Origin of the sequence: Streptomyces rugosispiralis, from assembly GCF_024505145.1 — a bacterium.
Taxonomy (GTDB): Bacteria; Actinomycetota; Actinomycetes; order Streptomycetales; family Streptomycetaceae; genus Streptomyces; species Streptomyces rugosispiralis.
Genome location: NZ_JANIAA010000008.1, coordinates 113,555 through 228,897, shown reverse-complemented (window position 1 = coordinate 228,897; position 115,343 = coordinate 113,555). Strand labels below are relative to the sequence as shown.

Sequence of the window (115,343 nt, the reverse complement as noted above, 5' to 3'; positions counted from 1 at the left end):
CTGCGCATCACTCCGCCGACCTGGCCGGTCGCTCCGACGATTCCAATCCTCATATCAGCCCTTTTCCTTGGTTGTGCGGGTTCGAGGCGCCTACCCTCCTGGCAAGTGTCTCAGGCGGGCCCGTTACCGTCCTGTGATTTTCCCGCGGTGGGAGCGGTTCCGGGATGTGGCGGGGGCGGTTCCCAGATCTGATGAACGCCGAGTGAGCGGAAGAATTCCTGTTCACAAGGGTGCGATGACCGTTTGCTACCGCCAAGATCCACGTGTGGAGATCGGCGGCCCGCGTTGCCGCCTCGTTCACTCCCAGGCCATCCCCGATGCCAACGATCCAGGTGAGCACAGCCTCGCTGTCCGCCCGTCACCGCGTGTCCACTCGGGGAGATCGCGCATGTCCCGCATACGGTCCGTACGGTCCGCCGCAGCTGCCGTCGCCACCCTCGACCGGCGCACCTTCCTCGCCGCCGCCACCGCCACCGGTGCCACGGCCGGCCTGGGAATCGCCTTCGGTCCCGGCAGCGGCTCGGCCGGTGCCTCGCAGCCCGCCACCGCGCACGCCGCGGGCCGCCGGGTGGTGCAGGCCCCGGCGGCGCCCTCGACGGCCGGTACGACGCTGGAGACGTTCTCGGCCGCACACGGCGCCACCGGCTATCGGCGGCTCGCCGACGGCCCCGCCTGGGCCCGCGAGGTCCGCACCGAGATCACCGGCGCCAAGGGCGGCCGCGCGGACCGGCGCACCGCGCTCGCCTCGTTCGTCCAGCTCACGGATCTGCACCTGACCGACGTCCAGCACCCGATGCGCTACGAGTTCCTGCGTGCCGGGCGCGCCGGGGCCTGGCGGCCGCACGAGGCGCTGACCATCGCCGGGGTCGCCTCGCTCATCGAGCGGATCAACGGGCTGCGCGGCGGACCGGCCACCGGGGCGCCACTGTCGTTCGTCATGACCACCGGCGACAACACCGACAACAACGCCAAGATCGAGCTGGACTGGTTCCTGACCGCCATGAACGGCGGCCGGATCACCCCCAACACCGGCGATCCGCGCCGCTACGAGGGCGTCCAGAACAGCGGGCTCAAGGAGTTCTGGCACCCCGAGGCGGCGCTGCGCGACGCCGACAAGAAGGTCGGCTTCCCGCGCATCGACGGCTTCCTCGAGGCCGCGCTGCGCACCGTGAACAGCCCCGGGCTGCGGCTGCCGTGGTACTCCACCATCGGCAACCACGACGATCTGGCGGGCGGGGTCTACTCCCTCGGCCACGACTACTACGCCGACTTCGCCACCGGAAAGCGCAAGCTGGAGATCATCCCGGCGGCCGACGCGGAGCGGCTGTTCAAGGGGACGCGCGTCGGGGGCGACCCCAAGGGCGTCCAGATGAAGGCGCTGCTGGACGCGCACGCCAAGGACATGCGCACGGTCACCCCCGACGAGCGCCGCGCGCCCTTCAGCCAGTCCGAGTACCTGGCCGCGCACCTCGACCCGGCCGCCACCGGCTCCGGTCCGGTCGGCCACGGCTACACCAAGGCCAACCTCGAACAGGGCACGCTCTACTACTCGTTCCGGATCTCCGAGAACATGATCGGCATCAGCCTGGACACCACCGACCCGGGCGGCCACTACACCGGTTCGCTCGGCACCGCCCAACTGCGCTGGCTGGAGCGGACCCTGAAGGCCCACAAGGACGACTACGTGATCGTCTTCAGCCACCACTACAGCCGCAGCCTGGACAACATGAACCACGACCCGGGCCGCCCGGACGAGGCCCGCCACGGCGGGGACGAGGTCGTCGCCCTCTTCCAGCGCCACCCCAAGGTGCTGGCCTGGATCAACGGCCACAGCCACAAGAACGAGATCACCCCGCGCTCCACCTTCTGGGAGATCACCACCGCCTCGCACGTGGACTTCCCCCAGCTGGCCCGGGTGTTCGAGGTCGTGGACAACCACGACGGCACGATCTCCCTGTTCACCACGCTCATCGAGTCGGCCGCGCCGCACCGGACGGACTTCTCGGACCTGTCCCAGACCGGGCTCGCGGCCCTCTACCGCGAGCTGTCCTTCAACGCGCCCGGCGCCAGCCAGAAGCTGGCCGGCGACTCGACGGACCGCAACACCGAGCTGCTGCTGCGCAAGCCCTGACGCCTCCCCGCCGCGAGGGCCCGGGGACCTCAGCGGGGCAGGACCACCACATAGGAGGCCGGGTCGCGGTCGGCCGCCGCGATCAGCGCGGTACGGACCACCGCGGCCTGCTCCTCCGGCGACTCCCGGAGCTTCTTCGGGGTCACGCGCACGACCGTGATCCCGAGCCGCTCCAGGTGCTCGCGCTTGCGGCCGAAACCGCCGCGCCAGATCTCCTCGTCCTGGCGCGGCGCCCGGGCGTCGATCTCCACCGCCACCGCCTGCTCATGCCAGTAGGCGTCCACCCCGCCGAGCGCGGGCCCGCCGGGCAGCCGCAGCTCCACGTTCCACAGCGGCTCGGGCAGATGGTGGCCGCGCACCATGTCGTACAGCCGCCCCTCGGCGATCGCCCGCCCCTCGGCGAGCAGCGCGTCCACGGCGTCCACGACATGTGGCCGGGACAGCAGCCGGGCCGAGTTCAGCTCCGCGACGACGGCCGCGGCCTCGCAGTGGCCGTGCCGCACGGACTCGGTGAGCAGCCTGCGGACCAGTACGGCGTCGGTGAGCCGGGCGACGGCGTCGGCGAGGGCGCGGGCCACCGGAGCGGTGGGCACCCCCGCGACGTACTGGGGGGTGGGCAGGGTGCCGGCCCGGACGAAGCGGACGAAGCCGGTGGCGCGCAGCCGCCGGGTGCGCGGCACCAGGACGTCGATGTGGTCGAGGGAGGCCAGCGGGGGAGCGGAGGAGAAGTGGCGCAGGGCGAGCGCCGCCGCCCCGGTGATCATCGCCTCGCCGTACGGCTCGCCGCCGCCCGGGGCCGAACCGTCGGCCCCCTGGCCGCGGCTCGCGGTGTACAGCAGCGCGGCCAGCAGCCGCTCCTCGCTGGTCGCCGGGCCCGGGTGGAGCAGATGGACGCCCGGCAGGATCTGCTGCCAGGGCCCGCCGGCCCGGCTGCGCTCGGTGGCGACGGACGCGGTCACACCGTGCTCGCGGAGCTGACGTGTCGTCAGCACCCGGCGGTGGACGTCCGAGAGGTGGTGGAGGGGGCGGGGGGACAGCGGCGTGTTGTGGCTCATGCCCCCGCCATTCCCGCGCCCGCTCTACCGGCTAACCGCTGTTACACAGTCGTCGACAAAAGCGGACAACACCGTACTAAAGTACGGCAGTTCGAATGCCGAAAGAGCTCCCCGCCTCGGCCGAAAGAGCTTCCGACTCGGTCGGAGGAACGCCCGCCTCGGCCGGAGGAGCCCCCCGCCTCGGTCGGAGGAGTTCCCGCTTCCGTCCGCGTTCGCGTCAGGAGGCCGCCCGCGCGTCGCACTCCTGGCCGCGCAGTGCGCGGGCGAGGTCGTCGCGGGCCTCCAGGACCAGCCGCCGCAGCGCGGGGGCCGCGTCCGGGTGGCCGTCCAGCCAGGCGTCGGCCGCGTCCAGGGTGCGGGCGTCGTCCTGGGCCGCCGGGAACAGCCCGCGCACGATCCCCATCCCGATCTCGATCGACCGCTCCTGCCAGACGCGCTCGATCACCTCGAAGTAGCGCGGTGCGTACGGCGCCAGCAGATCCCGCTGGCCCGGCTGGTCGAAACCGGAGATGGTGGCCTCCACCAGGGCGTTGGAGAGCCGGTCGGACTCCACCACCGCGTCCCACGCCTCGGCCTTGACCGCGGCGGAGGGCCGGGCGGCCAGGCACCGCACCTGGTGGCGCTTGCCGGAGGCGGTGTCGTCGCGGGCCAGCTCGGCGGCGATCAGCGCCTCGTCGGCCTGGCCGCTCGAGGCCAGCGCGGCCAGGAACGTCCAGCGCAGCTCCTGGTCCACATCCAGCCCGTCGATCCGGGCCGTGCCGTCCAGCAGCCCGCGCAGCAGCCGCAGCTCGGTGTCGGCGACGGCGACCTGCGCGAAGAACCGCGCCCAGGCCAGCTGGTGCCCGCTGCCCGGCTCGGCCAGCCGCAGCTCGCTCAGCGCGCCCTCGGCCAGCCGGGCGGCGGCCGCCTCGCGCGCGTCCGGCGCCGAGTAGTGGTGCAGGGCGGACAGCGCCCACGCCTGGAGCATCTGCAGCACCCCGATGTCGCTCTCGGCCCTGGCGAACCGCCGCACCAGCTCCAGGTAGTCGCGGGCGGGCAGCAGCGCGTCACGGGTGAGGTTCCACAGCGCGGACCAGCTCAGGGCGCGGGCGAGGGGGTCGGTCAGCTCGCCGAGGTGCTCGCGCAGCGTGTCCAGCGAGCCCTCGTCGAAGCGGATCTTGCAGTAGGTGAGGTCGTCGTCGTTGACCAGGATCAGATCGGGCCGGGCGGCGCCGGTCAGCTCGGGGATCACCGTACGGGGGCCGTCGACGTCCACCTCGGCGCGGGCGTAGCGCACCAGCGCCCCGGGGCGCTCCCCGGCCGGGGCCTCCTTGCGGTACAGCCCGACGGCCACCCGGTGCGGCCGCAGCGTCCCACGCGGCGGAGCCGCATCATCGGAACCAGCGGACTCGGCGGCCTCCTGGACCACGGCCAGCTCGGTGATGTGCCCCTCGGCGTCATAGGTGGCGTGCGGTGTGAGCGCGTTCACCCCCGCGGTCTCCAGCCAGGCGCGCGACCAGGTGGTCATGTCCCGACCCGAGGTCTCGCCGAGCACCGACAGCAGGTCCGACAGCCGGGTGTTGCCGTACGCGTGCCGCTTGAAGTAGCGCCGCGCGCCCTCCAGGAAGGCGTCCTGCCCGACATAGGCCACCAGCTGCTTGAGCACCGACGCGCCCTTGGCGTAGGTGATCCCGTCGAAGTTGAGCTTGGCGTCCTCCAGGTCACGGATGTCGGCCGTGATCGGATGGGTGGACGGCAGCTGGTCGGCGCGGTACGCCCACGCCTTGCGGCGGTTGGCGAAGGTGATCCAGCCGTCGGTGAAGCGGGTGGCCCCGACCAGCGAGAAGGCCCCCATGAAGTCGGCGAACGACTCCTTGAGCCACAGGTCGTCCCACCACTCCATGGTCACCAGGTCGCCGAACCACATATGCGCCATCTCGTGCAGGATGACGTTCGCCCGGCCCTCGTACGACGCCTGGGTGACCTTGCCGCGGAAGATGAACTCCTCCCGGAAGGTCACACAGCCCGGGTTCTCCATCGCGCCCAGGTTGTACTCCGGCACGAAGGCCTGGTCGTACTTGCCGAACGGGTACGGATAGTCGAAGTGGTCGTGGAAGAAGTCCAGGCCCTGCTTGGTGACGGTGAAGATGTCGTCCGCGTCGAAGTGCTTGGCCAGCCCCTTGCGGCAGAGCGCGCCCAGCGGGATCTCCAGCGCCGAGCCGTCCGGCAGCGTGCGGCGGTAGCGGTCGCTCACGTAGTGGTACGGACCGGCGACCACGGCCGTGATGTACGTCGAGATGGGCTGGGTCGTCACGAAGTGGCTGGTCGCCGCGGTGTCGTCGGCGCCGGACGGCACCACCCGGTCCACCGCCCCGTTGCTCAGCACCGTCCAGCCCTCCGGGGCGGTCACCGAGAAGGTGAACGGGGCCTTGAGGTCCGGCTGTTCGAAGTTGGCGAAGACCCGGCGGGCGTCGGCCGGCTCGTACTGGGTGTAGAGGTAGACCTCGCCGTCCTCCGGGTCCACGAAGCGGTGCAGCCCCTCGCCGGTCCGGCTGTACGCGCACCGCGCGTCCACCACCAGCTCGTTCTCCGCGGCGAGGCCCTCCAGCGCGATCCGGGAACCGTCGAAGACCGCCGCCGGGTCCAGCTCCCGCCCGTTGAGCCGCACCGAGGTCACCGAGGGCGCCAGCAGATCGGCGAAGGTGGCCGCGCCCGGCTCGGCGCAGCGGAAGCGGATCGTCGTGGTGGAGCGGAAGGCGCGCGGCCCGGACCCGGTGTGCTCACCCACCGCGGACCGCAGGTCGAGCGCCACCTCGTAACCCTCGACGGCCAGCAGCTTCGCCCGCTCACGGGCCTCGTCACGGGTCAGGTTCTCACCGGGCACGACGCGGCTCCCTCGCCAATGTCTCGCATCTCGGATATCGGACAGCGGGAATCATGTCACGGGGCACCGACACGCGGCATCGGGGAATGAGTCCCCTTCCGTATGCGTTGGCCGAAGCAGCCAGCCCTCTATTCGTTTGCGATACCAATGTGCCCGTTCGAGGAGAAACCGTGACCGAGACTGCCAAGACGCCCGCCGATTTCTGGTTCGATCCGCTGTGTCCCTGGGCCTGGATGACCTCGCGCTGGATGCTCGAGGTGGAGAAGGTGCGCCCGGTCGAGGTGCGTTGGCACGTCATGAGCCTCGCGGTGCTCAACGAGCCCAAGCTCGATGAGCTGCCCGAGGAGTACCGCGAGCTGCTGAAGACCGCCTGGGGCCCGGTCCGGGTCTGCATCGCCGCCGAGCAGAAGCACGGCAGCGAGGTCCTCGGCCCCCTCTACACCGCGCTCGGCACCCGCTTCCACAACCAGGGCCTGGAGAAGAACCGCGAGACGATCGTGGCCGCCCTGGAGGAGGCCGGTCTCCCCGCCGATCTCGCCGACTTCGCCGACTCCGACGCGTACGACACCGAGCTGCGCGCCTCCCACAAGGAGGGCATCGACCTGGTCGGCCAGGACGTGGGCACCCCCGTCATCGCCGTCCCGGGCGCGGACGGCGAGCAGGTCGCCTTCTTCGGCCCCGTGGTCACCCCGGCCCCCAAGGGCGAGGACGCCGCCAAGCTCTGGGACGGCACCCTGATGGTCGCCTCGATCCCGGGCTTCTACGAGATCAAGCGGACCCGCACGGTCGGCCCGATCTTCGACTGACCCTTCCTCCGAGACCGACCCTTGCTCCGCCGCCGCCACGGCAGGGCCCCCGCACGAGTCGACCGCGCGGGGGCCCTTTTCCGTTTTCCGGCCGGCTTTCCGCCGGCTTCCGTGGACTTCCGCCGGCTCAGCCGCGGCGGCCCACCAGCTTCCAGGCGGCCGGGAGCGCGCCCATGGCCAGGGCGGCCTTCAGCGCGTCGCCGATCAGGAACGGGGTGAGCCCGGCCGCGATCGCCTCACCGAGGGAGATGTGGGTGGCCAGGGCGAGGTACGGGACGCCCACGGCGTAGGTGACCGCCGAGCCGACCGCCATGGTGCCCGCGGTGCGCAGCACCCCGCGGTCGCCGCCGCGCCGGGCGAGCGCGCCCACCACGGTCGCCGCCAGCAGCATGCCCAGCACATAGCCGAACGACGGCATGGCGGCACCGGAACTGCCCTCGGCGAACCACGGCATGCCCGCCATGCCGACCAGGGTGTACAGCGCCAGCGACAGGAAGCCGCGCCGGGCGCCCAGCGAGGTGCCCACCAGGAGCGCCGCGAACGTCTGGCCGGTCACCGGCACCGGCGAGCCGGGGACGGGCACCGAGATCTGGGCGGCGAGGCCGGTGAGCACGGCGCCGCCGATGACCAGTGCGGTGTCCCGGGCCAGGACGCGCCGGGCGGGGAAGACCGCGTCCGCGAGGACCGTACCGGGTGAGGCGGCGGCAGAAACAGTGCTCATCAGCGAAGCTCCCAGGTCAGAGGGTGATACCGCGACGCTAACCCGGCGCGGGGGCCCCGGACACCGTCGGATGGCCACAAAGGCGGACGCGTCGGCTTGGCGGCTTCTGGCAGACATTCCCGATACGGAGCGTGACATCGGCGTCCGATATCCAGAAAAGATCGTCCGCGATGTTGTCCCGCCAGGGCGCGCCCTTCACACTGGGGACGTTTTTGCATCCGCCACCCCCGGCCCGCGTAAGGGACAGAGAAGAAGAATGAACCGGACATCCGCGTCCTCCGCGCCATCCGGCGCCGTCGAGGAGACCGGCGCGGGCGCGACCGCCGCGTCGTCGCTCTCCCACGGCCTCAAGCAGCGCCATCTGTCGATGATCGCCCTCGGAGGTGTGATCGGCGCGGGGCTGTTCGTCGGCTCCGGCGCCGGAATCGCCGCCGCCGGTCCGTCGATCGTGGTCGCCTATGTGCTGTCCGGGCTGCTGGTGCTGCTCGTGATGCGGATGCTCGGCGAGATGTCGGCGGCCAACCCGGCCTCCGGCTCGTTCTCCGTCCACGCCGAGCGGGCGATCGGGCCCTGGGCCGGGTTCACGGCGGGCTGGATGTTCTGGATCACGCTGTGCGTGGCCCTCGCCGCCGAGGCGATCGGCGCGGCCGGGATCATGGTCCAGTGGTTCCCGGGCACCGAATCCTGGATGTGGGTCGCCCTCTTCATGGCGATCTTCTGCGGCACGAACCTCGCGGCGGTCAGCAACTTCGGCGAGTTCGAGTTCTGGTTCGCCGCGCTGAAGATCGCCGCGATCACCATCTTCCTCGTCCTGGGCGTGCTCGCGATCGTCGGCGTCCTGCCGGGCACCGACGCCCCCGGTGGCTCCCATCTCAGTGGTGACGGCGGCTTCCTGCCCAATGGCGTGAACGGCCTGGTCGTCGGCCTGCTGGCGTCCGTCTTCGCCTACGGCGGCCTGGAGACGGTCACGATCGCGGCGGCCGAGTCCGAGAACCCGGTCAAGAGCGTCGCGGTCGCGGTGCGCACCGTGATGTGGCGCATCGCCCTCTTCTACGTCGGCTCGATGCTCATCGTGGTCATGCTCATCCCGTGGAACGACAAGGCCGTGGTCGAGCAGGGCCCGTATGTGGCCGTGCTCAACTACCTCGACATCCCCGCGGCCGGCGACATCATGAACGTGATCGTGCTGATCGCGCTGCTCTCCGCGATGAACGCCAACATCTACGGCGCCTCCCGCATGTCCTACTCCCTGGTCACCCGCGGCGAAGGCCCCGCCTTCCTGGGCCGGGTCACCGGCGGTGTGCCCCGCCTCACCGTGCTCGCCTCCTCCTTCTTCGGCTTCGTCGCGGTGCTGCTCAGCTACTGGTGGCCGGACACCATCTTCAAGTGGCTGCTCAACATGGTCGGCGCCGCGGTGCTGGTGGTCTGGAGCTTCATCGCCGTCGCCCAGCTGCGGATGCGCAACCGCTTGCAGCGCGAGGCTCCGGAGAAGCTCGTGGTGAAGATGTGGCTCTTCCCGTACCTGACCTGGGTCGCGCTGGCCGGCACGGTCGGGGTCCTGCTGCTGATGCTGCGCGAGGCCGACACCCGCAGCCAGCTGTACGCCACGGCCGCGCTGGCGATCGCGCTCGCGGTCATCGGCTTCGCGCGGCAGCGGGTGGCGGCGGCCCGGCAGGGCGGCTGATCAGGGCTGGGCTTCGGCCTGCCAGGCGGCCAGCCGCTTGCGGTTCCCCACGACGAGCGGGTGCTCGGTTCCGAGCACCCGCTCGCGGCGTTCGATGAGTTCCCGCATGGTCGCTGTGGCGGCCGACGAGATGGCGGGACTGGCCGCTGCCGGTGCCCGCCGCGGCCAGATCGCAGAGGACCTGCGCGGCGTCGGCCTCGGGGAGGACGCCGACGGGGTACCGGGCCGATCCGGCGCCCCGCCACAGCGGCGAGGTCGCGTGCCGGGTGGTCACCAGGACCGTGCCGAGCGGGCTGGTGCGCAGCCAGCCGCCCTCCTCCAGGACCGTCGGGTCGTCCGCGTTGTCCAGGACCAGCAGCCAGCGCTGGGCGGAGTGGTCCAGGTAGTGCGAGACCAGGTCGGCCGCGGCGCGCTGGCCGCCGGCCGCGGCGGCCAGCTCCCCGGTGGTCGCCCCCCGGTCGCCCGCCACGGCGAGCATGCCCGCGCGCAGGGAGATCCGCTCCGAGGCGTTCACCCAGAGCCCGACGCGTCCGTGGTCCCTTACGGCTTCCGTGAAGAGGGCGTGCGCCACCGCCGTCTTGCCGCAGCCACCCAGGCCGTGCAGGACGTGAACGTCGCCACCGGGGCCGGTGACGGCCGCTCGCAGCCGCTCCATGAGGTCGGCGCGGTCCCGCAGGATGCCCGGTGCCCGGCCGACGAGCGGCACCCGCACGGAGTCGGGGGCCGTCGCGCCCTGGGACGGCCGGGGGCCGACCGGCTGTGGTGCGAGCAGGGATCCCGTTCCGGGCCCCGTTCCGGCCCCGTTCCGGCCCCGTAGTGGTGGTGCTCCTCGATGTACTGGTCGCCGCCGGTCTGGAAGACCCGGCCCTGCCCGGACGCGCGGCCGTCGATCGGCATGGGGTCGCTCACCGTTCGCTGATGTGCTGGTCGCGGCCGGCCTGGTAGACCCGGCCGCTACCGGACGCCTCGGCCGTCATACGGATCTCACCGACGGCGGGGCGCTGATCGGGGAGGCGGGGGCTCAACTCGTCCAGGATGCGGCGCAGTTCGTCCGCCACCTCCGGCTGGGCCATCAGCAGCCGACGCACCCGGCCCTGCCACTCGGCGGCCAGCTCCGCCTCGGACTCCGCGTCGCCCGTCTCGCGCGCGAGCAGCAGATCGTCGCGGCTCGCCGCGAACTCCTCGCCGATGCCGTCGGCTCTGTTGGGCTGGAACCTCTGCCAGAGCGAGACCAGGCCGTCCCTGGCCGACTCCCAGGCAGTGGTGGCCATCAGCGTGACCATGGTGGTGCCCGCCGTCCTGGCGAGATCGGCGATCTGCGGATCCATGCCCTCCCCCTTCGAGCGACCTTTGATCATAGGGCCGCCGTTCTCCCCGCGCAGGGATCGGATCAGGCCACTCCCAGTGCGCCGCGCCCGCCCTGTGTGCGGTGGCGGAAATCGCTCTTGCTGCTAGCGTGTACTTGCAAGTCAATTGCAATAAGCGGTCCGAAGGGCTTCGCATGGCCATCTACACACTTCCTGAACTTCCGTATGACTACTCGGAGCTGGCCCCGGTCATCAGCCCCGAGATCATCGAGCTGCACCACGACAAGCACCACGCCGCGTACGTCAAGGGCGCGAACGACACGATGGAGCAGCTCGCGGAGGCGCGGGACAAGGATCAGTGGGGCTCGATCAACGGGCTCGAGAAGAACTTGGCCTTCCATCTGTCCGGCCACATCCTGCACAGCATCTACTGGCACAACATGACCGGCGACGGGGGCGGCGAGCCGCTGGAGAGGGACGGTGTCGGGGAGCTGGCCGACGCCGTCGCCGAGCACTTCGGCTCCTTCGCGGGCTTCAAGGCCCAGCTGTCCAAGGCCGCCGCCACCACCCAGGGCTCGGGCTGGGGCGTGCTGGCGTACGAGCCGGTCAGCGGGCGGCTGGTGGTCGAGCAGGTCTACGACCACCAGGGGAACGTGGGGCAGGGCTCGGTGCCGATCCTGGTCTTCGACGCCTGGGAGCACGCCTTCTATCTGCAGTACAAGAATCAGAAGGTGGACTTCATCGAGGCCATGTGGAAGGTCGTCAACTGGCAGGATGTGGCGCGCCGTTACGCGGCCGCCAAGGAGCGCGCCAACAACCTGCTGCTCGCCCCGTAACCCGACCTCCTGCTCACGTGATCGTCTTCTCAACCTTCACGGGCAGGCGGAAAACGGGCCCCCGCGCGGTCGACTCGCGCGGGGGCCCTGCCGATCCGTGGCACGAGAGGGTCAGGTGAGGGCCCAGCGCTGGTTGGCACCGCTGTGGCAGCTCCACAGCACCAGCCGGGTGCCGTCCCCCGTCCCGTTGTCGTAGGCGTCCAGGCAGCGGCCGGACCCCTGGTGGACGCTGGCTGGCCAGGCTGTTCCAGGAGGCCCAGCCCATGGGCGCGGCGGGTACGTCGATCTGCGGGGCGGCGGCCAAGGGGGTTCCGGCGGCGGGGGAGGCATCGGCGGCGGCATCGGCGGCTGGGGCGGCGCCGGCCGAGGGTGCCGCGTACGCGACGGTGCCCAGCCCGGTGAGGCCCACCCCGGTGGCGGTCAGCAGCCCGGCCAGCAGCGCCCCGGCCAGGCGCCTGGGCCGCGGTCGTGGCCGTTCGGGGCGGGATGAGCGCGGCGGGCGGCGGAGGCGGCGGAGGACGAGACGCATCAGGAACCACTCCCATTCGATATGTCGAACCATGTTCGCGATATGGGTCGTAGCTGGTCTCCGAAGGATTCTGTGGACCAGGTCGGCCGGTGACAAGAGGTGTGCGTGGGGAAACCGTCCCCTGACGTCACCCCGTTCCCGAGGGAGTCCGCACCGTGTCCGCTTCACCCCACCGCGCCGACCAGGCGCCCCTCGACGAGGAATGGCGGCTGCGCCGTGAACTCGCCGCCGTCTACCGCCTGGTGGACCACTTCCGGATGACCGACCTGATCTTCACCCATATCTCCGCCCGCGTCCCCGGGCCCGAGCACCACTTCCTGATCAACCCGTACGGCCTGCTCTTCGCGGAGATCACCGCGTCGAACCTGGTCAAGGTCGACCTCTCCGGCCGGCCCGTCGAGGACACCCCGCACCCCGTCAACCCCGCCGGTTTCGTCATCCACAGCGCCATCCACGCCGCCCGCCCCGACGCCCTCTGCGTCCTGCACACCCACACCAAGGCGGGCTGTGCCGTCGCCGCGCAGGCGGACGGTCTGCTTCCGCTCAACCAGATCTCCATGGAGTTCTACGGCAGGGTCGGCTACCACGACTACGAGGGCGTCGCCCTCAACCTCGCCGAACAGCGCCGCCTCGTCGCCGACCTCGCCGGCCACCCCGCGCTGATCCTGCGCAACCACGGTCTGCTGACCGTCGGCGAGACCCCGGGCGAGGCGTTCCTGCGGATGTACTACCTGGACAAGGCGTGCGAGATCCAGACCACGGCCATGGCGGGCGGCGCGAAGCTCACCACGCCCCACCCGGACATCTGCGAGCTCACCGCCCGCCAGCTTTCGGGCGAGGACCACGGCTCCGACTTCCAGGACGACCAGGCGTACGCCCTCGCCTGGTCCGCCCTCCTCCGCCTGGTGGAGCGCGTCGCGCCCGACTACCGGGACTGAGACCGGCGGATCAGGCCTAAAGGGGTCCTTGCACTATGCCCGCCCGGGTCGCGAGGCCTGGCACCGCACCTCGCCGCGTTGCCGAAACGCCCATGTGGCTCCGCCACGAGGGCGCTCCGGCGCCTTGCGATGTACGGCACCAGACCACGCGACCTTATCGGGCGCTCATAGTGCAAGGACCCCTAAAGCGGCCGCCACGGCAAAGGCCCCCGCGCGGATGGCTCGCGCGGGGGCCCGGCGGGGGCTTGCGGGGTTCAGCTCGCCGGTTCCGGCTCGCGCCCCCGGGACCGGCCGCCACCCGGGGGCACAGGGGAATCAGAATCAGCGGAGCGCGTCCCTACGGGGTCGCCCGCTCCTTCGGCGCGGGCTCCGAGGCGGCGGCGGGGGCGGCGGAGCGGCCGGCGGTGAGGCGGTCCTTGACCAGGGCCAGGGCCACCACGAGCACGGCCACCAGCGCGGACAGGATCACCTGCTCGCGCCCGTCCTTGTCGGTGAGCATGTAGACCAGGACGAACGAGATCATCGCGATCGTCGCCCAGGTCAGATACGGGAAGAGCCACATCCGGACGATCAGCTTCTCGGGGTTCTCGCGCAGGATCATCCCGCGCATCCGCAGCTGGCTGAAACAGATCACCAGCCATACGAAGAGCGCGACCGCGCCCGAGGAGTTCAGCAGGAAGGTGAAGACGGTGTCCGGCCACTGGTAGTTGAACCACACCGCGACGAAGCCGAAGACGACCGAGCCGAGGATCGCGGCCTGCGGGACGCCACGGGAGTTGGTGCGGGCGAAGGAGGCCGGGGCGTCACCGCGCCGGCCGAGCGAGAAGGCCATGCGGGAGGCGGTGTAGAGGCCGGAGTTCAGACACGAGAGCACGGCGGTCAGCACGATCACGTTCATGATGTCGCCGGCATGCGGTATGCCGACCGAGTCGAGCGCCGCGACATAGCTGCCCTTGTCGGCGATCGCCTTGGCGTCCCAGGGCAGCAGGGTGACCACGACGAAGATCGAGCCCAGGTAGAAGACCGCGATACGCCAGATCACGCTGTTGGTGGCCTTGGTGACCGCCCGCTGCGGGTCCTCGGACTCACCGGCCGCGAGGGTGACGATCTCGCTGCCCATGAAGGAGAAGACCACCAGCAGCACACCGGTGAGGATGGCGCCCGGCCCGTTCGGCAGGAAGCCGCCGTGGTCGGTGAGGTGGGCCAGGCCCGCGCCCTCGTTGTCCGAATGCGGCAGCAGCCCGAACACCGCGAGCCCGCCGACCACGATGAACGCGCCGATCGCCACGACCTTGATCCCGGCGAACCAGAACTCGAACTCACCGTAGGAGCCGACCGAGACCAGGTTGGTCGCGGTGAGCACCACCATCACGATCAGTGCCCAGCCCCACTGCGGGACGGCCGGCCACCAGCCCTCCAGGATCTTGGCGCCGGCGGTGGCCTCGACCGCCAGCACCACGACCCAGAAGAACCAGTACAGCCAGCCGATGGAGAAACCGGCCCAGCGGCCGAGCGCCCGGTCGGCGTAGGCGGAGAAGGAGCCGGAGGTGGGATTGGCGGCGGACATCTCGCCGAGCATCCGCATGACGAAGACGACCATGAGGCCGACCAGCGCATACGAGATGAGAATGCCGGGACCGGCCTTGGCGATACCCGCACTGGAGCCGACGAAGAGGCCGGCGCCGATCACGCCGCCGATCGCGATCATCGAAAGATGGCGGTTCTTGAGTCCCGCCTTGAGGCCGTCGGGCGAGCCCGGGTCGCCGGGGGGCCGCTGCTGCTCCGGCGTGGTCGCAGGTTGTGCGCTCATGTGCTCGATTCCTTTGCTCTCGCGTTACGAGCGACGCCAGTGAATCTCAGGAGGTCGGCCAGTTGAACCTTTGAATCCGGATTGTTACTTGAGGTTTTCATGAGGTTCTTTGGCATTACAGAGATTTATGCGATGCCTACCCTGAGCGGCGAGGGCCACACGGCCATGACACACTCGGTGCATGCGCGTGTACCTCGGCTCCGACCATGCCGGTTTCGAACTCAAGAACCACCTCGTGGAGTGGCTCAAAGCGGCCGGCCACGACCCCGTCGACTGCGGCCCGCACATCTACGACGCCCAGGACGACTACCCGCCGTTCTGCCTGCGCGCCGCGGAGCGGACCGCCGCCGACCCGCAGGGCCTCGGCATCGTCATCGGCGGATCCGGCAATGGTGAGCAGATCGCGGCGAACAAGGTCAAGGGGGTGCGCGCGGCACTGGCCTGGAGCGAGGAGACCGCGTCCCTGGGCCGTGAGCACAACAACGCCAACGTCATCAGCGTCGGCGCCCGGATGCACACCCAGGACGAGGCCACCAAGTTCGTCGAGATTTTCCTGAACACCCCGTATTCGGGCGAGGCGCGGCACACCCGCCGTATCGAGATGCTCACGGGTTACGAGACCACCGGCGAACTGCCGCCCATCCCGGCCCACCACCCGCAAGGCGACTGATGCCCGAAGGGCACACCATCCACCGGCTGGCCGCCGATCACCTCGAGACCTTCGGCGGCCGGCCCGTCCGGGCCGCCAGCCCACAGGGGAAGTTCGCCGACGGCGCCGGGCTGATCGACGGCCAGCCGCTGCACCACGCCGAGGCGCACGGCAAGCACCTCTTCCTGGACTTCGCGGCCACCGGCTGGGTCCATGTCCACCTGGGGCTCTTCGGTACGTACGCCTTCGGCCCGGCCCCCGCCCCGCCGCCCACCGACACCGTCCGGCTGCGGCTGGCGAACCCCGAGGGGTACGCGGATCTGCGCGGCCCGACCGCCTGCGCCCTGATCACCGACGGGGAGAAGCAGGTGATCCACGACCGGCTGGGCCCCGATCCACTGCGCCCGGCCGACGACGGCGAGCGGGCCTGGGCCCGGATCTCCCGCAGCCGGGTCAGCGTGGCCGCGCTGCTCCTGGACCAGAAGGTGATCTCCGGGGTCGGGAACGTCTACCGCGCCGAGGTGCTCTTCCGGCACGGGATCGACCCCTACCGGCCCGGCCGTGCCCTGACCCGCGCCGAATGGGACGGGATATGGGCCGATCTGGTGGCGCTGATGCGCGAGGGGGTGCGGAACAACCGGATCGACACCGTCCGCCCCGAGCACACCCCCGAGGCGATGGGCCGCCCGCCGCGCGTGGACGACCACGGCGGCGAGGTCTATGTCTACCGGCGCGCCGGACAGCCCTGCCATATCTGCGGTGGCGAAATCCGCACCGCCGATCTCGCCGCCCGCAATCTCTTCTGGTGCCCCGACTGCCAGCGGGCCTGAGCCCTCAGAAACTGCCGGCGGGCCTGAGCTCTCAGAAGCCGTGGGGCAGCCACGGGGCGACCGGGGACGCGAACGCGGTCGTGGCCTCCGTAAGGGCGCCGTGACGGGCCTCCTGGACGCGCCCCGCACCCGCCAGCGCCGCCAGCGAGACGCCGCCGAGGTACGCCGCTCCCAGGTCCCGCACGCCGAGCCGCAGATCGGGAGCGTCGTCGGTGCGCTCGCAGGAGGCGCCCTTGGTGTCGCCGCTCAGCCGCCAGCGCCCCTCGTTCCAGGGGCAGAAGGGGTCCGTGACCTCCAGGACGGTCTCCACGGGCGTGGTGTACGTCCGGGCCTCGAGTGCGGCCCCCACGTCCACCAGGCGGACGAACAGTGAATCGCGCAGCCTTACGGCGCACCGCCGGATGTCCGAGGCCAGGAACTGCCAGGGGTCGTCCACCGGGCGGGAGCCGGTCCGGATCACCGAGGTCAGGTCGAGGTCGAAGAGGAAGCGCCACAGCGCCGCGTAGGACGCCGGGTCCAGGGCCTCCAGGTCGCGCAGGACGACCGTGCCCTTCGGCCCGGCCAGATCCCAGTCGGGCTTGACCGCGAACCGTGCGTAGCCGCTGACCTCGCCGCCCGACTCGGCCAGCACACAGCGCAGCGGGGACGCCCCCTCGCGGTCCGCCGGCGGGTCCAGCAGCGGCACCCGCTCCCAGCCGGGGATCCGCTCCAGCATGCCCGGCCGGGTGCGCACCCGCCGGGCGTAGACGGCCTCGCACGCCTCGACGGCGGACTCCAGGGGCACGGCGCGCAGCCGTACGGCGTCGGCGCCTTCGGGGACGGTCAGCCGCACCCGGGTGGTGTCGATCTCGGCGTAGGCGGCCTGTGTGGCCGCGCCATAGCCGAACCGTCCGTAGATGTCCGGTTCCGACGCGGTCAGAACGGCCAGCGGCTCCTCGCCCGCCGCGCGGATGTCGTCCAACTGCCGCCGCATCATGGCCCGCAGCACCCCGCGCCGCCGGTGCGTGGCCTGCACGCTCACCATCGTGACCCCGGCCGCCGGAACGATCCCGCCGCCCGGGACCGACAGCCGGAAGCTGAACAGCCCGGCCGTGCCGACGATGTCGGCACCGTCCCAGGCGCCGATCGAGCGCTCGCATTCGGTCAACTCCCGCCAGAGCGCGGATTCCTCCGGCGCTTCGGGAACTCCGCCGAACGCGAGTACCAGTTTTCCGTACCAATCATCCCAAATCGATGGGTCGAGCACGCGCAGCTCAGTCCTCATATTCCCATCCCTAGCAGCCGTTTCCCGTACACGCGAACGAATTTCGCTTACGATTGCCCCCCTGGCTGGGTGGTTCAACGCGCCACGAATCGACGCGCGTCCGAACGGGTGGGTAGGGTCCCGATGCAATGACTGGCGGCGTGGACACTCCGTGGGCCCGGATGCGCAGAGTTCTGCACCGGGCTCGCACTGGCGTGCGCAAAGCCGGAGTGGACTACTTCCGAGGTGAGGGCTCCGACCGGCTCGCCCTGACCGCGCTGCTCCTCGGCGTCCCCGCCATCGCCGGAGGCACCATCGCCCAGCCCGACTGGTGCTCCCCGTCCGCCCTCGTCCTGCCCATCGTCGCGGGCGGGCTGCTGCTGCGCCCCGCCAGCCTCCTCGCCCTGTACGCGGCGGCCGCCACGGCCCTGATCGTGGAGTCCGCCGTGCTCGGCCCGTACACGGAGGAGGACGCCTCCTCCCGGGTCACCCCCGGCACCATCCTGGTCGTCGCCGCAGTCGGCTTCTTCGGTCTGCTGATCGCCCAGTTCCGCAGCCGCGTCGGGGTGCCCTGGCGGCGCGGCGGCACCATGCTCTTCGACCTGCGCGAGCGCATCCGCGTCCAGAGCAAGCTGCCCAACCTGCCGCGCGGCTGGCACCGCGAGATGGCGCTGCGCCCGGCCGGCGGGCAGTCCTTCTCCGGCGACTTCGTCGTGGCCGCCCGCACCGGCGGCGGCCGCACCCTCGAGGTCGTCCTCACCGACGTCTCCGGCAAGGGCATGGACGCCGCCTCGCGCGCCCTGCTGCTCTCCGGTGCCTTCGGCGGCCTCCTCGGCTCCCTGCCCCCGCACGGCTTCCTCCCGGCCGCCAACGGCTATCTGCTGCGCCAGGACTGGGACGAGGGCTTCGCGACCTCCATCCATCTCGTCCTCGACCTCGACAGCGGCGACTTCGAGCTCTTCTCCGCCGGACATCTGCCCGCGCTCCAGCTGAGCGCGGGCACCGGCAAGTGGGAGGAGAAGTCCGCCGACGGCCCGCTGCTGGGCGTCTACGACGGCGCCCAATTCGACCCCACCAAGGGCACGCTGCGGCCCGGCGACGTCCTGATGCTCTTCACCGACGGCCTCGTGGAGACCGCCGACCGGGACATCAGCGAGGGCATCGACCGCCTCACCGGCGAGGCGGACCGCTATGTCGGCTCCGGCTTCCACGGCGCGGCCTGGCATCTGATCGAGACGGTCGCGAAGGACGTCAACGACGACCGCGCCCTGCTGCTGATCTGCCGCCAGTAAGGGCGTCTCGCGGCCGTCGGCAGGGGCGTCTTCCCGCAGCCGATACGGTCGCCTCGCGGCCGCGCCGGGCTGTCCCGTGGCGCCTTACGGCTTGCTCGGACCGCCCGGCGGGGGTTAGCCCCACCCCGGATACGCCGGTGGCCGTCATGGCTGCCGAGGGGCCGTGATCCGTACGTTCGAGGGGAATCGGGCGAACTCCTCGGAAGGGTCACCACCATGGGGCTGCGCAAGCGGCGACAGACAGCGGCGGCACCGGCCCCGCACCACGCCCATGCCATCGAACTCCACGGCGTCCAGCGCCGCTACGGCCGGGGCCGCACCGCCGTCCACGCCCTGCGCGGCATCGACCTGGCCCTTCCCCATGGCAGCTTCACCGCCGTCATGGGCCCCTCCGGCTGCGGCAAGTCGACATTCCTGCAGTGCGCCGCCGGGCTCGACCGGCCGACCGCCGGGACCGTCAAGCTCGGCGGCACCGAAATCACCGGAATGAGTGAGAACAAGCTCACCGCATTGCGCCGCGCCCGCCTCGGGTTCGTCTTCCAGTCCTTCAACCTCCTCCCCTCCCTGACCGTCGAGCAGAACGTGCTGCTCCCGATGCGCCTCGCGGGCGCCCGCCCCGACCGCCACCGGGCCCATGAGGTGCTCGCCCAGGTCGGCCTGGGGGACCGGGCCAGGCGGCGGCCCGGCGAGCTCTCCGGCGGCCAGCAGCAGCGGGTGGCCATCGCCCGCGCCCTGGTCACCCGCCCCGACGTGGTCTTCGCCGACGAGCCGACCGGCGCCCTGGACACCAACACCGCCGCCGAGGTGCTCACCCTCCTGCGGCAGGCCGTGGACGGGCTGGGCGCGACCGTCGTGATGGTCACCCACGACCCGGTCGCCGCGAGCTACGCCGACCGCGTGCTGTTCCTCGCCGACGGCGCGATCGCCGACCGGCTCCTCCGCTCCCCGGCACACGAGATCGCCGAGCGGATGGGCCGCCTCACCGCCCGCACCCCGGCCCTGGCGGGCGCCTGGGCCGCCGAGGGGGCCCGGTGAGGCCGCTCACCAACGGACTGGCCCGCGCCGCCGTCCGCTTCAAACCGTCCGCCTTCGCGGGCACCTTCGTCGCCCTGGCCATGGCCGCGGCGATCGTGTCCGCCTGCGGCATCCTGCTGGAGACCGGGCTACGGGCCTCCGTACCCCCGCAGCGCTACGCGAGCGCCCCGGTCGTGATCGCCGCCGACCAGCGGGTGCGCTACGTCATCGGCCACGGCGACGGCCGCTCGGACGAGTCCGAGCAGGTCCCCGACCGCGCCCGGCTCGACGCCTCCCTGGTGGCCACCGCCGCCCGCACCCCCGGTGCCGCGGCCGCCGCACCGGACGTGACCTTCCCGCTGCGCACCGCCCATGGGGCGCTCACCGGCCACGGCTGGGGCGCGGCGCCCTTCACGGGGGCGGCACTCGGCTCGGGCGCCGCGCCCCGGGAGGACGAGGCGGTGCTCAGCCCCGCGGCCGCCCGTGCGGCGGGGACCGGCATCGGTGGCCGGATCACGGTGACCGCGCCGGACGGCCGCCACACCTTCCGGGTCTCCGGTGTGACCCGTAAGGCGGGCGGCGCCGACGGTGACGGCCTTACGGCGTGGTTCACCGACCGCCGGGCCCGTGCGCTGAGCGGCCACCCCGGCACCGTGGACGCCATCCTCGTGCGACCCCGCACCGGCACCGGTCCCGACCGGCTGGCCGCCCACCTGGAGCGGACCGTGAAGGGCGCGGCGCACTCCCCTCGGGTGCACACCGGCGACGGGCGCGGTGCCATCGAGGAGCCCTCGCTCGCCAACGCCAAGGAGATGCTCATCGCGCTCGGCGGCTCCTTCGGCGGCATCGCGACCGCTGTCGCCGTCTTCACCACCGCGGGCACCGTCGCCCTCTCCGTGGGCCAGCGTGGCCGCGAGATGGCCCTGCTGCGGGCGATCGGCGCCACCCCGCGCCAGATCCGCCGCTCGATCGCGGCCGAGGCGCTGCTGGTCGCCCCGCTCGCGGGCGCGGTCGGCCTGCTGCCCGGATGCGCGCTCGCCCGCTGGTGGTTCGGGCAGCTCGAGGAGAAGGGCGCCGTCCCCGCGCCCGTGGAGCTCGCCATCTCCTGGATCCCGCTGCTCGTCGCCGTTGGGGCGGGCCTCCTCACCTCGCTCCTGGCGGGGCTGATGGCCGCCCGCCGCCCCGCGCGGATCCCGCCGGGGCGGGCGCTCGGCGAGGCGGCCGTGGAGCGGCTGCGGCCCGGTGTGATCCGTACGGTCCTCGGCCTCGCGGCCCTGGTCGGCGGCATCATCATGACCGGGGTCGCCGCCTCCGCCTCCGGCGACGACGCGGCCAACGCCGCCCTCGGGGTCGTGATGCTCTTCATGCTCGCCGTGGCCCTGCTCGGCCCGGTGATCGCCCGCCTGTGCGCCTGGCTGATCGGCCTGCCGCTGCGCGCCGGACCGGCGCCGGCCCATCTGGCCTCGGCCAACAGCCGGGCCAACGCCCGCCGCCTGGCCTCGGCGATCACCCCGATCGTGCTGGCCATGGCCTTCGCCTCGACCCTCGTCTTCATGCACACCAGCGAGGACCACGCGGGCGCCGGCCAGCGGCGGGCGGGCATCGTGGCCGACCAGGTGATCTCCGCCCCGGACGGGCTGCCGTCCGGTACGGCGGCCCGCGCCGCCACCGTACGGGGCGTGGCCGCGTCCGTGGGGCTGCTGCGCACCGGAGCGCTGGTCCCGGTGGGCTCGGGCGACGGCCGCTGGCTGCGCACCGCGTCGGCGCAGGGCGTCTCCGGGAGCGGCCGCGACCTGGCGGCCGTACAGGACCTCGACGTCCGTAAGGGGCGCCTGGACGCCCTGGGGCCGGGCCGGGTGGCCGTGGACGGGCTGCTGGCGAAGGCGGCCCATGCCCGGATCGGCCACCGGCTCACCCTCCACCTCCCGGACGGCACGAGGATCTCGCCCACCGTGGTCGCGATCTACGGGCGCGGGCTGGGGATCGCCGAGCTCACCCTGCCCCGTACGGCGCTGTCCGGCCATGTGACGTCGGCGTACGACAGCGATGTGCTGGTGCGGGACGCCGAAGGCGCCGACCGTAAGGCCGTCGCCGCGGCGCTCGGCCGACGGCTCGGCGAGGACGTCACCGACCGGGACGGCTATGCGGCGGCCCAGGACGAGGACCGGAGGCTGAGCGCCTGGGCCAACACCGTCATGGCGGCCGTCCTCGGCGGCTTCGCGGCCGTCGCCGCCGTAAACACCCTGGTGATGACCGTGCTGGACCGCCGCCGCGAGCTGGGCATGCTGCGGCTGATCGGCACCACCCGGCGGCAGGTGCTCGGAATGGTGCGCTGGGAGGCGCTGCTGGTGGCCACGGCGGGGATCGGTCTGGGCACGGCGATCGCCATGGCCACGCTCGTGCCGATGGCGCGCGGCCTGACCGGCGAGGACCCGTACGTCCCGCCGCTCACCTACGCGGGCTTCGCGGGGACCGTCGTGGCGCTGGGCCTGGCGGCGACCGCGCTCCCGGCCCGCGCGGCGCTGCGCCGTACGACACCGAAGCCGTGAGCCGTAAGGCTTGAGGGGTGGATGAGCCGCAGCCGAGCCGAGAAGGCCGGCTCGTGGGGAGAAGAGAAAGGGCTGGCCCGTGGGGATCCGCGGTCCAGCCCTTCGTGCCGTGGCGCCGTTGGCGCGCTAGGCCGCCGTCGTCGTACGGCCGCGGGCCTGTTCGGCCGGGTCCTTACGGAAGGCCCAGGCCATCTTCGGCTCCATGGCGAAGCGGAAGACGCGCTGAACGGGTGGCGTGCACAGCACGGTGACCACGGTGGCGGCGATGATCGTGACCGCGATCTCACCCAGCGGCTTGTGCAGCCACTGGTACTCGTCGAACCAGCCCCAGAACCGCGAGCCCTTGGCCAGGAAGCCGTGCAGCAGATAGCCGTACAGCGTCCCGGCGCCCAGCACCGTGAACCACATATGGCGCCGCGGCACCCAGGCGAAGAAGCAGCCGACGAGCACGACCGAGCAGCCGAAGAGGGCGAGCGTCATCACCGGGCCGGTCCACGGCGGCGCACCCAGCTCCTGGACGCTGTCGCGGTGGTAGAACCACGCCGAGCTCATCCGCGGCGCCGCCCAGTAGGCGAACACGAAGGCACACGCGAAGATCGGCACCGACGCGATCCGCACCGAGCGGCGGCGGATCATCTGGAAGTGCTCGGGCTTCATGCACAGGCCGAGGACGAAGAACGGCAGGAACTGCAGCAGCCGCTGCATGTCCAGGTCGTCGCCGATGTCGGGTGAGACCGCCGCGAGCGTGGCGACCGCGAGCGAGAGCGGGATCGGCCAGCGCACCAGCTTCCAGATCGGAGTGGTCAGCCGCCATACGAACAGCGCGATCAGGAACCAGGTGAGGTACCAGGGGTCCAGCAGGCTGAAGTCGTACGTCGGATCGTCGTCCGCCCAGCGCTTGAACAGCGTGTACGCGACCTCGAAGATCACATAGGGCACCGCGACGCCGGTGATCAGGCGCTTGAGCCGGTCCGGCCGCATGTCGAAGCTGCGCGAGAAGTAGCCGGAGATCAGGATGAAGGCCGGCATGTGGAAGGTGTACACGACCATGTACAGCGCTTCCGCGGTGCGGCTGCCGTCGGTGAGCGGCTCCCAGGAGTGGGCCATCGCGACCAGCACGATCGCGAGGTACTTCGCGTTGTCGAAGAACGCGTCCCGCTGTTTGGGCTGCTGCCCGGCGGGGGAGGCAGCTGGCGGGGCGGTCGCCTGCTGCCCTGGTTCTTCGGTCCGCGGCGAGGGGGGAGTGGGCGCCGCCTCCTGGGGGAGCGGGGTCCGCTGATAACCGTGCGGGCGCAGGGAGTTGGTCACAGGCCCTCCCACCAGGAACTGGGGGAGACCACCCGGCACCTCACTGCGCGTGGGGGAGTCATGGCAGCGTGAAACATCTGAGGCACGATAGCGCCGAAACCTGTATTGCGTAAAACCTCGTTCAGTTTGCTTTGCGTTCATAGTCTTCGTATCGCGGCCGATAGTCGCCCCCGGTAAGTCGACCGAGGAGTCGACAAAGCGATGCGATCATTTGATATCCGGGCAGGGACCGTCCGTTCTGATGGCTTTCATCCCGCTTAATTGGGGCATATGCCCCGCAGGAGGCTCTGGCGGAATGTCTGATTCATTGATGTTTTGTCACCCCGCCGAGTGACCGCCGAGTGAATTCCGAATTCCTGCCCGAGGCCGTCCGGGGTGATCGGAATTCATCGGCCGGGCGGCCCACCGAGTTGTGGGGAGCGTCACCCGCAACTCTTTGAATGAACGGTTACCGGCCGGGTACCGGAGGGGTGGGCGCCGTGTGCACATGTGACCGTTTATCGCTCCACCCCACTGCTGAGCGGCGGGAGTTGATGGCACGATGGTGGCTGCGGGGGTGTGCGGGGTCGCGTGCTTCCGGGGCCTGTGAGACGTGTGCGACCGAGGGTGGGATGTTGTGGCCATTTCCCTGTCATTGGTGCTGCTGGTGGGCATCATCCTGGTGTTCATGATCCGCAATGGCCGGATCAAGTGGGGACCGGCCCTGGTCGCGATCCTCTTCGGGTTCCTGCTCGCCTCGTCCAATATCGCGCCGGACATCCAGAAGTTCCTCGACTCGGCCGCCCAGGCCATCGCCGACATCAACCCCTGATCGCCGACCCCCGGCATCGACTCCCAAGGCATCCGCCCCCGCGTCCAGGGGAGCGGGTGCCCGGACGCGCGTGAGTGTGCGCAAAAGCGAACGGCCCGGCCCCGGGAACTCCCCGGGCCGGGCCGAAAGCCATGGAGCGGGCGACGGGAATCGAACCCGCGTAGCCAGTTTGGAAGACTGGGGCTCTACCATTGAGCTACGCCCGCACACGCCGCGTACACGGATGCACCGGTCTCCCGGACACCTCCGCCCAGGCATGATCGCCCGGATCGCGGCATGGCATGCATCGTAGCGGTTCTCGACCGTTCCCCGCACACCCTTGCCCACCAGTCGAATAACCGGCAGCCGGGGCGTCCGCGGGCATGTACCCTACGTGTCGCACCGACGGGGTGTGGCGCAGCTTGGTAGCGCGTCCGCTTTGGGAGCGGAAGGTCGTCGGTTCGAATCCGGCCACCCCGACCATCCACAGACGTCAAGATCGCGTTGTGGGGCCCGTCATGCTTGCGGTTACTATGCAAGCTGCGTGTCTGTGTCTTTTTAACCGGACGCGAATCCGCTGCGACGCGACAGCGCACCGCAGCTGAACACCACACGTCAGCCCCCAAGGAGACCGAACCGTGAAGAGCGCCGTGGAGAACCTGAACCCGACCCGGGTTCGGCTCACTGTCGAGGTGCCCTTCGAGGAGCTCAAGCCCAGCCTCGACGCGGCGTACAAGAAGATCAACCAGCAGGTCACGGTGCCTGGGTTCCGCAAGGGCAAGATCCCGGCCCGCATCATCGACCAGCGGTTCGGTCGTGGCGCCGTGCTGGAGGAGGCCGTCAACGAGGCGCTCCCGAAGTTCTACACCGACGCGGTCAACGAGGGTGAGCTGAACCCGCTCGGCCAGCCCGAGGTCGACATCACCGAGCTCAAGGACAACGAGCTGCTGACCTTCACCGCCGAGGTGGACATCCGCCCGGCGATCGAGATCCCGGACTACTCCGGCATCGAGGTCACCGTCGACGCCGTCGAGGTCTCGGACGAGGACATCGACAAGTCCGTCGAGCAGCTGCGGGAGCGCTTCGCCACCACCAGCCCGGTGGAGCGCGCCGCCGCCGAGGGCGACATCGTCGTGATCGACCTCGAGGCCAAGGTCGACGGCGAGGTCCTGGAGGACGGTGTCGCCAGCGGCGTCACCTACACCATCGGCTCGGGCGAGCTGCTGGACGGCATCGACGAGGCCGTGACCGGCCTGGAGGCGGGTGGCGAGGCCACCTTCACCTCCGAGCTCAAGGGCGGCTCCGCCCAGGGCAAGGAGGCCGCGGTCTCGGTCAAGGTCTCCGAGGTCAAGGCCCGTGAGCTGCCCGAGCTCGACGACGACTTCGCCCAGCTGGCCAGCGAGTTCGACACCCTCGAGGAGCTGCGCGGCGACAGCCGTAAGCGCCTGGAGCGGTCGAAGAAGTTCGACCAGGCCACCCAGGCCCAGGAGAAGGTGCTGGACGCCCTGCTCGAGCTGGTCGAGGTGCCGATCCCGGAGAAGCTCCTCCAGGACGAGATCAACACCCGTAAGCACAACCTCGAGCACCACCAGCTCGGCCAGATGGGTCTCAACCTCGAGTCGTACCTGCAGATGCAGGACAAGACCGCCGAGGAGTTCGACGCCGAGCTCAAGGAGCAGGCCGAGAAGGGCATCCGCACCCAGTTCGTCCTCGACGAGCTGGTCAACAAGGAGCAGCTGTCCGTCGGCCAGGAGGAGCTCACCGAGCACCTCATGCGCCGTGCGCAGTCCTCCGGCATGAGCCCGGACCAGTTCGCCCAGGCCGTTGTCGAGGGCGGCCAGGTGCCGATGCTCGTCGGCGAGGTCGCCCGCGGCAAGGCGCTGGCCGTGGTGGTCGAGGCCGCCAAGGTCGTCGACGACAAGGGCGAGACGGTGGACCTGGACGACGAGGAGGACGAGACCGGCGAGACGGTCGAGGCCACCTCCGAGACCGCCGAGGAGCCCGCCGAGGCCGCGGCGGAGGCCGCCGAGGAGGCCGCGGAGTCCGAGAAGAAGCAGGAGAAGGCCGAGAGCTGATCCCGGTCCGCTCCACAGCCCGTACGAACGGGCCCGAACGTCTGCGCGCGTCCGGGCCCGTTCGTGTTCCGCGACGCCGGTCCGGCGCCGGGACATGCGCTCAGAGCGAACAGTTCCTGATGCGGGATGGCGCCCGCCGACCAGCGCGTTAGGGTCCGTAGATACGAGGGCAGGGGAGTCTCGCGAGCCCGCCGGCCACATTGGCGGCCAGGCCCCCGCACCCCAGAAGAAGACGCTGAGACGGCCAGTAAGCCGTCAGAGACGAGCAGGTGGATACGTGACGAATACGATGCCTTCCGCCGCCGGCGAGCCGACCGTCGGTGGCCTCGGCGACCAGGTCTACAACCGGCTGCTCGGCGAGCGGATCATCTTCCTCGGCCAGCCGGTCGACGACGACATCGCCAACAAGATCACGGCTCAGCTGCTCCTGCTCGCCGCCGATCCGGAAAAGGACATTTACCTCTACATCAACTCCCCGGGCGGCTCGATCTCGGCCGGCATGGCGATCTACGACACCATGCAGTACATCCAGAACGACGTGGTCACCATCGCCATGGGACTCGCCGCCTCGATGGGCCAGTTCCTGCTGAGCGCGGGCACTCCGGGCAAGCGCTTCGCGCTCCCCAACGCCGAGATCCTGATCCACCAGCCCTCCGCGGGTCTGGCGGGTTCCGCCTCGGACATCAAGATCCATGCCGAGCGGCTGCTGCACACCAAGAAGCGCATGGCCGAGCTGACCGCCTTCCACACCGGTCAGACGGTTGAGCAGATCGTCCGTGACTCCGACCGCGACCGCTGGTTCTCCGCCGAGGAGGCCAAGGAGTACGGCCTGGTCGACGACGTCATGACGTCCGCCTCCAGCGTTCCGGGCGGGGGCGGCACCGGGGCCTGATGCCCGCCGTCCCGTAGCCGACCTCCAGCCCCCAGATCGCCACAGGATGGTGAAGACCCAGATGAGCAACTTCCCCGGCAGCGGCCTGTACAACGGCCCGATGGCCGAATCCCGCTATGTCGTTCCGCGTTTCGTCGAGCGCACCTCCCAGGGCATCCGCGAGTACGACCCGTACGCCAAGCTCTTCGAAGAGCGCGTGATCTTCCTGGGCGTCCAGATCGACGACGCCTCGGCCAACGACGTCATGGCGCAGCTGCTGTGCCTGGAGTCGATGGACCCGGACCGTGACATTTCGGTCTACATCAACTCTCCCGGCGGCTCGTTCACCGCGCTGACCGCCATCTACGACACGATGCAGTTCGTCAAGCCCGACATCCAGACGGTGTGCATGGGCCAGGCGGCCTCCGCCGCGGCCGTGCTGCTCGCCGCCGGGACGCCCGGCAAGCGGATGGCGCTGCCCAATGCCCGGGTGCTGATCCACCAGCCGTACAGTGAGACCGGGCGCGGTCAGGTCTCCGACCTGGAGATCGCGGCCAACGAGATCCTGCGGATGCGCTCGCAGCTCGAGGAGATGCTGGCCAAGCACTCCACGACGCCCATCGAGAAGATCCGCGACGACATCGAGCGGGACAAGATCCTCACGGCCGAGGAGTCCCTGTCGTACGGTCTTGTGGACCAGATCGTCTCCACCCGTAAGACCTCGGTCGGTCTCGGCTGAATCTTCGGTGGAAACACCCCCCTTGGACCGAGTAGGTCCAAGGGGGGCCCGAACCGGGGGCCCGGCAAGGTACCGTCGTAGAGGGCTGAGGGCCCCGGCCCACGGGAAAGAAGCAGAAAGCGCAGCGCAAGCACCCGGTTCCGCGGAGCAAAGCGGAGCCAAGGCGAAGGGGAAGCACCTCGTGGCACGCATCGGTGACGGCGGCGACCTGCTCAAGTGCTCGTTCTGCGGGAAGAGCCAGAAGCAGGTGAAGAAGCTCATCGCGGGCCCGGGTGTGTACATCTGCGATGAATGCATCGATCTCTGCAACGAGATCATCGAGGAGGAGCTCGCCGAGACCTCCGAAGTGCGCTGGGAGGAACTCCCCAAGCCGCGCGAGATCTATGAATTCCTCGAGGGCTATGTGGTCGGCCAGGAGGCCGCCAAGAAGGCCCTCTCGGTCGCCGTCTACAACCACTACAAGCGCGTCCAGGCGGGCGAGAACGGCGGCCACAACCGCGACGACGGCATCGAGTTGGCCAAGTCCAACATCCTGCTGCTCGGCCCCACCGGCTCCGGCAAGACCCTGCTCGCGCAGACCCTCGCCCGGATGCTCAACGTCCCCTTCGCCATCGCCGACGCCACCGCGCTCACCGAGGCGGGCTATGTCGGCGAGGACGTGGAGAACATCCTCCTGAAGCTCATCCAGGCCGCCGACTACGACGTCAAGAAGGCCGAGACGGGCATCATCTACATCGACGAGATCGACAAGGTGGCCCGCAAGAGCGAGAACCCCTCGATCACCCGCGATGTGTCCGGCGAGGGCGTTCAGCAGGCGCTGCTGAAGATCCTGGAAGGGACCACGGCGTCGGTGCCGCCGCAGGGCGGCCGGAAACACCCGCATCAGGAGTTCATCCAGATCGACACCACGAATGTGCTGTTCATCGTGGGCGGCGCCTTCGCCGGTCTGGAGAAGATCATCGAGTCGCGGGCGGGCGCCAAGGGCATCGGATTCGGCGCCACGATCCGCTCCAAGCGCGAGATCGAGGCGAGCGACCAGTTCCAGGAGGTCATGCCCGAGGATCTGGTGAAGTTCGGAATGATCCCGGAATTCATCGGCCGTCTCCCGGTCATCACCTCCGTCCACAACCTCGACCGCGAGGCGCTGCTGCAGATCCTCGTCGAGCCGCGGAACGCCCTGGTGAAGCAGTACCAGCGGCTGTTCGAACTCGACGGGGTGGAGCTGGACTTCGACCGCCCGGCCCTGGAGGCCATCGCCGACCAGGCGATCCTGCGCGGCACCGGGGCCCGGGGCCTGCGCGCGATCATCGAGGAGGTGCTGATGTCGGCGATGTACGAGGTGCCCTCCCGCAAGGACGTGGCCCGCGTCGTCATCACCGAGGACGTCGTGCACTCCAATGTGAACCCCACGCTGGTGCCTCGCACCCGCGGCACCGAGCCGGGCGAGCGGCACGAGAAGAGCGCGTAGCCGCACCCGCACGCGTAGCCGCCCCGCTGAGGGCGTACGAAGAGGGCCCCGGTCTCCCCGGGGCCCTCTTCGTGTCGTACGCGCCCTGTGGCCGCTTTACGGGCGGTTCAGGCGGGCTTGCGGGTGTCCTGGTAGATGCCCGCGGTCACCTTGGCGAAGGACTCCATGTCGGCGTCGGACGCCGAGGTGTTCTCCGCGTTGACGTCGAGCACCATCGCCGCGTCCGTCTCCTCCGCCCAGACGCAGGCCGGGGCGTAGACGCGGTCGTAGAGCTTGACCACCTCGCACTCCACCGACGGGCCGTCAGCGCCCTCCGGCTGGAACCGCTTGCGCTTCCGCTCCACCGTGGGGGAGCCGTCGCCGCCCTCGAAGCCCTTGAACATCTCGTCGCGGACCGTGTCCGGGTCGCTGATGTCGCCGTACATCCCGGAGAAGGCGAGCCCCGAATTGTCGTCGTCCGACCGCTTGTACTGGGCCAGGACCGAGGTCGCGCCCTCGGGCATGCTGCCCTGCACGCTGGTGCCCTCGTTGTCGAGGTCGTCCGTGCCCTTGTCCAGCGTGTAGGTGCCGTCGGCGAGCTTCTTGGGGGTGACCAGCTTCATCGCCTTCGGTCCTTCGTCGCCGCCGGACAGCACCACGGTGCCGGTGACGATCGCGCCCACCACCACGAGCCCGGCCACCGTCACCGCGATGATCTTGGTGCGGTTGCCGCCCCCGCCGGCCGCGGGCGGCGCGGGGTAGGGCGGCTGGCCGTAGGGTCCCGCCTGCTGCGGGTAGCCGTAGCCCTGCGGGGGCTGCGCCTGCGGATAGCCGTACCCCGGCGTCTGCGCGTACGGGTTGGGCTCCGCGGGCTGCTGCTGCCCCCCGCCGTACGGATTGGGCTGGGTGCCCCCGTACGGGCCGGGTCCGCCGCCGTAGGGCCCCGGTGGCGGTGGCTGGTTGTGGCTCATGGCTGTGGGGGTCCCCCTCCGGATCGGCTGTGGCCTGCGAACTGCGCGGCCCGCTCGGCTACTTGATCTCCACGCGCGCGTCGTTGCGGACCTTCGCGGTGATGTCACCGGCGTCGTCGAGCGACATGCTCTTGCCGGACAGCGCCGCGGCCGCGTCGGAGACGATCACATAGCCCACCGTGCTGTGGTCGCCCCACATGCAGATCGGGATCGAGAAGCCCTTGGCGGGTATGCCGCTGGAGCCGGAGTCCCCGGTCGGGGTGAACTTGGTGTTCTGGCACTTCATGACGGCGTTCTCGAAGCCGCTGGGCGTCACCGTCTCCGGGCTGCCCACGAGCTCGGCCTTCATCCCGCTGCTGGTGGAGGAGTCCTTCTCGGCCTCCTGAGCGATCTTCGCGAAGGCGCCGTCGACCACCGCCTCCGGGTCCTTCACCTTGCCCCAGACCCCGTTCAGCTGGAGCTTTTTCACGCTCATGCCCTCGCCGGCCTTGTACTCCCCGCTCACGGGCTCGGGGTTGTCGACGCCGAACTTCTTGAAGTCCTCCGCGTCCGAGGAGGTGAACCCGCCGCCACTGCCGGAGGACTCCTTGGTGTACTCCCCGGCCACCGTCGTGGGGGTGGTGAGCTTGTACCGCTTGCCGTCGTCGGTGACCTTACCGCCGCCACCGCCGTCGTCCCCGCTCTTGAACATCAGGACGCCGCCGACGACCGCGGCCACCACGACCACCGCGCCGATGGCGATCGCCAGGCCCTTCTTGTTGCCGCCGCCCTGACCCGGGCCCGGCTGGTACGGCCCCGGCATGCCCGGCTGGCCGTACGGCTGCTGCTGGGCGTACGGGTTCGGCTGCTGCCCGTAGGGGCCCGGCTGGCCCTGCGGCTGCCCGGGGTAGCCGTAGCCCTGCTGGGGCGGCTGCGGCGGCTGGCCGTAGGGACCCGGCTGACCCGGCTGCTGCGGGTAGCCGTAGCCGGGCTGGCCGGCCGCTCCACCCTGTCCGTAGGGACCCGGCTGTTGGGGCTGCTGACCGTAAGGGCCCGGCTGGTTGTAGCTCATTTTCATCCCTCGTTAGAAACTGCTCTTTTGTTGCTGTGCGCCGGCCGCGGGCTAGCCGTCGATCTCGACGCGCGCGTCCTTGCGCACCTTGGCCGTGATGCCGGCGGCGTCCTCAAGGGACATGCCACCACCGAGCACCGCGGCCGCCGGATCCGCCATGACCGTGACGCCCAGGGTGTCCTTGTCGCCCCAGACGCACGCGGGGGCCTCCATGGATCCCTGATCCGAGGTGAACTTCATGGACTGGCACTTCAGGACGTCTCCGTCGAAGCCGTCCGGAGAGAACGTCCGGGGGCTGCCCTTGGCCTGCGCGGTGCCGTTGTCCTGCAGCGTCTTGACGATGACCGCCAGCGCGAGGTCCGCGCCCCGCTCCGGGTCGGTCACATCGCCCCAGACGCCGGTGAACTTCAGCATCTCCTTACCGGAGGTCTGGTAGTCGGCCGCCACCAGATGCGGGTCCTTGACCACCGGCACCTGCTGGAGGTCCTTCCGGCCCGCCGCCGACAGATCGCTGTCGTCCGTGCCCGAGCCCTGGCGCTGGTAGTCCGAGGCCACGGTCGCGGGCGTGGTCAGCTTGTACGGGCCGCCGCTGCCGCCGCCGAACAGCGCGAACGCCCCCGCCCCCAGTGCCGCCACGACCACCACGGCGCCGACCGCGAGCCCCACCTTCCTGCCCTTACCGTTGCCACCGGCCGCCGGTCCCGGGGGCGGCGGCGTCTGGGGCCCGCCGTAGTACCCCGGGCCCTGCTGGGGCGCGGGGCCCGGCTGGGGCGGCTGGGGCGGCTGACCGTAAGGGTTCGCGGGCTGTCCATACGGGCCTGGCCGGCCCTGCGGCTGCCCGGGGTAGCCGTAGCCCTGCTGGGGCGGCTGCGGCGGCTGTCCGTAGGGACCGGGCGTCTGCGCGTACGGATTGGGCACGGGAGGCTGACCGGCGCCGTACGGCCCAGGCCGGCTCCCATAAGGGCCGGGCTGCGGCGGCGGCTGCTGATGGCTCATGTGCCTCTCCTTATGCGCATGACAGGTACCAAACATCCTTCCCGACGCCCTCTGGCGCCTCGGCGCCGGGGCCACAACGGGTTCGTAACGGAAGGCCGCGGCCCTTTAGACTGCGGGGGTGACCGAGAACTCTTCGCAGCGCCCCACGAGCGGGCCGAACAGCCACCCCGAACTGCCGACCCAGTACGCGCCGGCCGATGTAGAGGGGCCGCTGTACGAGCGCTGGGTAGAGCGCGGTTACTTCGAGGCGGACGCGAAGAGCGACAAAGAGCCCTACACCATCGTCATCCCGCCCCCCAATGTGACCGGTTCGCTCCACCTCGGCCATGCCTTCGAGCACACGATCATCGATGCGCTCACCCGGCGCAAGCGAATGCAGGGCTTTGAGACGCTCTGGCAGCCGGGGATGGACCACGCCGGTATCGCCACGCAGAACGTGGTCGAGCGCGAGCTGGCCAAGGAAGGCGTCTCCCGCCACGATCTGGGCCGCGAGGCGTTCGTCGAGCGCGTCTGGCAGTGGAAGAGCGAGTCCGGCGGGCAGATCTCCGGCCAGATGCGGCGCCTGGGCGACGGCGTGGCCTGGAACCGCGAGCGCTTCACCATGGACGAGGGGCTCTCCAAGGCCGTCCAGACGATCTTCAAGCGGCTCTACGAGGACGAGCTGATCTACCGCGCCGAGCGCATCATCAACTGGTGCCCGCGCTGCCTCACGGCCATCTCGGACATCGAGGTGGAGTACGACGACGATGACGGCGAGCTCGTCTCGATCCGGTACGGCGAGGGGGACAACTCGATCGTCGTCGCGACGACCCGCGCCGAGACGATGCTGGGCGACACCGCGGTCGCCGTCCACCCCGACGACGAGCGCTACCGCCACCTGGTCGGCACCGAGATCGAACTGCCGCTGACCGGCCGCCGGATCCCGATCGTCGCCGACGAGCACGTCGACCCCGAGTTCGGCACCGGCGCGGTCAAGGTCACCCCGGCCCACGACCCGAACGACTTCGAGATCGGGCAGCGGCACGGTCTGCCGAACCTGACCGTCATGGACGAGCACGCGGTCATCACCGCCCACGGCCCCTTCCAGGGCCTGGACCGGCTCGAGGCACGCAGCGCCGTCGTCGGCGCCCTGCGCGCCGATGGCCGGATCGTGGCCGAGAAGCGTCCGTACACCCACTCCGTGGGCCACTGCTCGCGCTGTAAGACGACCATCGAGCCGCGGTTGTCCATGCAGTGGTGGGTCAAGGTCGGCCCGCTGGCCAAGGCCGCGGGCGACGCGGTCCGCGACGGCCGGGTGAAGATCCACCCGGAGGACATGTCGAAGCGCTACTTCGACTGGGTCGACAACCTCCACGACTGGTGCATCTCGCGCCAGCTGTGGTGGGGCCACCGGATCCCGGTCTGGTACGGGCCGAACGGCGAGGTCGTCTGCGTCGGACCGGACGAGCAGCCGCCGAGCGGCGAGGGCTGGCACCAGGACAGCGACGTCCTGGACACCTGGTTCTCCTCCGGCCTATGGCCGTTCTCCACGCTCGGCTGGCCCGAGCGGACCGAGAGCCTGGAGAGGTTCTATCCGAACTCGGTCCTGGTCACCGGCTACGACATCCTCTTCTTCTGGGTCGCCCGGATGATGATGTTCGGCCTCTACGCCATGGATGGCACCCCGCCGTTCCACACCATCGCCCTGCACGGCATGGTCCGTGACCAGTTCGGCAAGAAGATGTCCAAGTCCTTTGGGAACGCGGTCAATCCGCTGGACTGGATGGACGCCTATGGATCGGACGCGGTCCGCTTCACCCTCGCCCGGGGCGCCAACCCCGGCGTGGACGTCCCGATCGGCGAGGACTGGGTCCAGGCGTCCCGCAACTTCGCCAACAAGATCTGGAACGCGACCCGCTTCGCGCTGATGAACGGCGCCACGGTCGAGGGCGAACTGCCCGCCCCCGAGCGGCTGTCCGCCACCGACCGCTGGATCCTGTCCCGGCTGAACGCGGTGGTCGCCGAGGTCGACGCGTACTACGAGGACTACCAGTTCGCCAAGCTCTCCGACGTCCTCTACCACTTCGCGTGGGACGAGGTCTTCGACTGGTACGTCGAGCTGTCCAAGACCACCTTCGCCAAGGGCGGCGCGGAGGCCGACGCCGCGCGGCGCGTGCTCGGCGAGGTCCTGGACGTCACGCTGCGGCTGCTGCACCCGGTGGTCCCGTTCGTCACCGAGAAGCTGTGGACCTCGCTGACCGGCCAGGAGTCCGTCGTCATCGCGGACTGGCCGGGCGACAGCGGCTTCCGGGACGAGGCGGCCGAGCGGGAGATCGAGAACCTCCAGCAGGTGGTCACCGAGGTCCGCCGGTTCCGCGCCGACCAGGGCCTCCAGCCCGGCCAGCGGGTCCCGGCCCGGCTGGAGCTCTCCGGCACCTCGCTGGCCGCCCACGAGGACGCGATGCGCTCCCTGCTGCGCCTCCAGCCGGCCGGTGCGGACTTCACGGCCACCGCGTCGCTGCCGGTGGCGGGCGCGACCGTGGCGCTGGACCTGTCCGGTGCGATCGACGTCGAGGCCGAGCGCAAGCGGCTGGCCAAGGACCTCGCCGCGGCCGAGAAGGACAAGGCGCAGACGGCCGCGAAGCTGTCCAACGAGGGCTTCCTGGCCAAGGCCCCCGACCATGTCGTGGAGAAGATCCGCACCCGGCAGGCGACCGCCGAGGCCGATATCGCCCGGATCACCGCCCAGTTGGCGGCCCTCCCCAAGGGCTGACCACCGAGGAGTACGGATCGCGCCACAGCGCCCCCGCCGGAATCCGGCGGGGGCGCTTGTGCGTCGGCGTGTGCGATGTGCCACAGACATCCCACAGACATCCCACAGACATCCCACAGACATCCCACAGACATCCCACAGACATCCCACAGGCGTCCTGCAGACGCCCTGCAGACCCCTGATGAAGCCCCACAGACGCCTCACAGGCACCACACAGCAAAGCCCCACCGGGAACCAAACACTGCCTTCAGGGAGTTATCCGGCCGTACGTCCCGGAAGGAGCTCCCCCTCCATGAACAAGCCGCTGAGAAGGGCATCGGTGTTCTCGCTGCTGCTCGTGCTGGCCCTGCTCGCCTGGGTCACCTATGTGCAGTTGGCGAGAGGCGACAGTCTCCGGGAGAACCCGCGCAACGCCCGGGTGGCCATCTCCGAGTACGCCGGGCCGCTGGGCGACATCATCGCCGGCGGCAAACCGGTCACCGGCTCGGCCGCCACCAAGGGCGACCTGAAGTACAAGCGCACCTACCCGGACGGGAAGCTCTGGGCGCCGATCACCGGCTACGCCTCCCAGTCCTACGGCAGCACCCAGCTGGAGGCCCTGGAGCGGCAGGTCCTCGACGGCTCCGACAGCCGGCTGAAGAACCCGCTGGAGGCCGTGACGCGGGAGCGGTCCAAGCCCGGCGACGTGGTCACCACGATCAACCCGGCCGTGCAGAAGGCCGCCTACGAGGGGCTGGGGAACAAGACCGGCGCGGCGGTGGCGATCGACCCCACCACCGGCGCCGTCCTGGGCCTGGCCAGCACGCCCTCGTACGACCCCGGCAGCTTCGCGGGCTCCTCCACGGCGGACCAGAAGGCGTGGACCGCGCTGCAGAAGGACGACAAGCAGCCGATGCTGAACCGCGCGCTGCGCCAGACGTACCCGCCGGGCTCGACCTTCAAGGTCGTGGTCGCCGCCGCGGCGCTGGAGAACGGGCTGTACTCGTCGGTGGACGAGCAGACCAAGAGCCCGGATCCGTACCGGCTGCCGGGCACGGTCACCGATATGCACAACGAGAACAGGTCGGCGCCCTGCAAGAACGCGAACATACGCACCGCCCTGCAGTACTCGTGCAACACGGTCTTCGCGAAGATGGCCGTGGACCTGGGCCAGTCCAAGGTGGCGGCGGAGGCCAAGAAGCTGGGCTTCGACAATGCCAAGCTGGACATCCCGGTGCGCGCCGCGAAGAGCACCTACCCGAGCGGCATGAACGACTCGCAGACGGCCCTGACCGGTATGGGGCAGTTCGATGTGACGGCCACTCCGCTGCAGATGGCGATGGTCTCCTCGGCCATCGCGAACGACGGCAAGCTGATGACCCCGTACGAGGTCGACCGCACCACGGACGGCAGCGCGTCCGCGCTGGACCGGACCTCGGCCAAGACCTACAGCCAGGCGATGTCCCGGCACACCGCGTCCGAGCTGCAGTCCGCCATGCGGACGGTCGTGGACCAGGGCACCGGGACCAACGCGAAGATCCCCGGGGTGACGGTGGGCGGCAAGACCGGCACCGCCCAGCACGGTGAGAACAACAGCGCCAATCCGTACGCGTGGTTCATCAGTTACGCGGACGCGGGCGGCGGCCACAAGGTCGCGGTCGCGGTGGTGGTCGAGGACAGCGACGCGGCCCGCGCCGACATCTCCGGCGGCGGTCTGGCGGGGCCGATCGCCAAGTCGATGATGAAGGCGGCGCTGGGCGGCGACTGAGGTGCCCCGGAGGCGAGCCGCCTTGTCACAGATACCGGCTCGTGACCTGGGCGCGGATGGCGCTGGGCCGGGTTGTCACCCCTGCCTCGTAGACTGGTCGGCGTGAGCGAGGAGCGCCCCCAGAACGAGTCCGATGAGTTCGAAGAGATCGTCGGAGCCGAGACCGACCGCGACCCCGATCTGGCGGTGATCGAGGCCGGCAGCCGGACGCTGCGTGCGCAGTCCGGGCCGCCGCAGGGGGACGGCATCCCGGCCCGTCCGGCCGACCCCGAGGTGGACCGCGCCCTGCGCGAGGTGGAGGGCGAGCTGGCCCGGCGCTGGCCGGAGACCAAGCTGGACCCGTCGCTGGTGCGGATCGAGTCGCTGATGGACATCCTGGGCTCGCCGCAGCGGGCCTATCCGTCGATCCACATCACCGGTACGAACGGCAAGACCAGCACCGCCCGCATGATCGAGTCGCTGCTGGGCGCCTTCGAGCTGCGCACCGGCCGCTACACCAGCCCCCATGTCCAGTCGATCACCGAGCGGATCAGCCTGGACGGGGCGCCGATCTCCGCCGAGCGGTTCATCGAGACGTACGAGGACATCCGGCCGTACATCGAGATGGTCGACGGCGGGCAGGAGCACCGGCTGTCCTTCTTCGAGGTGCTCACCGGCATGGCGTACGCGGCCTTCGCGGACGCGCCGGTGGACATCGCGGTGGTCGAGGTCGGCATGGGCGGCTCCTGGGACGCCACCAATGTGATCGACGCGGGCGTCGCGGTGATCATGCCGATCTCGCTGGACCACACCGACCGGCTCGGCACCACTCCGGAGCAGATCGCCGTCGAGAAGGCCGGCATAGTCAAGCAGGACGCCACCGTGGTGCTCGCGCAGCAGCCGGTGGAGGCCGCCTCGGTGGTGCTCAAGCGCGCGGTCGAGGTGGATGCCACGGTCGCCCGTGAGGGCATGGAGTTCGGTGTGCTGTCCCGGGAGGTGGCGGTCGGCGGTCAGCTGCTGACCCTGCGCGGCCTCGGCGGGGAGTACACCGATGTCTTCCTCCCGCTGCACGGCGCCCACCAGGCGCACAACGCGGCGATGGCGCTGGCGGCCGTGGAGGCGTTCTTCGGCGTCGGCTCCCAGCACGCCCGGCCGCTCGACATCGACACCATCCGCTCCGCCTTCGCCTCCGTGACCTCGCCCGGCCGGATGGAGGTCGTGCGCCGCAGCCCCACCGTGGTGCTGGACGCCGCGCACAACCCCGCGGGCGCCCGTGCCGCCGCCGCGGCGGTCACCGAGTCCTTCGACTTCAGCCGGCTGATCGGCGTGGTCGGGGCGAGTGACGGCAAGGACGTCCGCGGTCTGCTGGAGGCCTTCGAGCCGATCTTCGCCGAGGTCGTGGTGACCGGCAATTCCAGCCACCGCGCCATGGACCCGGACGAACTGGCCGCGATCGCCGTCGAGGTCTTCGGCTCCGACCGGGTCCAGGTCGAGCCGCGGCTGGACGACGCCCTGGAGGCCGCCATCACCCTGGCGGAGGAAGAGGGCGAGTACGCCGGAGCGGGCGTTCTGGTGACCGGGTCGGTGATCACGGTCGGCGAGGCCCGGCTCCTCCTGGGAAAGGGCTGATATGCGAACGCTGTGCGCTTCCACCCTCATCGGTGAGTTCTTCGTGATCGGCTTCGCCGGGCTGGTCGCGATGAAGACGTCCGGGCTGTCCACGGGCACCGTCTGGACGGTCAGCGGGATCGCCATGGGGCTGTGTGTGCTGCTGTGCGGGCTGCTGAGCCGTCCGGGTGCGGTGCAGATCGGCTGGGCCCTGCAGATCGGCCTGGTGCTGAGCGGTTTCGTGGTGCCCACCATGTTCTTCCTCGGGGCGGTCTTCGCCGCGCTGTGGTGGGCCTCGGTGCACTTCGGCCGCAAGGTCGACGAGGCCAAGGCGCGGTTCGCCGCGTCCTCGGCGGCCTCGCCTGACGCTGCGTGACGTGGCCCTCGTTCCCCCATGTAGCCTCTGCCTCACAGCCCCACCGCATGTCTTTTCCCAAAGGAGCCCGCACCGTGAGCCAGCGCACGCTCGTCCTGCTCAAGCCCGACGCCGTCCGACGCGGACTGGTGGGCGAGATTCTGGGGCGGATCGAGAAGAAGGCGGGCTGGACGATCAGCGCCCTCGAGCTGCGTCAGCTGGACCGTGAGGTCCTGGAGCAGCACTACGCCGAGCATGTCGGCAAGCCGTTCTACGAGCCGCTGGTGGAGTTCATGGCCTCCAGTCCGGCCGTGGCGCTGGTGGTCGAGGGCGAGCGGGTGATCGAGGGCGTCCGGGCGCTGGCCGGGCCGACCGACCCGATCGCCGCGGCGCCGGGCTCCATCCGTGGCGATTTCGGCACCATCGTTCGGGAAAATCTGATCCACGCTTCCGACTCGGCGGAGTCCGCCGAACGGGAAATCAAGATTTTCTTTCCCGGTCTCGCCTGATCCCCATCCGATCGTGACTGATCGGCCATCAGTTTGATCATCAGCTTGCCACACCCCTGCTGACCTGGGGGCGGCCGAATTACCCGGCCGCCCTTCCGCATATGCGAGCCGATCGGGGGAACGCATCTCCGCGACACGACGTCACCATTAGAGGAGGCGGGGTCGTGTTCTGCTGACAATGGCGGAGGACCCCCGCAGCGTGTTCGAGCGGGCGTGACTACGATGAAGCTTCCGCGCCTCGCAGCGCACACCCATCCTGCCGACCTCAAGCAAGCAATCGCTCCAGCAGGGAAGGCCTGACGTATCCTCATGGGGAACAACATGTCGTTCATCGGCCGTGACATGGCTGTCGACCTCGGGACCGCCAACACGCTGGTGTACGTCAGGGGCCGCGGGATCGTCCTCAACGAGCCATCCGTCGTCGCCATCAACACCAACACCGGCGGAATTCTCGCCGTGGGCGCCGAGGCGAAGAAGATGATCGGCCGCACCCCTGGCAACATCGTCGCTGTGCGTCCGCTCAAGGACGGCGTTATCGCCGACTTCGAGATCACCGAGCGGATGTTGCGGTACTTCATCCTCAAGATCCATAAGCGACGGTATCTGGCCCGGCCCCGGGTGGTCGTCTGTGTGCCGTCCGGTATCACCGGCGTCGAGCGTCGTGCGGTCATCGAGGCGTCCACCCAGGCGGGCGCCCGTCAGGTGCACATCATCGAGGAACCCATGGCCGCGGCCATCGGCTCCGGCCTTCCGGTCCACGAGGCCACCGGCAACATGGTCGTGGACATCGGTGGCGGCACCACCGAGGTCGCCGTCATCTCGCTGGGCGGCATCGTCACCGCGCAGTCCATCCGGGTGGCGGGCGATGAGCTGGACAACGCGATCATCCAGCACATCAAGAAGGAGTACAGCCTGCTGCTCGGCGAGCGCACCGCCGAGAACATCAAGATCACCATCGGTTCGGCGTACGAGAGCGACGAGGAGGAGCACACCGAGATCCGCGGTCGTGACCTCGTCAGCGGCCTCCCCAAGACCGTGGTGATCTCCGCCGCCGAGGTCCGCAAGGCCATGGAGGAGCCGGTCAACTCGATCGTCGACGCGGTCAAGACCACCCTCGACAAGTGCCCCCCGGAGCTCTCCGGCGACGTCATGGACCGCGGCATCGTGCTCACCGGCGGCGGTGCGCTGCTGCGTGGCCTGGACGAGCGGCTGCGCCGCGAGACCGGGATGCCGATCCACATCGCCGAGGATCCGCTGGACTCCGTCGCGCTCGGGTCCGGCAAGTGCGTGGAGGAGTTCGAGGCGCTCCAGCAGGTGCTGGACGCCCAGCCCCGCAGATGACAACCCGGCGGACCGGCCGTACGGGTGGTTGGCTGCTCGTGCGGCGGAACGCTGATATACAGGCATAAGGCTCCCCAGGACCGGCCGGTCACTTTGGTCCCCGGCACCGGTCCGACTTCGACGAGGAAGGCACGTCGCCGCACGTGAGGGACACACGAGAGAGCCGGCTGCTCCTGGTGCTGCTGGTCGCCATCGCGTTCGCGCTGATCACGGTGGATATCCGCGGCGGCGAGGACTCACCCCTCGACGGCGCCCGGCACGCCGCCGCTTCCGTCTTCGGGCCCGTGGAGGACGGCGTCGCCTCCGCGGTGGACCCGGTCGGCAACGCGGTGGCCGCCGTACGGGAATCCGGTGACCGGCACGACCGGGTCCGCCGGCTGGAGGAGGAGAACACCAAGCTCAAGCAGCGGCTCGGCAACAGCGCCCGCGATCGCGCCCGCTCCGCCGAGCTCGACAAGCTGCTGAAGACCGCCGGCGCCGGTCAATACGGCATCAAGGGCGCCCAGGTCATCGGCATCGGCGCCGCCCAGGGCTTCTCCTGGACCGTCACCATCGACATGGGCAGCCGCGACGGCATCCGCCGCGACATGACCGTCATCAACGGGGACGGGCTGGTCGGCCGGGTCACCACCGTCGGCTCCACGACGGCCACCGTGCTGCTCGCCATCGACCCGGACTTCACCGTCGGCACCCGTATGGAGGGATCGGGCGAGCTCGGTTTCGCCACCGGGCGCGGCGACCGCTCGCTCCATGTGCAGCTCCTCAACGGCAAGGCCCGGATCAAGAAGGGCGACCGGATGGTCACCTTCGGCTCCCAGGCGGACAAGCCGTTCGTCCCCGGCGTCCCGGTCGGCAAGGTCGTCCGCGTCGATCCGACCGGCGGCGATCTGACCCGCACGCTCCAGGTGCGCCCGTACGTCCGGTTCAGCAAGCTGGACATCGTCGGGGTCGTCGTCCAGCCGCCGCGGGCGAACCCGCGGGACAGCGTGCTCCCGCCCAAGCCCGCGAAGCCCAAGCCGACGCCCACGGTCACGGTCACGGCCAACCCCTCCGCCACCGCCACCAGCCCGGCCGCCAACAGGAGCTGACCGATGCTGCACCTCAACCGGATCGTCCTGTCGACCTGCCTGGTGGTCTTCGCCCTCGTCGTCCAGATCTGCGTACTGGCCCGCCTCCAACTGCCCGGCGCCGTGCCGGACCTGCTGCTGCTCGTCGTGCTCGGCCTCGCGCTCGTCTACGGCCACACCGGCGGCGCGCTCATCGGCTTCGGCGCGGGGCTGCTCGCCGACTTCGCCCCACCCGCCGACCACGCCGCGGGCCGCTACGCCCTGGTGCTGTGCGTCATCGGCTATCTGGCCGGACTCGCCAAGCCGGAGACCGGCCAGCTCAGGTCGGCCACCGGGCCGATGCTGGTGGTCGTGGCGGCGGCCATCGGCGCCACGCTGCTGTACGCCGGGGTCGGCATCCTCGTCGGCGACGACGCGGCCCGTCAGGTGGGCCTGGGCAAGCTGCTGTTCACCGCGGCCCTCTACGACCTGCTGCTGGCCCCCTTCACGGTGCCACTGATCATGGGGCTCGCCAGACGGAGCGAGAACGATCCGATGGCCGACAGCGCGGGCGGCGGCGGTGAGAGCCCGTCCCGCTGGATCAGCACGGCGGGCGGCGTCAGCACCGGCCGGATCGGCCGGATGAGCCGGTTCAGGCGCCCGGGCCGGGCGCCCAGGATCGGCAGCCAGCGCGGTGGGCTGCTGGCCCGCACGGGGAAGAACAGGACGGCACGCATCAAGGGGGTCAAGCGCCTGTGAGCAATGCCCTCCCGTCGCCCGCCGCCCTCCCGTCGCCCGCAACCACCCTCATGGGAGCGCGCCATGAGTAATATTCCTGAGACCGGACGGACCTCCCGGGTCACCATCCGGCTCGTCGGCCTCCAGATCCTGGTCTTCTCGCTGCTGCTGACCCTCGGCGGACGCCTGTGGTACCTCCAGATCCGCAACGGTGACGAGTACACCGCCGAAGCCGCCAACAACCACGTCCAGCAGGTCGTCCACCCCGCCGTGCGCGGCTCCATACTGGACGCCCGCGGAGTGCCGCTGGCCGACAACGAGACCCGTCTGGTGGTCTCCGCCAGCCGCACCGAGCTGATGAAGATGCCGGACGACGGCAAGGCCGTCCTCACCCGCCTCGCCGACGTCCTGGGCATGAAGCCCAAGGACGTCCTGGACAAGGTCCGGCTGTGCGACGCCAAGACCCCGCAGCCCTGCTGGAACGGTTCCCCGTACCAGCCCATCCCGATCACCGACGAGGCCAGCGCCAAGCAGGCGCTCCAGATCCGCGAGCGCGAAGAGGACTTCCCCGGCATCAGCGCCGAGCCCACCGCCGTGCGCCGCTACGCCGCGCCCGCCGGCTCCAACGCCGCCCAGGTGCTCGGCTATCTCTCCCCGGTCACCGATGAGCAGGTGAAGGAGGCCGAGCACTCCAAGTCGCCCCTGCTCCGCTCCGACCAGGTCGGCAGCAACGGCCTCGAGCGCCAGTACGACAGCGAGCTGCGCGGCAAGGCGGGGGTGACCCGCTACGAGGTCGACAACCTCGGGCGGGTCATCGGCCAGCGGGAGAGCCAGAAGGCCCGCCCCGGAGCCAACGTCGTCACCAGCATCGACTCGCGGGTCCAGGCGGTCGCGGAGAAGGAGCTGGACCAGGCGATGCGGGACGCCCGCAAGCAGCACGACCGGAACACCGGCACCAACTACAAGGCGGACTCCGGCGCGGTCGTGGTCATGGAGGCCAAGACCGGCCGGGTGGTGGCCATGGCGTCCAACCCGACGTACGACCCCAACGCCTGGGTCGGCGGCATCTCCGGCAAGGACTACAAGCAGCTCACCGGCAAGAAGTCCAACTACCCGCTGCTCAACCGGGCGATCCAGGGCCAGGCGGCCCCCGGCTCGATCTTCAAGGTCATCCCGACGACCGCCGCGGTCAACGCCGGCTACGACTTCAACGGCCCCTACGCCTGCACCAGCTCGTTCAACATCGGCAGCCAGGTCTTCAAGAACTTCGAGTCCGAGAACTACGGCGGGATCAGCCTCGGCCGCGCGCTGGAGGTCTCCTGCGACACCGTCTTCTACCGGATCGCCTACGACGAGTGGAAGAAGGACGGCGGCAACAAGCCCAAGAAGAAGCCGGGGGACTGGTTCTACCGGACCGCCCACCAGTTCGGCCTCGGTAAGGAGACCGGGGTCGACCTGCCCAACGAGGTCACCGGCCGGGTCCCGGACCGCCAGTGGAAGAAGGACTACTGGAAGGCCAACAAGGACGCCTGGTGCAAGTCCGGCAAGAAGGACGGGTCCTACGGCGAGCGGATCGCCTACGAGAACTGCCTCGAGGGCATGAAGATGCGCGCCGGTGACTCCGTGAACTACTCCATCGGCCAGGGCGACACCCTCGTCACCCCGATCCAGATGGCCACCATCTACGCGGCCATCAGCAACGGCGGCACGCTCCACGACCCGACCGTCGGCAAGGCGATCGTCAGCCCCGACGGCAAGGACATCCAGGAGATCAAGCCGAAGGCGCACGGAAAGCTGCCGATCAGCGCCAGTCTGCACAAGAGGATCGACAGCGCGCTCGCGGGCGTGGCCACCCGGGGCACCGCCGCCTGGCGGTTCCAGGGCTGGCCGCAGAGCAAGATCCCGATGCACGCCAAGACCGGTACCGCGGAGGTCTACGGCAAGCAGACCACCTCGTGGTTCGCCACGTACACCAAGGACTACACGGTCGTCATGACGATCTCCCAGGGTGGTACCGGCTCCGGGGCCTCCGGTCCCGCCGTGCGCAAGATCTACAACGCGCTGTACGGGGTCGACGCCAAGGGCGGCATCGACAAGAAGAAGGCGCTGCTGCCCCAGCCGCAGGCCAAACTGCCGAAGATCTCGTCGGACGGCTCCATCGAGCCCCAGCCGCTCGGCAAGCAGTTCGAGGCGGCCGCGCGGGAGCGGCGGCGAGGAGCTGATTCATGAGCGCGTCCACGCATGGGTACTCCGTCCGCCGCTTCACCCCGGAGCGCGGCGCCTGGAGCAAGCTCATGGCGCGCGATTCGATCGTCCGCCGCCTCGACTGGGTGCTGCTGCTCACCGCGCTGGCCCTGTCCGCGATCGGCGGGGCGCTCGTCTACTCCGCCACCCGCAACCGCACCGAGCTGAACCAGGGCGACCCGTACTACTTCCTGGTCCGGCACGCCCTCAACACCGGCATCGGGCTGCTGCTCGCCATCGGCACGATCTGGCTCGGCCATCGCACCCTGCGGGGCGCGGTCCCGGTCCTCTACGGGCTGTCCGTCGTCCTCGTGCTCGCCGTGCTCACCCCGCTGGGCTCGACGATCAACGGCGCCCACGCGTGGATCGTGATCGGCGGCGGATTCTCCCTGCAGCCGGGTGAGTTCGCCAAGATCACGATCATCCTGGGGATGGCGATGCTGCTGGCCGCGCGGGTGGACGCGGGCGACCGGCTCAACCCCGACCACCGCACCGTCGTCCAGGCGCTCGGCCTGGCCGCGCTGCCCATCGCGATCGTGCTGCTGATGCCGGACCTCGGCTCGGTGATGGTCATGGCGATGATCGTGCTCGCCGTGCTGCTCTCCTCCGGCGCGTCCAACCGCTGGATCGCGGGGCTCATCCTCACGGCCGTGGTGGGCGCGCTGCTCGTCTGGCAGCTGCACGTCCTCGACCAGTACCAGATCGACCGCTTCGCCGCCTTCGCCAACCCCGCGCTCGACCCGTCCGGGGTCGGCTACAACACCAACCAGGCGCGCATCGCGATCGGCTCGGGCGGGCTCACCGGTAAGGGGCTCTTCCACGGCACCCAGACCACCGGTCAGTTCGTCCCCGAGCAGCAGACCGACTTCGTCTTCACGGTCGCGGGGGAGGAGCTCGGCTTCCTCGGCGCGGGCCTGATCATCGTGCTGCTGGGGGTCGTGCTGTGGCGCGCCTGCCGGATCGCGCGCGACACCACGGAGCTGTACGGGACGGTCGTCGCGGCCGGGATCATCGCCTGGTTCGCCTTCCAGGCGTTCGAGAACATCGGGATGACGCTGGGCATCATGCCGGTGGCCGGTCTGCCGCTGCCGTTCGTCTCCTACGGCGGGTCCTCGATGTTCGCCGTATGGATCGCGGTGGGGCTGCTGCAGTCCATCCGGGTGCAGAGACCCGTCTCCGCATAGGGTCCGCCGGGTATCGCGTCTCCGCTTGGGGCTGATAAGCCCGAGTTTGGGTACGTGACACACATGGTGGACACGAAGCAGGAGATAGAACGCAAGTACGAGGCCACCGCGGAGGAAGCCGGTCCGTCCGGGCGGCCCGACCTGCCGGGCCTGCCCGAACTGACCGGAGCGGGGCCGGTCGCGACCGTGGTGAGCCGGGGAGTCGCCACCCTGGAGGCCACCTACTACGACACCCCCGGGCGGCGGCTGCTGGCCGACGGCATCACCTTGCGCCACCGCACCGGCGGCGACGACGAGGGCTGGCATCTGAAGCTGCCCGTCGGCCCGGACACCCGGGAGGAGCTGCGGGCGCCGCTCGGCGAGGAGGTGCCCGCCGAGATGGCCACGCTGCTGCGCTCGCGGGTCCGCCACGATCCGCTGGGCCCGCTCGCCCGGCTGCACACCGAGCGGGACCGCAAGGATCTGGTGGACGCCGACGGCACCGTGCTGGCCGAGGTGTCCGTCGACCGTGTGACGGCCCGGCGGCTGGCGCCCGAGGAGAGCGCGCCGACCCGGTGGACCGAGGTCGAGGTCGAGCTCGCCGAGGGCCGGGGCCACGATCAGCGGCTGCTCGACGCGGTCGAGGCGCGGCTGCGCGACGGCGGTCTGCACCGCGCCGACACCCCCTCCAAGCTCGCCAAGGCCCTGGCCGAGACGGAGCGGGCCGCGGGCGCGGTCGAGAGCGGCGGAGGCGGGCCCGGCAAGCCCGGTAAGCCCGCCAAGCCCGGCAAGCCCGCGAAGACCGCCCGTGAGGTCGAGCGGGCCGCGGCGGAGCCCCGGCGGCCGCTCGGCGCCGACGATGTCGTCCTGGACTACATACGCCGTCAGATCGACGCCCTGGTGCGGCTCGACCCGGCCGTGCGCAGGGACGTGCCGGACGCGGTGCACCGGATGCGGGTCGCCACCCGCCGGCTGCGCAGCGCGTTCCGCTCCTACCGCAAGGTCCTGGACCGTTCGGTGACCGACCCGATCGGCGACGAGCTGAAGTGGCTGGCCGGTGAGCTCGGCGTGGAACGCGACCGCGAGGTGCTCACCGAGCGGCTCCAAGGCCGGCTGGCCGAGCTGCCCGAGGAGCTCCGGCGCGGCCCGGTGCGCGAACGGCTGCACCACTGGTCGCACGGACGGCGCGACGGCGCACGCGCCACCGTCCTGGGCGCGCTGGACAGCGAGCGCTACCTGACGCTCCTGGACACCCTCGACGCCCTGGCGGCCGATCCGCCGCTGCGCGACGACGCCGCGAAGCCCGCCGCTCCGGTGGCCGCCAAGGCCGTGCTGCGCGACTACGAGCGGCTCGCCGGCCGTATGGCCACCGCCCTGGAGACGCCTCCGGGGCCGGACCGCGACATCGCCATCCACCAGGCCCGTAAGGCCGCCAAGCGCGTCCGCTACGCCGCCGAGACGGCCCGGCCCGCGCTCGGCAAGTCCGCCAAGCGGTTCGCCCGCCGTATGCAGGACGTGCAGGACGTGCTCGGCGACCACCAGGACAGCGTCGTCGCCCGCGAGGCCCTGCGGCAGCTGGCCACCCAGGCCCATGTCGCGGGGGAGAGCGATTTCACCTTCGGGCTGCTGTACGGCAGGGAGGAGGAGCGGGCGGCCGCCCGCGAGCGTGAGCTGCCGGATCTGTGGGCCGAGGTCTCGCGCGAGAAGCACCGGGCGGACCTGGAGGCTTGATCGGGCGGAGCCGGAGGCTTGATCGGTGGCGAGGGCGCCCGGCGGGGCGGGTACGCTTGAGGGTCACCCCCTGTCGGCGCACGAAGGTTACTGATGTCTGTCGAGTCGGTCTTCCCACAGCTCGAGGCCCTGCTCCCCCATGTGCAGAAGCCGATCCAGTACGTCGGCGGTGAGCTGAACTCCACCGTCAAGGCGTGGGAGGAGTGCGACGTCCGCTGGTCGCTCATGTACCCGGACGCCTACGAGGTCGGGCTCCCCAACCAGGGCGTCATGATCCTCTATGAGGTCCTCAACGAGCGCGAGGGCGTCCTCGCCGAGCGCACCTACAGCGTGTGGCCGGACCTCGAGGAGCTGATGCGCGAGCACAAGGTGCCGCAGTTCACCGTGGATTCGCATCGCCCGGTGTCCGCGTTCGACTTCCTCGGGGTCTCCTTCTCCACCGAGCTGGGGTACACCAACCTGCTCACCGCGCTCGACCTCGCCGGCGTCCCCCTGGACGCCGCGGACCGCACTGAGGACCACCCCGTGGTGGTCGCGGGCGGCCATGCCGCGTTCAACCCCGAGCCGATCGCCGACTTCATCGACTGCGCGGTGATCGGCGACGGTGAACAGGCCGTGCTCGACATGACCGGGATCATCCGCGCCTGGAAGGCCGAGGGCCGTCCGGGCGGCCGCGATGAGCTGCTCTTCCGCCTCGCCCGCACCGGCGGCGTCTACGTCCCGAAGTTCTACGACGTGGAGTACCTGGCCGACGGGCGGATCTCGCGCGTGGTGCCGAACCGCTCGGGCGTGCCGTGGCGGGTGTCCAAGCACACCGTCATGGACCTCGACGAGTGGCCCTACCCCAAGCAGCCGCTGGTGCCGCTGGCCGAGACCGTCCATGAGCGGATGTCGGTGGAGATCTTCCGCGGCTGCACCCGGGGCTGCCGCTTCTGCCAGGCGGGCATGATCACCCGCCCGGTGCGCGAGCGGTCGATCACCGGGATCGGCGAGATGGTCGACAAGGGGCTGAAGGCCACCGGTTTCGAGGAGGTCGGCCTGCTGTCGCTGTCCTCCGCCGACCACACCGAGATCGGCGACGTCGCCAAGGGCCTCGCCGACCGGTACGAGGAGGACAAGATCGGTCTGTCCCTCCCGTCGACCCGGGTGGACGCCTTCAACATCGACCTCGCCAACGAGCTGACCCGCAACGGACGCCGCTCGGGCCTCACCTTCGCCCCCGAGGGCGGCAGTGAGCGCATCCGTAAGGTCATCAACAAGATGGTCTCGGAAGAGGACCTCATCCGTACGGTGGCCACCGCGTACGGCAACGGCTGGCGGCAGGTGAAGCTGTACTTCATGTGCGGGCTGCCCACCGAGACCGACGACGACGTCCTCCAGATCGCCGACATGGCGACCAAGGTCATCGCCAAGGGCCGCGAGGTGTCCGGCAAGAACGACATCCGCTGCACGGTCTCCATCGGCGGCTTCGTCCCCAAGCCGCACACCCCCTTCCAGTGGGCCCCGCAGCTGAGCGCCGAGGAGACCGACGCCCGGCTGGAGAAGCTGCGCGAGAAGATCCGCGGCGACAAGAAGTACGGCCGCTCGATCGGCTTCCGCTACCACGACGGCAAGCCCGGCATCGTCGAGGGCCTGCTCTCGCGCGGCGACCGCCGGGTGGGCGCGGTCATCCGCGCCGTCTACGAGGACGGCGGCCGCTTCGACGGCTGGCGCGAGCACTTCAGCTACGACCGGTGGATGGAGTGTGCCGAGCGGACCCTGCCCGACTTCGGCCTCGACGTCGACTGGTACACCACCCGCGAGCGCGCCTACGAGGAGGTCCTGCCCTGGGACCACCTCGACTCGGGCCTCGACAAGGACTGGCTGTGGGAGGACTGGCAGGACTCCCTCGACGAGACCGAGGTCGAGGACTGCCGCTGGACCCCCTGCTTCGACTGCGGCGTCTGCCCGCAGATGCAGACCGAGATCCAGATCGGCCCCACCGGGCGGAAGCTGCTGCCGCTGTCGGTGAAGTAGCCGGCCGGCGGTGACGTAGCGGTCGGGCGGTGACGCAGCCGCCGGGTGGTGACGCAGCCGTCCGGCGGCCCTCCGTCACCGGGCCGCCCGCGTGGCCCACAAAGTAGGCTGGAAGACACCGGGGCCCGTGGCCCTGGTGTTCGACGGCAGAGAAATACAAGGAGACAGTCCCCTGGGCAAGCGACAGCCCGAAGGCCCGCCGCCCGCTCCCGCGGTGCAGCGCATCCGTTTGCGTTACACCAAGCGCGGCCGCCTCCGGTTCACCAGCCACCGCGACTTCCAGCGCGCCTTCGAGCGGGCGCTGCGCCGCGCCGAGGTGCCGATGGCCTACTCGGCGGGCTTCACCCCGCATCCGAAGGTGTCCTACGCCAATGCCGCACCCACCGGCACCGGCAGCGAGGCCGAGTACCTGGAGATCCAGCTGACCGAGGCGCGCGACCCCGAGAAGCTGCGGGCGGTCCTCGACGAGTCGCTGCCCGCGGGACTCGATGTGATCGAGTCCGTGGAGGCTCGCACCTCGGGGCTCGCCGACCGGCTGCAGGCGTCCGTATGGGAGATCCGGCTCGACCAGGTCGACCCGGCGGACGCCGAGCGTGCCGTCGCGGCCTTCCTGGAGGCCGAGACGGTCGAGGTGGAGCGGCGGACGAAAAACGGGTTGCGAACCTTCGACGCCCGTGCAGCGGTGGCCCGGCTGGAGACGCTTCCGGGTCGGGCCGATAGGCCTGGCGACGGTGGCTGTGCGATACTGCGGCTGGTGGTACGGCATCTGACACCTGCCGTGCGACCCGACGACGTCCTGTCCGGTCTCCGCGCTACGGCCGACCTGGCGCCGCCGGTCCCCGCAGCGGTGACCAGGCTGGCGCAGGGGCTGCTCGATGAGGAGTCCGGCACGGTGACCGACCCGCTCGCGCCCGATCGCGAGGCAGCTCAGGCCGCTCCATCCACGGCCGCCAAGCTGACCGCCGCGATGGCGCCGGAAGGTCCCGCGTAGGGCCGCCGTCGATGCGCCGCCGATGCACTTGGGAGCCACCCGGGTCCGGCTGGCGCACTGACCAGAAGACTTTCGCCGGTCCCGGCAGATCCGGTCCCGGCGAGCGAGACGACAGCTCCCGTGCGGCGCCCGCGCCCCGGACGGCGGCACACGCGCACAGTGCGCGGGTGGCCGGCCGGATGCAGGCGCGGCGCCCGGGAGCGTGACGGGAGAAACGCCCGCATGCTCGAACCTATTGAGCCGACCCAACCTGTCCAGCCCCTCGGGTCAGCCGCGCCGCGTGCCGTGGTGCCCGGGGAATCCATCGAGAACACGCCCAGCGACACGCTGCCCCCGCGCCGTCGCCGCGCGGCCTCCCGCCCGGCCGGTCCGCCGCCCGGCGTGGTGAGCGGGGCCGAGGTCACCACGCCCTCGGTACCGGCCATAGCCGCTGAGCAGAACGGTGCCGTCGCCGCCGACGAGGCCGCTTCCGAGCCCGTCGCCGCCGGTGCCGCCATGGCCACCGCGAGTGGGTCCGTATCCGGATCCGACACCGAATCCGCCGCTCCGCCCGCTCGTACGCGGCGGCGGGTCGCCCGTAAGGCGACCGCCCCGGCGGGTTCGCCGGAGGCCGCGGAGACCGTGGTCCCGGCCGACGCCGGGCGTGGCGGCGAGGAGACCGAGGCCGCCCCGGCGCCTGTCGCGGAGCCCGTGGTGGAGGCCGCCGCCGAGGCCGCTCCGCCCGCTCGTACGCGTCGCCGTGCCACCCGTAAGGCGACCGCTCCGGCCGGTGCCCCCGCGGAGGCGGAGGCCGTGCCCCCGAAGGAGCCGAACGAGCCGAAGTCCGAGGAGTCCGCGTCGGCTGCCGAGGCCGAGGCGGAGACCGTGCCCCCGGCGCCCGCCCGTACCCGCCGTCGTGCGACCCGTAAGGCCACCGCCCCCGAGGGCGCGCCGCAGGCGGAGGCCGCCGACGCGGACGCGTCGTCTGCGGCGGCCGCTGGTGGCAGTGGTGACGAGGCCACCGCCCCAGCCGCAGTCGCAGCCGATGCCCCGGCCGAGGCCGACGAGGCCCCGCGTGCTCGTACGCGTCGCCGTGCGGCCCGTAAGGCGACCGCTCCGGCCGGTGCCCCCGCGGAGGCGGAGGCCGTGGAGGCGGAGGCCGTGGAGGTCGTGCCGTCGACGGAGCCGGAGGAGTCCGCGGCGGCCGCCGAGGCCGAGACCGTGCCCCCGGCGCCCGCCCGTACGCGTCGCCGTGCGACCCGTAAGGCCACCGCTCCCGAGGGCGCGCCCACGGCGGCCGCCGATGAGCCCGCCGCCGAGCAGCGGAGCGAGAGCGCCGAGGAGACCGCCGGTACGCGGGCCGAGGACGACGCGCCGCGCACCCGCACCCGCCGCCGTGCCACCCGGAGCACCGCCCCCGCCGCCGAGGAGCCGAGCGGCGCCCAGGAGCCGCAGGCCGCCGAGGCCGAGGCCCCGGCCGCCGCGTCCGAGCCGGAGCCCGCGCCCCGTTCGCGGCGCCGCGCGGTCCGCCCGCCGACGGCCGTGTTCCAGGCGCCCGTGTTCACCGAGCCGGTCTTCCAGACGCCGGAGAGCGCCGCCGCCGAGGCCGCCGCCGCGCTGGAGGAGGCCGAGGAGGAGGACGAGGAGCAGCCGACGGCCGAGGCCGTCGAGCCCGAGGCGCCCGCCGGCCGCCGTCGGCGCCGCCGCCGTGGCGCCGCGCCCGAGGAGCAGCCGGAGGCCGAGGAGCCCGAGGCCGCCGAGGAGCCCGAGGCCGAGAGCGAGACCGAGGCCGAGTCCGGCCAGCCCGAGGGCGAGCCCGGCGAGGAGGAGTCGGGCGACCGTCCGGCCCGTCGCCGCCGCCGTGGCGGCCGTCGTCGCCGCCGGGGCGAGATCGCCGAGGCCGAGGGCGCCGAGGGGCGCTCCGAGACCGGTGAGCGGTACGAGGACGAGTCGGCCGCCGAGGGCGAGGGCGCCGAGGAGCAGGGCGACGGCCGGGACGAGCCGGGCGCCGAGGCCGGTGAGCCCGGCGGCTCGAGCAGCAGCCGCCGTCGCCGTCGCCGCCGCCGTCGCAGCGGTGACGCCGCCGAGCCCGAGGCGGCCGGTGACGACCCGGAGCGCACGGTCGTCAAGGTCCGCGAGCCCCGCGAGCGGCGCGGCAAGGAGTCCGAGTCCAGTGCCGACGAGGTGCAGTCGATCAAGGGGTCGACGCGTCTGGAGGCCAAGAAGCAGCGCCGTCGCGAGGGCCGTGAGCAGGGCCGCCGCCGCGTGCCGATCATCACCGAGGCCGAGTTCCTGGCCCGCCGCGAGGCGGTCGAGCGGGTCATGGTCGTCCGGCAGAACGGCGATCGCACCCAGATCGGGGTGCTGGAGGACAACGTCCTCGTCGAGCACTTCGTCAACAAGGAGCAGGCCACCAGCTACGTCGGCAACGTCTACCTGGGCAAGGTCCAGAACGTGCTGCCGTCGATGGAGGCCGCCTTCGTCGACATCGGCAAGGGCCGCAACGCCGTGCTGTACGCGGGCGAGGTGAACTTCGAGGCGCTGGGGCTCTCCAACGGGCCGCGCCGCATCGAGACCGCCCTGAAGTCCGGCCAGTCCGTGCTGGTGCAGGTCACCAAGGACCCGATCGGTCACAAGGGCGCCCGGCTGACCAGCCAGGTCTCCCTGCCCGGCCGCTACCTGGTGTACGTGCCCGAGGGCTCCATGACGGGCATCAGCCGCAAGCTGCCCGACACCGAGCGGGCCCGGCTGAAGCAGATCCTCAAGAAGATCGTTCCCGAGGACGCGGGCGTGATCGTCCGCACCGCCGCCGAGGGCGCGAGCGAGGAGGAGCTGTCCCGCGATGTCGCCCGGCTGCAGGCGCAGTGGGAGGAGATCAAGAAGAAGGCGAAGAGCGGTAGCGCCCCGTCGCTGCTCTACGGCGAGCCCGACATGACCGTCCGGGTCGTCCGCGACATCTTCAACGAGGACTTCTCCAAGGTCATCGTCAGCGGTGACGACGCCTGGGAGACCATCCACGGCTATGTCTCGCACGTGGCGCCCGACCTCGCCGACCGGCTCCAGAAGTGGACCTCGGACGTCGACGTCTTCGCCACCTACCGGATCGACGAGCAGCTGATGAAGGCGCTGGACCGCAAGGTCTGGCTGCCCAGCGGCGGCTCGCTGGTGATCGACCGGACCGAGGCGATGGTCGTCATCGACGTCAACACCGGCAAGTTCACCGGCCAGGGCGGCAACCTCGAGGAGACGGTCACCAGGAACAACCTGGAGGCGGCCGAGGAGATCGTGCGCCAGCTTCGGCTGCGCGACCTCGGCGGCATCATCGTGATCGACTTCATCGACATGGTGCTGGAGTCCAACCGCGACCTGGTGCTGCGGCGGCTGCTCGAGTGCCTGGGCCGGGACCGTACGAAGCACCAGGTGGCCGAGGTCACCTCGCTCGGCCTGGTCCAGATGACCCGTAAGCGGGTCGGCCAGGGGCTGCTGGAGTCCTTCTCCGAGTCCTGTGTGCACTGCAACGGCCGCGGCGTGATCGTCCACATGGAGCAGGCGTCGTCCGCCGGCGGCGGTGGCGGCAAGCGCAAGAAGAAGAAGTCCGCCGCCGGTGCCGCTCAGCAGCAGGAGCGGGCGGCCGCCGCGGCCGAGGCCGAGGCCGAAGCCGAAGCCGAGGCGGAGTCCGAGGACGTCACCGAGGCCGCGGCCGAGATCGCGGCGGAGGCCACCCAGCCCAAGCCGCTGCCCGAACCGGTCTTCGCGGCCGACGAGGAGCTGTACAGCAGCGCCGCGGAGGCCGAGGCCGCCGCGACCCGTGGGCGTACGCGCCGCCGTGCCACCCGTAAGGTGTCCGCCCCGGCGGGCGCCCCGAAGGCCGCCAAGGAGCCCGAGGGCGTGGTGGTCGTGGTGGCCGACGAGCCGCGGGAGGCGGCCCCGGCGGAGCCGGCGGCGGCCGCCGAGGCCCCCGCCGCCGCTTCCGCCGAGGAGCCGGCCACGCTCGAGGGCGTTCCCGCGCCGCGTACGCGCCGCCGTGCGACCCGTAAGGTGAGCGCCCCCGCGGGCTCGCCGACGGGCTCCGAGGAGGCGGCCGTGGTGGTCGTGAGCGGGTCGTCCGCGGAGCCGGAGTCGGCACCGGAGCCCGAGTCGAAGCCCGAGCCGGAGGCGGCGCCCGAGAGCGCGTCCGCCGAGGGCGAGGCCGAGGCCGCGGCACCGGCGAAGAAGACCGCCCGTAAGGCCGCCAAGAAGGCTCCCGCCAAGAAGACGGCGGCCAAGAAGACCGCCGAGAAGAAGACAGCGGCGAAGAAGACGGCCGCCAAGAAGACCACGGCCAAGAAGACGACCGCCAAGAAGACGGCGACGAAGAAGACCGCGGCGGCGGAGCAGCAGACTCCGCAGTCGGTCTCGGCCGCCGCCGACGACTGACCCGGCCGTCCGGCCGACCGGGGGCACACTGTCACGTGGCAGTGTGCCCTCCGGGTTCTGCTAACCTTGACCCTCGGCGTCTGTACGCCAAACCCCTGAGCACATCCCTTCCGCTTCGCCGGAAGAGGCCGTTCGGCCGATGGTGAATCGCATGATCCTCGGTTGTCACGACCCTCGTGGGCCGTGTTGGGCGGCTGGCATCAGAGGTCCCGATTTCTAGCGAGAGAGTGAGAACCGCGTGTACGCAATCGTGCGCACCGGCGGCCGCCAGCAGAAGGTGGCCGTGGGCGATGTCATCGAGGTCGACCGTCTGGCAAGCAACAAGGTCGGCGACACCGTCGAGCTTTCCACTCTGCTCGTTGTCGACGGCGATGCCGTCACCAGCGACCCGTGGGTGCTGGCCGGTGTGAAGGTCCGCGCCGAGGTCGTCGACCACCACAAGGGTGGCAAGATCGACATCCTGAAGTACAAGAACAAGACCGGTTACCGGAAGCGGATCGGCCACCGTCAGCTGCACACCGCGCTGAAGATCACCGGCATCGACTCGGCTGCGAAGTAAGGGACTGAGAAGAGATGGCACACAAGAAGGGCGCATCGTCCACTCGGAACGGTCGCGACTCCAACGCCCAGCGGCTCGGCGTCAAGCGCTTCGGCGGCCAGGTCGTCAACGCGGGTGAGATCCTGGTCCGCCAGCGCGGCACGCACTTCCACCCGGGCACGGGTGTCGGCCGCGGCGGCGATGACACGCTGTTCGCGCTGGCCGCCGGTGCGGTGCAGTTCGGCACCAGCCGTGGCCGCAAGGTCGTGAACATCGTTCCGGTCGCTGAGTAATCAGCCCAGGGCGATATCGCACAGCCTTTTCCGAGGGCGGACCGCTCTTCCCGTGACGGGAAGCGGGTCCGCCCTCGGCGCGTTACGAGCGTGAGGCACATCAGAACACCCCGAAACCGTATGTACTGGAGGCACCCGTCATGACCACCTTCGTGGACCGCGTCGAACTGCATGTCGCCGCGGGTAACGGAGGCCACGGCTGCGCCTCCGTGCACCGCGAGAAGTTCAAGCCGCTCGGGGGACCGGACGGCGGCAACGGCGGCCGGGGCGGCGATGTGATCCTGGTCGTGGACCAGTCCGTCACCACCCTGCTCGACTACCACCACAGCCCCCACCGCAAGGCCACCAACGGCAAGCCCGGCGAGGGCGGCAACCGCTCCGGTAAGGACGGCATCGACCTGGTCCTGCCGGTCCCGGACGGCACCGTCGTCCTCGACAAGCGGGGCAACGTCCTGGCCGATCTGATCGGGCAGGGCACCACCTACATCGCCGCCCAGGGCGGCCGTGGCGGCCTCGGCAACGCCGCGCTCGCCTCGGCCCGCCGCAAGGCCCCCGGCTTCGCGCTGCTGGGCGAGCCGGGGCACTCCGGGGACGTCGTCCTGGAGCTCAAGACCGTCGCGGACGTGGCCCTCGTCGGCTACCCGAGCGCCGGCAAGTCCTCGCTGATCTCGGTGCTTTCGGCGGCCAAGCCGAAGATCGCCGACTATCCGTTCACCACGCTGGTGCCCAACCTCGGTGTGGTCACGGCCGGTTCGACCGTCTACACCATCGCCGATGTCCCCGGCCTGATCCCCGGCGCCAGCCAGGGCAAGGGCCTCGGCCTGGAGTTCCTGCGCCATGTCGAGCGCTGCTCGGTGCTGGTGCACGTGCTGGACACCGCGGCGCTGGAGTCCGAGCGCGATCCGCTGACCGACCTCGACGTCATCGAGGCGGAGCTGGCCCAGTACGGCGGTCTGGACGACCGGCCGCGGGTCGTCGTGCTCAACAAGGTCGACATCCCCGACGGCAAGGACCTCGCCGACATCATCCGGCCCGATCTGGAGGCCCGCGGCTACCAGGTCCTCGAGGCCTCGGCGGTCGCCCATCTCGGCCTAAAGGAGCTGTCCTTCGCCCTGGCGAAGATCGTCGCGGAGGCGCGGGAGGCGAAGCCGCAGGAGGAGGCGACCCGGATCGTCATCCGGCCGAAGGCCGTGGACGACGCGGGCTTCACGGTCGTCGCCGAGGAGGGCTTCTACCGCGTGCTGGGCGAGAAGCCCGAACGCTGGGTCCGCCAGACCGACTTCGCCAACGACGAGGCCGTGGGCTACCTCGCCGACCGCCTGGCGCGGCTCGGCGTCGAGGAGGAGCTGATGAAGGCGGGCGCCCACTCGGGCGACGAGGTCGTCATCGGCCCCGAGGACGACGCGGTCGTCTTCGACTGGGAGCCGAGCCTCGCGACCGGCGCGGAGATGCTGGGCCGCCGTGGCGAGGACCACCGCTTCGACGCCCCGCGCCCGGCCGCGCAGCGGCGGCGGGACCGGGACGCCGAGCGGGACGGGGCGGACGAGGAGTTCGACGCGTTCAAGCCGTTCTGAGGGCCGCGCGGCTCCCGAGCCGCACCGGCGCGCCGCTCCGGGGCCCCGCACGAGCCCTGTGCGGGCCCTGAACGGGCGGGCCCCACACGAGCCCTGAGCGGGCCCTGAACGGGCGGGCCCCGCACGAGCCCTGAGCGGGCCCTTAAAAGGCGGGCCCCACGCGGGCCATGAGGCGGGCGCCCCCCGTGCGGGCCCTCAGCGGGAGAGCCCCCGCACGAGCCCTGTACGGGCGTCTCGGTGCCGTCCGGCAGGTGGCATGACGAAGGGCCCGGGAGGGATCTCCCGGGCCCTTCGTCATGCTGTCGGCGCCTGCCGTCGGCCCGGACCGCCGGACGTCAGACCGTCGCGGTCTCCTCCGGCTCCGGCGAGCCGGGCTCCAGCTCCATCTCCTCCGCCGCGTCCCGGGCCTCGCGCTGCGAGGGGATCTCGTCGGTGAGCCGGGTGGCCATCCGCGCCCGGCGCTCGTCGGCCCTGCGGCACAGGTCCTGGGTGGCCCGGTCGAAGCGCACCAGCGACGGAGGGTCGGACGGGCCGAGCAGATGCACCTTCAGCTCGGCGCGGGCGGCCGCGTGGGTGTCCTTCTCGGGGTCGCGGACCGCTTCCAGCAGTCCGGTCACGCCCACGGCCTCCGGCGTGAGGATCGTGGCGGCGCGCACGGTCGGGAAGCCCGACCGGAACTCCTCCTCGGTCATCCCGCTGGTGTTCGCCACCGCGTACGGCTTCTCGCTCGTCAGGTAGTCCGAGACCACGCTGGAGACATCGCTGATCAGCACGTCGGCCTGGTTGAAGCAGGTGAAGATCGCCGGACGCGGGCCGGTGATGATCTGGTGCTCCCAGACCGGCAGCGAGGCCCAGTAGGCGCTCTCCCAGGCGGCCGTGGCCGCGGCGACGGCCGCCGCGCGGTCGCCGTCCGGGGCCCCCTGGAGCTTCATGCGCTCGATCTCGTCCGCGCTGGGGCGGAAGGAGGTGCTGGTGAGCCGGTTGAGCTCATCGGCGCACCGGGCCAGCTCGGCGGCGGCCTCCGCGCCGGGGCGGTCGCCGGTGCGCTTGGTGTTCGCCTCGGCGATCATCACCTGGATGCGGTCGTTGGCACGGCCCGCGCGCGGGTCCACGGAGCCGGTCATCGGGTGCGGCTTGTACAGCAGGCGCACCTTGGGGTCGGCGAGCAGCTCGCGGACGATGTTCTCACCGGCCAGGATCACCGAGGTGTTGCCGGGGTTCCCGTCCCAGCCCTCCCAGGTCGGCGCGTACAGCACCGTCGTCAACTCACCGGTGGGCACGCCCGCGTAGGGGCGGATGGGGGCCAGCTGCGGCCGGCCGACCTCCACGACGTCCTTGTCCTCGACGCCGATGTCGGCGAGCTGGTAGCGCTCGCGCGCCGCCGGGCCCGCGACCCACACCTCGTCGTACGCCTTGGCGTACGGGTTGCAGCTGGAGAGCTTGTCGCTCTCGCCGTGGTTGATGAACGCGTGCTTGATCGAGGGGATGCGCAGCACCTGCGAGGTCTTGCCGGAGTTCGCCGGGTGCAGCAGCACCTTGAGGGTCGAGTGCTCCAGCCGCATCAGATGCGCGACCTTGGGGATGCAGACGATCGGCACATCCGTCGCCTCCACCTTCTGCACCATGAACCGCTCACGGAGCACGATGATCGGCTTGCCGTCGAGCGCGGCGAGCGTGGAGAGCCACATGTTCGCCTGGTACGCCGAGGAGTTGCCGCCGGAGAAGTACATGCCCACGGTCGGCTTGTAGTCGGCCAGCCACTGGTCCAGCCAGCGCAGGGCCGTGGCCTCGTTCGCCACGCGCTTGCGCGGCAGCAGCCAGGTGGCCAGGTGGGCCGTGCCGCCGATGCCGATCACCAGCGCGATCGTCAGGCCGACGCCGCCCCAGACGGCGTTCTTGGTGGCGGTGGTGACCAGCAGCCCGGCGGTGACCGGCGCCGCCAGCCGCAGCAGCCGGCGCCCGTGCTGACGGGCGAACAGCCGTGGCGGGGCCTCGCTCAGGCGCAGCGCGGACGCGTCGATGTTGCGCGTCACGAACGGCAGCTGGCGGGTCCGGCGGACCAGGACGGCCGCCGCCTGGCAGGCGAAGTGCACCAGGTAGAAGAGCAGCAGCCCCACGGTCAGGGGCGCCTGCTCGTGCAGGGGATTGATGCCCTCGACGCGCAGCAGCCCGACCATGATGAGCATGTCGCGGAACAGCTGGCGCACCGTGACGTCGAGGCGGATCTTCCCCAGCAGCGACAGCAGACCGGGCTGCTTGTGCTGCAGGAAGAGATCGAGCGCGAGACCGCACGCCGAGGCGGCGATGAAAAGCGGTACGTTCGGAAGCACGGCGCCGACGAGCTGTGTGGCGAAGAACACGAGCATCGCGAGCAGCGCCGTCAGCTGTACGACCCGGCGTGGGGCGATTCCGGCAGAGGGCACGGGGTGGGCTCCTGGCAGGAGGGCAACGGACTGGGGGGACCCCTGACCGTATGCCGACGCCCCGCCCGGTGACAATCCGCGCCGGTGCCAACCGGTCGCAATCGGTGTCAAAGGGACCTCGGAGTGTGGTCACGGGGCGCCCATGGCGGTGGGTGAGGCGGTGTGCGCGGGCGGTGTCCGGAGGCTGAAATGCCGAGGCGGGTGCGGCTCGTCTGTCGTAGATTGCCCCCTTGTCATGATGAGTGTGTAGGGCATGCGTTTCTTCGGGGCGTGTGGTGAGCGGGGACGAGCAAGGGAGCGGCGTGGCGGAGCAGGACGGGTCGGCGGTACGGGACGAGGTGGCCGCCGCCCGCAGGATCGTGGTCAAGGTCGGCTCGTCCTCCCTCACCACCGCGGCGGGGGGCCTGGACGCGGACCGCGTGGACGCGCTGGTCGACGTACTCACCAAGGTGCTCGACGGCGACGGTAAGGGCGACGGCGGCAGGGACGCCGACGGTAAGGGCGGCGCGCACGGTAAGGGCGGCGCGCACGGCAAGGAGATAGTCCTGGTCTCCTCCGGTGCCATCGCCGCCGGACTGGCCCCGCTGGGCCTGGACCGGCGCCCCCGCGACCTCGCCCGCCAGCAGGCGGCCGCGAGCGTCGGACAGGGGCTCCTGGTGGCGCGCTACACGGCCTCCTTCGCGCGCTACGGGCGTCGCGTCGGCCAGGTGCTCCTCACCACGGACGACACCAGCCGCCGCGCCCACTACCGCAACGCCACCCGCACCCTGGACCAGCTGCTGGCCATGGGCGCGCTGCCGATCGTCAACGAGAACGACACGGTGGCCACCGACGAGATCCGGTTCGGCGACAACGACCGGCTCGCGGCCCTGGTCGCCCATCTCGTCCGGGCGGATCTGCTGGTGCTGCTCTCCGACGTGGACGGCCTGTACGACGGGGACCCCAGGACCCCCGGCACCTCCCGGATCGACGAGGTCCGGGGCCCGCGGGACCTGGCCGGCGTCTCCATCGGCAGCGCGGGCCGCTCCGGGGTGGGCACCGGTGGCATGGTCACCAAGGTCGAGGCGGCCCGGATCGCCACCGCGGCCGGGGTCCCGGTGGTGCTCACCTCCGCCAGCCGGGCCGGGGACGCCCTGCTCGGCCGCCATACGGGCACGTTCTTCCACCGCACCGGCCGCCGCTCGGCGAACCGGTTGCTGTGGCTCGCCCACGCCTCGGCGCCGCGCGGCGCCCTCACCCTGGACGACGGCGCGGTACGGGCCGTCGTGGACCGCCGCACCTCACTGCTGCCCGCCGGGATCGCGGCCGTGGAGGGTGAATTCACCGCGGGTGACCCCGTCGAGCTGAGGGACACCGAGGGCCGCCCCGTGGCCCGTGGACTGGTCAACTTCGACGCCAAGGAGATCCCGCAGCTGATCGGCCGCTCGACCAGGGACCTGGCCCGCGAGCTCGGCCCGGCCTATGAGCGCGAGGTGGTCCACCGCGACGACCTCGTCGTCCTGGACTGAGCCGCTCCGGCGGCACGGGCGCCCGCGCCGGGGCACCTCCCGGCGGTGGCCGGGGGAGAACCGAGCACGTGGCCGCCCCGGCGGGGACACCGCCCAGCGGTGGCCGGGGAAGAACCGAGCCGCCAGAAAATAACCCCCCTCCGAAAAACCTCAAAAGCGCCCCGCGGGCGGGCGTGGGCTGGTCAACTTTGTTCAACGGGGTCGCGCGGGGCAGCGCGCCGGCTGTGGGAGACGCGGCGGAGTCCGAGCGGAAGGCCGCGGCCATGGCACCGTCACGAGATGCTCCGCCCGCGCGTGAGCGGAGCAGCGAGTTACAGGAGGCCGCCGGTGAGACGAGGGCGCCCGGGGGCGTCGCCCAGAGGGGCGGCGGAGCGCACCCTGACCAGTGTCGGAGCGGGCGACGCCGGGTCCGGCGACGCCGTCGCGCACGATGCCGGGCGTGGCGAGGCGTCCCGGCTGTGGCACATCACCCTCAGCGTCTCGGGGCGCGAGGCGCCGCTGCCGGAGGTCCGCAGGGCGCTGGAGCAACTGGCCCATGACCATCCGTTCCTGCTGACCAGCCGCTATGCCAACGATCACGCCGAGATCCGCTATTGGGAAGAGGCCCGTGATCTGCATGACGCCGCGGCGGTCGCGCTGCGGCTGTGGGGCGAGCACCGGTCCTCGGCCAAGCTGCCGCCCTGGGAGATCGTGGGGCTCGAGGTCATCGACCGTGATACGTATCACCAGCGGGTCGCGGAGGGGTACGGGCCGCCACCGGCCTCCCCGGTGGGCGTACATCCGTTCTGAGGAAGGATGTGCGGCGCCGAGATGTGAGAACGCCATCTCGAACTGCGGAATAGTGCGTGGATCTCCGCCCCGGGCTCAGTACGCTTCGGACATGACCAGCGCACCCACGTCGCCGCTCACCGACCCCTGGCCGAAGTCCCCGGTCCTCCAGGCCGCCTACCGGGCCCAGGTCGCGGCCGCCGATCTCGCGCCGCTGCCGCGTGCCGTCAAGGACGACGCGCTGCTCGCGATGGCCGACGCCCTGGAGGTGCGCACCAAGGAGATCGTGGAGGCCAACGCGGCCGATGTGGAGCGGGCCCGCGAGGCCGGCACCAGCGACGCCATCGTGGACCGGCTGACGCTCACCCCCGAGCGGGTGCGGGCCATCGCCTCCGACGTCCGCGACGTGATCGCGCTGCCCGACCCGGTCGGCGAGGTGGTGCGCGGCTCCACGCTGCCCAACGGGATCGACCTGCGCCAGGTGCGCGTTCCGCTCGGTGTCGTCGGGATCATCTACGAGGCCCGGCCCAATGTGACGGTGGACGCCGCGGCGCTCTGCCTGAAGTCGGGCAACGCGGTGCTGCTGCGTGGCTCCTCTTCGGCGTCCCGCTCCAACGCCGCGCTGGTGATGGTCCTGCGCGACGCCGTCGGCGGGGCGGGGCTGCCCGCGGACGCGGTGCAGCTGGTGCCGGGCGAGAGCCGGGAGTCGGTGCGCGAGCTGATGCGCGCCCGCGGCCTGGTGGACGTGCTGATCCCGCGCGGCGGCGCGTCCCTCATCCGTACGGTCGTCGAGGAGTCCACGGTCCCGGTCATCGAGACCGGCACCGGCAACTGCCATGTGTACGTGGACGCCGAGGCCGACCTCGACATGGCGGTGGAGATCCTGATGAACTCCAAGGCCCAGCGGCCGAGCGTGTGCAACGCCGCGGAGACGCTGCTGGTGCACCAGGACATCGCCGCCCGGTTCCTGCCCCGCGCCCTGGACGCGCTGGCCGAGGCCGGGGTCACGGTCCACGCGGACGAGCGGGTCATGGCGTTCGCGGAGGGCTCCAAGGCCACCGTGGTCCCCGCGGTGGTCGAGGACTGGGAGACCGAGTACCTCTCGTACGACATCGCGGCCGGCGTCGTGGACTCCCTGGAGGCCGCGGTGAGCCACATCCGCCTGTGGTCCTCCGGGCACACCGAGGCCATCGTCACGACGTCCCAGCAGGCCGCCCGCCGCTTCACCCAGCTCGTGGACTCCACCACGGTCGCCGTGAACGCCTCCACGCGGTTCACCGACGGCGGACAGTTCGGCTTCGGCGCCGAGATCGGCATCTCCACCCAGAAGCTGCACGCCCGGGGGCCCATGGCGCTGCCCGAGCTGACCTCGACGAAGTACATCGTCACCGGCGACGGCCACACCCGCTGACTCACCCGTTCGGGGGATACCCGATTCCCGGCCCCGCTGGGGTGGATCTTCCCCCGAATACCATTTCACCCTGCCCAAATTGACCCATCCGGTCTACTCTGAATGGGTGCCGGACGACGTGGGGGGCAAGCCGTTCCCGGACGGCGACGAGCCCGACGACCGCAGCCACGGCGAGACGAACGACGAGTTCGCCGCCGTGGTATTCGACGAGGACTTCGTACGGTCGGCCCCGATCCATGAGCCCACCGCCATCGAGCGGATGCTGGCCGCCGCCGAGGCCCGCGCCGAGGCCGAGGCGTCCCGCCGCCGCAGGGCCGGTGTCCCGCCCGAGGACGAGCTCTTCGAGGACGGGTACGGCGCGGAGGCCGACTTCTACGGCGCGGACGACCCCGAGGGGCGCTTCGGCGCCGAACGGGACGGGGACGACGCCTACGGCCCTTATGGGCGTTACGGCAGCGCGGGGCGCCCTTACCGCGGCCATGCCCGCTGGCACCGACCGGTGGCCTGGCTGCTGGCCATCCTGATGGGCATCGGGGTGGTCGCCCTGGCCTTCACGGCGGTCTACCGGGGCGCCTCGGGCAACCGCCAGGACCCCGCCCCGCCGCCCGCCACCAGCGGTGTCGACGGCTCGCCCGCGGGGCAGCCGCGCCTGGAGCCCTCGGGGACGGAGTCGGCCCCGGAGCCGACCGGGGCCAAGGGCTCGACCGCCCCCGCCGTACCGCCGTCGCGGTGACGTCCTCGCACCTCGCCAGCACGTCGCGGCCTATGGGGCGTTTCCTCCGCACTCGCCTCCCAAGTTGTGGAGTACCACCGCGTTTACCGTCGCCCCTGGCGACCTACTCTTGAGGTATGGCCGGGCGTGGAGACCCTCCCGAGGGGACACCCGAGGACGTCCCGGGAGGTGGTGAGGACGAGTACCGCTCCGTCGTGTTCGACGAGTCGTTCGTCCGTGCTGCCCGGCTCCAGGAGTTCTCCGCCGACGAACGCATGGGCGAGCACGCACGGGCGGTGCGCAGTCGGCACGCCTGGGCCAGGGCCGGGGCGTCCCGCCAGGCCATCGCGCTCATCCTGCTGATCGCCGTCGCCTTCGCAGCGGCCGTCTACATGGGGGTGCGCCATCCGTACCGGACGCCGCAGCCGCAGACCGTGGAGCCGCTGCACAGCAGCGTGGTGCCGCTCGCGCCGCGCGGTGAGGTGCCCGGAGGGCCGCCGGACCGGCTGTTCCGCAACAGCCCGGCCGCCGAGTTCCGCACCGGCGCCGAAGGGGTCACCGTGCCCGGCGCCCGCCGTACCCAGAGCTTCTCCGAGAGCCAGGTGATGACGGCGCTCACCACCGCCAAGGACTACCTGGTCAGGTCCGCCCTCGACCCGGGCGTGCTCACCGGTGGCCCGGTGCAGGCCGTAAGGCTGCTGCTGGACCCGGCCCAGCAGACCCAGTTCGACCAGAGCTTCCAACACCCGGTCGACGACGGACGGCATGCGGCCACCGGCTGGCTGACCCGCTTCAACCCGGCCGAGGTGACCCTGTCCGACACCCCGGTGCGGGTCCGCGGCACCCTTACGGTCATCGAGCGCAGCGCCGCGACCCTGGAGATCGCCGCCGACCACGTCTTCGTCTACGCGCTCCAGCCGGCCCATGAGCGCGGACCGGACCATGCCTCGCTGTTCACCGTGCGCCGTGAGACGCGGTTCCGCTTCGACCGGGACGATCTGCGCGACCACCATCTCGAGCTGGTGCAGAGCACCGTGCTGGCGGGCCCGCAGGCCTGCGCCGCGAACGCCTCCGGCTATCTGCGGCCGATGCTCGCGGGCCAGAGCGCCAAGGGCGACGCCCCGACGGGCACCGACCCGTACACCACGGGACGGACCGCGGTGTCGCTGTGCGGCGTCCTGGCCCCCGGGACCCAGCCCGCCGTCGACGGGCGGTCCTGAGAGGGCCGTCAGGGGCCGTCAGTGGCCGTCAGTGGCCGTCTCAGCGCCGCGGCGGGGTGTCCCCGGGCCCGTCGTTCCCCGGCCGCTCCTCCGGCCCGTCTCCGGGGCGCTGGCCCTCACCCGCGTCCCGAGTCCCGTCCTGAGTCCCGTGAGCCCCGCCCTGAGCCCCGTGAGGCCCGCCCTGAGCCCCGCCCTCGGGCTCGTCCCGGGGCGCCTCCCCGGGCGGCGTGCCCTCCTCGGCGGTCTCACCGTGCTTGCCCGCGCCACCCGTGAACCGGTCGCGCAGCTTGCTGCCCAGGTCCCCGGCGCCGCCCGCCACGTCCCTGACGAAGGCGAACAGCGGGTCCTTGCTGTTGCGGACCGACTCCGCGTAGTGGCTCGCGGACTCCCGGAACGAGTCGCTGACCGAGGTGTCCCTGTCCTCGTCGCGACGCGGGTAGTGGCCGTCCATGAGCCGCTGGTAGTCGCGGGTCGCGGCCCACTTCTTGAGCTCGGCGGCGCGCACGGTGGTGAACGGATGGCTGCGCGGCAGCATGTTCATGATCTTGAGGACGGAGTCCCGCAGATCGCCGCTCGACTCGTACTCCTCCGCCTGCTCCAGAAAGGCGTCCACGTTCATCTCATGGAGGTGATGGCCGCCCGCGAGCTTCATCAGCCCGCGCATCGAGGCCCGCAGATCCTGCCCGACCAGCAGCCCCGCCCGGTCCGCCGACAGCTCCGACTTCCGGAACCACTCCCGCAGCGCCGTGACCAGCGCCAGCACCGCCACATTGCCGAGCGGGATCCAGGCGACCTTCATGGCGAGGCTGGTGAGGAAGAGCAGTATCGTCCGGTAGACCGAGTGCCCCGACAGCGCATGGCCCACCTCATGGCCGACGACCGCCCGCATCTCCTCCTCGTCGAGCAGCTCGACCAGACCGGTGGAGATCACGATGATCGGCGCGTCCATGCCGATGCACATCGCGGTCGGCTGCGGGTTCTGGGTGACGTACATGGCCGGGACCCGCTCCAGGTCCAGGATGTAGCAGGCGTCCCGCAGCATGTCGTGGAGGTGGGCGAACTGCCGCTCGCTGACCCGCACCGAGTCGGAGAGGTAGAGCAGCCGCAGGCTCCGCTCGGGCAGCAGACCGCTCATCGCCTTGAAGACGGTGTCGAAGCCGGTCAGCTTGCGCAGCGCGACCAGCGCGGAGCGGTCCGCCGGATGTTCGTACGCCCGTGAGGAGATCCCGGGGAACCGCCGCCGCTCCCGGCTGGGCACGTGCTCCCGGGCGTCTCCCGTCCCGTTTCCACCACCGGTCTCGTGGCTGTCGCTCATATCGCCCCCTCGTTGATGGCCCGCTCGCCGGGGCGCCCGGTCCGGGCCCTCGTCCGGCGGCCCCCAGCCTAGGCCCTGAGCGCCTGGGGGTTAGCGTGGAGACATGCCCGAAATGACTGGCCTCGCCGAAGCCCTCGCCGCCACCTCCCACAGCAACGACGGCCCCGGAGCGCTGCTGCGCACCGTCATCGTGGTCGGCGTGGTGGGCGCCGCCCTGCTCGCCTGGTTCCTGCTGCGCGGTTACAAGCAGGACTGAGCGGATACGAGCAGTACTGAGACGGGCGGGGCCGCCACCGGCAGGACGGACATCGGGAGCGAAAACCGCCTCGCATACGATGTGGCCGACGTGTTGTGACGCCTAGACCCGGATAGGTACTGCCGCGATGACCGCTTTCAGCACCGCACATGCCGCCCTGACCACGCTCGCGTCCGAGGGCGGTGAGCACACCGACACCCACTCGAGCATCAGCCCCTTCATGACCGGCGGTGCGGCCCTGGTGATCCTCTTCCTGCTGCTGTGGATCACCACGCGCTTCAATCGGGACCGCTGACCTGGGCGATTGCCCCTATGGGCCCCGGCTCCGGGCCGGGCCCAGTAGGGTCTGCACGCATGGAAGAGCAGAAAGGGTCCGGCAAGCGGCGACTGGGTGTGATGGGCGGGACGTTCGACCCGATCCACCACGGCCACCTGGTCGCGGCGAGCGAGGTGGCCTCGCAGTTCCACCTCGACGAGGTGGTGTTCGTGCCGACCGGGCAGCCCTGGCAGAAGAGTCACAAGAAGGTCTCCCCGGCCGAGGACCGCTATCTGATGACGGTCATCGCGACCGCCTCGAACCCGCAATTCTCGGTCAGCCGCATCGACATCGACCGCGGCGGGCCCACCTACACCACCGACACGCTCCGGGAACTGCGTGCGCTCAATGGTGACGCCGATCTGTTCTTCATCACCGGGGCCGACGCACTCGCCCAGATCCTCACCTGGCGCGACGCCGAAGAGCTCTTCTCGCTGGCCCACTTCATCGGGGTGACCAGACCCGGGCACATACTGGCCGACCCGGGGCTGCCGGAGGGCGGGGTGTCGCTGGTGGAGGTCCCGGCTCTGGCGATCTCGTCATCGGACTGCCGGGCGAGGGTCGCTCATGGCGACCCCGTCTGGTACCTGGTGCCGGACGGCGTGGTGCGCTACATCGACAAGCGCGAGCTGTACCGGCACGACTGCTGAAGGGGTACCGGTGAACGACCGGCAGGATCCGTACGACCCGTACGCACAGGACCCGTATGGCCAGGAGCCGCAGATCTACGGCTATGACGCCTATGGGCGTCCGGTTTACCAGCCGCAGACGGAACAGCAGCAGAGTTACGACCCGTACGCGCAGCAGCAGGCGCAGTACGGGCAGCAACAACAGCAGCAGCACGACGGGTACGGCTACGACCCCTACGGCCAGCCGCAACATCACCAGCAACAGCAGCACCAACAGCCCCAGCAGCAGCACACCCAGACGCAGAACTACGACCCTTACGTTCAGCAACAGCAACAGCAACAGCAACAGCAACAGCAACAACAACACCAGCAGCACTACCAACAGCAGCAGTACCAACAACAGCCACAGCAGGATTACGGCTACGGCTACTCCCAGGCGGCGGCCGCCGCCCCGACCGTACCCCCGCAGCGCGAGGAGCCCAGCCCCGAGTCGAACCCCTACGAGGAGCTGAGCCCGGAGCAGCTGCGCCCCGGGTCCGAGGCGCCTCCGCCCGAGGAGCCCCGTTCCGCCGGGCCCCGGTCCGCGGAGCGGAAGCGCCCCGGGAGCGCCGATCAGGAGGAGTACCACACCGAGCAGTTCTCCTTCGTCGAGGAGCAGGACGAGGAATCCGACGACGTCATCGACTGGCTGAAGTTCGCCGAGACCCGTTCCGAGCGCCGTGACGAACGCCGCCGTAAGGGCCGCAACCGCCTCGTCGCGCTCGTCGTGGTCCTGGTCCTCGCCGCGGCCGGCGGGGTCGGTTACCTCTGGTACGCGGGCAAGCTCCCGGGGCTGTCCGACAACCAGGACCAGGCGGCCGCGGGCGGTCCGCAGAAGCGCGATGTGATCGTCGTCCATCTGCGCGAGACCAAGGGCGGCCGCACCTCCACGGCCCTGCTGGTGGACAACGAGACCACCAAGAAGGGCACCACCGTCCTGCTGCCCAACTCGCTGGCCGTCTCCACCGAGGACGGCGCCTCCACCACGCTCGGCAAGTCCGTGACCGACGAGGGTTCGGACTCCACCCGGGACTCCCTGAGCACCCTGCTCGGGTCGAAGATCCAGGGCACCTGGCGGCTGGACACGCCCTATCTGGAGAACCTCGTCGAGCTGGTCGGCGGGATCAGCCTCGACACCGACGCGACCGTCCCCAGCCCCAAGAAGGGCGAGGACCCCCTGGTCAAGCAGGGCAAGGATCAGATCGTGAGCGGCCAGGCGGCCGTGGCGTACGCCACCTACCGCGCGCCCGGCGAGGCCCAGTCCAAGCAGCTCGCGCGGTTCGGGCAGGTCATGCACGCGGCGTTCAAGAAGCTCTCCAGCGACGCGAAGGGCGCCACCAGCACCGTGGAGTCGCTGGCCCAGATCCCCGACCCGTCGCTGTCCGAGCAGCAGCTGGGCGCGTCGCTGGCCAAGCTGGCCGGGCAGGCCAAGAGCGGCGCGTACGACACCGCGATGCTGCCGGTCCAGCCGGACGGGACGCTCAGCAACCAGGCCACCGACCACGTGGTCAAGGACATCCTGGGTGGCACGGTCAAGAACTCCGACAAGAGCACCGCGCCCAGGGTCAGCGTGACCAACGCGGGAGGCCCCAAGGACGCGTCGAGCGCGGCGCGGGTGGCGCTGGTCAATGGCGGCTTTACGGTCGTCACGGCCACTGAGGGCGGCGATACGCAGCCGGCCTCGCGGGTGACCTACGCGGACGCCGCCCAGGCGGGCCAGGCCAAGGAGGTCGCCAAGACGCTCGGGCTGCCCGAGACGGCGGTACGGAAGGGCAAGGGCGCGGCCAACGCGGACATCACGGTCCTCCTCGGCCCGGACTACGACGCCACGGGCTGAGTCGGCCCGGCCGGGGTCCGGGCCGAGCCGGTCCGGACTGCGGCCGCCCGGCGTGACGGTGGGGCGTGAGACCCTGGGGGGAGCCAGACCTTCGAGGTACCACCGACCGAAAGCCTTGCCTGTGACCGCCACGGACCGCTCCCTCGAGCTCATCAACGCCGCCGCCCAGGCGGCCGCCGACAAGCTCGCGCACGACATCATCGCGTACGACGTCAGCGATGTGCTCTCCATCACCGACGCCTTCCTGCTGGCCTCGGCGCCCAACGACCGCCAGGTCAAGTCGATCGTCGACGAGATCGAGGAGCGGCTGAACAAGGACCTGGGCGCCAAGCCGGTGCGTCGCGAGGGCGACCGCGAGGCCCGCTGGGTGCTGCTGGACTACGTGGACATCGTGGTGCACGTCCAGCACAGCGAGGAGCGGGTGTTCTACGCCCTGGAGCGGCTCTGGAAGGACTGCCCGCAGCTGGAGCTCCCGGCCGACGCCGAGGCCACCCGCGGCAAGGCGCAGGAGTACGCGCAGGCGCAGACCGCGGACGGCGGCGTGGGCGGTGAGCTGAGCTGAACGGCACCCAAGGTGCCCGTGGCCGCCGCATCGTCCTGTGGCGCCACGGCCAGACCGGCTGGAACATAGAGCGCCGTTTCCAGGGCTCCCTGGACATCGAGCTGACCGACACCGGCGTCGCGCAGGCCCACCGCGCGGCCCGGCTGCTGGCCGCCCTGAAGCCGGACGCGATCATCGCCTCCGACCTGAAGCGGGCGGCGGCCACGGCTGCCGAGCTGTCCACCGTCACGGGCCTGTCGGTCACGCATGACGCGGGCCTGCGGGAGACCTACGCGGGCAAGTGGCAGGGGCTGACCCACGAGGAGATCATCGAGCGCTTCGGCGACGAGTACGCGGCGTGGAAGCGCGGCGAGCCGATCCGGCGCGGCGGCGGTGAGCTGGAGACCGAGGTCGCCGACCGGGCGGCGCCGGTGGTGCTCGAGAGCGCCGACAAGCTGCCGGACGACGGCACGCTCGTGGTGGTCAGCCACGGCGGCACGATCCGCACCACCATCGGCCGGCTGCTCGGCCTGGAGCCCCGGACCTGGGAGGCGCTGGGCGGCCTGTCCAACTGCTGCTGGTCCGTCCTGGGCGAGGGTGCGCGGGGCTGGCGGCTCCTGGAGCACAACGCCGGATCGCTGCCCGAGCCGGTGCTCGGCGACGACGACTGAGCGGATTTCCTTTTCCGGCAGGTCACCGGCTATGCTCCTTCTCGTTCGAAGCGTTCCGGCGCCGAGAAGAAGCGGGGCTATAGCTCAGTTGGTAGAGCGCCTGCATGGCATGCAGGAGGTCAGGAGTTCAATTCTCCTTAGCTCCACAGGACCAGGATCCCGTCTCCCTCACAGGGAGGCGGGATCGCTGCTTTCCGCGCCCCTTCCGACCCGGGTCTCTGCCGTGGCTCTTTCCTCCCGCAGGACGGAGTACGGCCGTCGGCGCGGGGCTCTCGTTCGCCTACAACCCCCTGCTCACGCGGAGGTTGGCGACCGTAAGGCGGCAGGACGCGGTGGACGCCGCCGGGGTGCTGGTGACGGCGGCTCAACTCGGCCTGCTCACCGGCGTCGCGGTCTTCGGGGCGGTGTTCCTGGGCGCGGCGGACGATACGGTGCCCAGTGCGGGTGCCTCCGCGGACGCCCTGTGGGTGACCTGCGTCGCCTTGGCCGGGGCCGCGCTGTGCGGAGCGCTGATGAGTCTGGTGAGACGAGTGGGGCATCTCCGCTGACCTGCGCGTCGTCCCGTGGCAGAATCGGACGGCCGGAGGGGGATGGGGCCGACACGTCCGATGGGGAGGGCAGGTGGGATGCGGACCAGCATCCTCGATGCGATCGAGGACCCGTCCCGCAGGGCACGAGCGGGCATCGTGTGCCCGTCCTGCGGCTCCGGACACGTGGCACAGGTCCTCGGTGACAACGGCGGTGTTTCCTACGTGTGTACGGCCTGCGGCCATAGCTGGAGCTGAGTGAGATGGGAGCCCACAGCCGGAAGTGCGACTGGTGCGGCACCGGCACACCGATCGTCCGCGATATGGAGCCGCTCAACCCCGATTACCAGTACTGGTGTGCGGAGTGCGCGCGGGCGCTGATCATCAGGGGCGATCCCATCGAGACCTACCGTGAGCTCGAAGGGGAGCCGATCTACGGCCGGCTCCTCGACGAGCACTGCACGCTGAAGCGTTTCTATTCGTTCGCGACGGCGTAACGGGGGTCTGCTCCGGTCACCGGCCAATCGATTTGGCGGAAGGCCGGGGCATCCGTGTAATGTAGGCGTCGCCGCCGGGGAAGCCGGGCGGAGCGAGACCTGGGGCTATAGCTCAGTTGGTAGAGCGCCTGCATGGCATGCAGGAGGTCAGGAGTTCAATTCTCCTTAGCTCCACATCGAGGAGGCGGGTCGTCCGTAAGGGCGGCCCGCCTTTCGCGTCGCGTGAGGAGGGTCACCACCTCCGTGCGGCCCGTCTGCGCCCTGCGGTAACCTGGCCCTTATGCGTGCCGTACGCCTTCTGCTTAGCGGGCCGCGCTGATCAGTACCGACCGAGTACAGCTCCGGTCGGCATCAGCGCGGCGTCCCCTCCTGTGCGAGGGGTCTTTTTGTTTCGGAAGCAGGGATCCGCTGCGTTGCCGCAGGCAGAGACGACCGATGGAGCTTTGAGGACCATGAGCGAGACCAACGCCGCGGCCGAGGTGGCCGCGCCGCACCGCTACACGGCCGCCTTGGCCGCCGATATCGAAGCCCGCTGGCAGGACTTCTGGGACGCGCACGGCACGTATGAGGCGCCCAATCCGAGCGGTGACCTGGCCGGCGACGCCGAGGCCGTCGCCCGGCCCAAGAAGTTCGTCATGGACATGTTCCCGTACCCCTCGGGCGCGGGACTGCACGTGGGTCATCCGCTGGGCTACATCGCCACCGATGTGTTCGCCCGCTACCACCGCATGACGGGCCACAACGTCCTGCACACCCTGGGTTTCGACGCCTTCGGCCTGCCCGCCGAGCAGTACGCGGTGCAGACCGGCACCCACCCGCGGGTCAGCACCGAGGCCAACATCGAGAACATGCGGCGCCAGCTGCGCCGGCTGGGCCTGGGCCACGACAAGCGCCGCTCGTTCGCGACGATCGACCCGGACTACTACAAGTGGACCCAGTGGATCTTCCTGCAGATCTTCAACTCCTGGTACGACCCGGAGGCGAGGACGGCGCGCCCCATCGAGACCCTGGTCCAGCGGTTCGCCTCCGGTGAGCGCACCACCCCCGACGGCCGCCCCTGGGCCGAGCTGACCGAGTCCGAGCGCGCCGACATCCTGGGCGACTACCGCCTGGCCTACGCCTCCGACGCGCCCGTCAACTGGTGCCCCGGCCTGGGCACCGTGCTGGCCAACGAGGAGGTCACCGCGGACGGCCGCTCCGAGCGCGGCAACTTCCCGGTCTTCAAGGCCAAGCTGCGCCAGTGGAACATGCGCATCACCGCCTACGCCGACCGGCTGCTGGACGACCTGGACGAGCTGGACTGGCCCGAGGCCATCAAGCTGCAGCAGCGCAACTGGATCGGCCGCAGCGAGGGCGCCCGGGTCGACTTCCCGGTGGCCGAGCACCCCGAAGCCAGGATCACGATCTTCACCACCCGCCAGGACACCCTGTTCGGCGCCACCTACATGGTCCTGGCGCCCGAGCACGGCCTGGTGGACGAGATCGTTCCGGCCGTCTGGCCCGAGGGCACCCGCGACGCCTGGACCGGCGGCCACACCACCCCGGCCCAGGCCGTCGACGCCTACCGCAAGCAGGCCGCGGCCAAGTCCGACGTCGAGCGGCAGGCCGAGGTCAAGGAGAAGACCGGCGTCTTCACCGGCGCCTACGCCGTCAACCCGGTCAGTGGCGACCGGGTGCCGGTCTTCATCGCCGACTACGTCCTGATGGGCTACGGCACCGGCGCGATCATGGCCGTCCCGGCCCACGACAGCCGTGACTTCGCCTTCGCCCGCGCCTTCGAGCTGCCCATGCGCTGCGTCGTCGAGCCCTCGGACGATCGCGGCACCGACCCGTCCACCTGGGACGACGCCTTCGCCTCGTACGACGCGAAGATCGTCAACTCGACGGGGGAGTCCGTATCGCTGGACGGGCTGGGCGTCGTCGAGGCCAAGGCGCGCATCACCGAGTGGCTGGAGTCCCGCTCCATCGGCGAGGGCACCGTCAACTACCGGCTGCGCGACTGGCTGTTCAGCCGCCAGCGCTACTGGGGCGAGCCCTTCCCGATCGTCTACGACGAGGAGGGCGTGGCCCACTCCCTGCCCGAGTCGATGCTGCCCCTGGAACTGCCCGAGGTCGAGGACTACTCGCCGCGCACCTTCGACCCGGACGACTCCGACACCTCCCCGGAGACCCCGCTGTCCCGGAACGAGGAGTGGGTCAACGTGGTGCTGGACCTGGGCGACGGACGCGGGCCGCGGCCGTTCCGCCGCGAGACCAACACCATGCCCAACTGGGCCGGCTCCTGCTGGTACGAGCTGCGCTACCTGGACCCGCACAACAGCGAGCGGCTGGTCGACCCCGGGACCGAGCGCTACTGGATGGGGCCGCGCGAGGGGCAGCCGCACGGCGGTGTCGACCTGTACGTGGGCGGCGCCGAGCACGCGGTGCTGCATCTGCTGTACGCCCGGTTCTGGTCCAAGGTGCTGTTCGACCTGGGCCATGTCTCCTCGGTCGAGCCGTTCCACAAGCTGTACAACCAGGGCATGATCCAGGCGTATGTCTACCGGGACAGCCGCGGTATCGCCGTCCCGGCCGCCGAGGTCGAGGAGCGGGACGGCGCCTACTGGTACAACGGCGAGAAGGTCTCCCGGCTGCTGGGCAAGATGGGCAAGTCCCTGAAGAACGCCGTCACGCCGGACGAGATCTGCGCCGAGTACGGGGCCGACACGCTGCGGCTGTACGAGATGGCCATGGGTCCGCTGGACGTCTCGCGGCCCTGGGACACCCGGGCGGTCGTCGGCCAGTACCGGCTGCTGCAGCGGCTGTGGCGCAATGTCGTCGACGAGGGCACCGGAGAGGTCACCGTCGTCGACACCGAGCCGGACGAGGCGACGCTGCGCGCCCTGCACAAGGCGATCGACGGCGTCCGGCAGGACATGGAGGGCCTGCGCTTCAACACCGCCATCGCCAAGATCACCGAGCTGAACAACCACGTCACCAAGGTGCGCGAGGTGCCCCGCCCGGTGGCCGAGGGGCTGGTGCTGCTGATCTCGCCGCTGGCCCCGCATGTCGCGGAGGAGCTGTGGCGCAGGCTGGGCCACTCCGGGTCGGTCGTCCACGAGCCCTTCCCGGTCGCCGATCCGGAGTACGTCGTGGACGAGACCGTCACCTGTGTGGTGCAGGTCAAGGGCAAGGTCAAGGCCCGGCTGGAGGTCGCGCCCTCGGTCTCCGACGAGGAGCTGGAGGCGCTGGCCCTGGGCGACCCGGCGGTCGTGGCGGCGCTGAACGGCGCCGGCATCCGTAAGGTCATCGTGCGAGCGCCGAAGCTGGTGAACATCGTTCCGGCCTGATCGGCTTTTCCACCCGCGGGCGGGTTGGGGGTTCGTCAGGAACCTCTGACCCGCCCGGCGCGTTTACGCTGAGAGGACGACCGCCACCGTGCCGTGACCGCCGCCCCAAGGAGCGCACATGGAAGCCATCTGGATCCTGTTGACGCTTTTCGTCCTGATCATGCTGGCCGGGGTCTATGGGGTCGTCCGTGGGGTCAGGGCGGCCAAGCGCGGTATCGACCGTACGGTGCACCAGGCCCGCGTCACGGTGGAGGAGACCAGACTCCGGGCCCGGCAGCTCGCGCAGCCCGGCGCGGCCGGTGAGCTCGCCCAGCTGCGGCTCTCCCTGCGCGGCTCGATGCGCGCCACCGGGCAGGCGCTGCAGGCGGCCGCCCCGCAAGACCGGTCCCTGTCGGAGTCGTTGGGCCTGTTCCAGCGGCTGAGTGGCCATGCGCTGGACCTGGAAGCGGATCTGAAGCGGCTGGAGCAGGAGCCCGACAGGTCCCGGCTCGCCGCCCTGCTGCCCGAGATGCGGGAGCGTACGCAGCGGATCACCCACTCGGCCGACTCGCTGCGCTGGGCGGTGCAGGAGCGGTCGCATCGGTTCGCGCATGACGATCTGGACTCGCTGGGGCGCGAGATCGAGATGGAGGCGGGGGCGCTGCGGCACTGGACGGCGGTGGAGCCGGACGAGCCGTCGGCGGCGCCCGAGGCGGGTTCACGACCTGGGCCGGAGGCGGGTTCACGACCTGGACCTGGGGCAGGGTCGCGATCGGGGTCCGGGGCGGGGACGCGATCGGGGTCCGGGGCGGGGCAGGCGCCGGAGCCGCCCCGGCCGCCGCTCGGGGCGAGGGGGAATACGGAGCCCCAGCCGTGGCAGAAGAAGCCCTGGCAGCAGTCCCCACGTCCCGAGAACACGGCCTGACGCCCCGGGAACCCCGGAACCCCGGAACTCCGGGAACCCGGAAGCCCGTAACCCCGCAATCCCGTAATCCCGTAATCCCGTAACGAATCCGGTCTGAGAACAGGATCTGAGTCACGTCTGAACAGGGCATGATCGGCAAGGCAATTGATCATCCGGAGGGGTCGCGCTGTCGGCAGGCGCCATCCCCCGATAACCTCCCAGTCATGTCCCGCCATGTCGCGATCGTGACCGATTCCACGGCGTACTTGCCGCAGGATGCGATGGAGCGGCACCGCATCACCGCCGTGCCGCTGACGGTGGTGCTCGGAGACCGGGCCCTTGAGGAGGGCACCGAGATCTCGGCCCGGTCCCTCGCTCAGGCGCTGCAGAAGCGGAAGCCGGTGACGACGTCCCGGCCCAGCCCGGAGATGTTCGCGGCCGCCTACCGGGCCGCCGCCGAGGAGGGCGCGACGGGCATCGTCTCCCTGCATCTGTCGGCCGAGTTCTCCGGCACCTACGACGCGGCGGTGCTCGCGGCGCAGGACGCGCCCGTTCCGGTGCGGGTGGTGGACAGCGGAATGGTCGCGATGGCGCTCGGCTTCTGCGCGCTGGCGGCGGCCGAGACGGCGGAGGGCGGCGGCACGCTGGACGAGGCCGTGGCTGCGGCGGAGAAGCGGGCCGACGGCACGGCCGCCTACTTCTACGTCGACACCCTCGACTATCTGCGGCGCGGCGGCCGCATCGGCGCGGCCCAGGCCCTGCTCGGCTCGGCACTCGCGGTCAAACCGCTGCTCCAGCTCGACGAGGGGCGGATCGAGCTGCGGGAGAAGGTCCGCACCGCTTCGAAGGCCATCGCCCGGCTCGAGGAGATCGTGGTGGAGCGGGCCGGCCGGAGCCCGGTGGACATCGCGGTGCAGCACCTGGCGGCGGGCGAACGGGCGGCGGCGCTCGCGGAACGGCTGCGGGAGCGGGTGCCGGGGCTGGCGGAGCTGTATGTGAGCGAGGTGGGCGCGGTGATCGGGGCGCACACCGGGCCGGGGCTGCTGGGGGCGGTGGTCTCTCCGCGGTAGCGGAGGGTGGGGGAGGCTCTTCACCCGGCGGGGTGACGGAGTTGTCCACAACACGGGAGTTATCCCCGGAAATTGAGGCGGATCGGCGCGATCGGCCGCGTGTGTCTACCGTCAGGTGGCATGAGGTCACGATCACGCACAGTAACCACGGGTCCGGAGCGCGGCCGTCGTCGCGACGGCGGTGCGGGCCGCCGTCCACGCCCGTCGTCGGGGATGGGTCTGGTGGGTTCCGGAAGCCGCCACCGCAGCGCTCACGGCCGGACGCACGCGGCCGCATCTTCACGCGCGAGCCGCGCGGCGGCGCTCTTCGCCACGGTCTCGTCGGCGCCCCCGGGGCCCCCGGTGGCGGTCGGATCCACCGCTCTGGGCAGCAGGGACGGACCGAAGGGCGTCGCGGGCTCGGCTGTGGCGGCGGCGGAGGAGGTATGGAACGAGGAGCGGCCCGAAAAGGAGCGGCCAGAAAAGGAGCGGCCAGAAAAGGGGGCTGAGGACGGGCGCGAGGAGCCGCCCGAGGACGGGCATGAGGACGGGCGCGCGGAGGGGCCTGAGAACGCGTCCGAGAACGCGTCCGAGAACGCTCCGCTGCGCAGGCGCGACCGGGCAGGGCTGGCCCTGCGCGAGCGGCTGCCGTTGTGGCTTCAGCTGCGCTGCGGAATGGAGCTGAAGACGGTCGCCGCCCTGGCGGTCGCCCTGCTCACCGCGGTGGCCTTCGCGGCCTACCACTTCTGGACCGGCCGTCCCCAGACCGTGCGCGCCCCGGACCCGGAGCCTCCACGCGCCGCGCCGTCCGAGCCCGGCCCGACGCCGGGCGGGCAGCTCGCTCCGCCCGGCGGCGGCCGGAAGGTCGTGGTGGATGTGACGGGCAAGGTCCGCCGCCCCGGCCTGCGCGAACTGCCGCCCGGGTCGAGGGTCGCCGATGCCCTGGAAGCGGCGGGCGGGGTACGGCCGGGCGCCGACCTGAACGCGCTGAACCGCGCCCGCCCGCTGGTGGACGGGGAACAGATCGTGGTCGGCGCCCCCGCGGCCGGACTACCGGCGCCGGGCGCGGCGGCCGGTGGCTCGCTCGCACCCAACGCACCCACCGCACCCACCGCACCCAACGCACCCACCGGGCCAAACGCACCCATCGCACCGGCCGGACCGGGTGCACCCGGTGGCTCGATCAGCCTCAACTCCGCGACCGCCGAACAGCTCGACACCCTCCCGGGCGTCGGCCCCGTCCTGGCCCGGCACATCATCGACTACCGCACCCAGCACGGAGGTTTCCGCTCCATCGATGAACTCCGCGAGGTGAACGGCATCGGCGAGCGCCGGTTCGCCGATCTGCGCCCGCTGGTCCAGCCATGACGTCCGCACCGCCCCCACGCACCCGCGCCCCGGTCCACGCGGCCGCCGCCTCCCCGCGCGGTGCGTCACACCCTCGCCAGGAAGGCCCACCCGACCTCCGCCTCGTACCCCCGGCCCTGGCCGCCTGGGCAGCCGCGGCTCTGGCCCTGGACGCACCACCCCTGACGGTGGCCCTCGTCTGCACGGCAGCCACCCTCGTGGCGGCGGCCCTGCTCCTCCGGATCCGCCGACGAGCCCCGACACCGGACGGCCGACAACGCGGCACCCCGCGCTCCCAACACGGACCGGACGACCGGGGCACGCGCGACTCCACCGCACCGCGGCCGCGCGGCGCCGCGCCTCGGCAGCGTGGGCGCACGTCGAATGCCGACGGGCCACCCCATGCCGCGCCGAGGCCCCACGGGGATAGCCACAACGTGCCGGCCGAGCAAGCCGCGCCGCCGCCGCGTACCGTCGCGCGGCGTGGACGCCGCAGGGCTGGGGCGGTCGCCGGACGTTCGCCAGACGCCGTGCCCGCGGCCCGCAGGCGGCCGGGCCTTGGCGATGGCCGCAACGCGTCGGGGCAGCAAGCCACTTCACCACCACGCGTCGCCATGTGGCGTGGGCGCCGTATGGCGGGAGCGATCGCCGCGTCGCTGTTGTGCGGGGCCGCCGCGGGGGCGGTCGCCGGGCTGCACGGCGCGGACGTACGCCGCGGCCCCCTCCCCGCACTCGCCCGGGAGTACGCGGAGGCCACCGCCGAGGTGACGGTCACGGGGGACCCGCGGCTCACTCGGCCACGGGTGCGGGGCTCGGCGCTCGCGCCGGCGTCCGTGGTCCTGGAGGCGGAGGCGGATAGGGTCACCGGCCCTGGCGGCACCGTGACCTCCACCCGCACGCCCGTCCTGGTCACGGTCCACCCCAGGTCCGGCAAAGAGCGGACCGCCTGGCTCGGGCTGCTGCCGTCCACACGTCTGCGCGTCCACGGCCGTCTGGCGCCCCCGCTGCGCGACGGGGACCGGATCGCGGCCGTAGTGCGCGTCAGCAGCGGGCCCCCGAAGGTCACGGGCCCGCCCAGCGCGGTCCAGCGGCTGGCCGGGCGGCTGCGCGCCGGGCTGCGCACCGCGACCGACGGGCTCTCCCCGGACGCACGGGCGCTCCTTCCGGCGCTGGTCGTGGGGGACACCTCACGGGTGCCGCCCGAGTTGGACGAGGCGTTCCGGGCCACGGACATGCTGCACCTCATGGCCGTCTCCGGCAGCAATCTGACGCTGGTGCTCGCACTGCTCACGGGCCCGCCGCAGCTGGCCGGGCGTGCCGAACGGCGCGGTCTCGCGGGCGCGCTCGGCATCCGGCTGCGGACCACCGCCCTCCTCGGCGGCGGGCTCACGCTCGCCTTCGTCGTCGTCTGCAGACCTGAGCCCAGTGTGCTGCGTGCCGCCGCCTGCGGGCTGATCACGCTGCTCGCCCTCGGCACCGGCCGCCGTCGCTCCCTGCTCCCGGCCCTGGCCGCCGCCGTCCTCACCCTGGTGCTCTACGACCCCTGGCTGGCCCGGAGCTATGGCTTCCTGCTCTCCGTGCTGGCCACCGGCGCCCTGCTCACCATCGCGCCGGGGTGGAGCGCGGCCCTCCAGCGCCGTGGCATGCCACCCCGAGTGGCCGAGGCGCTGGCGGCCGCCGCCGCGGCCCAGGCGGTCTGCGCACCGGTCGTCGTGGTGATGGCCGCGCGAGTGAGCCTGGTGGCGATCCCCTGCAATCTCATCGCCGAAGTGGCGGTAGCCCCCGCCACCACCCTCGGCTTCGCCGCGCTCGCGGCAGCCGCCGTCGCACCGCCGCTCGCCCAGTGGATCGCCTGGCCGGCGGGCTGGCCCGCCGAGTGGATCGCCCAGGTGGCCCGCACCGGCGCGGCACTGCCCGGAGCCGAGGCGGACTGGCCGGACGGCTGGACCGGTGCGCTCCTGCTGGCCGCCGTCACCCTGGCCGTGGTCCTCGCGGGCCGCCGACTGCTGCGCCACCGCCTGCTGTGCGCCGGATGCGCGCTGCTGGTGCTGCTGGCCGTCGTACGCCCTGCACCCCTGGCCCGGGTCCTCACCGGCTGGCCACCGCCCGGTTGGCGGATGGTGGCGTGCGATGTGGGCCAGGGCGACGCCCTGGTCCTGGCCGCGGGCCCCGGAACGGCCGTCGTCGTGGACACCGGCCCCGAGCCACAAGCCGTCGACCGCTGTCTGCGCGCCCTGGGCATCGTCCGGATCCCGCTCCTGATCCTGACCCACTTCCACGCCGATCACGTGGCCGGGCTGACCGGTGCGTTACGCGGCCGCGCGGTCGGCGCGATCGAGACGACCGCCCTGGAAGAACCACCGGGCCAGGCCGCGTTCGTACGCCGCGAGGCCCGGTCGGCGCATATCCCGGTCGTCCCGGCGCGGCCAGAGGAACGGCGACGCTTCGGCCCGTTGTCCTGGCAGGTCCTCTGGCCCGCCCAGCCACCCGCCCCGGCCGCGACCGAGGGCCCGAACGACGCAAGCGTCACCCTCCTCGTCCGCACGGCGGGCCTGACCCTGCTCCTCCTGGGCGACCTCGAACCCCCCGCCCAGCAAGCCCTGCTGACGACCCACCCGGCCCTCCCCGAGATCGACGTGCTCAAGGTCGCCCACCATGGCTCGGCCTACCAGGATCCACAGCTGCTCCGACGCCTCAGCCCCCGCCTGGCCTTGATCTCCTGCGGCGCCGACAACCCCTACGGCCATCCCTCGCCCCGCACCATCGGCGCCCTGCGAGCCCAGGGCGCCGCCGTGCTGCGAACCGACACCGACGGCCCCATCGCGGTCACGCGCGACCGCGGCCTCCGCGCGGTCCTCGGAGGCCGCGAAGGGGCTGTGTGATGGTCAGCCTGAAACACCCCGACGGCCTGAAACACCCCGAAGCGGTTTCGGCCGCGAGTAGGGCGCCGGCGGGCTTCGCTTCGGCCCTGGCGCCGCACTCATCTCCGCGGCATGCGTCAGTGGTGGTGGCCGTGTCGGCCGAGGGTCTCCACGGGGGTCGCGCCGGGGCGGGTCCACTGCGGTACGGGGCGGCTGGTCGGGCCCCAGGTGGCGTTCCCGTCCGCGTCCGAGCGCCAGGACCAGCACGGGCCGCGCCCCTCGGGCCGGCCCTCGGGGTTGTCCTCCCACGCCTCGCCGCGGCCGTAGGGCGTCATGTCGAGCAGGCCGAGGGACCCGTTGACCCGCTCGTTGCCACGGCCCGTCGTGGAGTAGGTGAGGAACACGCGGTCGCCGTCGCGCAGGTAGCAGGTGAGATAGCCCATGCTGCCGCCGGCCGGGCCGTCCACGTCGCGCACCGAGTACCAGGGCTGGGTGTAGCCCATGAACGCGACGTAGGAGGCCACCTCGTCCCAGCGGCCCGTGGTGAGGACGGCGAACGAGACGCCGCGGGCGTTGAGGTAGTCCGCTTCCTTCAGGTGCCAGGCCGTGGTGGTGCAGCCCTCGCACTGCCCCTGGTGCGGTGCGCCGTCGTACCACATGTGCTTGTAGACGACGAGTTCGTCGCGGCCCTGGAACAGGTCCAGGAACGGGACCGGGCCGTCGGGTCCGACGACCTCGACCGTTCCGTCGAACTCCACCATCGGCAGTCGGCGGCGGGCCGCGGCGATGGCGTCGCCCTCGCGGGTGTGGGCCTTCTCGCGGACCAGCAGTTCGTCACGGGCGGCCTGCCAGGTGGCCAGGTCGACCACGGGCGGGCGGCCGGGCGGCGCGGTGGTCGGGTCGTCCGGTGTGGCCATCATGGTGTCCTCCGTGGTGTCTCCTGCCGGGGAGCGTCGTACGGCGTTCTACGACGGTCACCAGAAGAGACTCACGGTCCGGCCGGAACTCATCGGGGCAGGGGCGCCCCGCTGTCAGACGCGGTCCAGGGGGCGGTGGGGTTCGGCGGGGAGCTCGGCTTGGACCAGGTCGCCCGGGCGGACCGTGCCGCCCTCCCGCACGACGCTCATGACTCCGGCCTTGCGGATGATGTTTCCGGCCTCGTCGCGGCCGACGACCTGCTTCAGAAGGCCGTTCTGGAAGTGGTCGATCTGCAGACAGGGGTTGCGGAGGCCGGTGACCTCCAGCACCGCTTCGTCGCCGATGCGCAGCAGGGTGCCGACGGGGAGGGCGAGCAGGTCGATGCCGCGGGTGGTGATGTTCTCGCCCAGGTCGCCGGGCAGGACCTTGAAGCCCTCCGTGCCGACCTCCGCGAAGAGTTCTTCATGGATGAGATGGACCTGGCGCAGGTTCGGCTGGGTGGGGTCCTGGGCGACGCGGGAGCGGTGTTTGACCGTTACGCCCGCGTGGACGTCGCCCTCGACGCCGAGGCCCGTGAGCAGGGTGATGCTGTCCCGGTTCGGCTTGGTGAACGAGTACTCGCCGTTGCTGCTGACTGCCGTCACAGTTCCGCTCATCCTCGGAGTCCCCCTCTTCCGTGACCACGGTTGGTTTGAGCCTAGTCCCGGACGCTATTCGGCCTCCAGCCAGCCGTCGTACTCGTCCGCGAGCGCGTCCAGCGCCGTTGGGTCCAGCCGGCCGGCCGGGTCCTCGATCACCACCAGCCACTGGGCGTCCTCGGCGTCGTCCTCGCCCGCCAGGGCGTCCCGCACCAGCTGGGGCTCCTGGGTGATGCCGAAGCGCTCGGGGAGGGCCTCGGCCACCTCCCCCGCCGCGTCGCGGTCGGGGAGCACCAGGATGTGCCGGGCGCCGGTCAGTCCTTCATCGATCACCGGAACATTGTCGGACATCCGGACGGCGGATGGATGGTGGGCATCCGGGCGGCGGGCATCAGGGCGGCGGGGCTGTCGGTGGTCCATGGGATGCTGGACCGCGATGGCCAGGAAGACGACGACCGACGATCCGCTCGCCCCGCTGACCCTCGCCGTGGGTCAGGAGGAGCTGCTGCTCGACCGCGCCGTGCAGCAGGTGGTGGCGGCCGCCCGCGCGGCCGACCCCGACACCGATGTGCGCGACCTCATGCCCGACGCGCTCCAGCCCGGCACCCTTGCCGAGTTGACCAGCCCCTCGCTCTTCGCGGAGCGCAAGGTCGTGGTGGTGCGCAACGCACAGGATCTGTCGGCCGACACGATCAAGGACGTGAAGGGCTATCTCGGCACCCCCGCCGAGGAGATCACCCTGGTGCTGCTGCACGCGGGCGGGGCCAAGGGGAAGGGGCTGCTCGACGCCGCCCGTAAGGCCGGGGCGCGCGAGGTCGCCTGCCCGAAGATGACCAAGCCCGCCGACCGGCTGGCGTTCGTACGGTCGGAGTTCCGCGCCACCGGCCGGTCCGCCACACCCGAGGCATGCCAGGCCCTGGTGGACGCCATCGGGAGCGATCTGCGCGAGTTGGCCAGCGCGGTCTCCCAGCTCGTGGCCGATGTCGAGGGCACGATCGACGAGGCCGTCGTCGCCCGCTACTACACCGGCCGTGCCGAGGCGTCCAGCTTCACCGTCGCCGACCGCGCCGTCGAGGGCCGCGCGGCCGAGGCGCTGGAGGCCCTGCGCTGGGCCGTCTCCACCGGGGTGCCGCCGGTGCTGATCACCAGCGCCCTGGCCCAGGGCGTCCGCTCCATCGGCAAGCTGGCCTCCGCGCCGCGCGGCGCCCGGCCCGGCGATCTCGCCCGTGAGTTGGGCATGCCGCCGTGGAAGATCGACCGGGTGCGGCAGCAGATGCGTGGCTGGTCGGCCGATGGAGTGGCGATCGCGCTGCGCGCCGTCGCGGAGGCTGACGCGGGGGTCAAGGGCGGTGGGGACGATCCGGAGTACGCCCTGGAGAAGGCCGTCGTCACGATCGCCCGCGCCGCAAGGGCGGGCCGCCGCTAGCCGCCGACCGGGCCCCGGGGTCGGGTGGCGCGTGTCGTTCCCGGCACGTCTCGTTCCCCACCCCACCCCACCCCGCCCCTTCCCGAACCGGGGCTCCGTGCGTCTTCGGGCCGGGCGGTGGCCGTGGTCCGGGCCGGCGGTTACCCCTTCATCTTCTCCAGCGTCGCCTTCGCGCTCCTCTTGAGCATCTCGGTGGCCTGCTCCGGCGTCTTGGCCGAGGCGCTGGACGAGGACGACACATACTCCGACCAGGTCGACTGATAGGTCATCCAGCCGTCCCGTACGGCGAGGATCACATAGGCGCCGGTGTTGGAGGTGCTGCTCTTGCTCTCCTGCTTCACCACATACGCCTCTTCGCCCAGCCCGCTGACCGGGCTCACCTCATAGCTGTAGGTGGACGTCTTCTGGTCCTCGTACGCCCGGTACTGGGCCTCGAATTCGGGGCCGGGGTCGGTCTTCTTGTGCAGGGACGCCGTTGTGTAGAGCCACACCGAGGAGTAGTCGCTGGTGCTCGAGCCGCTCGGCTCGAAGTCGATGTTGCAGGTCATCGAGTCCAGCGCGGGGCTCTCGGAACTGCTGTGCTGAGGGTTCGAGGACGATGAGTCGGTCTTCTGCTCGTACCCGGAGTCCTCGAAGGCATGGGAGTCCGTCGAGTCGCACAGATTGGTCGTGTAGCGGTAGCCCGCGAGATCGGCCTCCGCCTCGTTCCCGTCGAAGCCTCCCGTGGCGAACAGCACCCCGGCCCAGACCGCCGAGGCGACGACGGCCCCGCCAAGACCCCACAGCCAGCCCTTGCCACCGCCCCCGGACCCGCCCCCGGGACCCATGGGAGGCGCCCCGGGAGGTGTGCCCGGTGCGCCCATCGGGCCGTATCCGCCGCCCAGGGGGATGGAAGGCATCGTGGGCTGGGCGTACGGATTGGCCTGGGGCGGCTGGGCCTGGGGCGGCACCTGCCCGTACGGGCCGGGCGGCGGGCTCGGCGCCGGGCTCTGCCCCGGCCCCTGCGGAGCGCTCTGCGCCGGCCCCTGCGGAGCGCTCTGCGCCGGGCTCTGCTGCGGCGGCTGCGGCGGCTGAGGCGGTTGGGGCGGCTGTGGCGGCCCGTACGGATTGGGTGTTTCCCCCGGTGTCGACATGACGTGAACATACCCGAATTAAGCGCGAAAGCCCCGCGCTGTCCTGGGGAAAGGACAGGCGCGGGGCCTTCGTGTCGATCAAGCGCGCCGCACCCGCGTGGCGAACGCAGGCCGCGTGCGGCGCGGTGCCGCTGAAGGGGCTGAAGAGGCTCTCGGCTGCCGGTTGGAGCGGGTGAGAGGGACCGCTGTGCCCAAACCGGCCGGAGACCACCCCCGTAAGGCGTCAGCCTTCGAGGTCAGCCCTGGGAGGCGTCAGCCCCGTAAGGCCTCGGCCCCGTAATGGCGTCAGCCCTTGAGGCTGGAGACCTGCTGGGCGAGCGCCGACTTCTTGTTGGCGGCGTTGTTCTTGTGCAGAACACCCTTGCTGACGGCCTTGTCGAGCTTGCGCGCGGCGATGCGGATGGCTTCGTTGGCCTTCTCGGCGTCACCGGCGGCCACGGCCTCGCGGGTGCGGCGGATGGCGGTCTTCAGCTCGGACTTGACCGCCTTGTTGCGCAGGCGCGCCTTCTCGTTCGTCTTGTTCCGCTTGATCTGGGACTTGATGTTCGCCACGTAAAAGCCTTCGCAGGTTCGTTGGGTTTCACTTGCTTCGTGGTGCGTCCGTGCCCTCCGTGCCCATGGAGGCGTCCGCGAAGACGTCCATGGAGCCCCCTACGGAGATGTCCTCGGAGATCTCCGCGAAAGAGGGGGCACGAGACACAGTCGGCCAGATTACCAGCAGGGTCCATGGCGTCCCAAACCCGGAAGAGGTCGCCATTCATGGGACCATGGACGGGACTGACCCATACCGATAACACCGAGTCCCGCCTAGACACAGGACCCTGCGTGCCCGCGACCCCTACCAATGTGCCGGAGCCGAGCCGTACCGACCCGGCTCTTATCCGTAACTTCTGCATCATCGCGCACATCGACCACGGCAAGTCGACGCTCGCCGACCGCATGCTCCAGCTGACCGGTGTGGTCGAGCAGCGGCAGATGCGAGCGCAGTATCTCGACCGCATGGACATCGAGCGCGAGCGCGGCATCACGATCAAGTCCCAGGCGGTCCGGCTGCCCTGGGCGCCGACGAAGGACGAGGGCGGCGAGTCCGCCACCCACATCCTCAACATGATCGACACCCCCGGCCACGTGGACTTCACCTACGAGGTCTCGCGTTCCCTCGCCGCGTGCGAGGGCTGCATCCTGCTGGTCGACGCGGCCCAGGGCATCGAGGCCCAGACCCTCGCCAACCTCTATCTGGCGATGGAGCACGACCTCACGATCATCCCGGTCCTCAACAAGATCGACCTGCCCGCCGCCCAGCCCGAGAAGTACGCCGCAGAGCTGGCGCACCTCATCGGCTGCGACCCCTCCGACGTGCTGAAGGTCTCCGCCAAGACCGGCGAGGGCGTGGCAGAGCTGCTGAACCGGGTCGTCGAGCTGGTGCCCGCCCCGGTGGGCGTCCACGACGCCCCCGCCCGCGCGATGATCTTCGACTCCGTCTACGACGCCTACCGGGGTGTCGTGACCTATGTGAAGGTCGTCGACGGCACCCTCGGCAGGCGCGAGCGGATCAAGATGATGTCCACCGGCGCCGCCCATGAGCTGCTGGAGATCGGCACCAACTCGCCCGAGATGACCCCCGCCGACGGGCTGTCCGTGGGCGAGGTGGGCTATCTGATCACCGGTGTGAAGGATGTCCGCCAGTCCAAGGTCGGTGACACGATCACCCAGGTCAGCGGCGGTGCGCAGGAACCGCTGGGCGGCTACAAGGACCCGAAGCCGATGGTGTTCTCGGGGCTGTATCCGCTGGACGGCTCGGACTACCCCGAGCTGCGCGAGGCCCTGGACAAGCTGCAGCTCAACGATGCCGCGCTGGTCTACGAGCCGGAGACCTCGGCCGCGCTCGGCTTCGGCTTCCGCGTCGGCTTCCTCGGGCTGCTGCACCTGGAGGTCATCCGTGAGCGCCTGGAGCGCGAATTCAATCTCGACCTGATCGCCACCGCGCCCAATGTGGTCTATCGGGTGGAGATGGAGGACGGCACCGAGCACACGGTGACCAACCCCAGCGAGTTCCCGGTGGGCAAGATCGACACGGTGCACGAGCCGGTCGTACGGGGCACCATCCTCGCCCCGAGCGAGTTCATCGGCGCGATCATGGAGCTGTGCCAGAACCGCCGCGGGGTGCTGCTCGGCATGGACTACCTCTCCGAGGACCGGGTCGAGATCCGCTACACCCTGCCGCTCGCCGAGGTCGTCTTCGACTTCTTCGACCAGCTGAAGTCCAAGACCCGCGGCTATGCCTCGCTCGACTACGAGCCCACCGGTGAGCAGACCTCCGAGCTGGTCAAGGTCGACATCCTGCTGCACGGCGACAAGGTGGACGCGTTCTCGGCGATCACCCACAAGGACAAGGCGTACGCGTACGGTGTCCGGCTGGTCGCCAAGCTGCGCGAGCTCATCCCGCGGCAGAACTTCGAGGTGCCCATCCAGGCGGCCATCGGCTCCCGGGTGATCGCCCGTGAGACGGTCCGTGCCATCCGTAAGGACGTCCTCGCCAAGTGCTACGGCGGTGACATCTCCCGTAAGCGGAAGCTGCTGGAGAAGCAGAAGGAAGGCAAGAAGCGGATGAAGATGGTCGGCAGTGTGGAGGTGCCCCAGGAGGCCTTCATCGCCGTGCTGTCCTCCGACTCCGACGGTAAGGACTCCAAGGCGAAGAAGTAGGACGCCGCCCCGGGAGAAATGGCCCCAGGGCCGGAGCACCGGGGACAGTGTGGTCAGCGGGCCTGGCGTGCTGGACGCGCCGGGTCCGTCGCCTTCCGTGGCCTCTCTTGGGCATCTCGTGAGAACAACGTGACCCGGCCCCCTTACGCCGTAAGGATTCGGCCCCTACCCTGATCACCTACTCGAAGGTTACTCGCGAGTCACCAAGCAATGATGCGGGCCCCGGAGGATGCCGTGACCGACACACAGAACTTGCTCGAGAGCCGGCCGCCGTCCCTGGCGACGCACTTCCTCCAGCGCGTCGAGGCGACACCGGACAAGGAGGCGTACCGCTATCCGGTGCCTCCTGCCTCGGGCACGGGCCCCGACGAGTGGCGGCCGCTGACCTGGCGGGAAAGCGCGGATCGGGTCTTCGCCATCGCCGCCGGGCTGATCGATCTGGGCATCCGTCCCGAGGAGCGGGTGGCGCTGGCCTCCTCGACCCGCGTGGAGTGGATCCTGGCCGACCTCGGCGTGCTGTGCGCGGGCGCGGCCACCACCACGGTCTACCCGACCACCAACGCCGACGAGACCTCCTTCATCCTCTCCGACTCCGGCAGCCGGGTGCTGATCGCCGAGGACGCGGTGCAGCTCGCCAAGGTGCGGGCGCAGCGCGAGGAACTCCCCGAGCTGGTCCATGTGGTGGTGATCCAGGCCGACGACGCGGTCCCTGCCGCGGACGATCCCGAGGGCTGGGTGCTCTCGCTCACCGAGCTGGAGAAGCGGGGCGCGGCGCTGCTGGAACGGCAGCCGGACGCCGTACGGGAGCGGATGGACGCCCTGCGCAGCGATCAGCTGGCGACGCTCATCTACACCTCCGGTACCACCGGGCGCCCCAAGGGCGTACGCCTGGCGCATGACTCCTGGTCGTACATGGCCATTGTGATCGGCAATCAGGACGGACTGCTCTTCCCCGACGATGTGCAGTATCTGTGGCTGCCGCTCGCGCATGTCTTCGGCAAGGTACTGACGGCGGGACAGATCTACGTCGGCCACACCACGGCGGTGGACGGCCGGGTCGACAAGATCATCGAGAATCTGCCGGTGGTCCGCCCGACCTATATGTGCGCCGTGCCGCGGATCTTCGAGAAGGTCTACAACGGGGTGGCTCAGCGGGCGCGCGAGGGCGGGGGCGCCCAGTACAAGATCTTCCAGTGGGCGGCCGGGGTCGCCCGGGACTACGCCAGGGTCTCCCAGGACAACTTCCGCCGCACCGGCACCGCCTCCGCGCCCTTCGGTCTCCGGACCCAGCACGCGGTGGCCGACAAGCTGGTCTACGGCAAGCTGCGCGACGCGTTCGGCGGCCGGCTGCGGGCCGCGGTGTCCGGCTCCGCCGGGCTCGCGCCCGACATCGGCTACTTCTTCGCGGGCGCCGGGATCAACATCCTGGAGGGCTACGGCCTGACCGAGTCCAGCGCCGCCAGCTTCCTCAACCCGGCGGACTACCGTACCGGCACGGTCGGCAAGGCGTTCCCGGGCCTGGAGGTGCGGTTCGCCGAGGACGGCGAGGTGCTGCTGCGCGGCCCCGGCATCATGCAGGGCTACCACGGGCTGCCGGAGCTGACCGCGCAGGTGCTGGAGTCCGACGGCTGGTTCCACACCGGGGACATCGGCGAGCTGTCCCCCGACGGCTATCTGCGGATCACCGACCGCAAGAAGGACCTCATCAAGACCTCGGGCGGCAAGTACGTGGCCCCGGCGGAGGTCGAGGGCCAGTTCAAGGCGGTGTGCCCGTTCGTCTCCAACATCCTGGTGCACGGCGCCGACCGCAATTACTGCACCGCGCTGATCGCGCTCGACGAGCCCACGATCATGAAGTGGGCGGGCGACCACGGCCTCGGCGGCAGGACCTACGCGGAGGTCGTGGACACCGATGAGGTGCGGGAGCTGATCGGCGGCTATGTGCAGCGGCTCAACGACGGGCTGCAGCGCTGGCAGACGATCAAGAAATTCCGGCTGCTGCCGCGCGATCTGGACGTGGAGCACGGGGAGTTGACGCCCAGCCTGAAGCTCAAGCGCCCGGTCGTGGAGCGTGAGTACAAGGCTCTGATCGAGGACATGTACGCGGGCACGCGAGAGGTTTAACGGGCAAGGATACGACCCCGCACCGGATTTCAGGTTGACCGGCCCGCCGGACACATGAATTTTCCCCTTATCGCGGTTCACTTGCGTAACCCGGTGCATATGAGGGCGGTCCGTCTGTCACTCTGTCCGTGCCGGATACGGTTACGGATACGGCGTTATGACGGAGCTTCTTCAGGAGCCGCACAGTGGGGACGTCATCTTCTGCCACTTCTGGTAGGTCGGTTGAGGGCGGTGGGGTGGTTCTACCGGTCGGGGGTGGGGTCGGCCCCGTCCGTACCAGCGCATCGGCCCGCGTCAGCCTGCCCTGCAGCCCGCTCGCGGCCTCGGCCGCGCGCCGGTTCGTCCGTGCCGCCCTCGCCGACTGGGCCGCGCTCGAGGTCCCGGCCGCCGACCGGGTCACCGATCAGGTGGCGGACGAGGCCGTACTGCTGGTGAGCGAGCTGGTCACCAACGCGGTGGTGCACGCGGGCACCGCCGTCGAGGTGAGCTGTGCGCTGGATGTGTCGGACCGCGAGGGCGAGCCGCCGTCCCTGGTGGTGGAGGTGACCGATCACCATCCCACCCGGGTGGTGCGCGGCGATCCGCCGGATGCGGACGAGCCGCCGGAGTACGCGGGCGGCCATGGGCTGCGGCTGGTGACCGAGGTCGCCGAGTCCTGGGGGACGACCTACCGGCGGGCGACCAAGTCGGTGTGGTTCCAGATGGCGGTGGCGCCCACGGGTCCGGCCGCCGCGGGCGGCATGGGCTCGGCCTTCATGGACGCCGCGGCCGCCGTGGACGCCATGGACGCGGCGAACGCCACCGTGGCCGGGCCGGACGGCGGCTTCGACCCGGCGGTCCCCGAGGGCCTCGGAGCCGTCCCCGAGGGCCTGGGGCCCGTCGGTGAAAGCCGTAAGGAGGCCGTCGAGGCCGTCGAGATCGTCGCGCCCGGGCAGGGCCTCGTCCCGGTCCGCCGCGACCCCGAGTGGATCCAGCGCGGCGCGCTCGCCTTCCTCGCCGAGGCGTCCGATCTGCTGGCCGGGCAGTTCGACGAGGACATGGTGACCTCGCTCGCCGGACAACTGCTGGTGCCCCGGCTCGCCGACTGGTGCGCGATCTGGCTCGACTCCACCAGCGGCCCGCCGCGGCTGGCCCGGGTCTGGCACGCCAGCGAGGGGCGCATCGAGGGCCTGCGGCAGGTGCTGGAGAAGGAGCCGCCCCATGTGCCCACCGCCGTCCGCGGCGGCGCCGTGGAGTGGCCGTGGCCGGCCGACCCCGCCGCGTACGGGCCGGGCGGCGCGGCCCTCGCGTGCCGGCTGGTGGCGGGCGGCCGCGCGCTCGGCACGCTGCTGCTGGGGCGGGCCGGGCTGGTGCGGATGCCGGCCGAAGTGGTCGGCCTGATCGAGGACTTCGCCCGCCGTGTGGCCCTGGCGCTCGCCTCCGCCCGCCGCTACACCCGCCAGGCCACCATCAGCCGGGTGCTCCAGCGCGGGCTGCTGCCGTCCGTGATCCCGCGGATCCCCGGGGTCGAGTCGGCCGTGGTGTACGAGCCGACCGGCGAGATCTCGGCCGGGGGCGACTTCTACGACATCTTCCCGGCCGGTGACGGCCGCTGGTGCTTCGTCCTGGGCGACGTCTGCGGGAACGGCCCGGAGGCGGCCGTGGTGACCGGCCTCGTCCGGCCCTGGCTGCGGCTGCTCGCCCGCGAGGGATACGGCGTCGGAGAGGTCCTGGACCGGCTCAACCAGCTGCTGGGCGAGGAGGCGGTGGAGCAGGCCGTCGAGGGCGCCGCGGAGGCCGTGGTGGCCGGTGTGGAGGCCGTGGGAGGCCCCGCCGGAGTCGTGGAGCTGGTGGACGGCGGCCTGGTCGGCGGCGCGGGGCTGTCGGGCGGCGGGGTCGCGCGGTTCCTGTCGCTGCTGTACGGGGAGCTGGAGCCGCTGGGCGACGGCCTGGGGGTGCGCTGCACGCTGGCCAGCGCGGGGCATCCGCTGCCGCTGGTGCTGGGGCCGGATGGTGAGGTGCGGACGGTCGCGGCGCCGCAGATATTGCTGGGCGTCGTGGACGATGTGTCGTACGAGAGTGAATCGTTCGATCTGACGCCTGGGGAAACACTGCTCTGTGTGACGGACGGGGTGACGGAGCACCGGTCGGGCGACCGGCAGTTCGACGACGAGGACGGCCTGGCGGCGGCGTTCGCGCTGTGCGGGGGACTGAGCGCGCGGCAGGTCGCGGAGCGGGTGCGCCGGGCGGTGGACGAGTTCGCGCCGGACCCGCCGGACGACGACCTGGCGATGCTGGTCCTGAAGTCGCTCTAGGGAGTGTCCGGCGGGTCGTGACGCCTGCGGCGGGCGGCTCTCCTCCGCGCCCCTTCCGGAAGTACGCGCCCCTTCCGGAAGTACCTCAGTGTGCGGCTCCGCCGCGTGGCTCGATATGCGGCACCGCCGCGTGGTCCCGGGTGGCGCCGGTCGTGCCGGACAATGGGGGCATGCCTTCCGTATTGCCTGATGGTGAGCCCATGCCCGAGGACGGCGCACTGCCCGCGACCGCTTTGGCGGGGGCGGAGCGGCGGCCGCTGGGGTTCTATCTGCATGTGCCGTACTGCGCCACCCGCTGCGGCTACTGCGACTTCAACACCTACACCGCCAGTGAGCTGCGCGGCTCCGGCGGGGTGCTCGCCTCGCGGGACAACTACGCCGAGCAGGTCGTCGAGGAGATACGGCTGGCGCGGAAGGTGCTGGGGGACGACCCGCGGGCCGTGGAGACCGTATTCGTCGGCGGCGGGACCCCGACCCTGCTCGCCGCGGCCGATCTCGGGCGGATGCTGGGGGCGATCCGGGACGAGTTCGGGCTGGCCGAGGGGGCCGAGGTCACGACCGAGGCCAATCCGGAGTCAGTGGATCCGCGGTATCTGGCGGAGCTGCGGGAGGCGGGGTTCAACCGGATCTCCTTCGGCATGCAGAGCGCCCGGCAGCACGTCCTGAAGGTGCTGGACCGTACGCACACCCCGGGGCGCCCCGAGACGTGTGTGGCCGAGGCGCGGGCGGCCGGATTCGGCCATGTGAACCTGGACCTGATCTACGGGACGCCGGGGGAGAGCGACGCGGACTGGCGGGCCTCCCTGGAGGCGGCGCTCGGGGCGGGTCCGGACCATGTGTCGGCGTATGCGCTGATCGTGGAGGAGGGCACCCAGCTGGCGCGGCGGATCCGGCGCGGCGAGATCCCGATGACCGACGACGATGTGCACGCGGACCGCTATCTGATCGCCGACGAGACCCTTACGGCCGCCGGGTTCGCCTGGTACGAGGTCTCCAACTGGGCCACCTCGCCCGCCGGGCGCTGCCGCCACAACGAGCTGTACTGGCGCGGCGCCGACTGGTGGGGCGCGGGCCCCGGCGCGCACAGCCATGTGGGCGGTGTGCGGTGGTGGAACGTGAAGCACCCCGGGGCGTACGCACAGGCCCTGGGCGAGGGTCGGTCGCCCGGCGCGGGCCGGGAACTGCTGTCCGCCGAGGAGCGCCGGGTGGAGCGGATCCTGCTGGAGCTGCGGCTGGCCGAGGGCTGCCTGCTGGAGCTGCTGCGCCCGGCCGGGGCGGCGGCCGCGGCACGGGCCCTGGCGGACGGTCTGCTGGAGCCGGAGCCGTACGGGCGCGGGCAGGCCGTGCTCACACTCCGGGGGCGGCTGCTGGCGGACGCGGTGGTGCGGGACCTGGTGGACTGAGGCGGGGCCGTAAGCCAGTGAGGGAGCGGTCAGCCCGTACGGAAGCCGCCAGCCCGTACGAGGCCGCCAGCCCGTACAAAAGCCGTCACGGCGGCCGTCAGCGCCTTACGGAGGCCACCAGCCCCTTACGGCGGCCGTCAGCCCAGTGGAGCCGTCACGAAGTCGATCAATTCCTCGACCCTCCCCAGGAGCTCCGGCTGGAGGTCCTTGTAGGAGTGGACCGAGGACAGGATCCGCTGCCAGGCGGCCCCGGTGTTCTCCGGCCAGCCCAGGGCGCGGCAGACGCCCTTCTTCCAGTCCTGGCCGTGCGGCACCGTCGGCCAGGCCGGGATGTTGAGGGAGGACGGCTTCACGGCCTCCCAGATGTCGATGTAGGGGTGGCCGAGGACCAGCACATGCTCGTCGGTGACCTGTGCGGCGATACGGGACTCCTTGGAGCCCGTCACCAGATGGTCGACGAGGACGCCGAGCCGGGCGTCCGGGCCGGGGGCGAAGCCGTCGACGATGGCGGGCAGGTCGTCGACGCCCTCCAGGTACTCCACGACGACGCCCTCGATGCGCAGGTCGTCGCCCCAGACCCGCTCGACCAGTTCCGCGTCATGGCGCCCCTCGACATAGATGCGCCCCGCGCGGGCGACCCTCGCACGGGCCCCCGGCACGGCGATCGACCCCGAGGCCGTGCGCCGGGGCGCGCCGGGGGCCGCCGCACGCGGGCGTACGAGGGTGACGACACGCCCCTCGAGCAGAAAACCGCGCGGCTCCATGGGGAAGACGCGATGTTTGCCGAAGCGGTCCTCCAGAGTGACCGTCGGACCCTGGGCGGTCTTCTCGCAGCGGATCACGGCACCACAGAATCCGGTGGTGACCTCCTCCACGACGAGGTCCGGTTCGGCGGGGACCTCGGGGGCGGGCCGCTGCCGCTTCCAGGGCGGCGTCAGGTCCGGGTCGTACTGTCGCATCCGGATGACGATAGCGCGCGACGGCCACCCGCTCCCGCGGTCGCACGACCGGGCGAACCACTAGGCGAACGACTAGAGGCGAACGACTGGAGGCGAACGACTGGAGGCGAACGACTGGAGCGACGGTCAGCCGGACACGCCGAAGCGGGCGGCCAGTTCGTCGCGTTGGGCCCGTACGAACGCGGCGTCCACGACGGAGCCGTGCCCGGGGACGTACCGCGCGTCCGCGCCGCCGAGTGCGAGCAGCCGGTCGAGGGCGGCGGGCCAGTGGCCGGGGATCGCGTCGGGCCCGGCCTGGGGCGTGCCGGACTCCTCCACCAGATCGCCGCAGAAGACCACCTCGGGCCGGCCGGGCACCAGGACGGCCAGGTCGTGGGCGGTGTGGCCGGGCCCCACATTGGCCAGCAGCACCGTACGGCCGCCGAGGTCGAGGCTGAGCTCCCCGCAGACCAGGTGGTGCGGGAAGGCCAGATGGTCCACGGCCTCGGTGGCGGCGTCCCGGTCCACTCCGTGGCGGATCGCGTCCTCGCGCAGCGTCTCCCGCTCACGGCGCAGCAGCTCGTCCAGGCCCGTGGCCCCGTAGACCTCGCAGCCCGCGAAGGCGGCCGAGCCCAGGACATGGTCGAAGTGCGGATGGGTGAGCGCGATCCGGGTGGGGCGGCGGCCGGTCAGCCGGGTGATCCCGGAGCGCAGTTCGGCCCCGGCGCGCAGGGTCGCGCCGGTGTCCACGACGAGGATGTCGGTCCGGCCGACGACCACGCCGACCGTCTCGTCCCACTCCGGCATCCGACGGCGGGCCACACCGGGCGCGAGCCACTCCCAGCCCGCCTCTTCCCAACACGTCTCCATACCGCGACGCTAGCTCAAAGGGGATGGGGGAGAGTTGCTGCCGACGGCGGCTCTTGCCCATGCCACCGCACCCCGCCGTACACTGGCGGAGGGGCTCTGGCACTCGTGCCCGGTGAGTGCCAGACGGACGACCTGATGAGACCGCTGGACTGGAGGTGCGCGGGGTGCTCAGCGAACGCAGACTCGAGGTGCTGCGTGCCATTGTCCAGGACTATGTGGGGACGGAGGAGCCGGTCGGCTCCAAGGCGCTCACCGAGCGGCACCGGCTGGGGGTCTCCCCGGCCACGGTGCGTAACGACATGGCCGCTCTGGAGGACGAGGGCTTCATCGCCCAGCCGCATACGAGCGCCGGGCGGATCCCCACGGACAAGGGCTATCGCCTCTTCGTGGACAAGCTGGCCGGAGTCAAGCCACTGTCCAGCCCGGAGCGGCGGGCCATTCAGAACTTCCTGGACGGTGCGGTCGACCTCGACGACGTGGTGGGGCGCACGGTCCGGCTGCTGGCGCAGCTGACCCGGCAGGTGGCGGTGGTGCAGTATCCGTCGCTGACCCGTTCGACGGTGCGCCATGTGGAGCTGCTCCCGCTGGCGCCGGCCCGGGTGATGCTGGTGCTGATCACCGACACCGGCCGGGTGGAGCAGCGGATGGTCGACTGCCCCAGTCCGGTCACCGAGGATTCGCTCGCCGATCTGCGCGCCCGGCTCAACAGCCGGGTCGTGGGGCGGCGTTTCGCGGATGTGCCGCAATTGGTGCAGGATCTTCCGGAGTCCTTCGAACAGGAGGACCGGGGGACCGTCTCGACCGTACTGTCGACCTTGCTCGAGACGCTCGTGGAGGAGACCGAGGAGCGGCTGATGATCGGCGGCACCGCGAACCTCACGCGTTTCGTGCATGATTTCCCCCTGACGATCCGGCCCGTTCTGGAGGCACTCGAGGAGCATGTCGTCCTCCTCAAGCTGCTGGGCGAGGCCAAAGACTCGGGTATGACCGTGCGGATCGGGCATGAGAATGCTCACGAGGGGCTCAACGCCACCTCGGTCGTCGCGGTCGGCTACGGTTCCGGCGACGAGGCGGTCGCCAAACTCGGCGTGGTCGGACCGACCCGCATGGACTACCCCGGAACGATGGGAGCGGTACGCGCAGTGGCACGTTACGTCGGACAGATCCTGGCGGAGTCGTAAGTGGCGACGGACTACTACGCAGTCCTGGGCGTGCCTCGTGATGCCTCGCAGGACCAGATCAAGAAGGCATTCCGGCGGCTCGCCCGCGAGCTGCATCCGGACGTGAATCCGGATCCGAAGACCCAGGAGCGGTTCAAGGAGATCAACGCCGCTTACGAGGTGCTGTCGGATCCGCAGAAGAAGCAGGTCTACGACCTGGGCGGGGACCCGAATGCCGGGCCGGGCGGCGGTGGCGCCGGCGGCTTCGGCGCGGGTTTCGGCAACTTCTCCGACATCATGGACGCGTTCTTCGGCACCGCCTCGCAGCGCGGTCCGCGTTCCAGGACCCGGCGCGGTCAGGACGCGATGATCCGCCTGGACGTGGAGCTCAGCGAGGCCGCGTTCGGGACCACCAAGGACATCCAGGTCGACACCGCGGTCGTCTGCACCACGTGCAGCGGCGAGGGCGCGGCGCCGGGCACCTCGGCGCAGACCTGTGACATGTGCCGTGGCCGCGGTGAGGTCTCCCAGGTGACGCGGTCCTTCCTGGGCCAGGTCATGACCTCGCGCCCGTGCCCCCAGTGCCAGGGCTTCGGCACCGTGGTGCCGACCCCGTGCCCGGAGTGCGCGGGCGACGGCCGGATCCGCTCGCGGCGCACCCTTACGGTGAAGATCCCCGCCGGTGTGGACAACGGCACCAGGATCCAGCTGGCCGGTGAGGGCGAGGTCGGACCGGGCGGCGGCCCGGCGGGCGACCTGTACGTGGAGATCCATGAGCTCCCGCACCCGGTCTTCCAGCGGCGCGGCGACGACATGCACTGCACGGTGACCATCCCGATGACGGCGGCGTCGCTGGGTACCAAGGTGCCGCTGGAGACGCTGGACGGCCTGGAGGAGGTCGACATCCGGCCCGGAACCCAGTCCGGCCAGTCGATCCCGCTGCACCAGCGCGGCGTCACCCATCTGCGGGGCGGCGGCCGGGGCGACCTGATCGTGCACGTCGAGGTGACCACCCCGACCAAGCTGGACCCGGAGCAGGAGGAGCTGCTGCGGCGGCTGTCCAAGCTGCGCGGTGAGGAGCGCCCGACCGGCGAGTTCAAGCCGGGGCAGCAGGGGCTGTTCTCGCGGCTGAAGGACGCGTTCAACGGGCGGTAGGCGCTTCGCCCGGGGTACGGGGGTTGGCCCCCGGGGGGGTGCGGCAAGGTTCGGCCGGGAATCGGCTCGCGGCGCCCATGAACCGGTGGTGAGCCGGTGCGGAGGGCATGACACGATGTGGCCATGTCCTCCGCGCTGACCGATCTTTACCGGTACCCGATCGTGCAGGCGCCGATGGCGGGTGGAGCCTCCTGCCCGCAGCTCGCCGCCACCGTCTCCGAGGCCGGTGGCCTCGGTTTCCTCGCCGCCGGCTACAAGACGCCGGAGGCGATGTATGAGGAGATCAAACAGCTGCGGGGGCTGACCGCCCGGCCCTTCGGCATCAATCTGTTCATGCCGCAGCCGCCCAACCCCGACCCGGCCGCCGTCGCGGCCTACGGCGAGCGGCTCGCGGGCGAGGCGGCCTGGTACGAGACCTCGCTGGGCGACCCGGAGTCGGGCTCGGACGACGCGTATGACGCCAAGCTGGCCGTGCTCCTCGACAACCCGGTCCCGGTCGTCTCGTTCACCTTCGGCTGCCCGACCCGCGCCGTTCTCGACGCCCTCGCCAAGGTCGGCACCCGTACGGTCGTCACCGTGACCTCGCCCGTCGAGGCGCAGACCGCCCAGTGGGCGGGCGCCGACGCCGTCTGTGTGCAGGGCGTGGAGGCCGGCGGCCACCAGGGCACGTACAGCAACGACCCGGCCGCGGACGGGATGGGCGTCGGGCTCGGGCTGCTGTCGCTGATCACGCTGGTCCGTGAGTACGTCCAGATCCCGATCATCGCGGCGGGCGGGATCATGCGCGGTTCGCAGATCGCCGCCGCGCTGTCCGCGGGCGCGGTCGCGGCCCAGTTGGGGACCGCGTTCCTGGTGTGCCCCGAGTCCGGGGCGAACGCCCTGCACAAGCAGGCGATGACGGATCCGCTGTTCGGCCGCACCGAGCTGACCCGCGCCTTCTCCGGGCGCCCGGCCCGGGGCCTGGTCAACCGCTTCATGCGCGAGCACGGCCCGTACGCGCCGGCCGCCTACCCCCAGCTGCACCACATCACCTCCGGCCTCCGTAAGGCGGCCGCGAAGGCGGGTGACCCCCAGGGGATGGCGCTGTGGGCTGGGCAGGGCCACCGGCTGGCGCGTGACCTGCCCGCCGCGCGGCTGGTGGAGACGCTCGCGGTGGAACTCGACGCGGCGCGGGCCGGGTTGGGCCTTCAGCCCCAGCGGGGTGCGGTGTCGTGACCGCCCCGGTGTTCGTGGCCGACTCCCTCGCGGGGGCGGCCGCGGGGGGCCGGGTCCGGCTGGAGGGCCCGGAGGGGCGCCACGCGGTGTCCGTAAGGCGGCTGCGGGTCGGTGAGCCGGTGGTGCTGACGGACGGCCACGGTACGGGCGTCCAGGGCACCGTGGCGGCCGTCGAGGGCAAGGACCGGCTGGAGGTCGCGGTGGACGAGGTGCGCCGGGAGACCGCCCCGGACCCGAGGATCACCGTCGTCCAGGCGCTGCCCAAGGGCGACCGGGGCGAGCTGGCGGTGGAGACCATGACGGAGACCGGAGTGGACGCCGTCGTGCCGTGGTCGGCCGCCCGCTGCATCACCCAGTGGAAGGGCGAGCGCGGCCTCAAGGCGCTCGGCAAATGGCGCTCGACCGCGCGCGAGGCGGGCAAGCAGTCCCGTCGGCTGACCTTCCCCGAGGTCACGGACGCGATGACGACCCGGCAGGTTGCCCGGCTTCTCGCCGAAGCCCAATTCGCGGCCGTGCTCCACGAGGAGGGCGGCGAACCGCTCGCGACGGCCCAACTGCCCGCGAGTGGCGAGATCGTACTGGTCGTCGGGCCCGAAGGGGGCGTGTCCCCCGAGGAGTTGGCTGCCTTCGCCGAGACGGGCGCGCGGCCGTACCGGCTGGGCCCGAGCGTGCTGCGCACCTCCACGGCCGGAACGGCGGCCGCCGCGCTGCTGCTCGGCCGCACCGGCCGCTGGGGGTGAGAGGCCCCTCCCGGGGCCCTCGCCGGGTACGCCCGCACCTGGCCGAGGACGGCCTTCCGGTTCGCGTCGGCCGATGGGAACCTACCCCCCATGGGGGTATTGAGCCAGGCAAGGCAGGCACGGCGGGCAAGGCAGGCACGATGGGCACGACGGGCAAGAGGGGGACGGACGTTGTTCGCCGTCGCGGCGGTCGGCGCGGCGGCGGTCGCGATGACGGCCTGTGAGCCCACGGGCGGCGGCATCAGCTCCGTGACGGTCGCGATCACCACGGACCAGGTCGCCACCGAGGCGCTGGAGCGGGGCGGTGTCGGCGTCCGCTGGATGAGCTGCAACGCCGAGTTCAGGAACGGCCGTACGGCGGGCGCCGCTTCGCCCTCGCGGAGCGAGCGGGCCGGGCAGACCGACGCACGGGTGGACTGCCACGGCAGGACCGACAACGACAAGGACGTCAGGGTCAGGGGCCGGGTCACCTACGTCCGGGCGGACCACTGTGTCCGGGGCGACTTGACCGGCCAGGTGGACGGCCGGAAGGTCTTCGAAGCGAATGTGATCGGGGAGTGCCGGGGCGGCGGCTCGCACACCGAGAGCCCCCGGCCGACCCGCAGCCACCCTTGGGAGCACCGGACCACGGAGGCTCCCGAGCCGACCTATAGCCATCCCTGGGAGCACCGGACCACCGAGGCACCTGAGCCGACCCGCAGCCACCCTTGGGAGCACCGGACCACGGAGGCTCCCGAGCCGACCTATAGCCACCCCTGGGACCACCCGACCACCGAGGGCGGCGCCGGCCAGGTCGGTGCCGACGACGGTGACGGTGGCGGTTCCGGTGAGGACGGTAAGGGCGGCGCCGGGGGCGGCGGCCGGAGCGAATAGCCCGCGATCGCTTCCGCCGGCAGGCCCTCCCGGTACCATCCGGACCGTACGTGCCGACGATCCATGAGGAGCCACCGGTGGCGGGAGAACCGCAGGCCGACTGCCTGTTCTGCAAGATTGTTTCGGGGGAGGTGCCGGCCACTGTCGTCCGCGAGACGGACACCACCGTCGCCTTCCGCGACATAAACCCCCAGGCGCCCACGCACGTCCTGGTGATCCCCAAGGCGCACCACCCGGACGCGGCCTCACTCGCGGCGGCCGAACCGCAGGTCACCGCGGATGTGCTGCGCGAGGCGGGCGCGGTCGCCGCGGAGGAGAAGCTCGACGAGACGGGCTACCGCGTGGTGTTCAACACCGGCTCCGGCGCCGGTCAGACCGTCTTCCACGCGCATGCCCACGTCCTGGGCGGCCGTGGGCTCAACTGGCCCCCCGGATAACCCTTGTCCGCGCGGGAACTGATCGTCCTCGGCACCGCCAGCCAGGTGCCGACCCGGCACCGCAACCACAACGGCTATCTGCTGCGCTGGGACGGCGAGGGCTTGCTGTTCGACCCCGGCGAGGGTACTCAGCGCCAGATGCTGAGGGCCGGGGTGGCCGCCCATGACATCGACCGGATCTGCGTCACCCACTTCCACGGGGACCACTCCCTGGGCCTGCCCGGGGTGATCCAGCGGATCAACCTCGACCGGGTGCCGCACCGGGTGACCGCCCACTACCCGGCGAGCGGACAGCGGTTCTTCGAGCGGCTGCGCTACGCGACCGCCTACCGCGAGACGGTCGCGCTGACCGAGGAGCCGGTCGCCGGTGACGGCGCGGTGCTGGCCCGCACCGCCGCGTACACCCTGGAGGCCGCCCGGCTCTCGCACCCCGTCGAGTCCTACGGCTACCGCCTGATCGAACCGGACGGCCGCCGGATGCTGCCCGAGCGGCTCGCCGCGCTCGGCGTCCGCGGCCCGGACATCGGCCGGCTCCAGCGGGAGCGGGTGGTGGAGATCGCGGGGCGCAGGGTGGCGCTCGAGGACGTCAGCGAGGTGCGCCGGGGACAGCGCTTCGCGTTCATCATGGACACCCGGCTGTGCGACGGCGCCGACGCGCTGGCGCAGGGGTGCGATCTGCTGGCCATCGAGTCGACCTTCCTGGACGAGGACGAGGCCCTGGCCGTCGAGTACGGGCACCTGACCGCCGGGCAGGCCGCCCGGCTCGCCGCCGGGGCGGGGGTGCGGCACCTGGTGCTGACGCACTTCTCGCAGCGCTACGGCGACCCCTCCGAGTTCGAGCGCCAGGCGCGGGACGCGGGGTTCGAGGGGGAGCTCACGGTCGCCCAGGACCTGATGACGGTGGCGCTGCCCAAACGGCGCTGAGGGCGCCCCGGCGGGGCGTGGGGGCCGATGACCGCCGCGCTCGCGGGGTGCCGGGAGCGATGGCTGCCGCGTCCCGCGGGGGTGCCGGGAGCGATGAGCGCCGCGCTCGCGGGGGTGCCGGGAGCGATGGCCGCGGCGTCCCGCGGCGGTACCGGGGCCGATGACCGGCGAGGGTGACGGTGGGGCCGGACCCCGGCCCGTTGTCGGTGCCATCGTGCACACTGGCCGCACCCGCATCCGACGGCGGAGGCGGACCGGCAAGACCTGGGAGAGCGCGGTGACGACACACGACGGCGACAAGCTCAGGGCGGGCTACCACCTGCTCGACCCGCTCGCGGACGTGCGCCGCCCCGGCGACGCGGACTGCGACGTCTATCTCACCGGCACGGTCTTCCTGGACATCATCTTCACCGGTCTGGACAGCGCCCCGGTCCGCGGCACCGAGTCCTGGGCCCGCGGCATGGGCTCGAGCCCCGGCGGTGTCGCCAATATGGCCACCGCCCTGGCCCGGCTCGGCCTGCGCACCTCGCTCGCCGCCGCCTTCGGCGACGACCACTACGGGGACTACTGCCGGGACGCCCTGGACCACGGCGAGGGCATCGACCTCTCGCTCTCCCGCACGATCCCCGGCTGGCACTCCCCGGTGACCGTCTCCATGGCCTACGAGGGTGAGCGGACCATGGTCTCCCACGGCCATGAGGCCCCGCCGCCCGAGGAGCCCGCGCCCAGCTGCCCGCCCCCGGCCCGCGCCGCCGTGGCCTCCCTGGTGCCCGGCCGTGGCCAGGAGTGGGTCGCCGAGGCCGCCCGCCGCGGCAGCAAGGTCTTCGCGGACGTCGGCTGGGACGACACCGGCCGCTGGGACCCGGCCGACCTCTCCGAGCTGGAGCACTGCGAGGCGTTCCTGCCCAACGCCGAGGAGGCGATGCGCTACACCCGCACCGACTGCCCGCGCGCCGCCGCCCGAGCCCTGGCCGACCTGGTCCCGCTCGCCGTCGTCACGCTCGGCTCCGAGGGGGCGTACGCGGTCGACGGCCGCACCGGTGAGACCGCCGAGGTGCCCGCGATCTCGGTGGAGGCCCTGGATCCGACCGGGGCCGGGGACGTGTTCGTCGCCGGTTTCGTCACCGGCACGCTCGCCGGGTGGCCGCTCGCCGACCGGCTGGCCTTCGCGGGGCTGACCGCCGCGCTGTCGGTGCAGGAGTTCGGCGGCTCGCTGTCGGCGCCCGGCTGGGTCGAGATCGCCGCCTGGTGGCAGCACGCCCGCGCCTACGACGACCAGCCCGCCCGCGCGCTGCGCCGCTATGCCTTCCTTGACCGGCTGCTCCCGGCCGCCGCCCGCCCCTGGCCGCTGCGCCGGGCCGTGCCGACGATCGGTTTCCGCCAGGCGTAGCGCGGGGCACGGGCCCGGCGTAGTGCCGGGGCCCCGGACCCTGGATCAGCAGGGGCCCGGGAGGCCCCGGGTGAGCGGAGGTGATGAGCGGATAGGAGTAAAAGGGCTCGGGTGTTGTCGGTGCTCCGTCGTACCCTTGGAACCCAAGGTTGTCGAGCGGCGAGAACCCTTGTAGCGGGAGGTAGAAGCAGGCCAGAGAGCCGGCCCATGACGCAACCAACCACAGCACCGCAGGCGCATGCGCAGTTCACGGTCCCGAACAAGCACCCCATGGTCATGGTCCTGGGATCCGGTGACGCGCTGCTCCGTGTGATCGAGAACGCGTTCCCGGCGACCGATATTCATGTGCGGGGCAACGAAGTCAGCGCCACCGGGGATCCGAAGGAAGTAGCCCTGGTCCAGCGTCTGTTCGATGAGATGATGCTGGTGCTCCGCACCGGTCAACCGATGACGGAGGATGCGGTGGAGCGCTCGATCTCCATGCTGCGCGCGGCCGAGAACGGCGAGAGCGAGGTGCAGGAGACGCCCGCCGAGGTGCTCACCCAGAACATCCTCTCCAACCGCGGCCGCACCATCCGCCCCAAGACGCTCAACCAGAAGCGCTATGTCGACGCCATCGACAAGCACACGGTCGTCTTCGGTATCGGCCCCGCGGGCACCGGCAAGACCTATCTCGCCATGGCCAAGGCGGTCCAGGCGCTGCAGTCCAAGCAGGTCAACCGGATCATCCTCACCCGGCCCGCGGTCGAGGCGGGGGAGCGGCTCGGCTTCCTGCCCGGCACCCTCTACGAGAAGATCGACCCGTATCTGCGGCCGCTCTACGACGCGCTGCACGACATGCTCGACCCCGACTCCATCCCGCGCCTGATGGCCGCGGGCACGATCGAGGTCGCGCCGCTGGCGTACATGCGTGGCCGTACGCTCAATGACGCGTTCATCATCCTCGACGAGGCCCAGAACACGAACCCCGAGCAGATGAAGATGTTCCTCACCCGGCTCGGCTTCGACTCCAAGATAGTGATCACCGGCGACATCACCCAGATCGACCTCCCCGGCGGGACCAAGAGCGGTCTGCGCCAGGTGCGGGAGATCCTGGACGGCGTCCAGGATGTTCACTTCTCCATGCTCACCAGCACCGACGTGGTCCGTCACAAGCTGGTCGGCCGGATCGTCGACGCATACGACCAGTACGACAGCCGCAACGGAAAGTAATCACGAACCCCCATGGCGATCGACGTCAACAACGAATCCGGTACCGATATCGACGAGCGGGCGGTGCTGGACATCGCCCGCTACGCACTCGCCCGGATGCGTATCCACCCGCTCTCCGAGCTCTCGGTGATCGTCGTCGACGCCGACGCCATGGAGCAGCTGCACATCCAGTGGATGGATCTGCCCGGTCCGACCGATGTCATGTCCTTCCCGATGGACGAGCTGCGCCCGCCGTCCAAGGACGACGAGGACCCCCCGCAGGGCCTCCTCGGGGACATCGTGCTCTGCCCCGAAGTGGCCAAGAAGCAGGGGGAGGAGGCGCCGACCGGGCACTCGATGGACGAGGAGCTCCAGCTGCTCACCGTCCACGGCGTCCTCCACCTCCTCGGCTATGACCACGAGGAGGCGGACGAGCGCGCCGAGATGTTCGGCCTCCAGGCCGCCATCGTCGACGGCTGGCGCGCGGAGCAGGGCGTCACCGGCCCCTCCCCGGCCCCCACCGTCCGATGAGCGCGCAGCTCGTCGCCGCGGCCGTCCTGCTGGTCGTGGTGGCCTGGCTGGCGGCCTGCGCGGAGGCCGGTCTCGCCCGCACCACCCGGTTCCGCGCCGAGGAGGCCGTACGCTCCGGGCGGCGGGGCAGCGCCAAGCTGATGCTCGTCGCCGAGGACCCCACCCGCTATCTCAATGTGGCCCTGCTGGTCCGGGTCGCCTGCGAGGTCGCGGCGGGCGCCGTCGTCACGTTCGCGAGCCTGCGCGAGTTCCCCGAGACGTGGAAGGCGCTGACCGTCGCGATCGGCGTGATGGTCCTGGTGTCGTACGTGGCCGTCGGCGTCTCCCCGCGCACCATCGGCGCCCAGCATCCGCTCAACACCGCGACCGTCGCCGCCTATGTGCTGATCCCGCTGGCCCGGGTCATGGGTCCCATCCCGCCGCTGCTGATCCTCCTCGGTAACGCGCTCACGCCCGGCAAGGGCTTCCGGAAGGGCCCGTTCGCCTCCGAGGCCGAGCTGCGCGCCCTGGTGGACCTCGCCGAGCAGGAGTCGCTGATCGAGGACGAGGAGCGGCGCATGGTCCACTCCGTCTTCGAGCTCGGCGACACCCTGGTGCGCGAGGTGATGGTGCCGCGCACCGACCTCGTGGTCATCGAGCGTTTCAAGACCATCCGGCAGGCCCTCACCCTCGCGCTGCGCTCCGGCTTCTCCCGGATCCCGGTCACCGGGGAGAACGAGGACGACATCGTCGGGATCGTCTACCTCAAGGACCTGGTCCGCAAGACGCACATCAACCGCGAGGCCGAGGCCGAGCTGGTCTCCACCACGATGCGGCCCGCCGCCTTCGTCCCGGACACCAAGAACGCGGGCGGTCTGCTGCGCGAGATGCAGCAGGAGCGCAACCACGTGGCCGTGGTGATCGACGAGTACGGCGGCACGGCCGGGATCGTCACCATCGAGGACATCCTGGAGGAGATCGTCGGCGAGATCACCGACGAGTACGACCGCGAGCTGCCGCCCGTCGAGGACCTCGGCGACGGCACCCACCGGGTGACCGCCCGGCTCGCCCTGGGCGACCTGGGCGAGCTGTACGGCACGGACCTGGAGGACGAGGACGTCGAGACGGTGGGCGGGCTGCTCGCCAAGGCGCTGGGCCGGGTGCCGATCGCGGGCGCCAAGGCCGAGGTGGACGTCCCCGAGGGCGGTGTGGACCCCGCGCTCAAGGCGCTGCGGCTGACCGCCGAGTCCCCGGCGGGCCGCCGCAACCGCATCGTCACGGTGCTGGTCGAGCCGATCCGTGAAACCGCCGCCGCCGAGCCCGAGTAGCCCCTGCTCAAGCCGTGCCACGGCCCCGTCCACACCCTGTGGGCGGGGCCGCACTGTGCGCACTGTGCTCTGCCCGGCCCGCCTCCCGCGCGGGGGCGCGGCACCCGCCCGCACGACGGCGGGCCACCGCGCCAGCGCATTGGCAACGCGCGCCCCGCGCTGCGCCATCCGAGTGGAATAGCCGTCCGCTCCCTGGCCCATCTGGCGTAGGCGCCCGCTTACTTGCAGATACCGACTGGTGGGTCGCCCATACCTCTGTCGGGGGACAGTCGGCCTCTCTGCTTTGACGTAGACAGGTCGGCCGTATGGGCACCCCCGCGCAGAGGCCAAGGCTCCGCGCGGCATGCGTCGCGCGGAGCCGGGCGGCTCATCCCCCTGAGCTCAGGAAAGGGCGGCCGCTTCATGTCCACCACCACGGTGACCTCGACGCCGAACCCCTCCGTCTTCGGTCAATCCGTCACCTACACCGCCAATGTCACCGGTATCACCGCCGGGACCCCTCCGTGGGGCGACGTGACCTTCGTCATCGCCGGTGGTCCGATCATCGGCCCGGTGACGCTCAACCCCACCGGGCCCGACTCCGGCACGTTCAGCGTGACCGATTCCACCCTCGCCGTCGGCTCCCATCTGGTCACGGTGAGTTTCGTCAACTCCACCGATCCCGCGGACAATTCAACCGGCACGACCACTCAGCAGGTCAACCAGTCGGCGACCACCACCACCGTCACCTTCGTCCCGCCCGCGCCCGTCTGCGGCGAGACCGTGACCCTGACCGCCAGTGTGGCGGCGGTGCCCCCGGGCAGCGGCACCCCCACCGGTACGGTCACCTTCATCATCAGCGCGGACGGGCCCACGGTGACCGGGACCCTCGACGCGTCCGGGAACGCCTCCGTCACCGTCTCCGCCCTGAGCGTGGGCACGCACCAGGTCGCCGCGTTCTACAGCGGCGACACCAACTTCGCCCCGTCCAACTCGCCCTTGACGCCGCTCACCGTCAACCCGGCGTCCTCGACCACGACCCTCACCGTCTCCCCCGCCTCGCCGGTCTGCGGTGAGACGGTGACCCTGTGCGCCCAGGTGGCGGTCGTCGCGCCCGGCACCTGTACCCCGACGGGCACGGTGGCATTCGCCGTCGACGGTGTTCCGTTCGTCGTCGCCGCGCTCGACGCGAGCGGCCAGGCGTGCGTGACGAACGGCAACATCCCGGTGGGGACGCACACCGTGACGGCCACCTACAACGGCAACGGGAACGTCGCGAGCTCGACCGGCACCGGCTCGGTCACGGTCGGTCAGGGCGCGTCCACCACAACGGTCACGGTGACCCCGGCCGCACCGGTCTGCGGTGCAGCGATCACCATCTGCGCGCAGGTCACGGTGCCGCCGCCGAGCACCTGTACGCCAACCGGCACGGTGACCTTCGTGATCACCGGCGGCCCGACCCTGACGGGCACGCTGGACGCGACCGGTCAGGCGTGCGTGACCACCAGCGCCATCCCGGTCGGCTCCCACGCCGTGACCGCCACCTACGCGGGCGACGGGGGCGTCATGGGCTCGGTGGCGACCTCCACCGTCACGGTGAACCAGGCGTCCTCGACGACCGCGTTGACCATGACGCCCGCTTCCCCGGTGTGTGGGCAGTCGGTGACTTTGTGTGCGCAGGTGAGCACGACGTCGCCCGGCACGTGTGCTCCGACGGGGATGGTGACGTTCGCGATCGTGGGTGGTCCGACGTTGACCGGGACGCTGAACGCCAGTGGTCAGGCGTGTGTGACGACCGGCGTGATTCCGGTGGGCACGCACGCGGTGACGGTCACGTACGGGGGCAGCACGGGTGTGGCGGGCTCCTCGGCCTCCGGTTCCGTCACCGTCGGCCAGGCGAACACCACGACCACGCTCACCTCCTCGCCGAACCCGTCCACCACCGGCCAGAACGTGACGTTCACCGCCACCGTGGCCGCGGTGCCGCCGGCGACGGGGATCCCGACCGGGAACGTCACCTTCGTGATCAGCGGCGGGCCCACCCTCACCGGCACGCTCAACGCCGCGGGACAGGCCACCGTCAGCACCAACACCCTCACCACCGGCGCGCACACGGTCACCGCCACCTACGGTGGCGACACCTGCTTCGCCGGTTCCACCTCACCGACCGTCACCCAGAACGTGGTCGCGGCGCCGACCGGGACCACCGTGACCGCCACCCCGGCCACCATCCGGCTGCGGATCAACGGCACGTTCGTCATCCCGACCCTGAGCGCGACACTGAGGGACGCGTCGAACACCCCGGTCCCCGGCCAGAACCTCACCTTCGTCGCCAACTCCCTGGTGGGGCCGATCGCGCTGGGCAGCGCGGTCACCAACGCCGGCGGCACGGCGACGCTCAGCAATGTCACCGTTCCGTCGACCGCGATCACCGCCTCGACGTACACCGCCTCCTTCGCGGGGGCCCCGGGTCTGAGCCCGTCGTCGGGTTCGGCCTCGCTGACCTTCCAGCCTTCGCCGATCCTCCCGTAAGGAGCAGAGCACCACCGCACCACGGCACCACGGCACCACCGCACCACGGCACCACCGCACGATCGCGTATCGCCCGCGCCGGGCCGCCGCACCGCCGCCCGGCGCGGGCCGCCGTGTGCCCACCGGCGTCACCGCCGGTCAACGCCCCGCATATGCTCATCCACATGAGCGAAGCAGCGCAGTTGGACCCCGAAGACCGCAAGATCATCACGCTGGCCCGCTCCGTGCGGGCCCGCAACTCCGTGCCGGAGGGCGCCGCCGTCCGCGACGAGACGGGCCGTACCTATGCCGCCGGGACCGTGGCCCTCGACTCGCTGAAGCTGAGCGCCCTCCAGACCGCCGTCGCCATGGCCGTGGCGAGCGGTGCCACGTCCCTGGAGGCCGCGGCCGTGGTGACCGACGCGGAGAGCGCCTCGGAGGAGGACCGCGCGGCCGTCCGGGACCTGGGCGGGGCCGGGACCCCGGTGCTGCTGGCGGGCACCGACGGCACCCTGCGGGCCACGCTGGACGCCTGACCCGGCCCCACCGCCCCGGCGGTCGTACGGGGCCGGGACGGCTGGTCCGAGCGGGTCGGGGCATCGGGGAGAATGGGGGCCATGACTGCCGGTACCTCCCCGTCCCCGACCGAGCAGCGGGAGACCCCGCACCGCTCGGGCTTCGCCTGCTTCGTCGGCCGCCCCAACGCGGGCAAGTCGACCCTGACCAACGCGCTGGTGGGGACGAAGGTCGCGATCACCTCGAACCGCCCGCAGACCACCCGTCACACCGTCCGTGGCATCGTGCACCGCCCCGACGCCCAGCTGGTGCTCGTCGACACCCCCGGTCTGCACAAGCCGCGCACCCTGCTCGGCGAGCGGCTCAACGATGTGGTGCGCACCACCTGGGCCGAGGTCGATGTCATCGGCTTCTGCCTGCCCGCCGACCAGAAGCTCGGCCCCGGCGACCGCTACATCGCCACCGAGCTGGCGGGGATCAAGAAGACCCCCAAGGTCGCGATCGTCACCAAGACCGACCTGGTCGAGTCCGAGCAACTGGCCCGGCAACTGATCGCCATCGACCGGCTCGGCAAGGAGCTGGGCTTCGAGTGGGCCGAGATCGTCCCCGTGTCGGCCGTGGGTGACCAGCAGGTGGATCTGCTGGCGGATCTGCTGGTCCCGCTGCTGCCCGAGGGCCCGACGCTCTACGCCGAGGGCGACCTTACGGATGAGCCCGAGCAGGTCATGGTGGCCGAGCTGATCCGGGAGGCCGCGCTGGAGGGCGTACGGGACGAACTGCCGCACTCCATCGCGGTGGTGGTGGAGGAGATGCTGCCCCGCGAGGGCCGCCCGGCGGACCGGCCGCTCCTGGACATCCACGCCAACCTCTACATCGAGCGGCCCAGCCAGAAGGGCATCATCATCGGCCCCAAGGGCCGTCGTCTGAAGGACGTGGGCACCAAGTCCCGCAAGCACATCGAGGCGCTGCTCGGCACGCCGGTCTTCCTCGACCTGCATGTGAAGGTCGCCAAGGACTGGCAGCGCGACCCGAAGCAGCTGCGGAAGCTGGGGTTCTGAGCCCGGCGCGCAGCCCCTGCCCCGCGCAGGCCCCGTCCGCGTGGCGCCCGCCCCGCGCAGGCCCCGTCCGCGTGGCGCCCGCCCCGCGCAGGCCCCGTCCGCGTGGCGCCCGCCCCGCGCAGGCCCCGCGCAGGCCCCGACCGCGTGGAACCCGTCCTCGCAGGCCCGCCCGCGTAGGCCCGCCCACGCGGGCCCCGTCCGCGTGGGGCCTTACGCGCCTTCCTTCAGCACCGTGCGGATCAGTTCCCGCTGGGCGTCGCTCAGCTGGGGATCCGCGGCGTGGATGGTGCGGCCGTCGACGGTGATCTCGTACTGGAAGCCGTCGGGGACGCCGCGGGGGGCCGTGGTGTGGCCGGTCTCGACGGCCTGGTGGGCCAGGGCGTCCAGATGGGTGGCGTCGGGCCGGCCGGTGGTGTCCAGCTCGGCCCGGCGCTCGATTCCGGCGAATCCGCCGGTGCGGGTGACGGAGATGCGCATGGCTCCATCACTACCCGATGGCGTGCCCTATCGCGCGCCCACGTGGGCCCGCAGATCGGTGATGCCCACCCCGGTCCATGCCTCCCGCACCGCCGCCTGCTCCTCGCCCTCGCCGTAGCGGGCCTGCGCCGCGGCCACCGTGAGCTGGGCGAAGTCGGTGAACTCCGCGTCGGAGGCCAGATCGCCGCCGGTCAGCACGTCGTACCAGATCTGCCCGGCGCGCTCCCAGGCGTTGCCGCCCAGGGCGGTGGCGGCGAGGTAGAAGGCGTGGTTGGGGATGCCGGAGTTGATGTGGACGCCGCCGTTGTCACGTGAGGTGTGGACGTAGTCGTCCATCGTGCCCGGCTGCGGGTCCTTGCCCAGCACATCGTCGTCGTACGCCGTGCCCGGGGCCTTCATGGAGCGCAGGGCCACCCCGGTGACCCGGTCCGTCAGCAGCCCCGCGCCGATCAGCCAGTCGGCCTCCTCCGCGCTGTGGCCGAGCGCATGCTGCTTGACCAGGGAGCCGAAGACGTCGGACATCGACTCGTTGAGCGCCCCGGACTGGCCGAAGTACTCGAGGTTGGCGGTGTACTGCGTGACACCGTGGGTGAGCTCGTGGGCCATCACGTCGACCGGGATGGTGAAGTCCAGGAAGACCTCCCCGTCCCCGTCGCCGAAGACCATCTGCTCGCCGTCCCAGAAGGCGTTGTTGTAGTCCTCGCTGTAGTGGACGCTCGCGTTCAGCGGCAGCCCGGAGTCGTCGATCGAGCGCCGGCCGTACGCCTTGAGGAAGAGCTCGAAGGTCGCGCCCAGCCCGTCGTACGCCCGGTTCACCGAGTCGTCCCCGGCCGCCTGGTCGCCCTCGCCGCGCACCTTCCGGCCCGGCAGCGAGGTCCTGTGCTGGGCGTCGTAGATGGTGCGCCGGGGCTTGTCGGAGGGCGTGGCCGCCCGCGCGGCGGGGATGCCGCGCACGGTGGTGATCCGGCGGCGGGTGCGCTGCAGGGCGTCGTGCTCGAGGGTGCGGCGGGCGGGATCGGCCAGCGACGTGTCCTCGGCATGGGACAGCTTGTCCAGGACGTGCGGCGGCACGATCGTGCAGAAGGCGGTGTGGCGGTGACCGCGGGCGAGGCGGGTCCGGCGGGCATTGGCATTGGCGTCCATGGCTGGCAATGTCGCATCGCGTGATGCCGGTGTCACGTCTTGCGGTCATGATTGCTGAAATCGAGTGGAAGATGTGTATTCCTCCGAAGCACATGCTTCGGTCCGCATAGTGATACGGGTCCGCCGTGCTCACCGGTCTCGGTTAGGCTGCTCACCATCATGCGTTTCGGGCTGCTTCTTCTTAGCTGCCGCGGCGAGGGCCTGTAGTCGTAGGCCGACCCCCTCCCCGCGGAGTTCGGTGTTGCGGTGTTTTCGCCCCGTCGGCCGCCCAGCGGACATACGAGGAGCCCTACGCATCATGAGCACGTCTGATCATTCCGCGAGCGCCCAGAGCCCCGTCGGCCGTCGTACGCCGATCACCGCCGCGACCGTCACCCAGCGCCCCTCGGGGATGCCGGTCCACAAGTACGGCCCGTACGAGGCCGTCGACATCCCGGACCGCACCTGGCCGGACAACCGCATCACCGTCGCCCCGCGCTGGCTGTCCACCGATCTGCGGGACGGCAACCAGGCGCTGATCGACCCGATGTCCCCGGCCCGCAAGCGCGAGATGTTCGACCTGCTGGTGCGCATGGGCTACAAGGAGATCGAGGTCGGCTTCCCCTCCTCCGGCCAGACCGACTTCGACTTCGTACGGTCGATCATCGAGGAGGGCGCGATCCCGGAGGACGTGACGATCTCCGTCCTCACCCAGGCGCGCGAGGAGCTGATCGAGCGCACCGTGGAGTCGCTGCGGGGGGCGCACAAGGCCACCGTGCACCTGTACAACGCCACCGCCCCCACCTTCCGCCGCGTCGTCTTCCGCGGCACCCGGGAGCAGGTCAAGCAGATCGCGGTGGACGGCACCCGGCTGGTGGTGGAGTACGCCGACAAGATCCTCGGCGGTGACACGGTCTTCGGCTACCAGTACAGCCCGGAGATCTTCACCGACACCGAGCTGGACTTCGCGCTGGAGGTTTGCGAGGGCGTCATGGACGTCTGGCAGCCCGAGGAGGGCCGCGAGATCATCCTGAATCTGCCGGCCACCGTCGAGCGCTCGACCCCGTCCACCCACGCGGACCGCTTCGAGTGGATGTCGCGCCATCTGTCCCGGCGCGAGCACATCTGCCTGTCGGTGCATCCGCACAACGACCGCGGCACCGCCGTCGCCGCCGCCGAGCTGGCGATCATGGCCGGGGCCGACCGCATCGAGGGCTGCCTGTTCGGGCAGGGCGAGCGCACCGGCAATGTCGACCTGGTGACGCTGGGCATGAACCTGTTCTCCCAGGGCGTGGACCCGCAGATCGACTTCTCGCAGATCGACGAGATCCGCCGCACCGCCGAGTACTGCAACCAGATGGAGATCCACCCGCGCCACCCCTACGCGGGCGATCTGGTCTACACCGCCTTCTCCGGCTCCCACCAGGACGCCATCAAGAAGGGGTTCGAGGCGCTGGAGGCGAGCGCGGCCGAGCAGGGCAAGACGGTGGACGACATCGAGTGGGCCGTCCCGTACCTGCCCATCGACCCCAAGGACGTCGGCCGCTCCTACGAGGCCGTGATCCGGGTGAACTCCCAGTCCGGCAAGGGCGGCATCGCCTATGTCCTGAAGAACGACCACAACCTGGACCTGCCGCGCAGGATGCAGATCGAGTTCTCCAAGACGATTCAGGCCAAGACCGACGCCGAGGGCGGCGAGGTCACCCCGGCCCAGATCTGGGCGGCCTTCCAGGACGAGTACCTGCCGACCGACGACAATCAGTGGGGCCGGATCTCGCTGCGCAGCGCGCAGACCTCGACCACCACCGAGGGCACCGACGCGCTCACCGTCGAGGCGGTCGTGGACGGCGCCGAGGCGGTGCTGAACGGCACCGGCAACGGCCCGCTGGCGGCCTTCTTCGACGCCCTGGCCGCGATCGACGTGGACGTACGGCTGCTGGACTACTCCGAGCACACCCTGAGCGAGGGCGCCGCCTCCCAGGCCGCCGCGTACATCGAGTGCGCGATCGACGGGCAGGTGCTGTGGGGTGTCGGCATCGACGCCAACATCGTGCGCGCATCCCTGAAGGCCGTCGTCTCCGCGGTGAACCGGGCGCGCCGTTGATCCTTTCGGGATCCTTCGGATTCCTTCAGGTGCGTAGATGATCTTTCACCGGTCTGATCGGATGACTTCATCACCCCGTTGACCTGGTCACCCACATGGGCCCCGTTCACCCCGCGAGGTGGGCGGGGCCTCGGGTTTGGCCTGTTGTCTCCGTTCGGGGTACTGACGTCACATCATGGATGTGGCTAGCATCACGTCAACGCGGCAACGTGGCCGAAGCGTTATGGAGGTGTGACGTGGTGCACCGGCGAGCCCGCCGTGACCGGGACCTGTGTGTGGTAGGCGTACGCACTCTGTGGCGGACCGTCGGCGATGGTGAGTTCTTCTGCCCCGAGTGCGGGGGTGATCGCAACTACCGCCGCCGTACCGGCCGCCGCCGCATCGTGGTGCTCGGCCTGCCGGTGCTGCCGCGCGGACCGGTCGCGCCCATCGCGGAATGCGCGGCCTGCGGCAGCCGCTACGGCACGGACGTGCTCGACCACCCCACCACCACCCGCTTCTCCGCGATGCTCCGCGACGCGGTGCACACCGTGGCCCTCGCG

Annotated in this window: 95 protein-coding genes and 4 tRNA genes (2 of these 99 running past the window's edge); 74 read left to right on the top strand and 25 right to left on the bottom strand. The window is 71.2% G+C overall.

Going from position 1 to position 115,343, the window contains the following annotated elements; genetic code table 11:
* On the bottom strand, positions 1-53 hold the start of the coding sequence (locus tag NP777_RS16240) for an aspartate-semialdehyde dehydrogenase (RefSeq protein WP_256650844.1). It extends 973 nt beyond the left edge of the window; the window shows 53 of its 1,026 coding nt (coding positions 1-53); it begins with the start codon at positions 51-53; its stop codon lies beyond the left edge, outside the window.
* A gap of 335 nt (positions 54-388) precedes the next feature.
* On the opposite strand from NP777_RS16240, the gene NP777_RS16235 reads away from it, so the two are divergent.
* Positions 389-2,131: a TIGR03767 family metallophosphoesterase gene (locus NP777_RS16235; RefSeq protein ID WP_256650843.1), complete on the top strand. Its 1,743-nt coding sequence runs from the start codon at positions 389-391 to the stop codon at positions 2,129-2,131.
* A gap of 29 nt (positions 2,132-2,160) precedes the next feature.
* Here the strand turns inward: NP777_RS16235 and NP777_RS16230 are convergent, their stop codons facing one another.
* Both NP777_RS16230 and pepN read right to left on the bottom strand, forming a co-directional pair.
* Positions 2,161-3,186 (bottom strand): hypothetical protein, encoded by a 1,026-nt coding sequence (locus NP777_RS16230; protein WP_256650842.1) that lies wholly within the window; start codon positions 3,184-3,186, stop codon positions 2,161-2,163.
* Positions 3,187-3,403: 217 nt separating this feature from the next.
* Positions 3,404-6,049: an aminopeptidase N gene (gene pepN, locus NP777_RS16225; RefSeq protein ID WP_256650841.1), complete on the bottom strand. Its 2,646-nt coding sequence runs from the start codon at positions 6,047-6,049 to the stop codon at positions 3,404-3,406.
* A gap of 170 nt (positions 6,050-6,219) precedes the next feature.
* Between pepN and NP777_RS16220 the strand changes: the two genes are divergently transcribed.
* Positions 6,220-6,855 carry a mycothiol-dependent nitroreductase Rv2466c family protein gene (locus NP777_RS16220; protein ID WP_256650840.1) on the top strand — a complete coding sequence of 212 codons (636 nt, stop codon included), beginning with the start codon at positions 6,220-6,222 and terminating at the stop codon, positions 6,853-6,855.
* Positions 6,856-6,982: 127 nt separating this feature from the next.
* Here NP777_RS16220 and NP777_RS16215 read toward each other — a convergent pair whose 3' ends face one another.
* Positions 6,983-7,576 (bottom strand): biotin transporter BioY, encoded by a 594-nt coding sequence (locus tag NP777_RS16215; RefSeq protein WP_256650839.1) that lies wholly within the window; start codon positions 7,574-7,576, stop codon positions 6,983-6,985.
* Positions 7,577-7,832: 256 nt separating this feature from the next.
* On the opposite strand from NP777_RS16215, the gene NP777_RS16210 reads away from it, so the two are divergent.
* Entirely contained in the window at positions 7,833-9,260 is a 1,428-nt protein-coding gene (locus NP777_RS16210; RefSeq protein ID WP_256650838.1) for an amino acid permease, read from the top strand.
* Here NP777_RS16210 and NP777_RS16205 read toward each other — a convergent pair.
* Complete coding sequence (locus NP777_RS16205; protein ID WP_256650837.1) at positions 9,211-9,966, bottom strand: NB-ARC domain-containing protein; 756 nt, start codon at positions 9,964-9,966, stop codon at positions 9,211-9,213. The two genes, NP777_RS16210 and NP777_RS16205, sit on opposite strands and share 50 nt — an antisense overlap.
* 199 nt (positions 9,967-10,165) lie before the next feature.
* The gene (locus tag NP777_RS16200) at positions 10,166-10,588 is read right to left on the bottom strand and encodes a hypothetical protein (RefSeq protein ID WP_256650836.1); all 423 of its coding nucleotides are present in this window, start codon (positions 10,586-10,588) and stop codon (positions 10,166-10,168) included.
* A gap of 173 nt (positions 10,589-10,761) precedes the next feature.
* On the opposite strand from NP777_RS16200, the gene NP777_RS16195 reads away from it, so the two are divergent.
* Positions 10,762-11,403, top strand: coding sequence for a superoxide dismutase (locus NP777_RS16195; protein ID WP_256650835.1), 642 nt, complete (start codon positions 10,762-10,764; stop codon positions 11,401-11,403).
* Positions 11,404-11,514: 111 nt separating this feature from the next.
* Here the strand turns inward: NP777_RS16195 and NP777_RS16190 are convergent, their stop codons facing one another.
* Positions 11,515-11,733, bottom strand: a complete 219-nt coding sequence (locus tag NP777_RS16190; RefSeq protein ID WP_256650834.1) for an RICIN domain-containing protein — start codon at positions 11,731-11,733, stop codon at positions 11,515-11,517.
* 354 nt (positions 11,734-12,087) lie between these two features.
* On the opposite strand from NP777_RS16190, the gene NP777_RS16185 reads away from it, so the two are divergent.
* Positions 12,088-12,870, top strand: a complete 783-nt coding sequence (locus NP777_RS16185; protein ID WP_256650833.1) for a class II aldolase/adducin family protein — start codon at positions 12,088-12,090, stop codon at positions 12,868-12,870.
* Positions 12,871-13,207: 337 nt separating this feature from the next.
* Here NP777_RS16185 and NP777_RS16180 read toward each other — a convergent pair whose 3' ends face one another.
* Entirely contained in the window at positions 13,208-14,680 is a 1,473-nt protein-coding gene (locus tag NP777_RS16180; RefSeq protein WP_256650832.1) for an amino acid permease, read from the bottom strand.
* Positions 14,681-14,861: 181 nt separating this feature from the next.
* Here NP777_RS16180 and NP777_RS16175 point away from each other — a divergent pair, with 181 nt between their 5' ends.
* Entirely contained in the window at positions 14,862-15,350 is a 489-nt protein-coding gene (locus NP777_RS16175; protein WP_256650831.1) for a ribose-5-phosphate isomerase, read from the top strand.
* Complete coding sequence (locus tag NP777_RS16170) at positions 15,350-16,159, top strand: Fpg/Nei family DNA glycosylase (protein WP_256650830.1); 810 nt, start codon at positions 15,350-15,352, stop codon at positions 16,157-16,159. Before NP777_RS16175 ends, NP777_RS16170 begins: the two co-directional genes overlap by 1 nt.
* 31 nt (positions 16,160-16,190) lie before the next feature.
* Here the strand turns inward: NP777_RS16170 and NP777_RS16165 are convergent, their stop codons facing one another.
* Positions 16,191-17,423, bottom strand: a complete 1,233-nt coding sequence (locus NP777_RS16165; protein WP_256650829.1) for a GNAT family N-acetyltransferase — start codon at positions 17,421-17,423, stop codon at positions 16,191-16,193.
* Positions 17,424-17,551: 128 nt separating this feature from the next.
* Here NP777_RS16165 and NP777_RS16160 point away from each other — a divergent pair, with 128 nt between their 5' ends.
* From NP777_RS16160 to NP777_RS16150, 3 genes are all read left to right on the top strand, one after another.
* Complete coding sequence (locus NP777_RS16160) at positions 17,552-18,694, top strand: PP2C family protein-serine/threonine phosphatase (protein WP_044575252.1); 1,143 nt, start codon at positions 17,552-17,554, stop codon at positions 18,692-18,694.
* 216 nt (positions 18,695-18,910) lie between these two features.
* On the top strand, positions 18,911-19,729 hold the full coding sequence (locus tag NP777_RS16155) for an ABC transporter ATP-binding protein (RefSeq protein ID WP_256650828.1): 819 nt from the start codon (positions 18,911-18,913) through the stop codon (positions 19,727-19,729).
* Complete coding sequence (locus NP777_RS16150; RefSeq protein ID WP_256650827.1) at positions 19,726-22,257, top strand: ABC transporter permease; 2,532 nt, start codon at positions 19,726-19,728, stop codon at positions 22,255-22,257. The genes NP777_RS16155 and NP777_RS16150 overlap by 4 nt, the downstream gene beginning before the upstream one ends.
* A 126-nt stretch (positions 22,258-22,383) precedes the next feature.
* Here the strand turns inward: NP777_RS16150 and NP777_RS16145 are convergent, their stop codons facing one another.
* Positions 22,384-23,565 carry an acyltransferase family protein gene (locus tag NP777_RS16145; RefSeq protein ID WP_256650826.1) on the bottom strand — a complete coding sequence of 394 codons (1,182 nt, stop codon included), beginning with the start codon at positions 23,563-23,565 and terminating at the stop codon, positions 22,384-22,386.
* 616 nt (positions 23,566-24,181) lie between these two features.
* On the opposite strand from NP777_RS16145, the gene NP777_RS16140 reads away from it, so the two are divergent.
* Positions 24,182-24,376, top strand: a complete 195-nt coding sequence (locus tag NP777_RS16140; RefSeq protein ID WP_256650825.1) for a hypothetical protein — start codon at positions 24,182-24,184, stop codon at positions 24,374-24,376.
* A 132-nt stretch (positions 24,377-24,508) separates the two neighbouring features.
* On the opposite strand, the gene NP777_RS16135 is transcribed toward NP777_RS16140, so the two are convergent.
* A tRNA-Gly gene (locus tag NP777_RS16135) sits at positions 24,509-24,582 on the bottom strand.
* Positions 24,583-24,761: 179 nt separating this feature from the next.
* Here NP777_RS16135 and NP777_RS16130 point away from each other — a divergent pair.
* The 5 genes from NP777_RS16130 to clpX all read left to right on the top strand — a co-directional run bounded on the left by NP777_RS16130 (position 24,762) and on the right by clpX (position 29,508).
* A tRNA-Pro gene (locus tag NP777_RS16130) sits at positions 24,762-24,838 on the top strand.
* A 155-nt stretch (positions 24,839-24,993) separates the two neighbouring features.
* A complete protein-coding gene (gene tig / locus NP777_RS16125) occupies positions 24,994-26,430 on the top strand; it encodes a trigger factor (protein ID WP_256650824.1) in 1,437 nt (478 codons plus the stop codon).
* Between the two features lie 289 nt (positions 26,431-26,719).
* A complete protein-coding gene (locus tag NP777_RS16120) occupies positions 26,720-27,322 on the top strand; it encodes an ATP-dependent Clp protease proteolytic subunit (protein ID WP_166483499.1) in 603 nt (200 codons plus the stop codon).
* A 61-nt stretch (positions 27,323-27,383) separates the two neighbouring features.
* Positions 27,384-28,040 carry an ATP-dependent Clp protease proteolytic subunit gene (locus NP777_RS16115; RefSeq protein ID WP_256650912.1) on the top strand — a complete coding sequence of 219 codons (657 nt, stop codon included), beginning with the start codon at positions 27,384-27,386 and terminating at the stop codon, positions 28,038-28,040.
* Between the two features lie 181 nt (positions 28,041-28,221).
* A complete protein-coding gene (gene clpX, locus NP777_RS16110; RefSeq protein ID WP_020871331.1) occupies positions 28,222-29,508 on the top strand; it encodes an ATP-dependent Clp protease ATP-binding subunit ClpX in 1,287 nt (428 codons plus the stop codon).
* Between the two features lie 107 nt (positions 29,509-29,615).
* Here the strand turns inward: clpX and NP777_RS16105 are convergent, their stop codons facing one another.
* Genes NP777_RS16105 through NP777_RS16095 form a run of 3 tightly spaced genes read right to left on the bottom strand, consistent with a single transcriptional unit; the run spans position 29,616 to position 32,505 of the window.
* Entirely contained in the window at positions 29,616-30,458 is an 843-nt protein-coding gene (locus NP777_RS16105; RefSeq protein WP_256650823.1) for a hypothetical protein, read from the bottom strand.
* 58 nt (positions 30,459-30,516) lie between these two features.
* Positions 30,517-31,509, bottom strand: coding sequence for a hypothetical protein (locus NP777_RS16100; protein ID WP_256650822.1), 993 nt, complete (start codon positions 31,507-31,509; stop codon positions 30,517-30,519).
* A 51-nt stretch (positions 31,510-31,560) separates the two neighbouring features.
* Complete coding sequence (locus NP777_RS16095; RefSeq protein WP_256650821.1) at positions 31,561-32,505, bottom strand: hypothetical protein; 945 nt, start codon at positions 32,503-32,505, stop codon at positions 31,561-31,563.
* Between the two features lie 118 nt (positions 32,506-32,623).
* On the opposite strand from NP777_RS16095, the gene NP777_RS16090 reads away from it, so the two are divergent.
* The 17 genes from NP777_RS16090 to obgE all read left to right on the top strand — a co-directional run bounded on the left by NP777_RS16090 (position 32,624) and on the right by obgE (position 57,525).
* Positions 32,624-35,257 (top strand): valine--tRNA ligase, encoded by a 2,634-nt coding sequence (locus tag NP777_RS16090; protein ID WP_256650820.1) that lies wholly within the window; start codon positions 32,624-32,626, stop codon positions 35,255-35,257.
* A 292-nt stretch (positions 35,258-35,549) separates the two neighbouring features.
* Complete coding sequence (locus tag NP777_RS16085) at positions 35,550-37,004, top strand: peptidoglycan D,D-transpeptidase FtsI family protein (protein ID WP_256650819.1); 1,455 nt, start codon at positions 35,550-35,552, stop codon at positions 37,002-37,004.
* Positions 37,005-37,106: 102 nt separating this feature from the next.
* The gene (gene folC, locus NP777_RS16080) at positions 37,107-38,612 is read left to right on the top strand and encodes a bifunctional tetrahydrofolate synthase/dihydrofolate synthase (protein ID WP_256650818.1); all 1,506 of its coding nucleotides are present in this window, start codon (positions 37,107-37,109) and stop codon (positions 38,610-38,612) included.
* 1 nt (position 38,613) lies between these two features.
* Positions 38,614-38,967 (top strand): DUF4233 domain-containing protein, encoded by a 354-nt coding sequence (locus NP777_RS16075; RefSeq protein WP_020871338.1) that lies wholly within the window; start codon positions 38,614-38,616, stop codon positions 38,965-38,967.
* 74 nt (positions 38,968-39,041) lie between these two features.
* On the top strand, positions 39,042-39,455 hold the full coding sequence (gene ndk, locus NP777_RS16070; RefSeq protein ID WP_256650817.1) for a nucleoside-diphosphate kinase: 414 nt from the start codon (positions 39,042-39,044) through the stop codon (positions 39,453-39,455).
* 321 nt (positions 39,456-39,776) lie between these two features.
* A complete protein-coding gene (locus NP777_RS16065; RefSeq protein ID WP_198275458.1) occupies positions 39,777-40,796 on the top strand; it encodes a rod shape-determining protein in 1,020 nt (339 codons plus the stop codon).
* 143 nt (positions 40,797-40,939) lie between these two features.
* Positions 40,940-41,884 (top strand): rod shape-determining protein MreC, encoded by a 945-nt coding sequence (gene mreC, locus NP777_RS16060; RefSeq protein ID WP_256650816.1) that lies wholly within the window; start codon positions 40,940-40,942, stop codon positions 41,882-41,884.
* Between the two features lie 6 nt (positions 41,885-41,890).
* Positions 41,891-42,601 carry a rod shape-determining protein MreD gene (mreD, locus tag NP777_RS16055; RefSeq protein ID WP_256650911.1) on the top strand — a complete coding sequence of 237 codons (711 nt, stop codon included), beginning with the start codon at positions 41,891-41,893 and terminating at the stop codon, positions 42,599-42,601.
* 63 nt (positions 42,602-42,664) lie between these two features.
* Positions 42,665-44,809 carry a penicillin-binding protein 2 gene (mrdA, locus tag NP777_RS16050; RefSeq protein WP_256650815.1) on the top strand — a complete coding sequence of 715 codons (2,145 nt, stop codon included), beginning with the start codon at positions 42,665-42,667 and terminating at the stop codon, positions 44,807-44,809.
* Positions 44,806-46,008: a rod shape-determining protein RodA gene (gene rodA, locus NP777_RS16045; RefSeq protein ID WP_256650814.1), complete on the top strand. Its 1,203-nt coding sequence runs from the start codon at positions 44,806-44,808 to the stop codon at positions 46,006-46,008. Before mrdA ends, rodA begins: the two co-directional genes overlap by 4 nt.
* A gap of 63 nt (positions 46,009-46,071) precedes the next feature.
* Entirely contained in the window at positions 46,072-47,718 is a 1,647-nt protein-coding gene (locus NP777_RS16040; protein WP_256650813.1) for a CYTH and CHAD domain-containing protein, read from the top strand.
* Positions 47,719-47,811: 93 nt separating this feature from the next.
* Positions 47,812-49,734 (top strand): TIGR03960 family B12-binding radical SAM protein, encoded by a 1,923-nt coding sequence (locus NP777_RS16035; protein ID WP_256650812.1) that lies wholly within the window; start codon positions 47,812-47,814, stop codon positions 49,732-49,734.
* A gap of 214 nt (positions 49,735-49,948) precedes the next feature.
* Entirely contained in the window at positions 49,949-50,725 is a 777-nt protein-coding gene (locus tag NP777_RS16030; RefSeq protein ID WP_256650811.1) for a TIGR03936 family radical SAM-associated protein, read from the top strand.
* Positions 50,726-50,947: 222 nt separating this feature from the next.
* Positions 50,948-55,120 carry an Rne/Rng family ribonuclease gene (locus tag NP777_RS16025; RefSeq protein WP_256650810.1) on the top strand — a complete coding sequence of 1,391 codons (4,173 nt, stop codon included), beginning with the start codon at positions 50,948-50,950 and terminating at the stop codon, positions 55,118-55,120.
* A gap of 238 nt (positions 55,121-55,358) precedes the next feature.
* Positions 55,359-55,679, top strand: coding sequence for a 50S ribosomal protein L21 (gene rplU, locus NP777_RS16020; protein ID WP_216344159.1), 321 nt, complete (start codon positions 55,359-55,361; stop codon positions 55,677-55,679).
* 14 nt (positions 55,680-55,693) lie between these two features.
* Positions 55,694-55,951 (top strand): 50S ribosomal protein L27, encoded by a 258-nt coding sequence (gene rpmA / locus NP777_RS16015; protein ID WP_020871349.1) that lies wholly within the window; start codon positions 55,694-55,696, stop codon positions 55,949-55,951.
* Between the two features lie 140 nt (positions 55,952-56,091).
* Positions 56,092-57,525, top strand: a complete 1,434-nt coding sequence (gene obgE, locus NP777_RS16010) for a GTPase ObgE (protein WP_256650809.1) — start codon at positions 56,092-56,094, stop codon at positions 57,523-57,525.
* Between the two features lie 335 nt (positions 57,526-57,860).
* Here the strand turns inward: obgE and NP777_RS16005 are convergent, their stop codons facing one another.
* Positions 57,861-59,948, bottom strand: coding sequence for a hypothetical protein (locus NP777_RS16005; RefSeq protein WP_256650808.1), 2,088 nt, complete (start codon positions 59,946-59,948; stop codon positions 57,861-57,863).
* Positions 59,949-60,250: 302 nt separating this feature from the next.
* Between NP777_RS16005 and proB the strand changes: the two genes are divergently transcribed.
* The 5 genes from proB (at position 60,251) to NP777_RS15980 (ending at position 65,567) form a co-directional block, all read left to right on the top strand.
* The gene (proB, locus tag NP777_RS16000) at positions 60,251-61,456 is read left to right on the top strand and encodes a glutamate 5-kinase (RefSeq protein ID WP_391858525.1); all 1,206 of its coding nucleotides are present in this window, start codon (positions 60,251-60,253) and stop codon (positions 61,454-61,456) included.
* Positions 61,457-61,783: 327 nt separating this feature from the next.
* Positions 61,784-62,245 (top strand): hypothetical protein, encoded by a 462-nt coding sequence (locus NP777_RS15995; protein WP_256650807.1) that lies wholly within the window; start codon positions 61,784-61,786, stop codon positions 62,243-62,245.
* Between the two features lie 91 nt (positions 62,246-62,336).
* Complete coding sequence (locus NP777_RS15990; RefSeq protein ID WP_256650806.1) at positions 62,337-63,635, top strand: glutamate-5-semialdehyde dehydrogenase; 1,299 nt, start codon at positions 62,337-62,339, stop codon at positions 63,633-63,635.
* A 106-nt stretch (positions 63,636-63,741) separates the two neighbouring features.
* Complete coding sequence (locus tag NP777_RS15985) at positions 63,742-64,368, top strand: SCO2584 family spore wall biosynthesis protein (RefSeq protein ID WP_256650805.1); 627 nt, start codon at positions 63,742-63,744, stop codon at positions 64,366-64,368.
* 116 nt (positions 64,369-64,484) lie between these two features.
* Positions 64,485-65,567, top strand: coding sequence for an SCO2583 family membrane protein (locus NP777_RS15980; protein WP_256650804.1), 1,083 nt, complete (start codon positions 64,485-64,487; stop codon positions 65,565-65,567).
* A gap of 40 nt (positions 65,568-65,607) precedes the next feature.
* On the opposite strand, the gene NP777_RS15975 is transcribed toward NP777_RS15980, so the two are convergent.
* Positions 65,608-66,882: a M48 family metallopeptidase gene (locus tag NP777_RS15975; protein WP_256650803.1), complete on the bottom strand. Its 1,275-nt coding sequence runs from the start codon at positions 66,880-66,882 to the stop codon at positions 65,608-65,610.
* Between the two features lie 103 nt (positions 66,883-66,985).
* Here NP777_RS15975 and NP777_RS15970 point away from each other — a divergent pair, with 103 nt between their 5' ends.
* The 15 genes from NP777_RS15970 (at position 66,986) to NP777_RS15900 (ending at position 81,685) form a co-directional block, all read left to right on the top strand.
* On the top strand, positions 66,986-67,138 hold the full coding sequence (locus NP777_RS15970) for a hypothetical protein (protein WP_256650919.1): 153 nt from the start codon (positions 66,986-66,988) through the stop codon (positions 67,136-67,138).
* Between the two features lie 127 nt (positions 67,139-67,265).
* Positions 67,266-67,433 (top strand): hypothetical protein, encoded by a 168-nt coding sequence (locus tag NP777_RS15965; RefSeq protein WP_046086605.1) that lies wholly within the window; start codon positions 67,266-67,268, stop codon positions 67,431-67,433.
* Positions 67,434-67,492: 59 nt separating this feature from the next.
* On the top strand, positions 67,493-68,104 hold the full coding sequence (gene nadD / locus NP777_RS15960) for a nicotinate-nucleotide adenylyltransferase (RefSeq protein ID WP_060944022.1): 612 nt from the start codon (positions 67,493-67,495) through the stop codon (positions 68,102-68,104).
* A 10-nt stretch (positions 68,105-68,114) separates the two neighbouring features.
* Entirely contained in the window at positions 68,115-69,959 is a 1,845-nt protein-coding gene (locus NP777_RS15955) for an LCP family protein (protein WP_256650802.1), read from the top strand.
* A 121-nt stretch (positions 69,960-70,080) separates the two neighbouring features.
* The gene (rsfS, locus tag NP777_RS15950; protein ID WP_256650801.1) at positions 70,081-70,521 is read left to right on the top strand and encodes a ribosome silencing factor; all 441 of its coding nucleotides are present in this window, start codon (positions 70,081-70,083) and stop codon (positions 70,519-70,521) included.
* Complete coding sequence (locus NP777_RS15945) at positions 70,518-71,171, top strand: histidine phosphatase family protein (RefSeq protein WP_256650909.1); 654 nt, start codon at positions 70,518-70,520, stop codon at positions 71,169-71,171. The genes rsfS and NP777_RS15945 overlap by 4 nt, the downstream gene beginning before the upstream one ends.
* A gap of 73 nt (positions 71,172-71,244) precedes the next feature.
* A tRNA-Ala gene (locus NP777_RS15940) sits at positions 71,245-71,317 on the top strand.
* Positions 71,318-71,476: 159 nt separating this feature from the next.
* The gene (locus NP777_RS15935) at positions 71,477-71,719 is read left to right on the top strand and encodes a hypothetical protein (protein ID WP_256650800.1); all 243 of its coding nucleotides are present in this window, start codon (positions 71,477-71,479) and stop codon (positions 71,717-71,719) included.
* Between the two features lie 242 nt (positions 71,720-71,961).
* On the top strand, positions 71,962-72,195 hold the full coding sequence (locus NP777_RS15930) for a hypothetical protein (protein WP_037945988.1): 234 nt from the start codon (positions 71,962-71,964) through the stop codon (positions 72,193-72,195).
* A 101-nt stretch (positions 72,196-72,296) separates the two neighbouring features.
* Positions 72,297-72,369 (top strand) — tRNA-Ala (locus tag NP777_RS15925).
* 278 nt (positions 72,370-72,647) lie between these two features.
* Positions 72,648-75,524 (top strand): leucine--tRNA ligase, encoded by a 2,877-nt coding sequence (gene leuS / locus NP777_RS15920; RefSeq protein ID WP_256650799.1) that lies wholly within the window; start codon positions 72,648-72,650, stop codon positions 75,522-75,524.
* A 118-nt stretch (positions 75,525-75,642) separates the two neighbouring features.
* Positions 75,643-76,428, top strand: a complete 786-nt coding sequence (locus NP777_RS15915) for a hypothetical protein (protein ID WP_256650798.1) — start codon at positions 75,643-75,645, stop codon at positions 76,426-76,428.
* 203 nt (positions 76,429-76,631) lie between these two features.
* Positions 76,632-77,477 carry a DegV family protein gene (locus NP777_RS15910; protein WP_020871369.1) on the top strand — a complete coding sequence of 282 codons (846 nt, stop codon included), beginning with the start codon at positions 76,632-76,634 and terminating at the stop codon, positions 77,475-77,477.
* 342 nt (positions 77,478-77,819) lie between these two features.
* A complete protein-coding gene (locus NP777_RS15905) occupies positions 77,820-78,824 on the top strand; it encodes a helix-hairpin-helix domain-containing protein (RefSeq protein ID WP_256650797.1) in 1,005 nt (334 codons plus the stop codon).
* Positions 78,821-81,685: a ComEC/Rec2 family competence protein gene (locus tag NP777_RS15900; protein WP_391858524.1), complete on the top strand. Its 2,865-nt coding sequence runs from the start codon at positions 78,821-78,823 to the stop codon at positions 81,683-81,685. The genes NP777_RS15905 and NP777_RS15900 overlap by 4 nt, the downstream gene beginning before the upstream one ends.
* Positions 81,686-81,801: 116 nt before the next feature.
* On the opposite strand, the gene NP777_RS15895 is transcribed toward NP777_RS15900, so the two are convergent.
* The 3 genes from NP777_RS15895 to NP777_RS15885 all read right to left on the bottom strand — a co-directional run bounded on the left by NP777_RS15895 (position 81,802) and on the right by NP777_RS15885 (position 83,571).
* Complete coding sequence (locus NP777_RS15895; protein WP_256650795.1) at positions 81,802-82,584, bottom strand: DUF899 domain-containing protein; 783 nt, start codon at positions 82,582-82,584, stop codon at positions 81,802-81,804.
* A 111-nt stretch (positions 82,585-82,695) separates the two neighbouring features.
* Positions 82,696-83,238 (bottom strand): MOSC domain-containing protein, encoded by a 543-nt coding sequence (locus NP777_RS15890; RefSeq protein ID WP_256650794.1) that lies wholly within the window; start codon positions 83,236-83,238, stop codon positions 82,696-82,698.
* A gap of 54 nt (positions 83,239-83,292) precedes the next feature.
* Positions 83,293-83,571, bottom strand: a complete 279-nt coding sequence (locus NP777_RS15885; RefSeq protein WP_391858523.1) for a hypothetical protein — start codon at positions 83,569-83,571, stop codon at positions 83,293-83,295.
* Positions 83,572-83,656: 85 nt separating this feature from the next.
* Between NP777_RS15885 and holA the strand changes: the two genes are divergently transcribed.
* Positions 83,657-84,646, top strand: a complete 990-nt coding sequence (holA, locus tag NP777_RS15880; protein ID WP_256650793.1) for a DNA polymerase III subunit delta — start codon at positions 83,657-83,659, stop codon at positions 84,644-84,646.
* 140 nt (positions 84,647-84,786) lie between these two features.
* Here holA and NP777_RS15875 read toward each other — a convergent pair whose 3' ends face one another.
* On the bottom strand, positions 84,787-85,545 hold the full coding sequence (locus NP777_RS15875) for a hypothetical protein (RefSeq protein WP_256650792.1): 759 nt from the start codon (positions 85,543-85,545) through the stop codon (positions 84,787-84,789).
* A 519-nt stretch (positions 85,546-86,064) separates the two neighbouring features.
* Positions 86,065-86,331, bottom strand: a complete 267-nt coding sequence (gene rpsT / locus NP777_RS15870) for a 30S ribosomal protein S20 (protein WP_198270332.1) — start codon at positions 86,329-86,331, stop codon at positions 86,065-86,067.
* Between the two features lie 273 nt (positions 86,332-86,604).
* Here rpsT and lepA point away from each other — a divergent pair, with 273 nt between their 5' ends.
* The 4 genes from lepA (at position 86,605) to hemW (ending at position 94,303) form a co-directional block, all read left to right on the top strand.
* Positions 86,605-88,482: a translation elongation factor 4 gene (gene lepA, locus NP777_RS15865; RefSeq protein ID WP_256650791.1), complete on the top strand. Its 1,878-nt coding sequence runs from the start codon at positions 86,605-86,607 to the stop codon at positions 88,480-88,482.
* Between the two features lie 234 nt (positions 88,483-88,716).
* Positions 88,717-90,606, top strand: coding sequence for an AMP-dependent synthetase/ligase (locus NP777_RS15860; protein WP_256650790.1), 1,890 nt, complete (start codon positions 88,717-88,719; stop codon positions 90,604-90,606).
* A 236-nt stretch (positions 90,607-90,842) separates the two neighbouring features.
* Positions 90,843-92,900: a SpoIIE family protein phosphatase gene (locus NP777_RS15855; protein WP_256650789.1), complete on the top strand. Its 2,058-nt coding sequence runs from the start codon at positions 90,843-90,845 to the stop codon at positions 92,898-92,900.
* 170 nt (positions 92,901-93,070) lie between these two features.
* Positions 93,071-94,303 (top strand): radical SAM family heme chaperone HemW, encoded by a 1,233-nt coding sequence (hemW, locus tag NP777_RS15850; protein WP_256650788.1) that lies wholly within the window; start codon positions 93,071-93,073, stop codon positions 94,301-94,303.
* A 137-nt stretch (positions 94,304-94,440) separates the two neighbouring features.
* Here the strand turns inward: hemW and NP777_RS15845 are convergent, their stop codons facing one another.
* Together NP777_RS15845 and NP777_RS15840 are read right to left on the bottom strand one after the other, a co-directional pair.
* Positions 94,441-95,262 carry a DUF3097 domain-containing protein gene (locus NP777_RS15845; protein ID WP_256650787.1) on the bottom strand — a complete coding sequence of 274 codons (822 nt, stop codon included), beginning with the start codon at positions 95,260-95,262 and terminating at the stop codon, positions 94,441-94,443.
* 126 nt (positions 95,263-95,388) lie between these two features.
* Positions 95,389-96,111 carry an MBL fold metallo-hydrolase gene (locus tag NP777_RS15840; RefSeq protein WP_256650786.1) on the bottom strand — a complete coding sequence of 241 codons (723 nt, stop codon included), beginning with the start codon at positions 96,109-96,111 and terminating at the stop codon, positions 95,389-95,391.
* 164 nt (positions 96,112-96,275) lie between these two features.
* Here NP777_RS15840 and hrcA point away from each other — a divergent pair, with 164 nt between their 5' ends.
* From hrcA to era, 14 genes are all read left to right on the top strand, one after another.
* Positions 96,276-97,292, top strand: coding sequence for a heat-inducible transcriptional repressor HrcA (gene hrcA / locus NP777_RS15835; RefSeq protein ID WP_256650785.1), 1,017 nt, complete (start codon positions 96,276-96,278; stop codon positions 97,290-97,292).
* Positions 97,293-98,426 (top strand): molecular chaperone DnaJ, encoded by a 1,134-nt coding sequence (gene dnaJ / locus NP777_RS15830; protein ID WP_256650784.1) that lies wholly within the window; start codon positions 97,293-97,295, stop codon positions 98,424-98,426.
* Between the two features lie 123 nt (positions 98,427-98,549).
* Positions 98,550-99,641, top strand: a complete 1,092-nt coding sequence (locus tag NP777_RS15825; protein ID WP_256650783.1) for a nitronate monooxygenase — start codon at positions 98,550-98,552, stop codon at positions 99,639-99,641.
* Positions 99,638-100,381, top strand: coding sequence for a 16S rRNA (uracil(1498)-N(3))-methyltransferase (locus NP777_RS15820; protein WP_256650782.1), 744 nt, complete (start codon positions 99,638-99,640; stop codon positions 100,379-100,381). The genes NP777_RS15825 and NP777_RS15820 overlap by 4 nt, the downstream gene beginning before the upstream one ends.
* A 171-nt stretch (positions 100,382-100,552) precedes the next feature.
* Positions 100,553-101,254 carry a hypothetical protein gene (locus NP777_RS15815; protein WP_256650781.1) on the top strand — a complete coding sequence of 234 codons (702 nt, stop codon included), beginning with the start codon at positions 100,553-100,555 and terminating at the stop codon, positions 101,252-101,254.
* Between the two features lie 77 nt (positions 101,255-101,331).
* Positions 101,332-101,691, top strand: a complete 360-nt coding sequence (locus NP777_RS15810) for a histidine triad nucleotide-binding protein (protein WP_256650780.1) — start codon at positions 101,332-101,334, stop codon at positions 101,689-101,691.
* Between the two features lie 3 nt (positions 101,692-101,694).
* The gene (locus NP777_RS15805; protein ID WP_256650779.1) at positions 101,695-102,615 is read left to right on the top strand and encodes a ribonuclease Z; all 921 of its coding nucleotides are present in this window, start codon (positions 101,695-101,697) and stop codon (positions 102,613-102,615) included.
* 277 nt (positions 102,616-102,892) lie between these two features.
* A complete protein-coding gene (locus tag NP777_RS15800; RefSeq protein ID WP_256650778.1) occupies positions 102,893-104,005 on the top strand; it encodes a carbohydrate kinase family protein in 1,113 nt (370 codons plus the stop codon).
* Positions 104,006-104,212: 207 nt separating this feature from the next.
* On the top strand, positions 104,213-105,217 hold the full coding sequence (locus tag NP777_RS15795) for a PhoH family protein (protein WP_256650777.1): 1,005 nt from the start codon (positions 104,213-104,215) through the stop codon (positions 105,215-105,217).
* 12 nt (positions 105,218-105,229) lie between these two features.
* Positions 105,230-105,727, top strand: coding sequence for an rRNA maturation RNase YbeY (ybeY, locus tag NP777_RS15790; protein ID WP_256650776.1), 498 nt, complete (start codon positions 105,230-105,232; stop codon positions 105,725-105,727).
* The gene (locus NP777_RS15785) at positions 105,724-107,034 is read left to right on the top strand and encodes a hemolysin family protein (RefSeq protein WP_256650775.1); all 1,311 of its coding nucleotides are present in this window, start codon (positions 105,724-105,726) and stop codon (positions 107,032-107,034) included. Before ybeY ends, NP777_RS15785 begins: the two co-directional genes overlap by 4 nt.
* A gap of 402 nt (positions 107,035-107,436) precedes the next feature.
* On the top strand, positions 107,437-109,545 hold the full coding sequence (locus NP777_RS15780; protein ID WP_256650774.1) for a beta strand repeat-containing protein: 2,109 nt from the start codon (positions 107,437-107,439) through the stop codon (positions 109,543-109,545).
* A 164-nt stretch (positions 109,546-109,709) separates the two neighbouring features.
* On the top strand, positions 109,710-110,060 hold the full coding sequence (locus NP777_RS15775; protein WP_256650773.1) for a cytidine deaminase: 351 nt from the start codon (positions 109,710-109,712) through the stop codon (positions 110,058-110,060).
* Between the two features lie 81 nt (positions 110,061-110,141).
* Entirely contained in the window at positions 110,142-111,098 is a 957-nt protein-coding gene (era, locus tag NP777_RS15770; RefSeq protein ID WP_256650772.1) for a GTPase Era, read from the top strand.
* 210 nt (positions 111,099-111,308) lie between these two features.
* Here era and NP777_RS15765 read toward each other — a convergent pair whose 3' ends face one another.
* Positions 111,309-111,575, bottom strand: a complete 267-nt coding sequence (locus tag NP777_RS15765) for a protealysin inhibitor emfourin (RefSeq protein ID WP_256650771.1) — start codon at positions 111,573-111,575, stop codon at positions 111,309-111,311.
* A 27-nt stretch (positions 111,576-111,602) separates the two neighbouring features.
* Positions 111,603-112,718 (bottom strand): M4 family metallopeptidase, encoded by a 1,116-nt coding sequence (locus NP777_RS15760; protein WP_256650770.1) that lies wholly within the window; start codon positions 112,716-112,718, stop codon positions 111,603-111,605.
* A gap of 298 nt (positions 112,719-113,016) precedes the next feature.
* On the opposite strand from NP777_RS15760, the gene leuA reads away from it, so the two are divergent.
* Positions 113,017-114,801 (top strand): 2-isopropylmalate synthase, encoded by a 1,785-nt coding sequence (gene leuA, locus NP777_RS15755; protein ID WP_256650769.1) that lies wholly within the window; start codon positions 113,017-113,019, stop codon positions 114,799-114,801.
* A 236-nt stretch (positions 114,802-115,037) separates the two neighbouring features.
* Positions 115,038-115,343: the 5' portion of a TerB family tellurite resistance protein gene (locus NP777_RS15750; protein WP_256650768.1), read on the top strand. It continues 405 nt past the right edge of the window; the window shows 306 of its 711 coding nt (coding positions 1-306); it begins with the start codon at positions 115,038-115,040; the stop codon falls past the right edge of the window.

What these genes read in the sequence shown, in the direction of transcription:
- NP777_RS15980 (WP_256650804.1), top strand. Translation starts at nt 64,485, where the DNA reads ATGGCCGGGCGTGGAGACCCTCCCGAGGGGACACCCGAGGACGTCCCG.
- NP777_RS16105 (WP_256650823.1), bottom strand. Translation starts at nt 30,458, where the DNA reads ATGAGCCACAACCAGCCACCGCCACCGGGGCCCTACGGCGGCGGACCC.
- leuS (WP_256650799.1), top strand. Translation starts at nt 72,648, where the DNA reads ATGAGCGAGACCAACGCCGCGGCCGAGGTGGCCGCGCCGCACCGCTAC.
- rodA (WP_256650814.1), top strand. Translation starts at nt 44,806, where the DNA reads ATGAGCGCGTCCACGCATGGGTACTCCGTCCGCCGCTTCACCCCGGAG.
- NP777_RS16085 (WP_256650819.1), top strand. Translation starts at nt 35,550, where the DNA reads ATGAACAAGCCGCTGAGAAGGGCATCGGTGTTCTCGCTGCTGCTCGTG.
- NP777_RS15840 (WP_256650786.1), bottom strand. Translation starts at nt 96,111, where the DNA reads ATGGAGACGTGTTGGGAAGAGGCGGGCTGGGAGTGGCTCGCGCCCGGT.
- NP777_RS15970 (WP_256650919.1), top strand. Translation starts at nt 66,986, where the DNA reads ATGCCCGAAATGACTGGCCTCGCCGAAGCCCTCGCCGCCACCTCCCAC.
- NP777_RS15990 (WP_256650806.1), top strand. Translation starts at nt 62,337, where the DNA reads ATGACCAGCGCACCCACGTCGCCGCTCACCGACCCCTGGCCGAAGTCC.
- NP777_RS16165 (WP_256650829.1), bottom strand. Translation starts at nt 17,423, where the DNA reads ATGAGGACTGAGCTGCGCGTGCTCGACCCATCGATTTGGGATGATTGG.
- NP777_RS16210 (WP_256650838.1), top strand. Translation starts at nt 7,833, where the DNA reads ATGAACCGGACATCCGCGTCCTCCGCGCCATCCGGCGCCGTCGAGGAG.
- holA (WP_256650793.1), top strand. Translation starts at nt 83,657, where the DNA reads ATGGCCAGGAAGACGACGACCGACGATCCGCTCGCCCCGCTGACCCTC.
- rpmA (WP_020871349.1), top strand. Translation starts at nt 55,694, where the DNA reads ATGGCACACAAGAAGGGCGCATCGTCCACTCGGAACGGTCGCGACTCC.
- NP777_RS15825 (WP_256650783.1), top strand. Translation starts at nt 98,550, where the DNA reads ATGTCCTCCGCGCTGACCGATCTTTACCGGTACCCGATCGTGCAGGCG.
- ybeY (WP_256650776.1), top strand. Translation starts at nt 105,230, where the DNA reads ATGGCGATCGACGTCAACAACGAATCCGGTACCGATATCGACGAGCGG.
- leuA (WP_256650769.1), top strand. Translation starts at nt 113,017, where the DNA reads ATGAGCACGTCTGATCATTCCGCGAGCGCCCAGAGCCCCGTCGGCCGT.
- NP777_RS16195 (WP_256650835.1), top strand. Translation starts at nt 10,762, where the DNA reads ATGGCCATCTACACACTTCCTGAACTTCCGTATGACTACTCGGAGCTG.
- NP777_RS16180 (WP_256650832.1), bottom strand. Translation starts at nt 14,680, where the DNA reads ATGAGCGCACAACCTGCGACCACGCCGGAGCAGCAGCGGCCCCCCGGC.
- NP777_RS16230 (WP_256650842.1), bottom strand. Translation starts at nt 3,186, where the DNA reads ATGAGCCACAACACGCCGCTGTCCCCCCGCCCCCTCCACCACCTCTCG.
- NP777_RS15900 (WP_391858524.1), top strand. Translation starts at nt 78,821, where the DNA reads ATGACGTCCGCACCGCCCCCACGCACCCGCGCCCCGGTCCACGCGGCC.
- NP777_RS16160 (WP_044575252.1), top strand. Translation starts at nt 17,552, where the DNA reads ATGACTGGCGGCGTGGACACTCCGTGGGCCCGGATGCGCAGAGTTCTG.
- NP777_RS15780 (WP_256650774.1), top strand. Translation starts at nt 107,437, where the DNA reads ATGTCCACCACCACGGTGACCTCGACGCCGAACCCCTCCGTCTTCGGT.
- NP777_RS16175 (WP_256650831.1), top strand. Translation starts at nt 14,862, where the DNA reads ATGCGCGTGTACCTCGGCTCCGACCATGCCGGTTTCGAACTCAAGAAC.
- NP777_RS15885 (WP_391858523.1), bottom strand. Translation starts at nt 83,571, where the DNA reads ATGTCCGACAATGTTCCGGTGATCGATGAAGGACTGACCGGCGCCCGG.
- NP777_RS15775 (WP_256650773.1), top strand. Translation starts at nt 109,710, where the DNA reads ATGAGCGAAGCAGCGCAGTTGGACCCCGAAGACCGCAAGATCATCACG.
- NP777_RS16170 (WP_256650830.1), top strand. Translation starts at nt 15,350, where the DNA reads ATGCCCGAAGGGCACACCATCCACCGGCTGGCCGCCGATCACCTCGAG.
- NP777_RS16040 (WP_256650813.1), top strand. Translation starts at nt 46,072, where the DNA reads ATGGTGGACACGAAGCAGGAGATAGAACGCAAGTACGAGGCCACCGCG.
- NP777_RS15765 (WP_256650771.1), bottom strand. Translation starts at nt 111,575, where the DNA reads ATGCGCATCTCCGTCACCCGCACCGGCGGATTCGCCGGAATCGAGCGC.
- NP777_RS15760 (WP_256650770.1), bottom strand. Translation starts at nt 112,718, where the DNA reads ATGGACGCCAATGCCAATGCCCGCCGGACCCGCCTCGCCCGCGGTCAC.
- NP777_RS16100 (WP_256650822.1), bottom strand. Translation starts at nt 31,509, where the DNA reads ATGAGCTACAACCAGCCGGGCCCTTACGGTCAGCAGCCCCAACAGCCG.
- NP777_RS16215 (WP_256650839.1), bottom strand. Translation starts at nt 7,576, where the DNA reads ATGAGCACTGTTTCTGCCGCCGCCTCACCCGGTACGGTCCTCGCGGAC.
- NP777_RS16095 (WP_256650821.1), bottom strand. Translation starts at nt 32,505, where the DNA reads ATGAGCCATCAGCAGCCGCCGCCGCAGCCCGGCCCTTATGGGAGCCGG.
- NP777_RS16190 (WP_256650834.1), bottom strand. Translation starts at nt 11,733, where the DNA reads ATGCCTCCCCCGCCGCCGGAACCCCCTTGGCCGCCGCCCCGCAGATCG.
- mrdA (WP_256650815.1), top strand. Translation starts at nt 42,665, where the DNA reads ATGAGTAATATTCCTGAGACCGGACGGACCTCCCGGGTCACCATCCGG.
- NP777_RS16115 (WP_256650912.1), top strand. Translation starts at nt 27,384, where the DNA reads ATGAGCAACTTCCCCGGCAGCGGCCTGTACAACGGCCCGATGGCCGAA.
- NP777_RS15890 (WP_256650794.1), bottom strand. Translation starts at nt 83,238, where the DNA reads ATGAGCGGAACTGTGACGGCAGTCAGCAGCAACGGCGAGTACTCGTTC.
- NP777_RS15795 (WP_256650777.1), top strand. Translation starts at nt 104,213, where the DNA reads ATGACGCAACCAACCACAGCACCGCAGGCGCATGCGCAGTTCACGGTC.
- NP777_RS16035 (WP_256650812.1), top strand. Translation starts at nt 47,812, where the DNA reads ATGTCTGTCGAGTCGGTCTTCCCACAGCTCGAGGCCCTGCTCCCCCAT.
- NP777_RS15915 (WP_256650798.1), top strand. Translation starts at nt 75,643, where the DNA reads ATGGAAGCCATCTGGATCCTGTTGACGCTTTTCGTCCTGATCATGCTG.
- NP777_RS16235 (WP_256650843.1), top strand. Translation starts at nt 389, where the DNA reads ATGTCCCGCATACGGTCCGTACGGTCCGCCGCAGCTGCCGTCGCCACC.
- NP777_RS15875 (WP_256650792.1), bottom strand. Translation starts at nt 85,545, where the DNA reads ATGCCTTCCATCCCCCTGGGCGGCGGATACGGCCCGATGGGCGCACCG.
- NP777_RS16025 (WP_256650810.1), top strand. Translation starts at nt 50,948, where the DNA reads ATGCTCGAACCTATTGAGCCGACCCAACCTGTCCAGCCCCTCGGGTCA.
- NP777_RS16065 (WP_198275458.1), top strand. Translation starts at nt 39,777, where the DNA reads ATGTCGTTCATCGGCCGTGACATGGCTGTCGACCTCGGGACCGCCAAC.
- NP777_RS16155 (WP_256650828.1), top strand. Translation starts at nt 18,911, where the DNA reads ATGGGGCTGCGCAAGCGGCGACAGACAGCGGCGGCACCGGCCCCGCAC.
- NP777_RS16120 (WP_166483499.1), top strand. Translation starts at nt 26,720, where the DNA reads ATGCCTTCCGCCGCCGGCGAGCCGACCGTCGGTGGCCTCGGCGACCAG.
- NP777_RS16200 (WP_256650836.1), bottom strand. Translation starts at nt 10,588, where the DNA reads ATGGATCCGCAGATCGCCGATCTCGCCAGGACGGCGGGCACCACCATG.
- NP777_RS15975 (WP_256650803.1), bottom strand. Translation starts at nt 66,882, where the DNA reads ATGAGCGACAGCCACGAGACCGGTGGTGGAAACGGGACGGGAGACGCC.
- NP777_RS15930 (WP_037945988.1), top strand. Translation starts at nt 71,962, where the DNA reads ATGGGAGCCCACAGCCGGAAGTGCGACTGGTGCGGCACCGGCACACCG.
- hemW (WP_256650788.1), top strand. Translation starts at nt 93,071, where the DNA reads ATGCCTTCCGTATTGCCTGATGGTGAGCCCATGCCCGAGGACGGCGCA.
- era (WP_256650772.1), top strand. Translation starts at nt 110,142, where the DNA reads ATGACTGCCGGTACCTCCCCGTCCCCGACCGAGCAGCGGGAGACCCCG.
- NP777_RS15910 (WP_020871369.1), top strand. Translation starts at nt 76,632, where the DNA reads ATGTCCCGCCATGTCGCGATCGTGACCGATTCCACGGCGTACTTGCCG.
- NP777_RS15845 (WP_256650787.1), bottom strand. Translation starts at nt 95,262, where the DNA reads ATGCGACAGTACGACCCGGACCTGACGCCGCCCTGGAAGCGGCAGCGG.
- obgE (WP_256650809.1), top strand. Translation starts at nt 56,092, where the DNA reads ATGACCACCTTCGTGGACCGCGTCGAACTGCATGTCGCCGCGGGTAAC.
- NP777_RS15895 (WP_256650795.1), bottom strand. Translation starts at nt 82,584, where the DNA reads ATGATGGCCACACCGGACGACCCGACCACCGCGCCGCCCGGCCGCCCG.
- NP777_RS15965 (WP_046086605.1), top strand. Translation starts at nt 67,266, where the DNA reads ATGACCGCTTTCAGCACCGCACATGCCGCCCTGACCACGCTCGCGTCC.
- NP777_RS16075 (WP_020871338.1), top strand. Translation starts at nt 38,614, where the DNA reads ATGCGAACGCTGTGCGCTTCCACCCTCATCGGTGAGTTCTTCGTGATC.
- NP777_RS15785 (WP_256650775.1), top strand. Translation starts at nt 105,724, where the DNA reads ATGAGCGCGCAGCTCGTCGCCGCGGCCGTCCTGCTGGTCGTGGTGGCC.
- nadD (WP_060944022.1), top strand. Translation starts at nt 67,493, where the DNA reads ATGGAAGAGCAGAAAGGGTCCGGCAAGCGGCGACTGGGTGTGATGGGC.